The sequence below is a fragment of the Nocardia sp. NPDC051321 genome (genome assembly GCF_044455225.1).
Lineage (GTDB): Bacteria > Actinomycetota > Actinomycetes > Mycobacteriales > Mycobacteriaceae > Nocardia.
The window spans coordinates 171,571-286,913 of record NZ_JBITEM010000014.1 but is presented as its reverse complement, the minus strand read 5'-3'; the positions used below and the strand labels follow the sequence as shown (position 1 = coordinate 286,913).

At 66.3% G+C, this 115,343-nt stretch carries 99 protein-coding genes (2 of these 99 only partly in view); 28 read left to right on the top strand and 71 right to left on the bottom strand.

All coding sequences use genetic code 11. From position 1 onward, the window contains the following. The 3 genes in view from eccCa to eccD are tightly spaced (at most 48 nt apart) and all read right to left on the bottom strand, a layout consistent with a single transcriptional unit that may run on beyond the window. Window positions 1–3,478: the 5' portion of a type VII secretion protein EccCa gene (gene eccCa, locus ACIA8C_RS32305; RefSeq protein WP_397141240.1), read on the bottom strand. Its footprint begins 599 nt before the window's first position; 3,478 of the gene's 4,077 nt are visible here — the first part of the coding sequence; its start codon is at window positions 3,476–3,478; the stop codon falls past the left edge of the window. Window positions 3,479–3,526: 48 nt separating this feature from the next. Continuing rightward, window positions 3,527–4,936: a type VII secretion-associated serine protease mycosin gene (mycP, locus tag ACIA8C_RS32300; protein WP_397141238.1), complete on the bottom strand. Its 1,410-nt coding sequence runs from the start codon at window positions 4,934–4,936 to the stop codon at window positions 3,527–3,529. A 12-nt stretch (window positions 4,937–4,948) separates the two neighbouring features. Continuing rightward, complete coding sequence (gene eccD, locus ACIA8C_RS32295; protein ID WP_397141236.1) at window positions 4,949–6,424, bottom strand: type VII secretion integral membrane protein EccD; 1,476 nt, start codon at window positions 6,422–6,424, stop codon at window positions 4,949–4,951. A 242-nt stretch (window positions 6,425–6,666) separates the two neighbouring features. Between eccD and eccA the strand changes: the two genes are divergently transcribed. Next, window positions 6,667–8,499, top strand: coding sequence for a type VII secretion AAA-ATPase EccA (eccA, locus tag ACIA8C_RS32290; RefSeq protein WP_397141234.1), 1,833 nt, complete (start codon window positions 6,667–6,669; stop codon window positions 8,497–8,499). A 67-nt stretch (window positions 8,500–8,566) separates the two neighbouring features. On the opposite strand, the gene eccB is transcribed toward eccA, so the two are convergent. Beyond that, window positions 8,567–10,087, bottom strand: coding sequence for a type VII secretion protein EccB (gene eccB, locus ACIA8C_RS32285; RefSeq protein WP_397141232.1), 1,521 nt, complete (start codon window positions 10,085–10,087; stop codon window positions 8,567–8,569). 126 nt (window positions 10,088–10,213) lie between these two features. Here eccB and eccE point away from each other — a divergent pair, with 126 nt between their 5' ends. Then, the gene (gene eccE, locus ACIA8C_RS32280; protein ID WP_397141230.1) at window positions 10,214–12,010 is read left to right on the top strand and encodes a type VII secretion protein EccE; all 1,797 of its coding nucleotides are present in this window, start codon (window positions 10,214–10,216) and stop codon (window positions 12,008–12,010) included. 103 nt (window positions 12,011–12,113) lie between these two features. Here eccE and ACIA8C_RS32275 read toward each other — a convergent pair whose 3' ends face one another. The 22 genes from ACIA8C_RS32275 to ACIA8C_RS32170 all read right to left on the bottom strand — a co-directional run bounded on the left by ACIA8C_RS32275 (window position 12,114) and on the right by ACIA8C_RS32170 (window position 53,894). Further along, the gene (locus tag ACIA8C_RS32275) at window positions 12,114–12,410 is read right to left on the bottom strand and encodes a WXG100 family type VII secretion target (RefSeq protein WP_397141228.1); all 297 of its coding nucleotides are present in this window, start codon (window positions 12,408–12,410) and stop codon (window positions 12,114–12,116) included. A 50-nt stretch (window positions 12,411–12,460) separates the two neighbouring features. Then, on the bottom strand, window positions 12,461–12,757 hold the full coding sequence (locus ACIA8C_RS32270) for a WXG100 family type VII secretion target (protein ID WP_397141226.1): 297 nt from the start codon (window positions 12,755–12,757) through the stop codon (window positions 12,461–12,463). 87 nt (window positions 12,758–12,844) lie between these two features. Next, window positions 12,845–13,636 carry an ESX secretion-associated protein EspG gene (locus ACIA8C_RS32265; protein ID WP_397141224.1) on the bottom strand — a complete coding sequence of 264 codons (792 nt, stop codon included), beginning with the start codon at window positions 13,634–13,636 and terminating at the stop codon, window positions 12,845–12,847. Next, a complete protein-coding gene (locus ACIA8C_RS32260) occupies window positions 13,633–14,616 on the bottom strand; it encodes a PPE domain-containing protein (protein ID WP_397141222.1) in 984 nt (327 codons plus the stop codon). The genes ACIA8C_RS32265 and ACIA8C_RS32260 overlap by 4 nt, the downstream gene beginning before the upstream one ends. 47 nt (window positions 14,617–14,663) lie before the next feature. Continuing rightward, on the bottom strand, window positions 14,664–14,999 hold the full coding sequence (locus tag ACIA8C_RS32255; RefSeq protein WP_397141220.1) for a PE domain-containing protein: 336 nt from the start codon (window positions 14,997–14,999) through the stop codon (window positions 14,664–14,666). 16 nt (window positions 15,000–15,015) lie between these two features. Further along, window positions 15,016–16,404: a hypothetical protein gene (locus ACIA8C_RS32250; RefSeq protein WP_397141218.1), complete on the bottom strand. Its 1,389-nt coding sequence runs from the start codon at window positions 16,402–16,404 to the stop codon at window positions 15,016–15,018. Further along, window positions 16,401–16,718, bottom strand: coding sequence for a type VII secretion target (locus tag ACIA8C_RS32245; protein WP_397141216.1), 318 nt, complete (start codon window positions 16,716–16,718; stop codon window positions 16,401–16,403). Before ACIA8C_RS32245 ends, ACIA8C_RS32250 begins: the two co-directional genes overlap by 4 nt. Window positions 16,719–16,810: 92 nt before the next feature. Next, entirely contained in the window at window positions 16,811–17,113 is a 303-nt protein-coding gene (locus ACIA8C_RS32240; protein ID WP_397141214.1) for a YbaB/EbfC family nucleoid-associated protein, read from the bottom strand. A 26-nt stretch (window positions 17,114–17,139) separates the two neighbouring features. Then, complete coding sequence (locus tag ACIA8C_RS32235; RefSeq protein WP_397141212.1) at window positions 17,140–17,496, bottom strand: hypothetical protein; 357 nt, start codon at window positions 17,494–17,496, stop codon at window positions 17,140–17,142. Between the two features lie 67 nt (window positions 17,497–17,563). Beyond that, window positions 17,564–18,349 (bottom strand): ESX secretion-associated protein EspG, encoded by a 786-nt coding sequence (locus ACIA8C_RS32230; protein WP_397141210.1) that lies wholly within the window; start codon window positions 18,347–18,349, stop codon window positions 17,564–17,566. Then, window positions 18,346–20,142: a hypothetical protein gene (locus ACIA8C_RS32225; protein WP_397141208.1), complete on the bottom strand. Its 1,797-nt coding sequence runs from the start codon at window positions 20,140–20,142 to the stop codon at window positions 18,346–18,348. The genes ACIA8C_RS32230 and ACIA8C_RS32225 overlap by 4 nt, the downstream gene beginning before the upstream one ends. Window positions 20,143–20,464: 322 nt before the next feature. Beyond that, a complete protein-coding gene (locus ACIA8C_RS32220) occupies window positions 20,465–20,731 on the bottom strand; it encodes a hypothetical protein (RefSeq protein WP_397141206.1) in 267 nt (88 codons plus the stop codon). An 18-nt stretch (window positions 20,732–20,749) separates the two neighbouring features. Then, the gene (locus tag ACIA8C_RS32215; RefSeq protein WP_397141204.1) at window positions 20,750–38,875 is read right to left on the bottom strand and encodes a hypothetical protein; all 18,126 of its coding nucleotides are present in this window, start codon (window positions 38,873–38,875) and stop codon (window positions 20,750–20,752) included. A 5-nt stretch (window positions 38,876–38,880) separates the two neighbouring features. Then, on the bottom strand, window positions 38,881–39,399 hold the full coding sequence (locus ACIA8C_RS32210) for a YbaB/EbfC family nucleoid-associated protein (protein ID WP_397141202.1): 519 nt from the start codon (window positions 39,397–39,399) through the stop codon (window positions 38,881–38,883). A 16-nt stretch (window positions 39,400–39,415) separates the two neighbouring features. Continuing rightward, a complete protein-coding gene (locus tag ACIA8C_RS32205; protein ID WP_397141200.1) occupies window positions 39,416–39,748 on the bottom strand; it encodes a hypothetical protein in 333 nt (110 codons plus the stop codon). A 189-nt stretch (window positions 39,749–39,937) separates the two neighbouring features. After that, window positions 39,938–41,581, bottom strand: a complete 1,644-nt coding sequence (locus tag ACIA8C_RS32200; RefSeq protein WP_397141198.1) for a hypothetical protein — start codon at window positions 41,579–41,581, stop codon at window positions 39,938–39,940. A gap of 153 nt (window positions 41,582–41,734) precedes the next feature. Continuing rightward, on the bottom strand, window positions 41,735–42,184 hold the full coding sequence (locus tag ACIA8C_RS32195) for a TY-Chap domain-containing protein (protein WP_397141196.1): 450 nt from the start codon (window positions 42,182–42,184) through the stop codon (window positions 41,735–41,737). Further along, window positions 42,181–42,672 (bottom strand): DUF6301 family protein, encoded by a 492-nt coding sequence (locus ACIA8C_RS32190; RefSeq protein ID WP_397141194.1) that lies wholly within the window; start codon window positions 42,670–42,672, stop codon window positions 42,181–42,183. The genes ACIA8C_RS32195 and ACIA8C_RS32190 overlap by 4 nt, the downstream gene beginning before the upstream one ends. 119 nt (window positions 42,673–42,791) lie before the next feature. Continuing rightward, the gene (locus ACIA8C_RS32185; RefSeq protein ID WP_397141192.1) at window positions 42,792–43,757 is read right to left on the bottom strand and encodes an alpha/beta hydrolase; all 966 of its coding nucleotides are present in this window, start codon (window positions 43,755–43,757) and stop codon (window positions 42,792–42,794) included. Window positions 43,758–43,880: 123 nt separating this feature from the next. Beyond that, window positions 43,881–52,085: a hypothetical protein gene (locus ACIA8C_RS32180; RefSeq protein WP_397141190.1), complete on the bottom strand. Its 8,205-nt coding sequence runs from the start codon at window positions 52,083–52,085 to the stop codon at window positions 43,881–43,883. Window positions 52,086–52,141: 56 nt separating this feature from the next. Continuing rightward, window positions 52,142–52,465, bottom strand: coding sequence for a hypothetical protein (locus ACIA8C_RS32175; protein ID WP_397141188.1), 324 nt, complete (start codon window positions 52,463–52,465; stop codon window positions 52,142–52,144). 646 nt (window positions 52,466–53,111) lie between these two features. Continuing rightward, entirely contained in the window at window positions 53,112–53,894 is a 783-nt protein-coding gene (locus tag ACIA8C_RS32170) for a MerR family transcriptional regulator (RefSeq protein ID WP_397141186.1), read from the bottom strand. Between the two features lie 168 nt (window positions 53,895–54,062). Here ACIA8C_RS32170 and ACIA8C_RS32165 point away from each other — a divergent pair, with 168 nt between their 5' ends. The 4 genes from ACIA8C_RS32165 to ACIA8C_RS32150 all read left to right on the top strand — a co-directional run bounded on the left by ACIA8C_RS32165 (window position 54,063) and on the right by ACIA8C_RS32150 (window position 60,221). After that, window positions 54,063–55,628: an amino acid permease gene (locus ACIA8C_RS32165; protein ID WP_397141184.1), complete on the top strand. Its 1,566-nt coding sequence runs from the start codon at window positions 54,063–54,065 to the stop codon at window positions 55,626–55,628. A gap of 102 nt (window positions 55,629–55,730) precedes the next feature. Continuing rightward, entirely contained in the window at window positions 55,731–58,046 is a 2,316-nt protein-coding gene (locus tag ACIA8C_RS32160; RefSeq protein WP_397141182.1) for a tetratricopeptide repeat protein, read from the top strand. 59 nt (window positions 58,047–58,105) lie between these two features. Then, window positions 58,106–58,549, top strand: coding sequence for a D-aminoacyl-tRNA deacylase (gene dtd / locus ACIA8C_RS32155; RefSeq protein WP_397141272.1), 444 nt, complete (start codon window positions 58,106–58,108; stop codon window positions 58,547–58,549). Between the two features lie 148 nt (window positions 58,550–58,697). Further along, on the top strand, window positions 58,698–60,221 hold the full coding sequence (locus ACIA8C_RS32150) for a hypothetical protein (protein WP_397141180.1): 1,524 nt from the start codon (window positions 58,698–58,700) through the stop codon (window positions 60,219–60,221). Between the two features lie 4 nt (window positions 60,222–60,225). On the opposite strand, the gene ACIA8C_RS32145 is transcribed toward ACIA8C_RS32150, so the two are convergent. Next, window positions 60,226–60,507: a PLD nuclease N-terminal domain-containing protein gene (locus ACIA8C_RS32145; protein ID WP_396995638.1), complete on the bottom strand. Its 282-nt coding sequence runs from the start codon at window positions 60,505–60,507 to the stop codon at window positions 60,226–60,228. Between the two features lie 411 nt (window positions 60,508–60,918). Here ACIA8C_RS32145 and ACIA8C_RS32140 point away from each other — a divergent pair, with 411 nt between their 5' ends. The 3 genes from ACIA8C_RS32140 to ACIA8C_RS32130 are packed head-to-tail and all read left to right on the top strand — an operon-like array spanning window position 60,919 to window position 62,639. Then, window positions 60,919–61,377 (top strand): DNA-directed RNA polymerase subunit beta, encoded by a 459-nt coding sequence (locus tag ACIA8C_RS32140; protein WP_397141178.1) that lies wholly within the window; start codon window positions 60,919–60,921, stop codon window positions 61,375–61,377. Next, on the top strand, window positions 61,374–61,802 hold the full coding sequence (locus ACIA8C_RS32135; RefSeq protein WP_397141176.1) for a DUF4254 domain-containing protein: 429 nt from the start codon (window positions 61,374–61,376) through the stop codon (window positions 61,800–61,802). Before ACIA8C_RS32140 ends, ACIA8C_RS32135 begins: the two co-directional genes overlap by 4 nt. Before the next feature lie 42 nt (window positions 61,803–61,844). After that, window positions 61,845–62,639, top strand: coding sequence for a class I SAM-dependent methyltransferase (locus tag ACIA8C_RS32130; RefSeq protein WP_397141174.1), 795 nt, complete (start codon window positions 61,845–61,847; stop codon window positions 62,637–62,639). Between the two features lie 544 nt (window positions 62,640–63,183). Here the strand turns inward: ACIA8C_RS32130 and map are convergent. From map to ACIA8C_RS32080, 10 genes are all read right to left on the bottom strand, one after another. Then, on the bottom strand, window positions 63,184–63,984 hold the full coding sequence (map, locus tag ACIA8C_RS32125; RefSeq protein WP_397141172.1) for a type I methionyl aminopeptidase: 801 nt from the start codon (window positions 63,982–63,984) through the stop codon (window positions 63,184–63,186). A gap of 22 nt (window positions 63,985–64,006) precedes the next feature. After that, complete coding sequence (locus ACIA8C_RS32120; RefSeq protein ID WP_397141170.1) at window positions 64,007–64,564, bottom strand: adenylate kinase; 558 nt, start codon at window positions 64,562–64,564, stop codon at window positions 64,007–64,009. Next, window positions 64,561–65,883, bottom strand: coding sequence for a preprotein translocase subunit SecY (gene secY, locus ACIA8C_RS32115; protein WP_397141168.1), 1,323 nt, complete (start codon window positions 65,881–65,883; stop codon window positions 64,561–64,563). Before secY ends, ACIA8C_RS32120 begins: the two co-directional genes overlap by 4 nt. A 183-nt stretch (window positions 65,884–66,066) precedes the next feature. Then, entirely contained in the window at window positions 66,067–66,510 is a 444-nt protein-coding gene (rplO, locus tag ACIA8C_RS32110; RefSeq protein ID WP_379286737.1) for a 50S ribosomal protein L15, read from the bottom strand. Between the two features lies 1 nt (window position 66,511). After that, complete coding sequence (rpmD, locus tag ACIA8C_RS32105; RefSeq protein ID WP_396965266.1) at window positions 66,512–66,691, bottom strand: 50S ribosomal protein L30; 180 nt, start codon at window positions 66,689–66,691, stop codon at window positions 66,512–66,514. Next, window positions 66,691–67,350, bottom strand: a complete 660-nt coding sequence (gene rpsE, locus ACIA8C_RS32100; RefSeq protein ID WP_194834058.1) for a 30S ribosomal protein S5 — start codon at window positions 67,348–67,350, stop codon at window positions 66,691–66,693. Before rpsE ends, rpmD begins: the two co-directional genes overlap by 1 nt. A gap of 28 nt (window positions 67,351–67,378) precedes the next feature. Continuing rightward, the gene (gene rplR, locus ACIA8C_RS32095) at window positions 67,379–67,786 is read right to left on the bottom strand and encodes a 50S ribosomal protein L18 (RefSeq protein WP_378713354.1); all 408 of its coding nucleotides are present in this window, start codon (window positions 67,784–67,786) and stop codon (window positions 67,379–67,381) included. Window positions 67,787–67,788: 2 nt separating this feature from the next. Further along, on the bottom strand, window positions 67,789–68,328 hold the full coding sequence (gene rplF / locus ACIA8C_RS32090) for a 50S ribosomal protein L6 (RefSeq protein WP_397141166.1): 540 nt from the start codon (window positions 68,326–68,328) through the stop codon (window positions 67,789–67,791). A gap of 15 nt (window positions 68,329–68,343) precedes the next feature. Beyond that, a complete protein-coding gene (gene rpsH / locus ACIA8C_RS32085; RefSeq protein WP_069161946.1) occupies window positions 68,344–68,742 on the bottom strand; it encodes a 30S ribosomal protein S8 in 399 nt (132 codons plus the stop codon). Window positions 68,743–69,464: 722 nt separating this feature from the next. Next, window positions 69,465–69,695: a hypothetical protein gene (locus ACIA8C_RS32080; protein WP_397141164.1), complete on the bottom strand. Its 231-nt coding sequence runs from the start codon at window positions 69,693–69,695 to the stop codon at window positions 69,465–69,467. A 583-nt stretch (window positions 69,696–70,278) separates the two neighbouring features. On the opposite strand from ACIA8C_RS32080, the gene ACIA8C_RS32075 reads away from it, so the two are divergent. Continuing rightward, complete coding sequence (locus tag ACIA8C_RS32075; protein WP_397141162.1) at window positions 70,279–70,842, top strand: DUF3916 domain-containing protein; 564 nt, start codon at window positions 70,279–70,281, stop codon at window positions 70,840–70,842. 533 nt (window positions 70,843–71,375) lie between these two features. Here ACIA8C_RS32075 and ACIA8C_RS32070 read toward each other — a convergent pair. From ACIA8C_RS32070 to ACIA8C_RS32050, 5 genes are read right to left on the bottom strand one after another with little or no spacing between them, the layout of a single operon-like run. Next, window positions 71,376–71,543, bottom strand: a complete 168-nt coding sequence (locus tag ACIA8C_RS32070; RefSeq protein WP_397141160.1) for a hypothetical protein — start codon at window positions 71,541–71,543, stop codon at window positions 71,376–71,378. A gap of 41 nt (window positions 71,544–71,584) precedes the next feature. Next, window positions 71,585–71,929 carry an Imm8 family immunity protein gene (locus tag ACIA8C_RS32065; protein ID WP_397141158.1) on the bottom strand — a complete coding sequence of 115 codons (345 nt, stop codon included), beginning with the start codon at window positions 71,927–71,929 and terminating at the stop codon, window positions 71,585–71,587. Beyond that, the gene (locus tag ACIA8C_RS32060; protein WP_397141156.1) at window positions 71,926–73,215 is read right to left on the bottom strand and encodes a hypothetical protein; all 1,290 of its coding nucleotides are present in this window, start codon (window positions 73,213–73,215) and stop codon (window positions 71,926–71,928) included. Before ACIA8C_RS32060 ends, ACIA8C_RS32065 begins: the two co-directional genes overlap by 4 nt. After that, window positions 73,212–73,511 carry a WXG100 family type VII secretion target gene (locus ACIA8C_RS32055; RefSeq protein ID WP_397141154.1) on the bottom strand — a complete coding sequence of 100 codons (300 nt, stop codon included), beginning with the start codon at window positions 73,509–73,511 and terminating at the stop codon, window positions 73,212–73,214. Before ACIA8C_RS32055 ends, ACIA8C_RS32060 begins: the two co-directional genes overlap by 4 nt. A gap of 15 nt (window positions 73,512–73,526) precedes the next feature. Then, entirely contained in the window at window positions 73,527–73,838 is a 312-nt protein-coding gene (locus ACIA8C_RS32050; protein WP_397141152.1) for a WXG100 family type VII secretion target, read from the bottom strand. Window positions 73,839–74,360: 522 nt separating this feature from the next. Here ACIA8C_RS32050 and ACIA8C_RS32045 point away from each other — a divergent pair. After that, the gene (locus ACIA8C_RS32045) at window positions 74,361–74,567 is read left to right on the top strand and encodes a hypothetical protein (protein WP_397141150.1); all 207 of its coding nucleotides are present in this window, start codon (window positions 74,361–74,363) and stop codon (window positions 74,565–74,567) included. 51 nt (window positions 74,568–74,618) lie between these two features. Here the strand turns inward: ACIA8C_RS32045 and rpsN are convergent, their stop codons facing one another. Continuing rightward, entirely contained in the window at window positions 74,619–74,786 is a 168-nt protein-coding gene (gene rpsN, locus ACIA8C_RS32040) for a 30S ribosomal protein S14 (protein ID WP_397141148.1), read from the bottom strand. A 72-nt stretch (window positions 74,787–74,858) separates the two neighbouring features. On the opposite strand from rpsN, the gene ACIA8C_RS32035 reads away from it, so the two are divergent. After that, entirely contained in the window at window positions 74,859–75,440 is a 582-nt protein-coding gene (locus ACIA8C_RS32035) for a Uma2 family endonuclease (RefSeq protein ID WP_397141146.1), read from the top strand. A gap of 316 nt (window positions 75,441–75,756) precedes the next feature. Here the strand turns inward: ACIA8C_RS32035 and ACIA8C_RS32030 are convergent, their stop codons facing one another. From ACIA8C_RS32030 to rplN, 4 genes are read right to left on the bottom strand one after another with little or no spacing between them, the layout of a single operon-like run. Beyond that, window positions 75,757–75,942: a type Z 30S ribosomal protein S14 gene (locus tag ACIA8C_RS32030; protein ID WP_040731429.1), complete on the bottom strand. Its 186-nt coding sequence runs from the start codon at window positions 75,940–75,942 to the stop codon at window positions 75,757–75,759. Between the two features lie 2 nt (window positions 75,943–75,944). Beyond that, window positions 75,945–76,508 (bottom strand): 50S ribosomal protein L5, encoded by a 564-nt coding sequence (rplE, locus tag ACIA8C_RS32025; protein ID WP_150404096.1) that lies wholly within the window; start codon window positions 76,506–76,508, stop codon window positions 75,945–75,947. A 1-nt stretch (window position 76,509) separates the two neighbouring features. Then, window positions 76,510–76,827 carry a 50S ribosomal protein L24 gene (gene rplX, locus ACIA8C_RS32020; RefSeq protein WP_364736211.1) on the bottom strand — a complete coding sequence of 106 codons (318 nt, stop codon included), beginning with the start codon at window positions 76,825–76,827 and terminating at the stop codon, window positions 76,510–76,512. 1 nt (window position 76,828) lies between these two features. Next, window positions 76,829–77,197 (bottom strand): 50S ribosomal protein L14, encoded by a 369-nt coding sequence (gene rplN / locus ACIA8C_RS32015; protein ID WP_396995662.1) that lies wholly within the window; start codon window positions 77,195–77,197, stop codon window positions 76,829–76,831. A 334-nt stretch (window positions 77,198–77,531) separates the two neighbouring features. Here rplN and ACIA8C_RS32010 point away from each other — a divergent pair, with 334 nt between their 5' ends. The 3 genes from ACIA8C_RS32010 to ACIA8C_RS32000 all read left to right on the top strand — a co-directional run bounded on the left by ACIA8C_RS32010 (window position 77,532) and on the right by ACIA8C_RS32000 (window position 82,287). Further along, a complete protein-coding gene (locus tag ACIA8C_RS32010) occupies window positions 77,532–79,574 on the top strand; it encodes a M13 family metallopeptidase (RefSeq protein ID WP_397141144.1) in 2,043 nt (680 codons plus the stop codon). Window positions 79,575–79,671: 97 nt separating this feature from the next. Further along, a complete protein-coding gene (locus ACIA8C_RS32005; protein WP_397141142.1) occupies window positions 79,672–81,711 on the top strand; it encodes a M13 family metallopeptidase in 2,040 nt (679 codons plus the stop codon). A gap of 117 nt (window positions 81,712–81,828) precedes the next feature. Further along, window positions 81,829–82,287 (top strand): nuclear transport factor 2 family protein, encoded by a 459-nt coding sequence (locus ACIA8C_RS32000; RefSeq protein ID WP_397141140.1) that lies wholly within the window; start codon window positions 81,829–81,831, stop codon window positions 82,285–82,287. Window positions 82,288–82,297: 10 nt separating this feature from the next. On the opposite strand, the gene ACIA8C_RS31995 is transcribed toward ACIA8C_RS32000, so the two are convergent. Both ACIA8C_RS31995 and ACIA8C_RS31990 read right to left on the bottom strand, forming a co-directional pair. Beyond that, complete coding sequence (locus ACIA8C_RS31995) at window positions 82,298–83,392, bottom strand: MAB_1171c family putative transporter (protein WP_397141138.1); 1,095 nt, start codon at window positions 83,390–83,392, stop codon at window positions 82,298–82,300. A 46-nt stretch (window positions 83,393–83,438) separates the two neighbouring features. Beyond that, window positions 83,439–85,217: an MFS transporter gene (locus ACIA8C_RS31990; RefSeq protein ID WP_397141270.1), complete on the bottom strand. Its 1,779-nt coding sequence runs from the start codon at window positions 85,215–85,217 to the stop codon at window positions 83,439–83,441. 169 nt (window positions 85,218–85,386) lie between these two features. On the opposite strand from ACIA8C_RS31990, the gene ACIA8C_RS31985 reads away from it, so the two are divergent. Next, a complete protein-coding gene (locus ACIA8C_RS31985; RefSeq protein ID WP_397141136.1) occupies window positions 85,387–86,364 on the top strand; it encodes an ABC transporter substrate-binding protein in 978 nt (325 codons plus the stop codon). 45 nt (window positions 86,365–86,409) lie between these two features. Then, window positions 86,410–87,792, top strand: coding sequence for a SagB family peptide dehydrogenase (locus ACIA8C_RS31980; protein ID WP_397141134.1), 1,383 nt, complete (start codon window positions 86,410–86,412; stop codon window positions 87,790–87,792). On the opposite strand, the gene ACIA8C_RS31975 is transcribed toward ACIA8C_RS31980, so the two are convergent. Together ACIA8C_RS31975 and ACIA8C_RS31970 are read right to left on the bottom strand one after the other, a co-directional pair. Beyond that, window positions 87,761–88,855, bottom strand: a complete 1,095-nt coding sequence (locus tag ACIA8C_RS31975) for an MAB_1171c family putative transporter (RefSeq protein ID WP_397141132.1) — start codon at window positions 88,853–88,855, stop codon at window positions 87,761–87,763. The two genes, ACIA8C_RS31980 and ACIA8C_RS31975, sit on opposite strands and share 32 nt — an antisense overlap. A gap of 146 nt (window positions 88,856–89,001) precedes the next feature. Further along, window positions 89,002–90,078: an MAB_1171c family putative transporter gene (locus ACIA8C_RS31970; protein WP_397141130.1), complete on the bottom strand. Its 1,077-nt coding sequence runs from the start codon at window positions 90,076–90,078 to the stop codon at window positions 89,002–89,004. Window positions 90,079–90,178: 100 nt separating this feature from the next. On the opposite strand from ACIA8C_RS31970, the gene ACIA8C_RS31965 reads away from it, so the two are divergent. From ACIA8C_RS31965 to ACIA8C_RS31930, 8 genes are all read left to right on the top strand, one after another. Then, window positions 90,179–90,880, top strand: coding sequence for a siderophore-interacting protein (locus ACIA8C_RS31965; RefSeq protein WP_397141128.1), 702 nt, complete (start codon window positions 90,179–90,181; stop codon window positions 90,878–90,880). Window positions 90,881–91,039: 159 nt separating this feature from the next. After that, the gene (locus ACIA8C_RS31960) at window positions 91,040–92,431 is read left to right on the top strand and encodes an alpha/beta hydrolase family protein (protein WP_397141126.1); all 1,392 of its coding nucleotides are present in this window, start codon (window positions 91,040–91,042) and stop codon (window positions 92,429–92,431) included. A gap of 276 nt (window positions 92,432–92,707) precedes the next feature. Beyond that, on the top strand, window positions 92,708–92,902 hold the full coding sequence (locus ACIA8C_RS31955; protein ID WP_397141124.1) for a hypothetical protein: 195 nt from the start codon (window positions 92,708–92,710) through the stop codon (window positions 92,900–92,902). A gap of 38 nt (window positions 92,903–92,940) precedes the next feature. After that, window positions 92,941–93,390 carry a TIGR03667 family PPOX class F420-dependent oxidoreductase gene (locus ACIA8C_RS31950; protein WP_397141122.1) on the top strand — a complete coding sequence of 150 codons (450 nt, stop codon included), beginning with the start codon at window positions 92,941–92,943 and terminating at the stop codon, window positions 93,388–93,390. A gap of 7 nt (window positions 93,391–93,397) precedes the next feature. Further along, complete coding sequence (locus ACIA8C_RS31945) at window positions 93,398–93,976, top strand: putative glycolipid-binding domain-containing protein (protein WP_397141120.1); 579 nt, start codon at window positions 93,398–93,400, stop codon at window positions 93,974–93,976. A gap of 45 nt (window positions 93,977–94,021) precedes the next feature. Next, on the top strand, window positions 94,022–94,951 hold the full coding sequence (locus tag ACIA8C_RS31940) for an RluA family pseudouridine synthase (RefSeq protein WP_397141118.1): 930 nt from the start codon (window positions 94,022–94,024) through the stop codon (window positions 94,949–94,951). Between the two features lie 207 nt (window positions 94,952–95,158). After that, window positions 95,159–95,902: a lysostaphin resistance A-like protein gene (locus tag ACIA8C_RS31935; protein ID WP_397141116.1), complete on the top strand. Its 744-nt coding sequence runs from the start codon at window positions 95,159–95,161 to the stop codon at window positions 95,900–95,902. Window positions 95,903–96,136: 234 nt separating this feature from the next. Continuing rightward, a complete protein-coding gene (locus ACIA8C_RS31930) occupies window positions 96,137–98,728 on the top strand; it encodes a hypothetical protein (RefSeq protein ID WP_397141114.1) in 2,592 nt (863 codons plus the stop codon). A 91-nt stretch (window positions 98,729–98,819) separates the two neighbouring features. Here the strand turns inward: ACIA8C_RS31930 and ACIA8C_RS31925 are convergent, their stop codons facing one another. Next, complete coding sequence (locus tag ACIA8C_RS31925) at window positions 98,820–101,024, bottom strand: MMPL family transporter (RefSeq protein ID WP_397141112.1); 2,205 nt, start codon at window positions 101,022–101,024, stop codon at window positions 98,820–98,822. A gap of 34 nt (window positions 101,025–101,058) precedes the next feature. After that, window positions 101,059–101,493 carry an EXLDI protein gene (locus ACIA8C_RS31920; RefSeq protein WP_397141110.1) on the bottom strand — a complete coding sequence of 145 codons (435 nt, stop codon included), beginning with the start codon at window positions 101,491–101,493 and terminating at the stop codon, window positions 101,059–101,061. 256 nt (window positions 101,494–101,749) lie between these two features. On the opposite strand from ACIA8C_RS31920, the gene ACIA8C_RS31915 reads away from it, so the two are divergent. Then, complete coding sequence (locus tag ACIA8C_RS31915; protein ID WP_397141108.1) at window positions 101,750–102,079, top strand: DUF6247 family protein; 330 nt, start codon at window positions 101,750–101,752, stop codon at window positions 102,077–102,079. Window positions 102,080–102,081: 2 nt separating this feature from the next. On the opposite strand, the gene ACIA8C_RS31910 is transcribed toward ACIA8C_RS31915, so the two are convergent. The 16 genes from ACIA8C_RS31910 to ACIA8C_RS31835 form a co-directional block, all read right to left on the bottom strand. Then, window positions 102,082–103,290: an MFS transporter gene (locus tag ACIA8C_RS31910; protein WP_397141106.1), complete on the bottom strand. Its 1,209-nt coding sequence runs from the start codon at window positions 103,288–103,290 to the stop codon at window positions 102,082–102,084. 257 nt (window positions 103,291–103,547) lie between these two features. Next, window positions 103,548–104,351 carry a phosphatase gene (locus tag ACIA8C_RS31905; RefSeq protein ID WP_397141268.1) on the bottom strand — a complete coding sequence of 268 codons (804 nt, stop codon included), beginning with the start codon at window positions 104,349–104,351 and terminating at the stop codon, window positions 103,548–103,550. A 113-nt stretch (window positions 104,352–104,464) separates the two neighbouring features. After that, window positions 104,465–104,899, bottom strand: coding sequence for a PIN domain-containing protein (locus ACIA8C_RS31900; RefSeq protein WP_397141104.1), 435 nt, complete (start codon window positions 104,897–104,899; stop codon window positions 104,465–104,467). After that, window positions 104,899–105,156, bottom strand: a complete 258-nt coding sequence (locus ACIA8C_RS31895; RefSeq protein ID WP_397141102.1) for a DUF6364 family protein — start codon at window positions 105,154–105,156, stop codon at window positions 104,899–104,901. The genes ACIA8C_RS31900 and ACIA8C_RS31895 overlap by 1 nt, the downstream gene beginning before the upstream one ends. Window positions 105,157–105,275: 119 nt before the next feature. After that, entirely contained in the window at window positions 105,276–105,548 is a 273-nt protein-coding gene (gene rpsQ / locus ACIA8C_RS31890) for a 30S ribosomal protein S17 (protein WP_364736281.1), read from the bottom strand. Continuing rightward, window positions 105,545–105,784: a 50S ribosomal protein L29 gene (gene rpmC / locus ACIA8C_RS31885; protein ID WP_039822417.1), complete on the bottom strand. Its 240-nt coding sequence runs from the start codon at window positions 105,782–105,784 to the stop codon at window positions 105,545–105,547. The genes rpsQ and rpmC overlap by 4 nt, the downstream gene beginning before the upstream one ends. Then, window positions 105,784–106,200: a 50S ribosomal protein L16 gene (gene rplP / locus ACIA8C_RS31880; protein WP_357386121.1), complete on the bottom strand. Its 417-nt coding sequence runs from the start codon at window positions 106,198–106,200 to the stop codon at window positions 105,784–105,786. Before rplP ends, rpmC begins: the two co-directional genes overlap by 1 nt. A 4-nt stretch (window positions 106,201–106,204) precedes the next feature. Continuing rightward, complete coding sequence (gene rpsC / locus ACIA8C_RS31875; protein ID WP_040731339.1) at window positions 106,205–107,008, bottom strand: 30S ribosomal protein S3; 804 nt, start codon at window positions 107,006–107,008, stop codon at window positions 106,205–106,207. Further along, the gene (gene rplV, locus ACIA8C_RS31870) at window positions 107,009–107,410 is read right to left on the bottom strand and encodes a 50S ribosomal protein L22 (protein WP_357386119.1); all 402 of its coding nucleotides are present in this window, start codon (window positions 107,408–107,410) and stop codon (window positions 107,009–107,011) included. Continuing rightward, window positions 107,407–107,688: a 30S ribosomal protein S19 gene (gene rpsS / locus ACIA8C_RS31865; protein ID WP_357386117.1), complete on the bottom strand. Its 282-nt coding sequence runs from the start codon at window positions 107,686–107,688 to the stop codon at window positions 107,407–107,409. Before rpsS ends, rplV begins: the two co-directional genes overlap by 4 nt. A gap of 15 nt (window positions 107,689–107,703) precedes the next feature. Then, entirely contained in the window at window positions 107,704–108,543 is an 840-nt protein-coding gene (gene rplB, locus ACIA8C_RS31860) for a 50S ribosomal protein L2 (protein ID WP_357386115.1), read from the bottom strand. 33 nt (window positions 108,544–108,576) lie between these two features. Then, window positions 108,577–108,882, bottom strand: a complete 306-nt coding sequence (gene rplW, locus ACIA8C_RS31855; protein WP_040731336.1) for a 50S ribosomal protein L23 — start codon at window positions 108,880–108,882, stop codon at window positions 108,577–108,579. Further along, window positions 108,879–109,553, bottom strand: coding sequence for a 50S ribosomal protein L4 (rplD, locus tag ACIA8C_RS31850; RefSeq protein WP_397141100.1), 675 nt, complete (start codon window positions 109,551–109,553; stop codon window positions 108,879–108,881). Before rplD ends, rplW begins: the two co-directional genes overlap by 4 nt. Continuing rightward, entirely contained in the window at window positions 109,550–110,215 is a 666-nt protein-coding gene (gene rplC / locus ACIA8C_RS31845; RefSeq protein WP_150404057.1) for a 50S ribosomal protein L3, read from the bottom strand. The genes rplD and rplC overlap by 4 nt, the downstream gene beginning before the upstream one ends. Window positions 110,216–110,229: 14 nt before the next feature. Beyond that, entirely contained in the window at window positions 110,230–110,535 is a 306-nt protein-coding gene (gene rpsJ / locus ACIA8C_RS31840) for a 30S ribosomal protein S10 (protein WP_003938093.1), read from the bottom strand. 541 nt (window positions 110,536–111,076) lie between these two features. Beyond that, on the bottom strand, window positions 111,077–111,496 hold the full coding sequence (locus ACIA8C_RS31835; protein ID WP_397141098.1) for a hypothetical protein: 420 nt from the start codon (window positions 111,494–111,496) through the stop codon (window positions 111,077–111,079). Between the two features lie 183 nt (window positions 111,497–111,679). Here ACIA8C_RS31835 and ACIA8C_RS31830 point away from each other — a divergent pair, with 183 nt between their 5' ends. After that, on the top strand, window positions 111,680–112,156 hold the full coding sequence (locus ACIA8C_RS31830) for a hotdog fold domain-containing protein (RefSeq protein WP_357386111.1): 477 nt from the start codon (window positions 111,680–111,682) through the stop codon (window positions 112,154–112,156). 4 nt (window positions 112,157–112,160) lie between these two features. Here ACIA8C_RS31830 and ACIA8C_RS31825 read toward each other — a convergent pair whose 3' ends face one another. Together ACIA8C_RS31825 and ACIA8C_RS31820 are read right to left on the bottom strand one after the other, a co-directional pair. After that, window positions 112,161–113,096 (bottom strand): esterase/lipase family protein, encoded by a 936-nt coding sequence (locus ACIA8C_RS31825; RefSeq protein ID WP_397141096.1) that lies wholly within the window; start codon window positions 113,094–113,096, stop codon window positions 112,161–112,163. Window positions 113,097–113,098: 2 nt separating this feature from the next. Continuing rightward, on the bottom strand, window positions 113,099–114,094 hold the full coding sequence (locus ACIA8C_RS31820; protein WP_397141266.1) for an alpha/beta hydrolase: 996 nt from the start codon (window positions 114,092–114,094) through the stop codon (window positions 113,099–113,101). A gap of 235 nt (window positions 114,095–114,329) precedes the next feature. Between ACIA8C_RS31820 and ACIA8C_RS31815 the strand changes: the two genes are divergently transcribed. After that, on the top strand, window positions 114,330–115,343 hold the 5' portion of the coding sequence (locus ACIA8C_RS31815) for a lycopene cyclase family protein (protein WP_397141094.1). The gene runs 177 nt beyond the window's last position; the window shows 1,014 of its 1,191 coding nt (coding positions 1–1,014); the start codon lies at window positions 114,330–114,332; its stop codon lies beyond the right edge, outside the window.

Here is a 115,343-nt window from a genome sequence, read left to right as displayed (position 1 = left end):
ATTCGACATCGGCGAAGGCCATGAAATGCGGCTCGGTCCCGAAATCCAGGATCAGCGGCTGCAATTCGGATTCGCCGAGTCCAACGACCACCTTCGTCGAGCTGAGCTCGATACCCAGTTCCCTTGTGGAGGAGAGCAATTCATCGCGGTCGAGCTGCATCGGCAGCATCCGCACCTCGGGCGCGTGCCTGCCCGCGTGCAACTCCGCGAGTTCGTGCCGAGCGCGGGTGACACCGTCGGCCAGCGAGGCCGGGTCGGAATCGGAGTCCAATCGTGGCAGAGCGATCAGCATGTGCAACTGCTCCGGCGTGAGACCCCGGCCTGGGCGGCCGACCGGAACCTGAACGGCGGTGCGCCGCCCCATCTCCGAGTCCGACGGATCGCCGAGGCGCAGCTCCAGCCTGGTGCCGATCTGATCCTTGACCGCGGGCCGGATCTCGGCCCACCGGGACGCACCGATGATGAGGTGGATGCCGTACGACAAGCCTTGGGCCGCTATGGCGAAGATCTGCGGCTCCAGCACATCGAACTCTTCGCGGATCGCGGCCCAGCCGTCGATCACCAGGAACACGTCACCGAATCGGTCGTCGGCCAACGGATTACCGGCCGAGGCCGCACCGTCGGGCACGTGCGCCGCCGCGGCGAACTTGCGCCGCCGGAATTCGGCCATCGACTCGATACCAAGCTCGGCGAAGCGTTCCTCGCGCTGGCGCATCAGCGAGGTGAGCTCGGCGACGGTGCGGCGCACCCGGTCGCCGTCGAGGCGACCGGCCACCGAGCCGACGTGCGGCAGCCCGACCAAGCCCGCCATGGAGCCGCCACCGAAGTCCAGGCAGTAGAACTGCACGTGCTGCGGGGTGTGGGTAGCGGCGGCGGCCATGATGATGGTGCGCAGGGTGGTCGATTTACCGGACTGCGGACCGCCGACGACCGCCACATTGCCTTGGGCGCCACCGAGACTGACGGTCAGCACGTCGCGGCGCTGCTCGTACGGCTTGTCGATGACACCGATCGGCATCCACAGCTGACCGTGCCGGTTGACCGGCGAGCGCCAATCCGGGTCGGGCAGCAGCATGTCCACCGTCGGGGATTCGTCGAGCGGCGGCAGCCACACCTCGTGCGCCGGGCGGCCGTGCCCGGTCAGTCGCTTGACGACGGTGTCGAGCAGCGAGTCCGGAATGCCCTCCTCCGAGCCGGGCGCGGCGAAGGCCGACGGCGGCGGCGGGAGTTCGAGCATCGGGTTCGTCGGTGACGGCGGCAGATCCAACGCGGAGTCGAGCTCGACCGGTTCCGGCATCTCCACCGGTCCCGCGGTGAACACCGCGAGTCGCTGGCCGCCGACCGGGGCGCCGTCCTCGCCGGTCACCGTGCCGACCGGCGCGACATACGGGCCGGAAACGTAGCTTGCGTTGAACCGCAACGGATCCGAGGCATCGCTCTTCAGGTATCCGGCGCCGGGCACGCTCGGCAGGTGGTAGGCGTCGGTGATGCCGAGCACCGCGCGCGACTCGTTGGCCGAGAAGGTGCGCAGGCCGATGCGGTAGGACAGGTGCGACTCCAGGCCGCGAAGTTTGTTCTCCTCCAGGCGCTGCGAGGCGAGCAGCAGGTGCACGTGCAGCGAGCGGCCGAGCCGGCCGATCATCACGAACAACTCGGCGAAATCCGGCTTCTGCGAAAGCAGTTCGGAGAACTCGTCCACCACGACGAACAGCGCGGGCAGCGGATCGAGCGGTACGCCTGCGGCCCTTGCCTTCTCGTAGTCGGTGACGTTGGCGTAGTTGCCCGACGAACGCAGCAGCTCCTGCCGCCGGTTCATCTCACCGGCGAGCGCGTCCTTCATGCGGTCTACCAGGGAGAGTTCCTCTTCCAGGTTGGTGATCACCGCGGCGACGTGCGGCAGCGAATCCAGTCCGAGGAAGGTCGCGCCACCCTTGAAGTCGACGAGCACCAGGTTCAGCGCGTCCGGTGAATGCGTGGTGACCAGCGAAAGCACCAGGGTGCGTAGGAATTCCGACTTACCGGAGCCGGTCGCGCCGATGCACAGGCCGTGCGGGCCCATGCCGTTCTCGGCCGACTCCTTGATGTCGATTTCCACCGGGGTGCCGTCGGGGGTGATGCCGATCGGCACGCGCAGTCGTTCCCGCGCGGTGCGCGGCCGCCAGACCCGGGCCGGGTCGATCTGGGCCGCGTCCGGAATCTTCAGCAAGGCCATCAGACCGGGGTCGGCCGTCGAGCCCTCGCCGAGGCTGACAATCTGGGCCGCGGTGGCCAGCCGGTAGCGCGACAGCGTCCGCGAAAAGGCCTCGGCCTCAGCCGCACTCACCACATCGGCGACGGCGAACTTCTCCACGCCCGCCGCGCTGCGTGCGGACACGTCGCCGTCGGCGGCGACCAGCTGCAGCCCGCGCCGCGCTGCGAGTCCACCCTCCGGGGCGGTGAGGTCGAGCACGGTCACCGAATCCAGGCCGGATTCGCTGATCAGCCGTTCGTTGCCGTTGACGTAGCCGTCGTCGATGATCACCACCAGGTGCAGCCGCCCCTGGGTCGGCTGCGGGTTGCGCATGAAACGCCCCCGCTCCATCAGCTCGGCCGACAGCGCGGTCTCCAGCTCGCCGAGCGAGGTGTACATCATGCGGGCCGAGCCCATGCCGTCGCGCAGGGTCGGATGTTGCAGGTGCGGAAGCCATTTCGCCCACGCCCACGGCCCGTCCGGGTCCGCGCAGACGATGGCGACCGCGAGATGGTCGGGGCCGTGGAAGGTGACCAGCTCCATCAGCATGGAACGCGTCAGCGTGCGCGCGTCCTGCGGCGAGCCGCTGATATTGATCGCCGGGAAGGCGCGCAGCGACACCGCGGTGGGCAGGCTGTGTACCACTGAATGGGTGCGCACGAACCGTCGCAGCGCGACGGTGGAGACCGGTTCCAGGTCCTCCAGCGGACCGGTCTCCGGCCGGGCCAGCTTGGTGGCCAGCCGGTGGCTACCCATGCCGACCCGGACGTGCCCGAAGTCGGGATCGTTGGGCCTGCGTTCCCACATCCGCCTGGTCCCGATCAGCGACGGCAGGTCGGCCGGATCCGGATGACTCCAGACCAGGGTCTCCAGCTGCTTGTTGCCGGTGCGCCGTACCTCTTTGCGGATCTGATCCAGGTAGCGGAAGTAGTCCTTGCGTTCCTCGTTGAGCTCGACCGCCCGTTTGCCCGTGCCGCCGCGGAAGCCGGCCATCATGCCGACCATCGACATGAGCATCATCATCGGGAACATCATGGACATCGGGTTGGCCAGCAGGTTACGGCCCATCATGGCCATCATCGCGATCATGCCGACGACCGCGACCACCATGACGATGGGCATGATCTTCATCATCAGCGGGGCGGGCAGCGCGCGCGAGATCTCCGGTGGCGGGGTGAGCGCCACCTCACCACCGGGTGCCCGTGGCGGCGCTATCCGGGGGCGTCGTACGAAACCTTCGGTAGCCATGGAGTCCTTCGATCGTCGAGCTGTCTGCGTGCGGCGGGCAGCCTGCGGCTACGGGTCGAATTCGGCGTCGATCTCCCGGCGCCTGCGGCGGTACGGAATCGATACCGCGATACCGATTGCCAGGGCGGTCAGACAGGTCAGCGAGCCGATCACCGCGATCCGGCGCGGCCGTGGGTCGGGGCCGGGCGGGATGACCGGCGCGGCGATCGCCCGCGCGACATCGGCTCCGTCGTCGACGGACTTGTCGGGCAGCTGCGCGGTGAGCGCGGCGAGCGGGTCGATCAATCCCGCGCCGATCGCGTCGTTGCGGCCTGCGTCAGGTGCCTGCGCGGTGCGCTTGATGCGCTCGATCACCTGCCGGGCATCGAGATTCGGGAATCGGGACCGCACCAGGGCCGCCAGACCGGCGACATAGGGCGCCGCGAAACTGGTGCCGTCCACCGGACGGATGCCCTCGTCGGTCTGCACACCGTTCACCAGGCCGACGCCGCCGCCCTTGCTGTCCAGCGACACGATATTGCGGCCGATCGCGGCGACGCCGACCCACGGTCCGTGCAGCGACAGGTCCGACGGCTTACCGTCCGCGTCCACCGAACCAACGGCGAGCACGTACGGCGAGAACCAGGCCGGGCTGGCCACGGTGTTGACCGAGTCCCAGCCCGAACCGTCGTTCTGCTTCTGGCATGGACCGTTGTTCTCGACGTTGCCCGCGGCGGCCACCACGACGACATTGCGCTCGTAGGCGTACTTCACCGCGGCACCGAGCGAAGAGTCCGCGGTATCGGATCCGGCTGGGCTGCACGCGACTTCGGAGATGTTGATGACGCTGGCACCGAGATCGACCGCGCGCACCACGGCCGCGGCCAAGGTCAGCACGCTGCCGTAGCCGTCGGCACGGATGGTGCCCGGCGGCTTTTCACTGCCGCGATCCTTCTTCTCGTAGGCCAGGCTGAGCTGGCGGATGCTCAGGATTTCCGCGTCGGGCGCGACGCCTGCGAACGCGTCGCCCGGACTCGGCTGCGCCGCGATGATGCCGGCCACCAACGTGCCGTGCCCGTCGCAGTCGACGGTGCCGTCAGAATCGGAGACATAGTCGCCGCCCGGTTGCAAGGCGGCCAACCGCGGATGCCGTTGCACCCCGGTGTCGATCACCGCGACCTTTTGCCCGGCACCCCTGCTGAACTGCCAGGCCGCGGGCAGATCCAGCACTCGCTGCGAGATCGGTGGCTCGTTCGGCGGCGCGCCGGTGAGCGAGGGTTCGGCGCATTGGTCTGCCTGCTGGGTCGGCTCCAAGGGCGCCGGATGACCACTCAAGGCCTGGGCGATGCCCAGTGCGCCCGGGTCGATGCGGGGCGGCGATATCGCGGAAGCGGGCGGTGCGGGTGCGCTCACCAGGCCGACCACCGCGGCGGCACCGGCCATCCGCAGCAGGTTGCGACGGAAAGCGCTAGGTCCCATCGGTCCCCGCACTCATATGTTTCTGGCCATCGAGTAGACGCCCATGATCCACAGGACCAGCGGGATCAACGAGATGATCAGCAGGTACTCGAAGATCTCGATCATCCGCCTGGTCACCGGGGTGACCTCGATATGCGGTCCGATCACGCCGAAGCCCACCGTGCCCGCCGCGAAGGCGACGAGCAGGCCGACCGCGAGCAGTTCGAATTCCGTGTCGCCGAGCGCCGCACCGGCGGCCAGCCCGACGAAGGTCAGGCTGCCGCCCCCGATCAGCGTCGCGGCCTGGGTGAGATCGGCGAAGGACCGGCCGCGAAGGCACAGGATGATCCCGGTGACGATGGCGAGCACGATGCCCTGCCAGCGCCCCGAGCCGAGCGGGTCGGCCGCGCCGAACGCGCCGATCACCGCGGTCACCGTGCACGCGATGATCAAGCCGGATTGGTACTGGTTGGCCGCGCGGGCGCGCTCGCCGAGGCCGGACGCCGACGGCAGCGCGGTGGCGCCGATCGCGCCGATGCCCTCGATGGTCGGGCGCTGTTCGTGATCGGCCGGGTCGATGGCGGCACCCGCGGTCGGCACCGGCGGGATCGGCAGCCTGGCCAGCCCGGCGGCCAAGCGCGGCACCATCGAAAGCAGCGCGATGCCGACCACCACCAGGCCACCGGCCAGCTTCGGTAGGGCAGGATGCCAGATCAGATACACCGCGGCGGCGACACCACCGATCACGCCGAGCGCGCCAGCGGCGGAGAACAAGGTGGCGCCCGCGCCGATCACCCGATAGCCGAGCACGGCGGCCACGATCGTCACCGAACAGCCGAGCAGCAGATGCGCGCTGCCGAGCGAGCCCGGCACGAAAAGCGCGGCACCGCCGAACAACAGCAGCAGACCGTCCAGCGACAACCAGGTGGCGGAGAGCTGGTCAAGGTATTTGCGGGCGGCGAAGCCCGCGGCGACGAAGGCGGCGATACCCGCGCCCGACAGCGCGAACGCGGGCGCGAGCGGATCGCCGTGCCCGCGCGAATTGACCAGCAGCGCCAACGCGGTGAGCACCGTCAACACGGCGGCGACCAGGCCCATCCAGCGCGCGGAGCTGCCGGTCCAGCTGCGGAATTCCTCGGCGGTGAGCCGGGATACCGCGTCGATCACGTCGTCGAAAAGCGCGGGCGATTCCTTCGCGGTGACCGAACGCAGCACGAGCAGCTCACCGTCGTGCACGTCGGCGTCGTTGAGCGTGCGGCTCGGCGCGAACGCCTCCTGGCCGACCCGTGCCAGCGTCCAATGCTGAGCCTGCAGCGGCACCGAGTCTTCCTCGGCGTCGAACTGGTCTGGGTTGCGGGATTCGATCAGGGCAACCAGGTCGCCGATGAAGCCTGCGATCGGCACGGTAGCGGGCAGCCCGACGTCGAGCTGCGTGTTCCCGCCGATGACGGAAACCCGGCTCAGCTCCGGTTCAGCGGCTCGTGTGCCACTGGTTGGTGACTCGATCAACGACCCCGGACCCCCGGCCTCTCCACTGACGATTGTTCACGCCTCGACGGCACTGGGTGGAACGTCTTCTGAGTGAACGACTTCGACACCCGTAAGACTCTCACCTAGACAACACTTGCGTTGCAACCTCTGGGCAGCTGAACCTAATGTAACGGACAGACCAGGCACTGCGCGATCGGTAGTCTGGGGGGCATAAAGAACTCATCCGCTACTACGAACGAAGACTTCGGGGTCCGACAGCCATGACCGGCAATCGCCAAGCACAACGCGCCTTCGACGCCGGAATTCTGTCGCTGGGATTGTCCATCGAGGGACAGGAATCCGCGCGCGACCTCGAGTACGCGAAGCTCGCCTTCCAGCGCGCCACCGAGTGGGACCCCACCATGTGCGACGCCTGGCTCGGTCGCGCCGCCGCGGGCGAGCTCACCAAGGACGTCTTGTTCAACATGCACAGGACCAGCGCGAGCACGCTGTACCGCGAGCAACGCAGGCTCGGTCTGCAGCCGCGCGACCTGGCGGGCCGGTTCCTGCCCGGCCTCTATATCGACTACCCGCTGGCCAGCTACACCGAAATCTGGCTCGCCTGGGCCGCTTACCTGATCGCGGACAAGGAGTACGACGAGGCCGAGCGGGTGCTCAACGAGCTCGACACGCACCGCAGGTCCCACCTGAGTGACCCGGATCGCGAGATCGACAACCGCATCTGCGCGTACGTCCGCGGCGTCATGCACTACAACACCCAGCGCTGGCCCGATGTCATGTCCGTGCTGGCCGGTTCGGCCGAGTGGGACGATCCGTATCTCGCGGCGGGCGCGAACGTCATGGTCGGCACCGCCTGCGCGCAGCTCGGTCTGTTCGGTGAGGCGATCCGCCGGATGGAACAGGCCGAATCGGGCCCGATACCCGCCGCCCGGTCCACCGCCATGTTCTGCCGCGGCCTGTGCCTGCGCGAATCCGGCAACGAAGAGGTAGCGCAGGGTCTGTTCGAGAAGGTGTACTCGCAGGCACCGGATTTCGAGGCGAACACCGCCGCGATGCGCGACCGCACCTATCGGATCAGCGTCACCTCGCGTGAAACCATCGACGCACGCACCGACAAGTGGGATCCGGCCTCCGCGCCGTCGATGAAGGCCATGGAGCAGGCCGAGACCGAAGACCGGGCCAAGAAGATCCTCGCCGACGCCCGCGCCGAACTGAACTCCCAGATCGGTTTGGCCTCGGTGAAGACTCAGGTGGCCAAGCTGCAGTCGAGCGCGCAGATGGCGAAGATCCGCGCCGAGAAGGGCCTGGCCGCCGGGGCACGCGGTCAGCACCTCGCGTTCACCGGTCCGCCCGGCACGGGTAAGACCACCATTGCCCGGGTGGTCGCCAAGATCTATTGCGGCGTCGGCATCTTGAAGACCGACAAGGTGGTCGAGGCCAAGCGCGTCGACTTCGTCGCCCAGCACCTCGGCGGCACCGCGGTCAAGTCGGAGGCGCTGATCGACAGCGCGATGGACGGCGTGCTGTTCATCGACGAGGCGTACACGCTGATCCAGACCGGTCTGCAAGGCGGCGACTCGTTCGGCCGTGAGGCCATCGATACGCTGCTGGCCCGGATGGAGAACGACCGCGACCGGCTGGTGGTGATCATCGCCGGATACGACGGCGAGATCGATCGCCTGCTCGCCGCCAATGACGGTCTGGCATCACGGTTTTCCAAGCGCGTGCAGTTCCCGTCGTACACCCCGGCCGAGCTCGGCGAGATCGGCAAGGTGATCGCGCACAAGCGGGACTCGGAGCTGTCCGACGAGGCGCTCGCACTGCTCGTCACCGCCTGCACCCAACTCTACGAGCTGCAGAGCACCGACCAGAGCGGTCAGCCGCGCCGGGGCGTCGACCTGGCGGGCAACGGCCGTTTCATCCGCAATGTCATCGAGACCGCTGAGGAAGAGCGCGAGTTCCGGCTGGCCAACGACGAAACGCTGGATCTGAGCACCATCGACGAGAAGATGCTGATGCGCATCGAGGCGCCCGATATGCACACCGCGCTGTCCAGCATCCTCGCCTCGCTGAACGTCGGCTTCACCGGCTGACGTTCAAGGGCCGCAACGGCTTCCGTCACGGACCGCACTCGACTGATGCGGCCCAGCGGGGGCACGACTAGTGCTGTGGCTCCAGCGGCAGCTTGTCGTGCACGGCGAGCGCATCCTTCGGCGACAGCGTGGGGCCGGGCACCAACTGGCCGATGATCGACCATGGGGCGAGCCGCGGGGTGTCCCCGAGGCCGAGCATGCCCGGGATCGCCGGATCGGGGGGAATGCCGTAGCGCACACCGTTATCGGCGACGTAGAAGAGGCTGCCGCGCCGCGGGCTCCCCGGCTCCATACCGGTCACCTGTACGAACTCACCGCTGCCCGGCGGGACGTACACCGCGTCCACGTGATCACCGGTCCCGTCGGCGGTGGCCAGCGCGACGGCCTTCGCCGATTCGGCGATCGGCACGCGGACACCGGCAAGCAGGGTGATCGACGCACGCTCGTTCGGGCCGTCGCCGGCGTCGACCTTGCGATCGGCCGGGGCCGTGCCCGGTGTCTTGGACCACGCCACGCAGGCGACCGGCGCATCCTCGGCATTCAGGATTTTCGGGGTCTCGACCGGAAAGTCATTGACCGGCAACACGTCATGCACAACGCGCACCCGGTCCAGCACGTCCGGCGGCATGGTCGGCATGTCACTCATTCCGTGCGAGTCGGCGAACCGGATCAGTTGCGCGGTGAACGGACCCACCGGCTGCAGCGCGTCGGCGAGCACGGCATACAGCTGGGGCTTGCCGTCGCCGGCATCGCGAACGGAGATGACGCCGCCGACCGGAATATTCGACAGCGGTCCCGGCCCCGGCTGACCGGCCTGCGGGATCTGCGGCGCCGCGAGGGCGGGGACTTCCGTTGTCGCACCGAGCATTCCGGTGCCGATCGGACGCGCCCGGTGCGTTGTCAGGTTCAGCGCACGCACCAGCACCGAGTTGCCCGGGTCTACCTCGGCCCGCTTGCCGTCATAGACCAGGTAGGTCTTGCCGCCGCGCTGCACCAGCAGCGCCTCGTCCTTGCTCACCGTGCGGGTCCGCTCGCCGAGGACCGGACGGCCCGCGATGATCGTCGTGGTGCCGCCGGTGGCCGAGGCCGCGCTGCCGCCCTGCGACAGCGTGATCGTCTCGCACAGCGCCCATTCCGATCGCGGCCCCTGCGACGACCCCGGCAGCGCGCTCGGCGCACCGGGGATGCCGACCATCGGTCCGCGCGGCATGTCGTTGAGCTTGCTGTCCTTCACCGCGTGCGGCTCGGCATTGGTGCCGGTGATCAACCGGGCGGAGGCCAGATTCAGGACCGGGTGCAGCGTCTTGCCGCCATCTTTGCTCTGCACCACGACGTACAGCGCGCCACTCTCCTTGCCCGACACGATCAACGAGTCACCGATCGCGCCCTGCGGCCGCAGGAAGCTCAGGATCGCGGCGCCCGCTATCACCAGAATCCCGAGCACCGCACCGACCCACAGCGAGCGCACCTGGGACCGCATCGGGTCGTGCAGCATTCGCACATCACGCCGCACCAGCGCGTGGTCGAGTCGGCGCAACAGGAATCGATACCCGTTGACCTGGGCTCGGGTGGTCAGCTGTGCCGGCACAAGGTCTCCATCGAACTGTCGAGAACCATCTTCATCGACACGGTACCGTAATTCCAGGACGGCCCTGAACCGATGATTTCATGGTCATGGGCGGTGGCCGTACAGGTGGCAGACAGGGACAACGCGGTGACGACAACTGAGCAGCAGACCAGGCCCGACGGGGCGACTGAGCCGGAAGGCGATGGCGCGCCGACACCGCCCGCCGACCCCGCCTCGGCCTACGACACCCTGCGCGATCCCGAATTCTGGCTCTTCCGTGTCTATCCCCTGCGGGTGGTCGTGCCGGTGGTGGTGCTTGCCGCCGCGCTGGCCTGGGTCGTGCTCGCCACCACGCATTCGCTGTGGGGCGCGATCGGCGCGGGCACCGGTTTCGCGGTGATTTTTCTGCTCCCGATCCGCGGCCGCACCCCGGCAGGGCGGATCGGCGGCGCCCTGGCCCGTCGGCGCACCAAGCGGCCCGCTGACCAGCTGACCCAGTCGCCCGCCTTCGACGTGCCGTTCAGCGAGGGTGGCGGTTACGGGGTGCGCTGGGACGGCGAGCTGCTGCTCACCGTGCTGCGCATCGACCCGCCGCCGGACACGCTGACGCTGCTGCGCCGTGGCTCGTTGAGCACGGACCAACTGCTGCCGCTCACCGAAATCGCCAGCTGCCTCGATCAATTCGACCTGACCCTGGCCGGCATCGACATCGTGAGCACCGGCGCGCGCACGGCGGGCACCGGCATCATCTCGCACCTCTACGACAGCATTCTCGGCCCGCTGCCCGCCATCGCGCACCGCACCCTGTGGCTGGTGCTGCGGCTCGATCCGCTGGCCAACGCCGAGGCGGTGGACAAACGCGGCGGCGGCGGCACCGGCGCGCTACGCACCGCGATGATCGCCACCCGCCGGGTGGCGAACCGGCTCGCCGCGCACGACATCGCCACCTCCGTGCTGACCGCCGCCGAAATCAACACCGCGGTCCGCGAACTCACCCATGGCTTCGAGCTCGACCAGCTCACCGAATCGCCACGGGCACTGGAGTATCAGGGCCGCTACCTCACCCATTATCAGATCGGCGCGGACATGATCGGCCCGCGCGGGCTGGCCGATATCTGGACGGTGCAGAGCCTGTCCACCACGGTGACGCTGCGGCTGCGGCCCGGCGCGCACCGGCACGACACCCGCGCCGACCACGTCGGCACGGTCGTGCTCAATGCCGTCGTCCGGTTCGACACCACCTTCGAGCCCGAGGAGCCACCGCTGCCGGGGCTGCGCGAACTGCCGGGCAATCAGCTGCGAATCCTGTTGGACACCTTGCCGATCGGGGACGCGGGCCGCTGGGGTTCGGACACCGGGTATCGCGGCACGATCACCGCGCTCACCGACATCGCGGTGCCGACCGCGGGCTGCGGGCAGTTGATCGGGGCCGACGAGATCGGCCAGGGCATCGCGGTGCGGTTGGTCGGCGAGGGCACCAGGCACCTGGAGGTCGTCGGCAACCTGGACCTGGCCCAGCAGGTGATCCTGCGGGCGACCGCGCTCGGCGCGCACGCCATCGTGCACACCGCCAGACCCGACGCGTGGCACACCATGGTGACCAACCTCGATGCGCCGCATGTGATTTCGATCGCGCCACGGTCCGCGGGCGCCAGCTACCACGCGCCTGCCGCGCCACCGCTGCCTGCCGCGCCCTACCCGAGCACCACGGTCGTGGTGTTCGACGGGATCGCACCGACCACGCATGCGGGCGGGGCCACCATCGTGCATGTGCGCACGCCGGATCAGCCGCCTGCGCCGATCGATGCCGACGTCACGCTGATCCAGGATCCGGACGCGCCGAACCGGATCACGGTGCGCACCGCGACCGCGACCGCGACCGTGTTCATGGTGACCACGCCGGACGAGATGCACTACATCGGCGAATCGCTCGCCGCCCGCTGATCCGGGAATCGCTGTGCTGGTCGAGAACTACAGCACTGGCTCGAAAACCGAAACGGCCGAACGGAACTGGTTGTCCCGTTCGGCCGTCAGGTAAGGGATAAGGTCAGGCGTAAGCGGAGAAACCGTCGCCGACCTTGTTATCGGCCTCGAGTGCGCGGTTCAGCGCGCTCTCCACCTGCGCGGCGAGCTGGTTCACCTTGTCGATGGTGTCGGTGAGCTCCGTGTCGAGCTCCTTGTGCATGGCGTCGAAACTCGCCGACGCGTTCTTACCGGCCAGGTTGTTGTGGAAGGCCTTGGCAACGGTCTCCAGCGTGGTGATCTCCTGCTGCATCTTGCCGCCGTGATTCTTCAGCTCGTCGTACAGCGCGTTCATGGTCGGCGGGTCATACATGATGGTCATAGTTCAGTTCCTTCGAATAATGGGTGACGAATAGGAGTGGAGTAGGCCGTTTAGGTCTGGTCCATGGCCAGCAGTGTCTTCTTGCCGTTCTCGACCGCCTCGTTGAACCGGTCGAACTTCGTGTTCAGCGCGGTGGCCTCTTGGTCCCACTCGTTGGCGACCCGAACGAACGCGTCGTTGGCGTCGCCCTTCCAGCCTTTCTTCGCTTCCATTGCGGCATGATCGATTGCTTTGACCGAGGCGCGCAGGTTCTCGATCGCTTGCGTCAGTTGCTGGGCGACCGCGGTGATACCTTGGGCCTCGAGCGCAACAGTGTCGCCCGAGGGGGCGAGGTTAGTAAGTGCCATTTCATTGACCTTTCGTCATTTTTGATGATCGTTCTGATGCAAACGACCTCGTTGAACTACGAGACAACCGAAGTTGCCACCCGAGAACTACTGAGGCAGCCACCTCCCCCCGGGCAGCCCCTCGATCAACGTGGCGACTGCTTGCGCAACCCGGTGGTCGGAACCTGGCGTGACCGTGGACCAGACCTGCTGATCCGGGGAAACCGTCGGCGCTGCGACGATCCGCCCGCGGGCGGTGTCGTACACGGCGACGGCACCAGGCGCCCTTGTGGTCACGCCATCCTGATGGGTGCACGCCACGATCTCGGCGTAAGCGTGCGTCCCACCGAACGCGAGCCCCAATCTGGTGGCGTCGCGCTCGGTGGCACCCAGGGCATACAGAGCATCGGTGAGCTCGCTGGAGCCGGCTGCGGCGTTGAGCCGCTCGGCCAGCTCCGCGGCTGGGACGCTGAAATTGGGAATGTCGGCGGGCTGGCACGGATCCATGGCGGCAAGCAGCGGCCGCACCAAATCGGCTGCGGACCCATCGGTCCACACCTGCCGCACCTCGAAGTCGTCGCCGGAGCGGACCGCGACCGCGTGCGCGTCGCCGCGACGCACCACACAGACTCGGCGCGGGCCATTCTCGGTGTAGATGCGGGCCACCAGTTCCTGCTCCGGCAAGGCCAGCGTGAACAGCGTTTCGGCCAGTTCCGAGGCCACTTCACCGTGCGCGTCGATCAGGCCGTCGCCCATCAGCGTGGCCACGGCGTGCTCCTGCGCCCGCTGCCATTCTTCGAACGAATCCTGCTGTGGCCCAACCGAAAGCGCCAGCGGCAGGGTCTGCACCCCGAGCCGGTCTGCGACGGCGAGCAGCGCGTCGTTGGTCAGTGTGGTCACGGCGCACCGCCGGATTCGGTCCGAGTCTCGGTGGGCGATTTCGTCACCAACTCGGTGCCACCGAGAACCGCTGGCGCGGCTTGGATTTCGCCTTCGAGTCCGATCTGATCCGCCTCGCCCGCCAGATTGGCGCGTGGGAAGCGGGCCGAATCCTGGCCGCCGCCTGCGCCGCCCATCGCGCCCGGAGCGATCGGCGCGGATTGGCCGGTCGCGCTTGCCGTACTGACCTGGGTCGATTTCGTCGTCGACTCGGTGGTCGTGGTGGCTTGCGAGTACACCGGCGCGCGGTAGGACGATAGCGCCCGCGGCGGCAAGGTGGGTATCGCGATCGAGCCGATCGGGATACCGCTGAGGCCCGGCATCGCGGCGGGTGTCACTGCCGCCGCAGCGGTGGCCTGCTCAGCGGCCAATGCCTGTTCCGGCGCGATTTTCGGCGGTTCCTGATGCTGCCACGGCGTCGCCAATGGTTCGGCGGCCGTCTCGTAGCTGCGCATCACCCGGGACGCAACGGCTTTCGCCATGTCCGCGTCCGCGTCGTTGTCGGCGGCGATCGCCTGGATCGGCGCGCCGAGCATGGCGCCCATGCTTTTCAGCATCTCCTGCACCTGCTGGATCTGCTGGATGTCCGCGGTGTTCGGCATGGTCAATCTGGCCACCTCGTACGCGGCGACCTGGGTCTGCAGACGGGTGGCGTTCGAGGTCGCGGTGGTGGCCGCGTCCACCAGCCAATCCCGCAGCTTGGTCACCGTTTCCATGACCTCGCCGCTGCGACCGGACTGCCACGCGACGCGCAGCGAGGCAAGGACCCGCTCGTATTCGAGCACCGCCGCACCGAAAACCGTGGCGAGCCGCGCCCATTCGGCGGCTGCCTCGGCCATCGGCAGAGAGCCCGGCCCGGTGGTGAGGTCTCGCGCGAGCCGATCCGGCTGCCGAGCTTCCCACACCACGCCGGTAAACCCTGGCTTCGGTGGTTCGATCATTGCTGCGCTATGCCTTTCCAAGACAGGCCTTTCCACGGACCCGTGCCTCAGGCGGACGTGCCGCCTGCCGCGTTGAAGTCCGCGACGCTGTCGCTTTCCATCTGGCTGAACTCGTTGGTGTGCAACCGCAACGTGGCCGCCAGCTTTCGCATTTCGGTCACGCTGGCCTGTGCGCTCGCCAAGTACGACGACGCGACCTCGTTCCCGGTCTGCGCGGCCCGGCCGGAGACTTCGTCTGCCCCCGCCGGCTGGATTGTCAATGCCTGTTCGGCGGCCTGCAGATCCGCGGCCAGCCGGTCGGCGAGCACGTCGAGTCCACTCGATGCCTCCCCGGCCGCGGCTGCGTCGAACTGGAAGCTGGTGAACGCGCCTTCACTACTCATGAGACCCTCCTCAAAGTCAGAGCGTGAGTTCTTTATCCGGCGGTGGTTCCGACGTGGTGTCGGCCGCGCCGACCACCGGCAACGAGACCCCTTCGATGCGGCCGACCACTTCGTCGCCGTGCTGACTGGTCACCAGCTGGCCGCGCAGCCCATCGCTGCTCGACCCGCCGTCTTTGCCGAGTCCGGCGCCTGCGACACCGGACATCGGCATCCCGCCGCCCATGCCACCGGTGCCACCGGTCGACATCGCCGCTGTGGTGGCGGGACTCGACCCGCCCACACCGCTCAGCCCGGTGAGCGAGCCCATCGAGCCGCTCGCGACTCGAGTGCCCTGCCATGGGTTCAACGGAGCGGCGGGAGCACCCGAGACACCGGGGCCGGGGCCACCGAACGCGCCGGGACCGCCAACGCCACCGGCGGACGCGGCTTCGGCCTTCGCCTTCTCGTCATCGGAGAGTTGGCTGCTCTCATGGGTTTTCGAGTCGACGACCGGTTTCGGCGCACTGAGCGCCGAACTCGCCTGGGCGAGCGACTGCGCCGCCGTGGTCGCGGTGCTGATCAGCGGCGTCACCATGCTCATCAGCTGGCTCAGCTGGTCGGCGCCGCCCGCACCCGCGACGCCCTTGGGCGCGTTGGTGATCGGAACCTTGGTCCCGGTCGCGGTCATGGTGCCGCTGTGGCCGAGCAGTTCGACCTTGGTCTTGACCGTGATGCCGAGCGCCTCGGCCATCGACTCGACCGCCGAAGCCGCCAGAAACGCCTGTCCCGGCGGGGTTGCCGCGTACAGCGGCGCCAAGGCCAGGGTGGTGGAGAACTTCGCCACCACCGCGGACATCAGCCCGGCGCCGGTGAAGACGCTGCCCGCCGCGTTGGTGAGAACCGCCTTCTCCTGGGTGCTTTGGCTCTCCAGCTTGCCCGCGTCGGTCGCGGCCTCACCCGACTTCTTCGCCGCCTCCATCGCCGCCATGCCCTGCCAGACCGACATCGCCGTCTGGATCGCGGAGGTGCCGACCTGCATCACCGTCTGCATGACGGTCGAGATGCCGGTCAACAGCTGGGTCGGGTCCATCGGCGGTGGCGGCGCCGCCGCGTTCTGGGTGCCGTCGGCGTTAGTCGCGGCCGGCTGGGGTGCCGGTGGCGCGCCGAGCTTTCCGCTGCCGAACGCCGACGCCAGATCGGTCAGCGGCCGCATCAGCGCGGTGAGATCGAGCTGCGGCAGCGGCGGCATCTCGGGCATATGGATGAACGAGGGCAGCTCCGGCAGGTTCGGCAGACCCATATCCTGCAGAATGTGGTTCACCGGCTGGTCGAGCATCGGGGCTAGGACACTGCCCCGCAACAGATCCAGCACGCTCGGATCCAGCGGCTCCGCCCCCGGCGGTGGGATGGCCCCGGGAATGGTCATGGCTTCGAGATGACCGATCCGATGGCCGCACCGGACGCGCCATCGGTGGACTCGTAAGTGCTGGCCGCCTGGTGCGCGGTGAGCGCGGTCCCGGCGTGCACCGCGGCCAGTTCGGCCACCGAGCTCAGATGGTTCGCCTGCGCGAACGCGAACGAGGCGAGGAACTCCTGGCCGATCAGGCCGAACACCGGCACCACCGTGCCTATGGTTGCCGCTTGGTCCACCGCGCCCGCCGAGGCGACGCCCGCTGCCATCGCGGCCGAGGCGGAGCCGTAGGCCCGAACCGCATCTGGAACAACTTCAATGTGATTCATGACTTGACATCCAATCCCGAAACACCATAAGGCGTTTCGTCAGACCTTACCTATCGGAGCATGTATGCGCTGATCACGGCATAATTTCTCGATCACTTCGCCGCGCTTTCCTCGTTATACGCGGTAACCAGCTCGGCCCGCTCGGCGAAGGCGCGATACGCCGCCGCGCGCGCGGTGTCGACCAGCGTCTTCTCGAAGTCGGCGGGCGAAAGCTTCGCTATCGCACCGGAAAGGCTCAGCCCGACCAGCGCACCGTTACCGTCCACCGAGGCGGTGACCGAGCCGTCCTCCGACGTCTCGGTCATCAAGATGCCGGTGGTCGCCTCGTTGAGATCACGCAGCCGGTACATCTGCTGCTGTACCCGCGCGATCAACTCGTCCATCGTGTCGACCATGACTACCTCCCGAATTCCCGTCCCGGTCAGACTGATCGAAGCCAGCTCTGCGGCTCGGTCTCGTACTCCTGCTCCTCGATGATCTCTTGCCGCGCCACTTCCTGCTCGGTGGGCAGCCCGGTCATCGCCAGCATTTCGGAGGTGAAGCCCGCTTCCTGCAGTTGCGCCCGACGGGCCATCCCGGCCCGGTTTGCCGACTGCTTGCACAGCCGTAAGATCTCGGCCGCCAACGCCTCCGGGGCACGCCGCAATTGATCCTGGTCCAGCCGGATACCCAGCGGCAGGCCCTGCTCGGTGGTGCGCACCGCGATCGAGCCGGTCAGCGATGTCACGACGAATTCCGTCGGAAACTCCTGCGGCGTATCGCCATTGGGTGTCGTCACGGCCGCTCCCTCTCCGAACATGGGATCAATAACAGCGTCTCACGCATGTCAACTCCTTAACAACTCCTTATGCGCGCTCGTCTTTGATGGCACGGACCACCTCGGCGATTCGACCGTTGATCAACTGCACGAGCCGCTTGCCGTCCGCCGCGACCGCCGTTGCCGGGGTTCCCTCGGTAATGACGTAACGACCGTCGTCTTCGATGTCGCGCCACTCGAGCCGATGGCGGGTAACTCCGCGCGGACCGAACCGGGAACGCCCCTGGGTGATGTCGATGGTGCCCACATATTCGTCTCGCGCGGCCATGAACCGTGCGGACCGCGAGTGCACAGAATCGGTAAAGGAATCTTGCACAATGGAACTGGCGTAGGAATAGTCCAACTCTTCGGCCCGGTCCTCGGCGGGCAGGATGTAGTCCGCTTCCCTACCCGCCGGGGCCTCGGGAATTGCTTGCACCACCACGTCGGCCAATCTCAGCGCGTCGCACTCGGTGACGGTATATCCGCCGCTATGCCAATAGGTTTCACCAGGTTTCTGGGTTACCACGTAGCCGATATCGCCGCGACGGACGGCATACACGCGGACCAAAGTGTCCGGTTTAGTGTTGTCGCTGCCGTCGGAGCCATGCACCGCGATCTGGATATCAGGCTCGAGTAGTGTCTTCAACACCGTATCGACGAACTCCGGGTGCGCACGTTCCACCCGATTCAGCGCCTGCCGTATCTGCGAATCCAATTCGCTGCGGGTGCGCACGCGAGCGGTCATGATCAACGGCCACGGCAGCCACGTCGTCGTTGCCCGTTCCCAAAAGGCAAAGAGTTCGAGATCGGTAAACGTCCACGTGCGGTTCATTGTTCGACGATGGGTTTGACCACTACCGGCGCGTCCCCGATCGCATCTTCGAGATGCTCGGTGGAGTCGAGATAGTCGGCTCGCTTGTGCTCCTTCTGCTGGCCCTGGGCGCCCGGGCCGGGGCCGGGGCCCATGCCCATCCCGGCACTCGACGCGAGACCCGCTCGCGCGCCGGTCGCGGAGACGGAGGTCGCCGCCTCGACGCGCGGGAACAACTTCGAGGCCTTGTCCAGGTTCTGTCCGACACCGCCGGGCTTCGCGGCGCTGCCTGGGCCAGGACCGCCGCCTTTCGACGAGGCCGTGCCCAATGCTTTCTTCGCCTGCTCCTCCAGGTCTTTCAGAGTCGGCAGGGTCGGCAGTCCGGCCAAGCCTGCTTGCTGCGCGGCTTGCTGTGCGGCAGTAGCCAATTGCGAGCCCATCTGCTGAGCCGCTTGGGAGAGCTGCTGCCCGATCTGCGACGCCATCTGAGTGGCCTGCTGGCTCGCCTGCTGTGCAGCTTGCTGCGCGGCCCGCTGCTGCTCTTGCTGCTGCTGCAGCTTCTCGCGCTGAGCCTGCTGTTCCTGGGCCCGCCGCTGCTGCTCTTCGATGGCTTTGCGCTGCTGATCGGCCTGCTCTTGCAGCTTGCGCTGCTGTTCCTGCTGCTGTTGCTGGTTCTGCAGGCCCGGAGCGCCGGGAGTCGCCTTGCCTGGGGTGCCCGGCGTACCGGGAGTACCTGGCGTGCCAGGCGTTCCCGGCGTGCTGTTGTTCTGTTGCGGTTTGGGGCCAAGCGGAAGGGGCAGCTCCGGGATGGCGGTGGAGGTCGCCGCTATGCCCTGCTCATACCAGCCTGCGTAGGCATCTCGGGCCAGCCCTAGTTCTATATTTTTGTTTTCCGGAGACAATGTGTCCGCCGGGGAATTCGGCATATTGACCTGGGTGTTTTTTCCCCAGTTGTACGCGTCCATCGAGACGGTGCTCATGTTTTTCATGGCCTGGACCAATGCCGTGCCGGTGCCGGTGTAGACGTGCACCGCGCTCTTTGCACTGTCGGCACCGTGGCCGGTCCACTTCTCCGAGTCCACCAGGCCGGAGATATTCGCGTTGAAGTCGGTGAAGCCCGCATCCAGTTTATCGGCTATGCGCTTCCAGCCCGTCGCCACATCCTTGGCGGCGTATACCCCGCCTAGACTGGTAGCCAACTTTAAAAAATCTTCATACAGCAGCGATACGGCAGGCTCTGCATCGACCAGAGCCCCCTTGTCCGTAACCTTGAGTCCAGAAGGCAATCCCCCGTATTTGCCGATCTGCCAGTTACCCTTGTCGTCCCGCTTCGCCCGTTGGTAGTCGCTCGGATCAGGGACCGGGGTGTCGGCCCAACCGTAGACATCGCCTTTTGTGGTGCACAGGACAACCTGCCAGGACTGCCCGATACGCTCGATGCCTTCCCTGGGTTTCCTACTATTCTTGATAGTGTCCAGATCGGTCTGTGATTGCGTGTCCGCGTTCTTGTAGTGGTTGCCCGCGATCAGAAACGACTGGGCCATATCGTTCAATATTTTCTTATGGTTGTCCAAGACCTCGTCACGAAACCTCTTGCCAGCCTTGACGAACTCATCGGTCAACCGATGACCAGAGGGTAAATGGCCGAACATTTCGGCTTGCGTCGGCACAACTCTGCTGACATCTCCCACGGCCAGATCGATGATGTCGAGCATATCGGCGCAAAAGGTCGCCGCCTGAGTCGCGACCCCATTTTCCAACTTGAGGGCGCCGGGCCGTTTGAAGCCCTTCCAATCGTCCTTCGGATCACCCATTGGTCACACCCCTGCCACGCGAAGGTTCCGAGTACGGCCGCAGACCGACACGATAGCGACAGGCCACCCACCCGTCCTCGGCATCGAACGACGCTCGTGCACTGGATCCTTCATCCGCTACTGGCCCTCCTCGTACCTGCGACGCCGCTGACGTTATGTGCGCACGACAGCATCGCAGCCAGTTCCTACAGCGTGCCAATTCTATGGTTACTAGCGTCGACCTCGCATGTACAGACCCGAATCTTGGTGGCACGCTTGCCCCGAATGCATGTTGACCAGCGGCTTTACCGATGATCACGGGGTCGCCGATGCCTGGCCTCGCTCACTCGTTCTGCTCGAACGCACGGTCGATCGCGGCCTGTCGCGCGGCCGCGTTGGTGCCGTCCAGCTGGCCCGCGAAGGCGGCTCCCGCGGCCACGATCAGATTATCGGGGATGTTCGGGTACGCGTCGGCTATCTCCCACAGCGCGTGCACGGTGCGCACGTCGAGACCGTTGTCCGAGGAGACGCCGTCCCCACCGCGGACCGCGGCGAGCGCGTCAACGAAGTTTTGCCGCAGTTCGTCCTCGGTTGGGTAGTCCACGAACATGATTCCTCCTTGTCGGTCTCAGTGGAACACTCCGGCACATTGTCGCGGGTCGGCCAGGACGTCGCGAATTATCAGACCCAGGTCGGTCCCGGCGCCGCCAAGCGGGTAGGGGAAATCGACGACGGGCTCGCCGCCGACGCGCACCTGGAAGCGGGCCTGCTGCGGGCCGAGGTGCTGCCAGCCGACATCGACGGCAGGGGCATCGAGGTCGAACTCGTTGACGCCCAGGCGCAATGTCAGGCGGCCCGCCTTGCGGTAGAAGACGGCGAGGACGTCACCGAAGTAGCCGAGTACGCCGCCGACCGGGCTGGTGGCCGCGGCGGTGACCGCGCGCAACGAACCGGTCTCCGGATCGAAGGTCGCCATGCGGCCCCCGTCGAGTGGCTGGATGACTATTTCGCTACTCGGCGTGGTGTTCTCGCCGTTCCAGCGTCGGCGTTCGCCACCACGCGGGCCCGCGGCACCGGCGCCCGATCCCGCCATCGGCGGCATCATCGGCGGGGCCATCGGCGGCTGTTGTGGGTCACCGGCCTGCGAGCCGTTGGCTTGCCATGGGTTCGGGATGTGCCCGTTCTGGCCGGGGTATCCGGGTTGGCCCGGAAGCGACGGCTGGCCTGGGAACGGTGCTGCCCCAAACTCTCCCGGGTATGGGGGAAGTGCCTGGAATGGGTTCGGCGGTGGCGTGGGCAGGCCGGGAGGCTGCGTCGGATCCGGCGACGTAGGCGGTGTCGTTGGGGGTGTGGTTGGCGGCGTCGTCGGAGGTGTGGTCGGAGGTGTGGACGGCGGCGTCGTCGGGGGCGTGGTCGGCGGTGTGGACGGCGGCGTCGTCGGGGGCGTGGTCGGCGGCGTCGTCGGCGGTGTGGACGGCGGCGTCGTCGGAGGTGTTGTGGGAGGTGTGGACGGCGGCGCTGTCGGAGGTGTCGTGGGCGGCGTCGGCCTTGTCGTCGGCGTGGTCGGTACCGGACGCGGCGTGTGTGGGTGCGTCGGAGTGCCCGGAGTCCGTGGCGGACTCGGCGGGTGCGGCGGATGCGGGGGAACCGGCGGATGCGGGGGCACGGGCGGGTGCGGGGGTTGCGGCGGCTCCGGAAGTTCCGGCGCGGGTACATGAACGGTAGGCGCGGGCCCTACCTCCGGCGGGAACTCGAACTCGTAGTCGTGCGGCGGATGCGGGATGCGCGAACGAAGCAGCGCCGGATCCGGCTCGCCACCGCGGAACCGATCGTCCCCACCATCGTCATCCCCGTTGCCGGTGCCGCGATCACGATTCGAGCCACCATCGGTGGTCCCCCGATCCGACCCCGAATCGTCACGATCGGAGTCCCCATCGGACTCACGATTCCGGTCCCGCGCAGAGCCTGAATCACCGGGCGACTCAACGGGATCGGAGCCGTCACCGTCGTGATCGCGATGCACTGCCGAGTCCGGATCGACCGGCTGCTCGCGATCAGGGCCACCGGTGTCGCGATCCCGATCTGCCGCCGTATCTGAATCAGTGGGCTGCTCAGCGAGATCGGTGCCATCACGTTCCGGAGCGGGGCGGGCCGGGGTCGAATCGCCAAGCGGTTCTCGCTGGTTCGTGTTCTCCTCGTCCGATCGAGGCTGGACGCCTGCGTTCGGATCGAGCGGCGTCAGAGCTTCGGCACGGGTCTCGGCCTGCGCCAGCTCCGCTTCGATGCGCCCCACTTCGGCGTCCGCGACCAGGTAGTCCTTCGCCGCTCGCTCGAGTTCGGCGACCTTGTCCAGCCGGGCCTGCTGCTCGGTGACGTCCAATGTCCGCGCCCGCAATTCTTCAGCGCGCGCTTCGATTTCACGCACCGAGCGCAGCTCGTGCGGCTGGATGGTCATGGACAGGCTCGCGGCGGCCTCGGCACGCGCCGCTTCGGCCCGATCGAGCCGATCCTGGGCAGGCAGCAACTCCGATTCGAGACGCTCCCGAAGTTCGGCTACCTCCTGTCGAGCATCGACTTGCGGGTCCGGGTCATTGCGCGTCGTATCCGCCTCGTGCTGACCACTTTCCGGCGTCTCGGCCGCCGGAAGTTCCGGCTGCCCACTGCGCGCCAGCGCACGAGCTTGCTCGAGCTCGACGTCGTGCCGTTCGACGTTCTCTTCGTGGCGCCGCACGTCCGCCGCGGCGTCCTCGAAGTCACGGAACGCCTGCGCGAAGTCGTCCACTCGCTGCCGACCTTCCGCGTCCGGCTGCTGGGTCCGCAGTTCGGCCAATCGCGTGTCGATGGGTTCGTCGGAGCCGAACAGCCAGGCGGGGTCGATACCGAGGCCCTGTTCCAGCGCGAACAGCGCATCGGTTCGCGCGTCCAAAGTGGCTCGCGCCTCGGACAATGCGAGCTGGTAGCGGTCGCGCGGCAGGAACGGCGCCGAATCCGGCAGCGGTGCGGCCGCGAACGGAATGCCGGCCCGCCAGCCGGTCAACGGCGGCCGATCCGCGTCCCAGTGGAAGCCGAGACCGACCGCGTGCGTGTTCGCGTCGTGCCAGGTCTTGCCCCGGTTCTCGGGATCGCGCAGAAACTCCGACTCAGCAAGCGCGTCGTAGAGCAGCACGATGTCCTGCTTCAGCGGCTCGCCCGCCGCCAGGCGGTTGAGCGCCTCGGCGACGTCGGCCAGCTGATCCATCCGCCGCAGCACCACGCGGCCCGCGGGATCGGCGTAGTCGGTGACCAGATGCTCGTCCGTCATCAGGTGATCGAAGACCTGCTGGATTTGCTCCCTGGTGAAGCGCGGCGGCGGCAGGGCTCCGTCGGCGGTGGCGTCGTGCCACATGTTCGGCGCCAGTTCCCGCGCCATCCGATCGAGCTGCTCCTCGGTGATGCGCCCGGTGTTCTGCTGCTCGATGAGCAGGTTTCGAATGTCGGCGATGGTGTCGCGCACCGCGATTCGATCATTGCCGTCGAACATGCCGAGCGCGCGCCCGGCAAGGTCATCGATCTGCTGGTCGACCCTATTCAGCTGCTCGGCGACGTCGGGCCTGGTCGGGTCGATGCCGCGATGAGCGTCCACCAGTTCCTTGCGTACCAGGTCGACGAGCTTGCGCGCGGCGTCGGCCTGCTGGTCTTCGCCGTAGTGCGCCAGCTGCTCGGCGATCTTGTCGGCCAGCCGGTCGTCGGCACGGAACCTGTCGTATTCGCCGTCGGCCCAGTCCTGGACCCGCTGCCAATCGGCGGTCTCGCGATCGAAGACCTGCTGCAACCACTCGGGGATCTCGACGTGTTCGTCCAGGCGCGAGTGATCGCTCGCCTCCCAACTACGGAACATCGGCTGGATGTTGGTCTCCGGCGGCTTGTGCCAATCGAAACCGTCCCAGACCGTCCCGAACGGTGGCAGCCGCTGCAACCACGGCCGGGCCTTGACCCAGTCGCCGATCGCCGGGTGCCGATGGATCCAGTCCCGCACCATCGGGTGATCGATCGCCTGGAGCAGGGTACGGATATCGCGTTGGATGGCATAGAAATCGCCGCCGACGTGGATGGTGACGATGTCGTCGGCCGGGACGCCATCCTGGAAGTACTCGACCGGTGCGCTCATCGGATTCATCGGCAGCATGTTCTTCGCGATATGCCCCGGCGGGATGTCGGCGAACGGTGTTGCCAAGTCGTTGATGTAGTCGGCGAGGCCCGCCCACCAATCGGGATTGCCCGGGTCGTACGCCTCCAGGCCGTCGCCACGACGCAACCTGCCGTCCTCGCCCACATTGATCGACCAGTCGGGTCTGCTCGGGTTGACCGTATGCCAGTCACCGGCGCCGTCACGCCAGCGGACCACCAGCATGCCGGGGTCGCCCTGGATCCAGCCGGTCGCGGTGCGCTCCAGCGACGGCCCTGGGTGCACCACCGTCTCCCGACCCGGCGCGGTCTCCCGGTATTCGATCCGTGGATGCTGCAACATCGCCTGTGCGACACCGGCATTGGTGCGGATGGCGTGTTCGAGCGCCGCATCGTGCATGGCGCCGTGGCGCGCCGTCTCGGGCTGCTGACCGAAAACCACGATCCTTGGCGGCTCGCCCACGATGATGCCGACCCGATCGGTCGCCATCCGGCCGCCCTCGGCGCGCATGGTGTCGCGCCATTCGGCAACCTCGTGCCACCGCTCGGTGAGCAGCGTCATCTGGTCCTGCTTGCGGGTCATCGCCTTGTCGGCCCGGCTCACCTCGGCCGCGGCATCGCCGAGCTCTTCGAGCATGTCTGCCCGGTGCGGATCGGTGCCGTCGTCGAGCTGCCGCAGGCGCCGCATCGTCGCGTCCAGCCGATGCGGTTCCGGGCCGAGATCGGACAGCGGAACATCCAGTCGCTCCGCCAGGTCCTCCATGACCGTGCGCCGTCGCTTGCTCTCCTGGAAGATCGCCGCCTGCTCGCGGGCCAGCCGATCCAGGGTGGCGACGACGTCGGCGGACAGCGGGCGGTCCCGGTTCACCTTCTCGCCGTGCAGGTCATTGAGTCTGGTGTCGATCCCGCTGACCGCGTCGTCGAGCCGGTTGAACGCCTCGACGGCCTGGACCAGTTTGCGAATGGCGTGGTCGCGCAGCTCGCGCTCGGGCCCGGACACCGGTTCGTGCACCACCCGGGAAGGGCTGTCCAGGTTGGCGGGCACCCGCACCGACCTGTTGCGAGCCTCGTTGTGCAGCTCGAGCACCCGCTGGGTGAACGCGTCGCCGGTCAGGTGTTTTACATCGAGTCGCCCGGCGATCTCGTCTCTTGTCGCGCGCGCGGCTTCGCGCTCGCGCGCCAGCTCGCCGCGTTCCTGAAGCAGGCGATCGTATTCGGCCTCTCGGGTTTCCTGCGGGCCGTCCTCGCCATCCATCCTGGCCAGTTCGGCGGTCAGCCGCTCGATCGCCGCCGTGGACTCGGGCACCCGATTGGACAGCCGCTCCAGCTCCTTCACCCGAAGCAGGTCGTGCGGCTGCAACTCGGGCTCGTCGGGACGGCGGTGATTCAACTCGCGCAGGGTGTCGGCGAGGTTGTCACCAGGCCGCAGTGCGGCCCAATCGTCGGCCGGGTCGACGCCGAGGAACTCGGCCAGCTCGTTGCGCCTGCGGGTCGCGAGCTCGAGGTCTTGCACGGCGAGGTCGCGCGCCTTGACCGTCTCGGCGCGGCGTTCGGCGTTGTCCGCCTCGTGCGCCGCGGCCGGATCGGGGTGCGGGGTGCCGTCCGGATGCGGCCCGGCCTCGGTTCGAGGTGTGCCCGCTGGATCTCCGGAATTTTCCGATCTAGTTGTGCCGCTGCCATTTTCGGAGCCGCCGAGCTGTTCGGGACCGCCCGGTCGCGGCCCGGCGCTGCCTGGATCGTCGGGGCGGTGGGTTGCGGGCGGGTCACCGTCCGGGCGCACATTCTGCTCGAGCTTCGTCAACCGGTCGAGCACGGACTGATGCCACTCGGGATGGTCGGCGAATTCCGGTGCCAGCACCTCGATCCGGCGACGGATCTCGGCCAGCTCGGCCGCGCTCACCTCGTGCTGACGCCACTGCAGCGCGCCGTCGGGGCCGGGCTCGAGGAAGTGATGGGCGAAACCACTACTGGTTTCGGCGTTCGGGCGCTGCCCACCGCCGAACGCGAGACTGTGGTCGATACCGCTGATCAGTCCGTCCGCGGTGACCAGCCAGTTCGTCATGCCGCGGTCCGGCATCCGGATCAGCGTGTCCAGCAGACCGAGGCGGACACCGTCCGGGGTGTTGGTCAACCCGGTCTCCTGTGGGCTCCACGCGCCGGGATGCCGCCCGCCTGCCCAATCGCCAGGCATGAGCTGCATGTAGACCACGTGGTCGCCGGCCCGCACGACGTGCGGCACATTGGCGCCGACGGCGTGACCGACCTGTGCGGCAAGCACTTCCGCGTCGGCGTGCTGAACATTGCTGAGCGTCTTACGGATCAGCTGCGTGCCGTCCTCGAGGGTGATCCGCGTCGCCTCCTCGCTGATCCGCTCGAAGTGGATGGTCTCACCGGACGTCGGCGCGGCCTCCACCCGAGCCACCGCCTGCGCGAGAGCCGCAGCGTCCGAACCTGATTCGTGCGGCTCCTGGGTGGGTCCGCCCTCCGGGGGACGGTGACCGCCGCTGCCGGAACCACCATCACCGGGGTCGCCCGCCTGCGGCGGAGACGGCGGCTGTTGCCCACCGTCATCGCCGCCGGACGCGGGCTTCGGTGCCGAATCATGCGACGACTCTTGGGCTTTCACATCGCTGGAGCGCGAATCGCTGGTCGATGGTTGCCCCTCGCTCGGCGGTTTGTTCGCTCCGGCAACGCCATTCGGCTCGCCAGTGCGCGCCGGTGCGCCGCCGCCATGCGATGCCGGTGTGCCGCCGCCGGGCGCGGGCGGGGTCGACGACTGGATCGGTCCCCCCGAGGGGTCCGGGCCGCTCGGCGGCACCAGATCGACGACGGACACCTGCCCCTGCTCATCGACGCGCACCTGCCGGTAGGTGACCTCGACACCCTGTCCGGCCAGCTGCGCACGCAGGTCGGCGCCGATGATGTGGTCCGGCGCCTCGGACGGCGAGACGACGAGTAGCCGCTGCCGATCGCCGGGGAGCACGGCGACACCGTTCGCATTGGGCAGCGGCCGACCCTCCGCCGCGAGGATGTCACGCGAGATCGCGGCCGCCGCTTCGGCGCGCAGGGTGTTCCTGGTCCGTATCGACTCGTGGTACTGGCCGAGGGTCTTGGACAGCTCACCGGTGGTCCGCACGACCTCGGAGTAGTGGCGCTCCGCCGCGTGCAGATCGTCGAAGTACCGCACCATCTCTTCGGGCGGGATGTGCTGGCGGTCGCGGAGTTCCGCGACCCGGGAATCGGCGCCCGCCAACACGGTTCGAGCCGCTTGCTCCAGCTCGCGGGCATTCAGTCCCGTCGGATCCACGCCGAGTGCGCGCGCCATCGTGCGCGCTCGGTCGAGCAGCGTCTGACCGTTGTCGGCTGCCGCGGTTATCTGGTCGAGAAGCCCGTCGACCGCCGGATTCCGGATATCCGGCGCGTAGGGGCGCGGCTCGCCCGCCGCCGACCACTGCGTGGACTGCTCGGCGGCCGGTGGATGGTTGCCGCCGTTCGGATCGCCCGGGTCACCCGCGTTGCTCGGATCACCGGGATCAACGGACTGCTGGACGGGCGCGGGTTCCGGCGCGGCATTGTGCACCGGCTTGGACGCCTCGCTCGGCGTACCCGGCTCTCCCGCAGGCTCGTTCGCTTCGCTCGCGGGCTTGTCTGTCACTGATTCAGGCTTGTTCGCCTCGGCGACTGGCTTTTCCGTTTCGGTGACTGGCTTGTTCGGCTCTGCGACAGGCTTACTCGCTTCGCCGACAGGCTCGCTCGGCTCGTTGACGAGCTTGTTCGGCTCGTCGGCAGGCTTGCTGACCTTGCTCGCAGGCTTATCGGCCGAACTCGGTTCTTCGCCCAGCTTCTGTTGTGCCGCAGCATCATCCGCTGTGGTAGAGCTCTGCACCTCGCTCGGCTCCGGCACCGCACCGCTCGGCGGCTTCTTCGCACCGCCACCATCGCTCGGCGCATCGGGTTCGGGCCGTGGTGCCGCCAGCGGTGGCGCGTCCGGCGGGTCGGTCCGGTGCACCTGCGTGCGCCCGTCTTCCCCGGGGACAAGGCGGTAAACGATGACGTTGTCGCGGTTCGGCCCGACCAGATCGTTCAGCTCCGGGTGCTGTGCCGCGGCTCGATCGACCAGGGTGGTCGGATCGGTCGACTCCCCACGCACCACGACAATGGCTTGCGGCGGATCGCCAGGAACGATGCCGATCTGCGGCACCCCGTCCAGCGGCTCCGCACCCGCTTCGAGCATCGTGTTCTTCCGCAGCTGATCGGCAAGCTGCTGATCCCGCTCGGCCGCATCACGCACCGCGTACTTGTGCCGCTCGAACGCCTCCTCCGCCTCGGCCTGATCACGCGCCTGCCGCAGCTGTTCGGCAGCCTCGTCCCTGGCCCGGACCGCGTCCGCCTTCGCCCGCTCCAGCCGATCGATCTCGTTACTCCGTTGGCGCGCATCCGCTTCGGCGTAACTTCGCTGCCGCTCGGCTTCCCTTTGTTCCTCGGCAACCCTTTGCTGCTCGGCTTCCGCGCGCTGCCGCTCGGCTTCGGCGGAGTGCGCGGGATCTTCCGGTCGCGCATTCGAATCAGCTTCCAGCGCAGGCACTTCCGGCTGCTCGCCGCGGATCGCCGCGCGGGCGCGGTCGAGGTTGACATCGTGCTGCTCGATCCGCTGTTCGAGGCGGATGACTTCGGCACCTGCCTCGTCGAATTCACGCAACGCACGCGACACGTCATCGATGCGCTGGCGACCAGCTTCATCCGGCTGCTGTGTCCGCAGGTTGGCCAGCCGGTCGACGGGATCGGCGGCGCCGAACAACGCCTCGGGATCGATCCCGGCCAGTCGCACGGCCTCCAGTAGCGCCATCGAGCGCGCGTTCCAATGCTCCCTGGCATTGCCCAATTGCAGTTCGAAGCGATCGCGCGGCAGGAACGGCTCCGGCGGGCGCAGCGGCTCCGGCGCGTACGGAATATTCGCGCGGTCACCGGTCAGCGGCGGGCGGTTCGCGTCCCAGTGGAAGCCCTCGGCCACCGCGTGCGCGTTCGCGTCATGCCAGGTCCAGCGCCCCTCGCGCGGCGCGGGAGTGCGCAAGAAGTTGGATTCCGCGAGCGCGTCGAGCATGAGGACAACATCCGCGGGCAACGGATTGCCGTCCACGATCCGGTTGATCGCCTCGGCCACGTCGGCGAGCTGATCCATCCGCCGCGTCGTCAGGTTGCCGTTGGGATCGGCGTGATCGACGGCCGGGTGCTCGTCGACCAGCAGATGATTCAGGATCTGCTGAATCTGTTCCCTGGTGAAGGCCGGGAATTCGTGCTTCGGCGGGGCACTGTCGGGTTGCGGGCGATCTGGGAAGGGGTCGGGCCAGTTGTGCTCTTCGATTTTCGGCGGCAGCGGACGGATGCCAGGGGTCAACTCGTCAACGATCCGGGTGATGTCGGCGTCAGCGATCGGGCGCTGGTTCCTGATGTCGAGCAACTGTTTCCGTATATCGGCGATCGTGGCCCGGATCGCGACCCGATCATCGGTAGCGAAGTGGTCGAAGGACTCGTCGGCGATCCGGTTGATGGCCTTCTGCCGGTCGATGCCAGGCTGGCCCGGGTCGACACCGCGGCGCGAATCGACCAGTTCCTTGCGGATTCGATCGACCAAATCCTGTGCGCCGACCCGCATCTGCTCTTGCCGGTACTCGGCCAGCCCTTCGACCATGCGGTCGGCGAGCTGATCGTCGGCCCGGAACCGGTCGTATTCGCCGTCGGCCCACTCCTGGACCCGCCGCCAGTTCGCGACATCCGCATCGATCGCGGGCCGCAACCACTCCGGAATCTCGGTTCTGGCATGCTCGGCCGGCTCCCAGGCGCGGTACATCGGCTGAAAGTTGGTCTCGGGCGGCCGGTGCCACTGGAACGACGACCACATGGTGCCGACCGGGAAGAACCGCTTCAGCCACGGACGCGCCAGTACCCAGTCGCCGATCGCCGGGTGCCGATGGATCCAGTCGCGCACCAGGGGATGGTCGATCGCCATGAACAAGTTGCGGATATTTCGTTGAATGGACGCGATATCGGCACCGAGATGGAGGCTGACGATGTCGTCCGGCGACATGCCGTTGTCGAAATATCTGGTCTCGACGTTCATCGGATTCAGTTCGAGCATGTTCTTCGCGATATGCCCGGGCGGGATATCGGCGAAGGGCGTCGCCAGGTCGTTGATGTAGTCGGATAGACCGCCCCACCAGTCAGGATTGCCCGGGTCGTATTCCTTAGGCGCTTTGGGACCGCGGTTGGTGGTCCGGTTCGGCTCACTCGGATCGACGTGGTGCCACTGACCGTCCGCGTCTTGCCAGCGCACCAGCAACAGGCCGGGATCACCGTTGATCCAGCGGGTGGCAGTGCGCTCGATGGGCGGACCGCCCATCTGCACCTGTCGCCAAGTGCCGTCCTGCTCGACGACCACCCGGCGGTATTCGATCTGCGGCTGCCGCATCATCGCCTGTGCCACAGCCAGTTCCGTGCGTATCGCGTGCGCTAGCGCGTCGTCGTGGCCGGTGCGCGACGGCTCGAATTCTGCTCGCGTGCCGAATACGATGATGCGCGGACGCTCACCGGGGATGATGCCGACGCGGTCGGTGACCATCCAGCCGCCCTCGTCTCCGGCACTGACGAGATCCCGCCACAGACCATTCAGCCGAGCCATCTCGTCCCGCAGCTTGCCCATGGCGTGTTCGCGATCGAGCACATCGCGCGCGGCGGCTTCCAGCTCATCGAGCACCCGGTGGCGATCGGCCATCTCGCCGTTGTCCACCCGCATCGTTCGCGTCCGATGCCAATCCAGCGCCTTTTCCAGATCCCGTGGATGCGGGCCGAGCTCCGATACCGGAATCCCGAGCCGCCGGGCCAGATCCTCCAGCACCGTCTGCCGTGCCTCGGTATCGCGCAGCAACTCGGCGTAATCGTCAACCAAGCGATCGAGGGCGGTGCCGACATCATCGCCGGGCGGGCGCTCATCGACGACGCCCTCGTCCCGCAGTTGCGCGAGGCGGGCGTCCTTCTCGGCGACGGCCGCGTCGAGACGGTCGCATTCCCGCATGGCATCACTCAATTTGCGGAGTTCACGCAGATGCAATTCGCGCTCGGAGCCGGCGATCTGTTCCCGGACAAGCCGTTCCGGGGAGTCCAGGTTGCCGGGGATCCTGGTCTGCCGCGATCGCGCATCGTCATACAGCTCGAGCATGCGGCGCTCGAAGCCCGGGCCGGTCAGTTCCCGGAACCCGAGGTGCGCGGCCAGCTCATCGCGCTTCGCCCTGGCGAATTCACGCTCATGGTCCAGCTCACGCCGCTCCTCGAGCAGGCGGGCGTACTCGCCCTCGGGGGTCTCGTGTAACGCGGCTTCACGTTCGGCGTCCAGCGCTGCCAGCTCGCGATCGATCCTGGCGATGTCGTTGTTCGCGTCGGCGACCCGGTCGGCCAGCCGCTCTAGCTCATCGATGCGGGCATGCTCGCGCGGCATCTCCTCACGCACCTCCATGGTGCGGCCGCGCAACTCCTCCAAGGTTCGCGGGAAATTGTCGGGATGCAATGCCGCCCAGTCGTTTTCCGACGACACTCGCAGCCGCCCGGCCAGCTCATCGCGCTGCTGCTGCAACGCATCCCGGTCGGCGACGGCACGATCGCGCTCAGCGTCCAGCTCCGCATGGCGCGCATCGAGTGTGTCCTCGGGGCGTGGCGCGCTCTCCTCGTGCGCGGGCGGCGGCGAGTCGTCACCCGGTTGCCGGTCGCCGTGGTTCGTGCCGTGATCACCGGGGTCGCCCGGATCACCAACGCGCGGTGGCGATTCCGGCGGTTTCTTGCCGCCACCGGCGCCATCGGGCGCTGGCTGCGCGGCCGAATCCTCGCGCGGCGGCACTTGGGCGTCACCCGGGACTTCGCCCTCGGGAACCCGGTGCTTGCCCGCCTCCTCCGACGGCACCTCCGCCGCGGGCCGAGGCAAGGTGCCGTCGGCGATATCGCGGGAGAACTCGGCGCGCAGCGCCAACATCCGGGCCCGCCATTCGGCGTGGTCGGCCCGCATCTGCGTAGCCCAGTCCAGGGGTGCGGTATCCGCGATCTGCCGCATGGCCGCCGCGTGCTCGGCGGCCATCCGAGCCGTCCACTCGGCGGTCTCGGCGCGCATGCGGTCAGCCCAGTCCGCGGTGCTCTCGTGTCGGCCGCCGTTGTCACTGCCGGACGGGTCGGGATCGTGCGGTGGGTCGACCGCCATCCTGGCCGGCTGGTCCACCGCTGGATGCGGCGTAACCTCGGGGCCCTGCAGCCGTGGCGCCAGCACGTCGGGTCCCAGTTTCGCCAAGTCGGTCAGCATCTTGTGCATGACCCGGGCCGGCTCACTGGCCCGGTCGCCGTGCAGTTCTACATCGCGGAAGGCATCGGCGACGGCTTCCCCCGGGCTGAAGACGCCATCTTTGTCGAAGCTGTACCGGCTGAGCTGGCTCAGCCACTTGCGGTATCCCGCAGCGGTATTGGGGACGGATGGGTCCTGCTCGGCCTTGTGCCGGTAGTAGTCCTGCAGGACTTTGTCGGTATAGGTCAGCGAGTGCGGATCGTTCGGGTTCAACGGTCGAAGCGAGGTTCGCTGTCCGTGGAAGTCCACCGCGTGACCGAATTCGTGCAGCAGCATCTGGTAAACCGCGCGAGTCGTGGTGGACTGATCGAACCGTCCGAGGTCAACGCCCTCCTGGACTTTGCCGCGGAACACGTCCAAGCTTCCGACGAGTTCCTGATTGATCCTGAGCGACTGTGCGTACCGCACCCCCGTCTCCGGGTGACGGCCCGGAACCATCTCCGCCAGGCGCCCGCTCGGGAACGGGCCGACGCCGACGCTACCGAGGACAACGTGTGGGTACTTGGTCCGCATATCGACGACGCCCCTGGCGATCTCGCGCGCCACCTCGGCATCGAAACCGGGCATGTCGAACCCGTAGACCTTCAGCCCGGTCTGCTTGGCCAGCTCCTCGCCGACCTGCGCCGCGTCGAGTGGCGTCCACTTGTCGACGATGTGCGGGTCCGGCTGACCGCCGTCGTGGTGCGCACCGCCATCCATGCCGTGTACCGGCGCCGCCGTCGGACGACGCGGCGGCAGCATGTGCGAAGCGGACTCGCGCTCGCGGGACAGCGGATGGTCGGACGGCGGCCTTGTCGGCTCGCCCGCCGCCGGGCGTTGCCGCGGCTCGGACCCCGAATCACCTTGCGAACGAGGCACTTCCGACGGTCGGCGCGGCGGCAACATATGCGAAGCGGACTCTCGCTCGCGCGGCAGGTGCGAGTCAGGCGCCATTTTCGTCGGCCCGTCTGAGACCGGACGTTGCCGCGGCTCCGGTGCCGAATCTTCTTGCGACCGAGAGGCATCCGCCGGACGCATATCGCGCGAACGGGCGTCGCCCGGATCAGTGGGCGATTCGGGCGTCTTGTTCGGGCCCGCGCTATCGGCTGGCTGTTCGTGCGGGGCACGCTCGGACTCCGGACGCGTCAGCGGTTCCGGCGTCTTGTTCGGACTCGCGCCGTCCGAAGGTCGTTGTCGCGGAGCGTGTTCAGTTTCCGGATGCGTCGAGGCTTCCGGTGTCTTGTTCGGCGCAGCGCTGTCGGCCTGCCGTGGCCGCTGGGCGCCCTCGGACTCGGGATGGTCGATCGGCCGAGTGACCGGATCGTCAGTGTTCGGCGGCTTCCGGATACCCGAGCCGTCGCCCTCTGGGAGCAGTCCCTTTTCCGCGAGTTCGCGCACCCGCTCGGCCGCTCGATCGGCTTCCGCCCGCAAGGCTTCGTCTTGGGGGTATTGGTCGGCGAGCCTGCGCAGCGACTCGGCCTCCTCGACCTGCACGCGGGGCGGCAGCTCCGCATCCTCGTGTTTCGGCCGGGAGATCAGGCCGTCGACGTCTTCGTTGTGCGGGAGGTTGCTGTCGTCGTGTGGCCGCCCATCGAAGGGCTGACCGATCCGCCGGTCGGGGACAGGCACCTGCGCATCGGCGATCATGCGAGCCCGCTCCGCTGGATTGAGCCGGTGCTCCGGCTGGCCCTGCGCATCGAACACGATGGCGCGAGTGCTGCTGAGCTCACGCGGCACCCGCGGCGGATAACCATGATCGGCCACCCCGGCGCCGAGGTCGCGGACCACGATATCGCCGCCCTGGTTCACCAGCAGATACGCGTGTGCGCCGACACCGTGATTGTCCCGGTAACCCGCGTAGGCATCGACTACCAGTGCGGACGATCCGTCGCCGAGGGTGAGCAGCTGTCGCTGGAGGTTCTCGTGCGTGGTGGTGTCCAGCCTGCCACCCGCCGCGGCCGCCAGTTCGCCAGCGGTCATCCCGTCGGGACCGATTACGCGCTGCGGCATTTGGACCTGGTCGCCGTACATGGCACGGAGTTCTCCGAGTGACAATTCACCACAGCGACCGCGGCGGTCATCAGGATGATTGAACGCGTCGTCGGACGCGAGGTGCTCGGACTGGAAACCGCCCAAATTGTCCATCGGGACCGGAACATTGTTGCGCTCGAGGTCGAATTTGGTGATCGTCACCTCGCCCTTGATATTGGCGTGCGCCTTGTAGTACTCGACCTCGAGGGTGCCGTCGCGATGTGCCTTCAGCAACTCCTCCCTGGTCTTCAGGAATGCCTTGCCCTGATCACTGTTCGGGTCTAAACCGCGCGCGAGCATCTGTTCAGGGGTCTCGTTGAGCAGCTGCTTGAGGTTTCGGTCGACGGCGAGGGTATTGCGCAGATACTCCGGAGAGCCCTGCTCGGAGTAGCCCCATGGCGTATCGGCGCCCCCTAGCGTCGAGCCGACGCCCTTGGCCTCGATCACCAACAGCTTGGGCGGCGGACCGGGCACAAATGCGGCGAAGTCGACCGAGTGGTTGCCATCCCAGGCCCCCTCGAACGGGGTGATCTTTATTGCGCCGTCCGGCTTCAGGCCAAATGACTCGGCAGCCAATTCGCCGAGCAATTTCGAGGTGTCGTGCATCTCGTTGCCGATGCGATTGTATTCCGAAGCATGAGTTTTCAGGTCCGCCAGCCGATCCAGCTTGGCGTCCATTTCGGCGTCGCTCAGATTTTCAGCCAAGACCTCGCTGCGCTTGTCGGCGTACAGCTTTTTCAGCTTGTCCTGACTCAGCTGATGAACATCAGGCTTACCCTTGTCGTTCTTGATGTCGAACTCGTCCATCAGCGGCCCGAGCAGCTTGCGGACAGCTTTACGATCTACATCCTGTTTTTGCCGTTCACCAGCAGCCTCTTCCAGCTTCCTGATGATGTCCGAGTCCGTTGGCGTGTGCGGCTCAGGGGTGCCGAGTTGAGCCCGGTGCGCATAATCCCCACCGGCATTGCTGTTGGGATCAGTGGTGTAGCCACTTCGATCGCGCAGCGAATACGGATGACCGTTGTCGCGCCAGGTATCCGGCCGATCGCCGAATTTATGCAATTTGTCGTCGGCACTACGGTACTGGTCAGGAAGATCGCCGGGCCGGCGTAGATAGCCATCGGCATCGCGTATCAAACCCGGCGGCACCGGCTCACCGATCGGGTGCGGCGGCGGGTCCGGCACGTTGCCGATCCGGTCCGAATCGGCGTGCTCGCCCGGGTTGGTGAGCAATTCGTCCCGAACACGGCTCGGTACCTTGTCCACCGGCGTGCCGTCCGGTTTGAACATGATCGCGCTCGCGCTGTGCAGTTCCTTCGGTGTCCGTGGCGGGAAACCGTGCTCGGCCCCCATGCTGGGGTCGTGCACCTTGATCTGGCCGCCCTCGTTCACCATCAGGTACGCGTGCGCGCCGACACCGTGCTCGTCGCGCGGGCCCTTGTAGGTGTCGACGACGAGCGCCGTGGCACCGTCGCCCATCTTGAGCAGCCGCCGCTCGATCGCCTCGTGGCCGCCCGCGAACTCGCGCAGCTGCCCACCCGCGGCGCCGACGAGTTCTCGTGAGGTCATGCCGTCGGCACCAATTGTCCGCTCCGGCAGACGAATTGAATCACCGAATCGGTCGCGGAGTTCCCGCAGCGAGAGCTCGCCGCACTTGCCGCGATTCGGATCGTCGGGGTCGATCGGTCGCTTGCTTTCGGGGTCGCCGTCCTGTCGCGGCGTCGCGGCCTCGCCGTCGGCAGCGTGCTGGCGCGGCGCGCCGTCCGCCCCCGACTGCCGCGGATGGGCCGACGTGCCCGCATCCGCGACCGGGACGATCCCCACGTCGTCATGATGCGAGCGACTCTCGGAGTCGTCACCGTGGTCGCTGCGATGCGCGGGATCCGCATCGCCTGCCCGGTTCGGAGCGTCGCCTACCGGCCGAGAGTCGTTCGCGCGCGGGCGCCCGGCTTCGTCCCTGATGTGCGGCTCGGCACCGGTGCGCGGCCGATCCTGTTGCGGTGCACCGGCTTCCGGCTTTTTCCTGGAATCTGGGCCGTCCGCATCCGAGTGCGGCCGAGCGTTCTCGTCCGCATCCGAGTGCGGCCGAACGTTCTCGTCCGCATCCGGATGCACCTGCACGTGCTCGTCCGCCGCGCCCGCCGCTCGGTCCGGCGCCTTGGGCGCCTCGGAGCCGCTCGACTCCGCGCGGAGGCCGGGAGTCGAATCCTTGCCTGCCCGAGCAGGATTCGATTCCGATACGCCAGCGCGCGAGTCACCTCGGGGCCGATCGACGCTCGGCTTGGCGTCCGGCGATCCGGCCCGCGAGTCGGCTGCGCGCGGTTCGGTGCCCGACTGCGGCCTGCTTTCACCACCGCGCGGCGCCTCCGCGCCACCGGGCCGAGCTGACGCACCGTCGCCTGCTTGCCGCGGCGCGTCACCGGACTGCCGCGGCGCCGCACCGTCACCGCTGTGCCGGGGTGCCGCGCCATCGCCGCCTGGTCGAGCTGTCGCGCCGTCGGCACCGGGCCGGGCCGCCGCACCATCACCGGCACGCCCGGCATCGCCCGAATTATGCGTTCCCGCAGTGCTTCCCGGGTCGGTACCGCTCTGCGGTGTGACCGACCGATCGGCACCGGTGCCGCTGTCGTGCGTGCTGCCACCGTCGGCAATGCTCGCCCGACTGTGATCCGCGCCGGAACCGTCGGCTCCGGCGTGCTGCTCCGGCGAACTGCCGTGGCTCTCGGGTGCGCTGCTGTGCTGCTGTCCGCCGTCGGAGCCACGGCTCTCGGAACCACCGCCGTGCTGCTGGCCACCATCGGAGCCGCGGTTCTCCGAACCACCACTCTGCTGGCCACCATCGGAACCACGACTCTCCGAACCACCGTGCTGCTGGCCGCCATCGGAGCCACGGCCACTGTCCGAGTCGCCAGCCTGTGGCCGGTCGGCGTCGGTGCTGTAAGTCCGGTTCGAGTCGCCGGTGGAGGTATCTCCGCTGCGCGTCGAGGTGTCGTCGGTCCGGGTAGACGATCCGTCACCCGAACTGTTGGTGCGGTTGTTCGACCCACCGCCGACATTATCTCCGCCGGTCCGGTCGCCGCCCGTGCCGTGCTCACCCTGGCCGACCGCACCGTTCCGCGGCGTGTCGACACCGGTGCTGCCTGCCGGATGCATGTCCGGACCGCCATTGCTGTGCGTGCCAAGGCCTTCGGGGGCGAGGCCACCGATCCGAGGCCCGTTCGTCGGCCCGACGCCGGTCGGCATGCCTGCCCGGTCGAAGTGGAATTTGCTGGCTCGCCCCTTGTTCCCGCCCGACATCGCGCCGTTCGACATGCCCGCGGTGAGCATTCGCGGGTCGAAGTTGTCCAGCGCGTTACCCCAGCCGTTTTTCAGCCCGTCCATCACGAACTGCGGTGCGAACCCGGCGATCGAGCCGCCGAGGCCCGCACCGAAGCCGGTGAGCGCGCCCTTCATGCCGGGGCCCAAAGGGGCGTTCTTCAAAAGGTGTCCGAGCCCGTGGCCGGCCGCCGCGCCGCCGAGTGCGCCTGCCCCCGAGGAGATCGCGGTCATCTTGACCTGATCCCAGTCGATGTTCTTGCGGTGGCCCTGTTCTTTTTGGATCCACTGGATCCCCAAGTCCTGGATGGTGCCGAGCGCCAGGTCGAGCGCGACGTGCTTGAGGAGGAACTTGGCGCCCTTGGTGATGGCCAACTTGAGGACGTGCTTGAGGACCGCCATGAGCCCTTGCCTGGCGATCACCCGGATCGTCACCCGGGTCGCGGCGATGGCGGTCAGCTCCACGGCGGGTGCGGTGGGCGGAAACAGCCACGCCGCAGCGAGTTCGATCGCCAGCAGGCCCAGCGAGGACCACATCATCCACTTGGCGTACTCGATTTCGGTACCGACGCCATCCGCGGATTCGGCGATCTTGTCGAAGAACTCCGCGAGCTTCTTGAGGTTGTTGTTCGCCTCCTCCCCGCTGGCACCGGTGCCATCGCGCATCTTGTCGAACGCGCCCGCGATCTCATCGCGCGCCGCACCGGACGGGTATGCGTTGAGCGCGGCAGACTTCGCCGCGTTGATGTCGGCCATGATGCCGCGCAGCTCTCCGGCGGCACTGCGCCAGTCACCGGCGAGGTCGCGCATGCCGGTTTCCGAGCCCTCGGGCCAATCGCTACCGGCGACCCACCCGAGGGTTTCGAGGAGCCCGTCCCAAAAGTCCATCTAGATCACCAACCGGAATCGGTGACCCCACGCTCCCGGGACTTCACATTGTCGAGTGACTCGACATTGTCGAATGTCATGGCGGCGCTGTCGGTTCCGGCAGTAATAGCCCGCTCCAACGAATCGGGTTTGCTCATCGGCGCGTACGTCTGCGCGGGCATCTGACCGCTCAGGTCCGGCATGCCTTCTACCAGATCCGACAGTTTCGGCAAGCGTGCCCGCTCCTCCTGGAAAGGCGCGAGCAGCTCCTGCGATTGGCGGCGCACGTCCGCGATGGCCTCTTGCGCCGCCTGGGTCACGGCACGCGCCAATTCCGCGTATTCCAAATCCTCGATGCCGCGGCCGAACTTGGTCTCGATGACGGCACCATCCGCATTGACCACAACCGTCACCCGGCCGCCGCGCACAGTCGCCTTGCCAACCAGCGCAACGCGTTGTTGCTGCAACCGCGCGATGGAATGGAGCTGCGATTGCACCTCTTCCATCAGGTCGGCGACGTCTCCCCGAGAAAAATCGTGTGCCACGGCTACCGGCCCTTACTCAATTTTCGAAGCTTTCGCCATTGCGCTTGTCGAGGTCGTGTTGCAACTTGTCGGCAACCGTGCGCTGGTTGGCGGCCACATCATTGAAGGAGCCTGCCATACTCGTGGTGCCGTCGACGAGGTTCTTCTTCGAAGAGTGGTAGCCGTCGCCGCCGCCGGGGCCGTCCGCGAACTGTTTACCCATCTTGTCGTCGCCCCATGGGGCACCGCGACCGGAAAGCGTCGAGGTCAGGTTGTTTACCACGTCAGTGATCCGGTCGCCGACATGGGCGGTCTTACCCGCGGCAGCACGGAAATCGTCCGGGTGGAACTCGAATGTCTCGTCCGCCACAATGCACCCTTTCCCGCAGTGCGAGGGAAGCCAACCCCCGGCTCGATCCTGAAGTCATTGGCGGAGTTCATGATCAGTTCACCCGATCTCCGCTGTCAGTCAATAAACCGTAACACCAAGGGTAGTGGTGGACCACTCCAACCGAGCACCCCAGTCCTAGGGGCACCGGGGTCCCTTTACCCCCCACGATCAGGCGTCTACCTGGCCGTGTCGCCGCTGGAATCGCTGCTCGAACTCGGCGATGTAGAGCGACGGCGCCACCGAGGACGACGACTGTTCGAGCACGCCATCGTCGGCGATGTAGAACAGCGCCCGGCCGATCGCGATCTCGCCGGGCGCGGTCGGCACGTAGACCATCCACCCGATGCTGATCCGATCCGCGCGCAGGCCGTCCACCGGATATCGGGAGGTGTCCATACCGCTGTCCAGGATGAACTGGCGCACCCTGGCGATCGCGTCCTCCTGCGGCATCGGCTCCGGCACCGTCATCGTCACGCCGGCCATGGTGAGCTGATAGAGGGCGCCGTCGATATCGAAGGAGCCGTCTTCGCCGAAGACGTCGACGAGGGTGGACCGGGTGACCACGCCGATCTCCGCGGCGGACACCAGATTCGCGACGGATTGCCGCTGGCGCGGGCTCGGCGATTCCGCGATCAGGCCGGACACGATGTCGACCACGGAATCCGGCGACCACATGCCGGGCACCGCGTCGCTGAGTTCGTCGGCGATCGGCGAGTTACCGCGATACCAGTTGCCGCCCTCCCACCAGTAGCAGAACGACAGCAGGCCACTGGCCGCACGCGAATTCAGCACCGGATTGGCCACCCACTCCGGCGCGCCCACGTAGAAATCGGGCATCGGCACATCGCGGTTGTAGACCGCGTCCAATTCCGGTGCGTTCCATACCCCGCCGGACAGCACCGCCCGGCCGCCCGGCACCACGTACAACGTGGAGCCACTGCGCTTCGAACCTTCGAACCAGCTCAAGGCCGGTAGCACGCGCGGTCCCAGCGGCGATCCGGCCGCGACGAACCCCGCGGCGATCACCGCCCAGCGGGCCGCAAGCAGCGGCAACGCCGGGAAGTCGTCGGCCGCAAGTACTCCGCGCCTGCCCGCGTCCCGATCGGCCCGCGCCTGGACCGCTGCCTCCTGCGGCGTCCGCGATTGCCGATCGGCGTGGCCGATGTAAGCCGCCAGCCACACCGGCAGCCGCCGCCGCGGGTACATCTCGAGGTCGGCGCGATAGATCTCCGGTGCGAAGAGTTGTTCGTCCGGGAACGGCTCATCGCCGTAGTCGTAATCGACTTCGACCTGACCGCTGCTGGTCAGCGTCATGATGTAGCGCCACCACGGTCCGTCGCTGAGCTGCGCCGACACGTGCCGATGCTGACGGACCAACGCCAGCACCTCCTCCGTCGGATACGCCCGCGCCATGCGGTCCTCGTCGTCGGTGAAAACGGCAAGCGCCACCTCGGCCGCGACGGTCACCGCGAAGACCGCCTCCAACCGCTGCCAGCCCGCCGGGCCGTCGGAGGCCAGCTCTCTGACGATCTGATGACTGATCGCCGTCGCGCGCTCGGCCGGATCTTCGACCGGAGGCGGGGCGGCCAGCGCGCCTGCGAGGGTGAAGCCGACGTCGGGTCCTTGGTCCTCGACGCTGCCGGGCTCGCGGTCAACCGGCTCGTCGACGCCGGCTTGCTCATCGGTCGAAACCAGGAATCGCTTCATGAAAGCTATTTGTGCGGCGGTCGTTTCGCCGCCAGGTCGCTCGTGGTCCTTGGCCGACTCGTCGCGCGGCCTCGGGTCCGGAGCCTGGTCGTCTGGACTGGTCACGTCGCGGAAATCTCCTCAATCTGCGCACCGAAACGGGGGCCGTCCGAAGAGGTAGCCGCCCGCGTCCCATCCTGGCACAGCCCGCAACACGACGAGTGGCGAACGTCAGGGCGGCGCGACGGCGCGGAAAGCGCTGCTGAAGAAGGGCCCTCGTCAGCCCGGCGACGGCAGGCCGAGCAGCGGCAGATCCAGCTTGCGGTTACCAGCGTTGCCGTTCCATGCCTCGTAGTAGAGCGTCGACAGATCGGAGATCCGGAAGGCGTCGCGCAGTCCGGTCACCACCATCGATGCGATTCGGCGGTAGCTCGCCGAGTCGATCGGCCAGGTCGAGTCGAGCCACCAATTTCCGCTGTGGTCTTCATCGGGCTGGTGCCAGCCCGCGTCGGCAAGCAGGCGGCTCCCAGCCGTACCGGCGCCCAGCTCCGGGGCGAGCCATCCGTCGCCGACGACTTCGGCGATCAGCTTGCTATCGGTCTGGAGGAACTGCGCATACCGCGCGACATCGGCCGACTCATCTGACTCGATGATCTTCACTACCGCGCCCGAGGGCAGCTCCGCGAGGTGTCGGGCCAACCCTTCGGTGAACTGCTCCCACCCGGTCAAATCAGGCCCTGTTCCTGCAGGTCGATGGTTCGATCCTGGGCGGCGAGCCGCGCGTTGGTCACCAGCGCCAACTGCACCGTGATGTCCAGGTCCGAAAGGACGATGGTCGCTTCCCCACCCGCCCAACGAACCTCAGCGGATTCGCCAGGAATGCGGGCCGTCGGTTCACCGAGTCCGCCGATCAGCGCGTTGGTCATCCTGACGAATGTGTCGCGCGTCTGAGTCCGCCCCGCCTGATCCTTGTCCGCGAAATCAGTGACTTGCAGCGTGAGCTCGACAGCCTTGCCGCCCTCGGCCTCGACCAAACCGCTGGCCCGGCCGAACCCGGAATCGAGCCTGACCCACTCGGGCCGCGACGACTTCACTTCCCAGCCGAACGACGCGGCCAACTCCGGGATGTCGTCCAGCGGGCAAGGCCAGTTCACTGAGCGCAGCCGACGGGCCAGCTCGACGATTTCGTCGTCGGACAGTGCACGCCATTCGGTCATGGAATCACCCTAGTACTCGCTGACGATCCGCATCGTTTCTTGGCGATCGACTGTGCCACAACCTGGTTACCCGCACAACAATGGCCAGCGCTACCGAACCGATGCCGGCCGCACCGCGCCTACGCCGACAGCGGTCCTCGCGCGATCTCCACACGCTCGATCTCGGCGACGAACCGCTCGACGCTGTCGAGGGCGGCGCGGGCCTCGGGCAGGAACCGGTGGCCCACCTGGAAAACGTGGAACATGCCTGGCCACAGCTGTACTTCGCAGCGGCCGCCCGCTGCGCGTTGCGCGGCAGCGTAGTGTTCGGCGTCGGCGCTGAGCATTTCGCTGCCGCCTGCCTGCAGCAGCATCGGCGGCAGGTCGGGGCCGACATGGGCGGCCACGTTCAGGCGTGGGTCGTCGAAATGGGTTGTGCCGGTGTAGAGGCCGGTCATCCGGGTGGCCAGGCCGAAGGACATGAATGCCTCGTCCACCTCGGCGCGGCGGGCGTCGGCCAGCGTCCAGGTCGAATCGACCAGTGCCGAGAAGCCGACCAGCGCCTTGGGTTGCGGCAGGCCGAGCTCGCGCAACTGCACGGACAGGCCGAGAGCCATGTGGCCACCCGCCGAATCGCCCATGAGCACAATGTCTTGCGCGGCGTGACCCTGTTCGAGCAGCCAGAGATAGCCGTTCAGGACGTCGTCGTGTGCCGCGGGGAATCGGTGCTCGGGGGCGCGCCGGTAGCGCAGCGTGAACGCGGAACGATCTAGTCGCCGCGCCAGCTCGGACACCAGGCCTCGATGGGTGGCCGGGCTGCAACCGACGTAGCCGCTGCCGTGCAGGTAATAGATGAGTGATCGTCCCGGTCGCGGCACCGCGCCGACCCACTCCCCCATGGCCCGGCCGCGCGGCCCGGCCACATCGACCGGCGTAGTCGGCAGCGCGCGATCGAACCAGATCCGGCAGGCGACGGCCAAGCCGAGCCGAGCACCGGCGACTCCGACACGGTTGGCGGGCAACCGGGCGCCGAGTGGCCGCAGGGTGGAATGCAACGCGAAAATCACGCCGCGACTGGCCAGGGACACCGGATCACCATTGATCATCTACAGATTGAACCCAACCGCACCCGGCCCTGGCAATACCGGCCGCAGCTACCTGGCACAGTGCACAAAAGTGTCGACTACCTGCTGTTCTGTGGCACAGGACCTTCGCATGTCGGCTGCCGGTCAGGCGAAGATGGTGGCGCGGCGGGACGGGTCGATGAGGACGTCACGCACCAGCAGGCCGAGATCCATCTCGGTGGGCATGGACCGGTAGATGACATCGAAGGCGGGGACGCCCGCGACACTGACCACGAATCTGGTGTTGCGCCGATCGTAGGGATACCAGTCGACCGAGACCGGGCCATCGAGATCGATATCGCGGCCGCCTGCGCGCAACCCCAGCCTGCCGTTGTGCCGGTAGAGCACCACCGGGGCAGCACCGAGTTCGCCGTAGACGCCGCGGAGTTGACTCGGGTCTGCGGGCGTTGCTCGCAGTGCGCCGGTGATCGGGTCGAACTCGGCGAATACGCCGTAGCCGACGTATGGGCGGACGACAATCGTTGTGTCACTGCCGGTTTCGCGGGTGTAAGAGCGCCGGTTGTGGCCGTTGCCGCCGTTGCGGGCATCATTGCCGCGGGCCTGTGGGCCGCCGCCCATGGGTGGCGGAGGCATGGGAGTCCATGGGGGCATCGATGACCCCGACGGATCGCCCGACGGAATCGACCCGCCTGGTGGCGGATTCGGCGGTCCGGGTAGCCCGGGTGGTACAGGTCCGCCCGGAGACGGGATCGGCGAATGCGGTGGTGTCGATGGAAATGGTGGTGGCACCGGCAAGTTCGGTGGCACCGGAAGCTCCGGTGGCACAGGCCAATTCGGTGGCGCCGGAAGCTCCGGTGGCACGGGCGAATTCGGTGGTTCCGGTAGCTGCGGTGGCACAGGCAGCTGAGGTGGTTCCGGGAACTGTGGTGGTACGGGCGGATTCGGAGGGAAGGGCGGGGGCAATGGTGGCACCGGCGGACGCGGCGGCACCGGGGGTGTCGGCGGAATTGGCGGCGTCGGCGGCTCCGGGACCTGCGGAGGCACCGGAGGGCGCGGCGGCTGCGGCTGCGGCTGCGGCTGCGGCTGCGGCTGCGGCTGCGGCTGCGGCTGCGGCTGCGGCTGCGGCTGCGGCTGCGGCTGCGGCTGCGGCTGCGGAGGAACCTTCGGGGGCTCCGGCGGGACCGTCGGAGGTTGCGGGTCCGGTACCGGCCATGGTTTTGGCGTGATGTCCACTGGCTTCGGGAATTCGAACTCGTAATCCCGCGGCGGATGCGGAATGTGCGACCTCAGTGCCCGGCCAGGCAACTGTGGTAGCTGTGAATCACGCTGACCTGTACCAGGTTCCGGCGGTTCACCACCATTTCCGCGACTCGTCCGCGAGCCACCCGCACCGTTCTCCGACCTCGGTGTCGACCCATCTGCGGCCTCTGGCCGACGCGACGACGAGTCCTGGTTCGCAGACCCTGGCGGCCGCGACGGTGGATCTTGCGGGGGCTCGATGGTGGTGGGCGGTTCTTCGTCCGGTCCGTCGGAGTCGCGGCGGTCGAGTTCGTCGAACTTGGCGGTCATCTCGCGATGCGCCTCGTCGAGATCCGCCATCAGTCGCTGGTGTTCACCCTGCGCCGCGAGATCGTCGCGAATCTGCTCGAGATGATCGAGCGCCCGGCGCAGTGAGGCATCGGCCGACTCGGAATGACGCCGGTAGGCCTCATCCACCTTCGCCAGCTCACGCGCCAACGCCTCATCGATCCGCGAAGGCGGAGCCACCGAATCCGGCACAGCATCGTGCCCAACGAGGGGCCCGGTCAGATCACGACCGACCTGCTCCAGATGATCGAGTACGCGCTGCAACTCGGCATCGGCCTCGTCCGCATGGCGCTGATAGGCCTCATCGAGCGCGGCCAGCTCACGTGCCAACGCCCGATCGATCCGCGAGCTCGGGTCCGGCTGTGTATCCGCATCCGACAGATCTTCGCGGGCTTGCGGTTCAGTGGATTGCGGATCCTCGGTTTTGGGTTCCGGCGGCTTCGTCGGGTCACCCACGCGGTCCGACTCTGGCTGCCGCACAGTGTTATCCGTATTGTCCCGGTCGTGCGAGCCGGTAGATTCCGCAGGCTGGTGGCCGTTGGCTTCGATGGCCGGGTGCTCGGCGGCACCGTCCGATCCGGGTCCGCGCGGTGCCGGGTCGATGGGGGTTGGCGTAGCGGCGGGGCCGTCCTCGTCGGGCCCATCCAGCTTGGGTGCAGGATGTCCGTCGCCAGGATGTCCGGGCGGGTCGCTCGCGGGCAGCTGCTCCGGCGCACGATAGAACTGCTCGGCCAGGTCGGCCAGGTCGCGGATCTGGGCCGCGCGCTGTCGAACCTCGTCACGCATCTTCGCGATTTCCGCGGCCAGTTCCTTGGGGCTCAGGCCCTCGTGTTTTTCGATCTTGCCGTCGCGGTACGCCTCGTACACCTTGCGGAAGGTCGCGTCGTCGGCTCCGGCCAGATCGACACCGACGAGCCTGGCCCAGTCCCGGTTGGGGTCGGGTCGGCCGGTCTCGGCGTCGCTGTCGCGATCCCAGGTGCCGTCGCCGTCGGGGCGCCCGGGGTGGTCCGCGAGGGTCTGCCCGAAGTCGAGCGCGTCTCCGGAACGTAGTGCGTCGCCGATGATCTCGCGCAGCGCGTGGATCGCCTCGGGATCGTGGATCGGCGGCTCGGCGGTCACCCGCGGGTCGGCGGACAGATCACCGCGCGGCACATCGGAATACGGATCCATTGTGATCAGCGCGTCCGTGTACTCGGTGAGCGCGCTTTTCAGCAGGTCATGCTCGCCGCCGCGCTCCAGCCGCGCGAACAGCTTGCGTAACTTCTTCGGGTCCAGGCTGTTCGAGTCGAGCCCGTGCACGAGCCTGCCCGCGTCGTTCTTGTGATACTTCGGCGGGAACAGCTCTGCTGGTTCGACGCCGAGTCGCTGCGCCAGTTGGTCGCGCGCGGCGGCGAAGGCGGCGGGATCGAGATCGCGCAGTTGCTTGGCGTACGCGACGAGGTCACCAACCTGCTGTGCGCGCAACGCGTTTCGGAACGAGTCGTCGGTGAGTGCGTCGGCTAGGCGCTGCGGCGTCAACTCCGCCTCGGGAATGCCGAGGCGGGTGGCCAGTTGGCTACGCGCGTCACCGATGTCGTTGAACGACTCGATATCGTTCATCGAGCGGGAGAAGTCGGCGAGCGCCTCGATCTGGCCGGCCCGAACGGCGTTGTCCAGCTTCATATCCGCGATGGTCTGGGCCAACCGGTCCGGATGCAGCGCCTCCGGCTGCAGCCCGAGGGTCTGCGCCAGATCGACCAGGTCCGCGAGGACTTCGGCACGCGGCCGCGGCGGTGCTCCCGGAACGTCCGCCGCGGACGGGTCGGCGTGCGGCGCGTCGGCGTTGTCGAGCACGACCGGCCGCCATTGACCGTCGCTGTCGCGCAACAGCGTTACCGCGAGTTCGCGGCCATCGATGGTCTCTCGATGGTGATAGACGTCGGGCGTCTCGACCGGTTCGAGATGGATATGACCGTTCCGATCCGTGCGCGCCTTGTGGTAATCGACCTCGACGTCGCCTCGGCTCACCGCATGCGCGAGATCCGGGTTGTCGGCGAGCGCGCGGGCCAGCGCGGCGGCGCGGTCCTGCGGCCCATCGATGACCACGAGCCGATCGGGCACATCCTCGCCGACCGGGATCCGGATCACCTGGTCGCCGAACGGTTCACCGATCGGCGGCTGATCGTCGGATTCTGGATGCAACCGAATCTCGGCGGCATCGGCGAATTCGGCGACCCGGTCGGCCCGCGCCTGGTTCGCGGCCCGCAGCTCATCGATCCGCTGCGTGGTCACCGTGTCGATGTCCAGCCCGAACATCTGTGCCCAGGTGGACAATTCGTCACGCAGCTGGTCCCGGCGCAGCGCGTGCTCGAAGTATGCGCGCGGTCCCTGGTCGCGGCCGAGTTCGTTGTCGTCCGGCCCGATATCACCCCACTCCTTCAGTGGGTCCGCGCCGTTGCCGACCGGCGTGTACTGCTGCACACCCGGCGCACCCTCGAAGGCCGCGTTGATCTCTTTCAGGAAGCGGCCCATCGGGTTTTCGTCGAAGAAGCTGACCTCATCGGAGTACGGGATCGGCACCCCGGCCGGGTCGGGCTCGCCGCGCCGGGCAGGACGGCCGTAATCGTCGTCATCGAATTCGTCCTCCTCGAGGAAGAATTCGTCGTCCTCGTCGCGCCTGCGCGCGTCGGGCCCTTCGAGTTCACCGGGCGGCCGATTCCGCTGCTCGCCGTCATCGAGGGCGGGCCGGGAATCCTGGCCTGCCACATCCTCTTTGGTGTATGGGCGGGTTTGCTCCTCGTTGAATCGCCGGTGCGCGTCGGCGAGGCCTTCGATCGCCGCGGCCTCGCGCAGCGCGCGGTACTCCTGCTCGTCGATGACCCGGCGCACCGATGCCGGATCCTCGTCGGGCAGGTCAAAGCCGAGCCGGTCGGCCAGTTCGGCCAGCGACTCGTGCTCGGGCGGTGGGCCATTCGGCTCAGGTCTCGGCTCCGGGTGCTCGGGGGGCTCCTGTTCGAGCACCCTCGCCTCGTCCTCGGAGACCAGCCCCAACCGCTCCATGTCATCGACGATCCGCTGCCGCTGCTCCGGATCGGACACGGAGAGTGCGTCTTCCAGGACAGCCCTGGCCTCCTCCGCCGAAATCTGCTCGACCTCGAAGAGATCGGTGATGGTCTGCCGAACCAGATCCGGATCCGCGTCGCTGACCCAGAAGCGGTACTCCTCGCCGTCCGCGGTGCGCGGAGCCACGAAATCGCCCGCGACATCCGGAGTCCGTCCCGACAACTGGCCAAGGATCGGGAGGTGTTCGCGGTTCTTCCAGATCGTCGCGCCCTCTTTGAGGATGCGAGCGACGTTGGGCGCCTTGTCCGCCGAATCCGGGGCGGGCCCGACGTGCGGGACGTCCGGCGATTGCGGCACGTGTGGCGTGGGGGCGGGCGCCGGATCGAACAGATGAGGCGCGTTGGCCACCCCATCGCGCAGCGCCGTCTGCCCGCGGCCGTCCTCGCCCGAACCCGACGGGTACTTGGGGTTATCCCCCTCGTAGCCGCGAACGTAGATCCGGTCTCGAATGCGTTCCCACGCACGGCGAACCGGCGACCTCTGCTCGACCTCGTTCGAACCCTCTTGCCGCGCAGGTGGTTCCCCATCGTCGGCGGGCACCGCACGCCAACGATCCTCGCCGTCCGGATGCAGGGCCAGCGGCACCTGCTCGCCGTCGACGTCGAGGGTGAGCGGATGGGTGTCGTCGGGCAGCACCACCTCATCCGGTTCCAGAACCTTTGGCATGCCGGAGTCGTTGTCGCGGTTCGAGTTCGACCCGTCGCCAGGGTCGTCAGCGGAGGCAGGTGGCGCTAGTTCGGTGGGTGGTTTCTTTCCGCCGCCGTCCGAACCCGACGCAGGCTCGGCAGGATCGCCGGGCGGCCGCTGTCCGACATCGACATTGCGCAATGCCGATTCCCTCGGTGGCACCCCGGCGTCCCCGTGCTGGTGCGGGACTCCGTTCTCGTCGAACAGGATTGTGCGGGTGACCTGAACCGGATAGTCGGAGCCGGGCAGGATCGGCGGGAAGTCGTGGCGCAGGCCCGCGGTCGGATCGCGCACCACGATCGCGCCGTTCTCCTTGAGCAGCACATAGGCGTGCGCGCCGACATTGTGCTCGTCGGTCCTGCCATACACGTCGACGACCAGCGCGGCCACGCCGTCGGGGCGCTCGATTCTGTTGCCGTCGGGGTCAAGCACGAAGCTGCCGTCCGGGCGGGTCTCGTACATCAGTGCGTCGCGAATCTCGTTGTGGTTCTCGACATCTCGCAGCGGTGCTTTGGCGGCCTGCTCGATTTCCCCCTGGGACACGCCATCCGGGCCGATTTCTCTGGTCGGCACGTCGATCACGTCGCTGCCGGTGACCTGACGGATCAGTTCGAGACTGCGAATCGCGCAGTCTCGCGGCTGTTCGGTGCCGGACGGGTCCTGTCGCCCTGCGGTGTGATCCTCATCGGCGCCTGCGAGGGGATCCGGGTGCGCGGTCCGATCCGCGCGTGGCGCCGCGTCCGCGCCGGTTACCGGGGCCAGCGGAAGCAGGCCTGCTGCGTCGAGCGGCGACGGACCGTCGCCCTCATGTCGAGTCTGCTGACCATCAGTGGGTGCCGCCAAAGCGTCCGCCTCGCCCCGTGCGCGTGCAGCAGGCTCACCGGTCGAGCCCGACTGCAGGGTGGACTGACGGTCGGTGCCGTGCGGCGATGTGTCGGCTACGGCGCTGCGGTTCGGCTCTGGCCTGGTCCGCGGCGCGGTACCGTCGCCGCGGCCGTCGCTCGCGCGAGGACGATCGGCGGGCGGGGGGCCCTCGCCCGTCGGTCGGCCCTCTGGAGTTCCGGCCCGCGGTTGCTCGACCCGCGGCGCGTCCGAACCGGTATGCGCGCGCGCATCACCGGAGGCAGGGCGAGGTGGGCCGGATGATGCTGGGTTGCTGCGACTTTCGCTACCTGGCGCCGGGCTGGCCGATGTTGGATGGGCGGGAGCAGCGCCTGGGTTGGTGGCAGGTGTTGGGTGGATAGCCGCGTTGGGGCCGATTCCGGCATCGCCGTTGTGCACCGAAACCGGATCGTGGCCAGTCGGCGTGGCGTCGATCCGGCCGTCGGAACCGTTGCCGTGCACCGCATCCGGCGCCATGCCTGCTCGCTGGGTTGTGGAGTCCCCCGGATCGCCGTGCGCTGCAACATGGTCAGCACTCGGGACGGCACCGTCGACTGGTCGGGTACTGCCGTCGCCGGTTCTAGTCGGATGGTCGCCGGAATGAGACGGCGTCGAATCTCCGTCCCGCCCGGTGGTCGCCGCGTCGCCCGATCGGCTTCCGGCGTCGCCCGAAGTCCTATCCGCGCCGTCACCCGATCCACGGGTATCGCCGGATCCGTTGGTATCACCTGAATTCCGGCCGTCACCGGCAACCCGACCATCGCCAGATCCATTGGTCTCGCTGGAGGTCCGGCCATCCCCCGAAACACGACTATCGCCAGAACCTGTGCCATCCCTCGAATTCCGGCCGTCGGCTGCGTCCGCGCCATGCTGCCGAGCGTTGCTATCTCCTCCAGCGCGACCGTTGCCCTCGGCGTCCCCAGCTCCGGCGGGCCTGGTCGCACCGCCATCTCCGGTAGTGCCCCGGCCACTGCCATCCCCCGCCCCGGCGGGCACTCCGGCGCCATCCGGCCGCAGCCCGACGCGGGTACCGTCACTCGAATTCGCCCCGTCACCGCCGGAGCCATTGAAAATGTCGTCGAAGCGAGCCCCGAATCCGGGCCTGTTGAACAGGCTCGGCCGCATGTTGCCCCAAGCATGCTGCGCGCCAACCTTGTTCAGGCCCGACATCGCACCGTTCGACGCACCAGCGGTGAACATCCGCCAATCCACCTGGGTGTTCTTCAGGTTGTTCCACGCGTCGCCCCAGCCGTTGCGTGCGGCGTCGATCCCGAATTGCGTGCCCGTCGCGGCGACGAAGCCCGCACCGGCACCCAGTAGCCCGGCGGCGGGGCCGGTGATCGCGGCTCGCATCCACGGCTTCATCTCCGAGCTCAGCCGGTGGCCGAGCCAGTCGCCGAATGGGCCCGCCGCGGCGCCGCCCGCGGCCGAGCTCACCGCGGTGACCGCGACCTGGTCCCAGTTGATCGCTTTGCGGTGGCCGTGCTCGACCTGCCACTGCTGCACGCCGAGCTCCTGCAGCGTGCCGAGCACCGTATCGATCGCCACGTGCCGCAGCAGGAACTTCGCCAGCTTCGACGCGACGAGCTTGCCCGCGTGCCGGATGATCGCGGAGACGACCCGCTCACCGATGATGCGCACGGCCAGCCGGGTGAGCCCGATCGCGGCCGCCTCGACCGCGGGCGCGGTCGGCGGAAACAACCACGCCGCGGCGAGTTCGCCCGCCAGCATGCCGAGCGAGGACCAGTACATCAGCTTGGCGTACTCGATCTCGGTGCCGACACCGTTGGCGGATTCGCCGATCTGGTCGAAGAGCTCGGCCAGCTTGGTCAGCGACTGGTCCTTATCCGAACCGTCGCCGGAACGCATGCTGTCGAAGCCCTTGATCATCTCCTCGACGCCCTCGCCGGCGGGATAGGCGGTCAGCGAGGCACTCTTCGCGGCGTCGATATCGCCGAGGATGCTGCGCAGATCGGCGGCGGCGGTGTGCCAGTCCTGGGCGAGGGCCCACATCTGGTCCTCGTTGCCCTCGGGCCACTCCATGCCGACAATCGGCTCGAGCCACTCGAGGAAGCCCGGCAGTTCGATCATGTTCGACTATTCCGATATCAGCGGCTCGCGAGGGTGACCGGGCCGCAGGCGGTCGGTCAGGAGAAGCCGTCGCGGTTGCCGTGTTCCATCTTTTCGAGCAGCTCGGCGCTCTTGGTCTGCCCGGTGGAGAAGTTGTCGAGGGAGCCGGCGATGTTCTGCGCGCCGGTGATCATGTTGTCTCGCGAGGAGGTGTAGCCGCCAGTGCCGTCCGGCCCCTTCGCGAAGTTGCGGCCGAGTGTGTCGTTGCCCCAGGGGTTTCCGCGCGCGTTGAGCGACGCCTGCAGGGTGTGCAGCACCGTGTTGATTCGGTCGCGTGCGTCGCCGGTCTTCTTAGCTGCCTTGAAGAACAGATCCGAGTCGTACTGGATTTTCTCCGCCACCGCGTTCCCTCCGCGTATGTGCGGTCGCCCGCACCCACATCAGCTCGTACGCATCCGACGATGACACCCGATAGCAACTCCCCTGTTGCTCGCACATGAACGGAAAGTGCCGCGACAGTTACAGGCGACAACCGGGTACACCTAGTCATCCACTCCGCGAAATGTGCTATGCGCCTTGATGTTCGACGCTCGAATGAATTCGACTCCGATGACCGAAGACGCCGAGGTCAGGCGTCCAATCGTATGGGCAGTCCGCAGCTCACCGGAGCTTGTCATGAGCCGGGGCCGTACTCATCCACGGCGACGATCGCTGAAGCGTTGGGAGACAGAGTGTTGCGGCGACGGAGTTGGATGGCAAACACACCGCCACCGAGCTAGCTGCTGAGGCGCGCACCATCCGAACGAATGGTAGTGCCATGCCATCGGCGAGAATCTCAACCGCACACGGCATCAGCTACGTCGGCGTGCTGCGTTACGGGAGTGTCGGGCGGCTACTCGCGCCCAATTGCCAGGTTCCGGGGGCATGCGCAGATTGGCGTCGCTTTGTGCATGCCCCCAGATCCCGACTTCTATGTTACATCAAGCAACGTGCCGCTGTCTAGCGGCAAGTTCCAGATGGACGTCCTGCCCACCGAAACGGCCAGCCCTATTGACCGGGCAGCTCGTCGGTCAGATCCGCGATATCGCGTTCGAGGTACCACGCGACGAAACGGTTGACCAGCTCACCCGCCGCCTGACCAGGCACGACCCGGGCGGCAGCGACTCGCTCGGCGAGCACGGCCCGATCCTCCGGCGTGCGCCCCGACCGCTGGAACGACTGCCAGGCGGTCCGCTCGAACGCGTCGACGACGCGTCGGGCGATCCGGTCGCAATCGCCCCGCAACCGCTCGACCTCGTCGAGCACCTGGGCCGGCGACGCCCCCGCCGCCGCCAATTGCTCGGCAATCCGCACGAGCTGATAGTCGGCGACGACGTAGGTGGCGGCATCGAGCGGCTCATACATCCCGGTCGCGACAACCCGGGCGAGACCATGCGGAACATCACGGTATCGATCCGCGAGTTCCGTTGCGGCAACAACCTTTTCACTGACCGTATGTGTCACACCGGGATCACTCGGCGCACCGAGCTCGGCCGCGACACCGGGGTGCGCGAGATCCTCCGGCTCGGGAACACCGAGGATGTCGCCGAGGTCGTCGCCGCGGTCCCATGCCTCGAGCAGTTCCCTGATGCCGTTCAGCTTGATGCCACGATCCAGCAACCGGCCGATGGTGCGTACCCGGTTGAGATGATCGGACCCGTAGAAACCGGTGCGCCCCTTCACCTGCGGCGGCGGCAGCACGCCGCGCTCGTGATAGACGCGCAGGCTCCGCACGGTCGTGCCGGCCTCTCGCGCCAGCTCGTCGATCGTAAACTCCGTACCTGCTGCCATACCTCAAGGAAACCACACCGTAACCGCGTAGATCCCTGGTCCGAGGTGAGCCGAGCCAGCATGACGATCGAGTTTCATGAGATGACAATCATGTACATCTATTGAACGAGCCGTTAAACAGCGGTACGTTACTGAGCGATATGACTGCCGTCACATGAAAGGCCTGGCATGACCATCGTTCGAACTCCCTCAGAGGCGCAGGCGCCGGCCGCACGGTCCCTGCATGCCGAGGATGCGGGCTATCACAAGGCGCTGCGCCCACGCCAACTACAGATGATCGCCATCGGCGGCGCGATCGGCACCGGGCTTTTCCTAGGCGCGGGCGGTCGGCTCAAAGACGCTGGGGCCGGGCTTTTCGTGGCGTATGCCGTGTGCGGCATCTTCGTGTTCTTCATCCTGCGGGCGCTGGGTGAGCTGATCCTGCACCGTCCGTCGTCGGGCTCGTTCGTCTCCTACGCTCGCGAGTTCTACGGCGAGAAGCTGGCGTTCGGCGTCGGTTGGATGTACTTCTTCCACTGGTGTATGACCGGCATCGTCGACATCACGGCGATCGCCACCTATGTCCACTATTGGGGCAGCATGCACGTCATCCCGCAGTGGGTGATCGCGTTCGTCGCCTTGGCCATAGTGGTCGCCATCAACATGGTGTCGGTGCGCTGGTTCGGCGAGATGGAATTCTGGGCCGCACTGATCAAGGTCGTCGCGCTGGTCGGCTTCCTCATCGTGGGCACCATCTTCCTCGCGGGCCGGCACCAGATCGAAGGCAAGAACACCGGAATCAGCGTGATCAGCGAGCACGGCGGCCTGCTCCCGAACGGCATCGTCCCGATCGTGCTGTGCACCACCGGCGTCATCTTCGCCTACGCCGCGGTGGAATTGATCGGTACCGCCGCCGGTGAGGCGGAGAACCCGGAAAAGATCATGCCGAGGGCCATCAACTCGGTGATCGCGCGTATCGCGTTGTTCTACGTCGGTTCGCTGGTGCTGCTCTCGCTGCTGTTGCCCTACACCGCTTTCAAGTCCGGCGAGAGCCCGTTTGTCACCTTCTTCTCCAAGATCGGTGTCGGCGGCGCTGGCACGATCATGAACCTGGTCGTGCTGACCGCGGCGTTCTCCAGCCTCAACGCCGGGCTGTACTCGACCGGGCGCATCCTGCGGTCGATGTCGATGAACGGCAGTGCCCCCGCGATGGCGGGACTGATGTCCAAACGAGGTGTGCCCTACGTGGGCATCCTCGCGACCGGCGCGGTCGCGCTGATCGGTGTCGGGCTCAACGCCCTTGTCCCGGACAAGGCATTCGAGATCGTGCTGAACATGTCGGCACTCGGCACCATCACGGCGTGGGCGGCGATCGTGATCTGCCAGCTCAAGCTGTGGCGCTGGTCGAAGGAAGGACGGATGCAGCGTCCCTCGTTCCGGCTGATCGGCGCGCCGTACACGAGCATCGCGACGCTGATCTTCCTGGCCGCGGTGGTGCTGCTCATGCTGTTCAGCAACAGCGAGGTACAGCGCGGCGCGGTCATCGCGATGGGCGTGATCATGGTTCCGGCCATGGTCGTCGGCTGGTTCTTCGCCCGCGGCCGGGTCATGCATCTCGCCGGGTTACGCGAAGGTTACACCGGCGCGTTCCCCGTGGTAGCCGAGCGTCCGATGGAACATCGCGACCCGCGTATCGCCGAAATATCCCGCGCAAGCAACACCACCGCAACGGACAATGAGGCAGAATCGCGCTAAGGCCGATCTGACCCGCCCGCTGCGCGGCAACGGTTGTCCACCGTTGCGGCGCAGTGGTGCGGGATCGGCCCGATGTTGTACGCGTTGTGCTGAGAGGGTCGCATGCCGGAACACTCCAGTGGCTCCGATGACCTTCGCCCGGCCGCTCCATCGACCACACTCACCGAGGATCTCGCGGAAGTGACGTACCGGGCCTCCTATCCCTGGGCCACCCGACGCGCATCGCCCACCGAAACAAGTCCGTGGCAGCCCGATCAGGACGACCCGATCGAGCAGGCGGCCGACCTCGGCTCGGAGCGCAGCGTTCGATCCCGGCCGAGCGTTCGCCGGCTCAGCGCCGGATTGGTCGAACTTCCCCGGGTGTCGCAGGTCGACCCGGCCACCGCGATACTGCGCAATCCCGAAGTGCCCGAAGACAAACGCTTCTGCTGGAAATGCCAGAAGCCCGTCGGCCGCGCGGCGGACAACGGATCTGTCGCCTCGGCGGGCAAATGCCCGCATTGCGGATCACCGTTCAACTTCCGGCCACTGTTGGCACCCGGTGACCTGGTGGCTGACCAATACGAGGTGCAGGGCTGCCTCGCGTACGGCGGGATGGGCTGGATATTTCTCGCCCGCGATCGCAATGTCAGCGACCGCTGGGTAGTCCTGAAAGGACTGCAGAACCCCCTCGATTTCGAGGCCCACGTGGTGGCACTGGCCGAACGTCAGTTCCTGTCGGAAATGGCGCACCCGGGGATCGTGAAGATATTCAACTTCGTCAAACACCGGTCGGCGGACGGAATTCCGTGCGGGTACATCGTGATGGAGTACGTCGGCGGGCAATCGCTGAAAGCAATGCTCGATCTGCGCGCACCCGAACGCATTCCAGTGGCCGAGGCCATCGCCTATGTGATGGAGGTTTTGCCCGCGCTTGACTACCTGCATTCGTTCGGCCTGGCCTACAACGATCTGAAACCCGACAACATCATGGTCACCGAGGACGAGGTCAAACTCATCGACCTCGGCGCGGTGGCGGCCAGGGAATCCGGCGGCAGTCTCTACGGCACCCTCGGTTACCAAGCTCCTGAATTCACCAGCACCGGACCGACGGTGGCATCCGATATCCACACGGTCGGCCGCACCTTGGCCACGTTGACCCTGGACATGCCGACGGAACCACGCGGCCCGAAACTCCCCGGCATCCCGACCGCCGACGCGGAGCCGGTGCTGCGCCGCTATCCCGCCTTCGAGCGGCTGCTGTTGCGCGCGACCGACACCGATCCGACCCAGCGTTTCCCCTCCGCCTACGCGATGTACCGCCAACTCGCCGGGGTGCTCCGTACCGTCCTGGCCGAGGACACCAACCGGGAATACCCGCAGACCTCCGCCGTATTCGGCTCGCTGCGTGGCGATTTCGGCATCGACACGTTGATTCGGCAGACCGAAGGAGTCATCGAGGGCGTGCATCAGGTGCCTATCCTCGACCCGCCGAGTGTCGTTGCCGCACTGCCGGTCCCGCTGATCGACAGCGAGGATCCGAGCGCGGAACTGCTGTCGCCGCTGCTGCACGGTGATCCCCGGCAGACCCTGGACACACTGCGGCAGAGCACCGCCGACATGAGCGCGGGCGCCATCGGCACACCCGAAACCTTCGATCTGGAAGGCACGTTGACCGCGGTCCGGGCGCACCTCGACCTCGCCGACGTCGAGCAGGCACGGGCGAACCTCGCGCGATTGCTGCCCGACTACGCCGCGGACTGGCGGATCGATTGGTACACCGGTATCGCGGACCTGTTCTGCGCCGACTACGCGCAGGCCTACGAGCACTTCGACCGCGTCCACTCGATGGTCCCCGGCGAGATCGCGCCACTGCTTGCGCTGGCCGCGACCGCCGAACTCCTGCTGCAGACGAACGCCGACGAGCCGAACCGGTGGCGCCGCGCGTCGACCGAGTACTACCGGTCCGTCTGGCGCAACACTCGCGGTGTGGCGAGCGCGGCGTTCGGTCTGGCGCGCAGGCTTGCCGTCGACGGCGACGTATCCACCGCGGTCGCCACGCTGCGGCAGGTGCCGGATTCGTCGCGGCACCACAACGCCGCGCAGATGACCGCGTGCCTGCTGCTGGTTACCCGGCCGGTGACCGAGCTGACCCAAACCGACCTCGACGCGGCGGCGGCGCACCTGCACGCGCTACCGGATGACCCGCGTCTGATGCAGCTGCAGGCGATCGTCTTGACCGCCGCGCTGGCCTGGCTGAGCAGAGGTGGACGGCCGGAATCGCGGGCCACCATCCTCGGCTTCCGCTACACCGAGTCGGGCCTGCGCGGCGGACTGGAATCGACACTGCGTGCGGTCGCGCGGAGCACCACGAACCGGCTGCATCGCTACGCACTGATCGATCTGGCGAATGACGTTCGTCCCCGTTCCCTGTGGTAGCCAGCGCTATTGACCACCCACCGTTCGCCGCGCAGGCAGGCACGGCATGATCAATGGCTGTGCGAGTGCTGCTGCAGCGAGTGACCTCGGCCCAGGTGCGCGTCGACGACGAGATCGTCGGACGCATCGACCCCGCCGCGTCGGGGGTTCCGCACGGCCTGCTCGCGCTGGTCGGCGCCACCAACGGGGACACAGAGGCGACCGCGAAAACCCTGGCCGACAAGGTGTGGCGGCTACGCATCCTCGATGGTGAACGTTCCGCGGCCGACCTGGCCGCGCCGATCCTGGTGGTCAGCCAGTTCACCCTCTACGCCGACACCGCCAAGGGCCGCAGGCCGTCCTGGAACGCGGCCGCGCCGGGTCCTGTCGCTCAGCCGCTCGTCGAGGCGTTCGCACAAGCGCTACGCGAACTCGGCGCAACCGTCGCGACCGGGCGGTTCGGCGCGCATATGCAGGTCGAACTGGTCAATGACGGACCGGTCACACTGCTGCTGGAAGGTTGACCGCGCGCGCACTCGAGTTCCCGCGCCGAGGCCGTCGGTCCGGCACACACCGGCCGCGCAAGGATCCTGGTGCGCCGAGCCGCTAACCGTGACAGACTCGTGCGTTAGAAGGTGCGGGTGGCTCGATGTCGCCGGTTAGCGGAGGATCATGCTGGAAACGAGGGACGCGATGGATCTGGACGCGCTGGAGCGTCGGGTCGCCGCGGATCGGTATGCGGCGCTTGATCGTTCGATCGAGGCGGATCTGCGACTGGCCACCTCGCTCGCTGATCTAGCGAAGGGCTTTATCGCCACCAAGACCAACGGGTCGGTTCGCGACCGGACCAGGGACGCGCTGGCTCCCGCCGAGGAGGCCGTCGCCATTCGGCTGCGGCTGCTCGCCACCGGACAGGTACTGAACGCTCGGCTCGCGGGCGAGTTGAACGAGGCGCTCCGGTCGGTCGAACTCGCGGCAAGGCACAGTGGTCGCCGGGAACTCGCCACCACCACCATTCGCCGCGCGTGCGACGCGTACCGGCAGGTGGCCCGCATCCATCCGGAGGTCGCCGGGCTGTGCGCCGACGGTCTGTCGAAATGCGGTGTGTGGCTTGGGCGTCTCGATCAGGACGCCGCGGTCGCGGCGACCGAAGAGGCCGCGCGGATCCGCAGCGCGCTCGCCGCGGCGACGCCGGAGCTCTCGGGCAAATACCTGGCCAGCCTGAGCACGTTACTGCGGACGCTGATGGTCGGCCGGTCGCGCAAGCAGGCGCTGTCGATGTATCGCGAGCGGTACTCCGCGTTCACCTCGACGAGCATGTCGATCCGGTTGCGCGCGTGCGGGGTTCAAGACCTCGACCTGACCCCGAAGTCGTACAAGGCGCTCGCCGAGCTCAACTGCCGCACGCTGGAGCAGGCCGGGCGGCTGACCCAGCAGCAGATCCTGTTCAAGTCCTCGGGCGATCTGTCGACCGTCGAGGAGATCAACTGGAAGCTCGCCCTGGTCGGCCTGCGACCGCTGCTGCCCGGCGCGGAACCCGATCCGCCGTCGATGCCGGTGCAGATCGGTACGAGTTTCGGCGCACTGAGCGTGTACTGCCCGGTGCCGGACGCGATCGCGCAGATCCGCGCGGCGATCATCGGCGCGTACGCGACCGACGACGCCTATCCGCTGGATCGCGAGAGCTATCTCGGTGCGCGCGAGGAACATTGGAAGATCACCGACGCCGAGGTGAACACCGCGGAGAAGCTCAGCGACGACGTGGTGCTGATCGATCAGCCCTACGGCGGCTGGGTAACGGTGATGAGCCTGCACTGGGAGCTGACGCCGGTCGGCAAGCACCCGCTGGCGATGCGCCTGTCCCAGGATTGGCCGGTGGCCGCGATCACGGTGACCGAACACGTTGCCTACGAACTGTGCTGGTACGAGCACGGTGCGGCCACCCAGTACGCCGCGCTCGGCCGGCCGGCCGGGCAGGCGCCGCTGGACAAACCGCTGGCGCCGTTGGACTTCAAGATGCTGGCCGATCTGAACGCCGACCGGGCGAACGAGACGAAGCTGCGCGCGGCGTTCGGCAACACGCAGATGTTCGCCAACCTCACCTATCTTCCGTCGAGCGGCCTGCGGCAGATCAGCGCGACCACCCCGCTCGCCGAGCACGGTGATCGCGTGCTGTTCTTCCGTACGACGCCGTGAGGCGTCACACCGCGGTGGTCGGCCGCACCGGCTGAATGGTCGAGTTGCGGCCCCAGATGAACCACACCACCGGGCCGAGGAACGGGAACGCGAGCATGAGCAGTACCCAGATCGCCTTACCGGCCGCCGCGTAGTTGCTGGAGCGTAGCGCGCTCACCACACCGGCGATGAACAATGCGATGGCGCCGATGGCGACGGCAATAGCGAAGACGCCGAAGGCGATCGAGCCCGCCGTTTCGGCGGTACTGGCCAGGGCGGGGGCGGAAGCGAGAGCAATTGTTGTCATGCCATTCAGCGTAGGGACCGAACCTGCCTCGCCACATCCGTGACTAACCCTGAATTTGCTATTACCGATATGGCTGCTGGTATACGCCGCGAGGATGACCTCGTATGCGACGTCGGGAGCGAACGGGCATCAGGGTTGCGCCAGACAATTCAGTATTAAAGTACCCCGCGATCGCGGTACCAGCGTTTGCCCCGAATCGTGGAACGACGTGCGATCCATACGTCAGCCGAGCGGACGGCACGAAACCCGCAGGCGAACTTCTCGAGAACTAATTGAACGGAACGTTTATGCCCCGCCATGGAGTGCTCTACTGAGATCACGCCCGAACGGTGTCGCAGGTCACCCTCAATGACCAGGACCAACCGGCTCGGGCGGCTTCACCAGACAACGATGCTAGTCGAGGCTCTTCTCATGGATCAACTGGCGTTGGCGGAGACCCCAGCCGCCCGATGCGCCTATTACCGCCATACCTGCGACCTACCCGCCGGATTCCTTCCGGAGATCGGCAGGATCACCGTCCGTGCCGGATTTGTCGGCGCGATCACCATGCCCGCCGCGCTCGGTCAGCAGGTCCACGACGATTTGATACATCATCGAAATCCATTGGGCCCCGTTATTTCTCATGTGCGCTCGAGACGCTGGACCTTCCTGATCCGGCCCGACCTGCCCGACGACGTCCGGCTGTTCGCCGAGCTGTTCCGGCTCAACGTGTCGATCGTGCCGATCGGCGGCGAGATCGCGCTGCCCTCCCCCGCCGACTCGAGCGCCGGCTACCGCGAGTGGATTGTGGCTCCGGAGAATGATTTTCGACCGTCTGGCGCGGCCATCGTGGACACCGTGCGGTCCTGCCGGAACATGGGGCCGCGATGACCACGGGACAGCTTCCCGCGAAACATCAAGTGCTGCAGGCATGCCGGGGCGAGCACCCGGAAAACAATCCACTTCTGCGGTGCGCGCACGAACTGACCACACTGCACGAACGACGGCTCGGCGCGGGTCGTGAGGTAGCCGACGAAATCGACGCGCTCCGAGCAAGTTTGATGCGCGACATCGATCGCTGGATCACCGTGCAGCTGCCGCCCGCGCACGGCGCCGCACACGTGCACACCGAGACGGTCGGCGCCGTGATCGACCGGCTCGCCCAGTTCACCGCCAACGCCTATGCGGCGCTGGCGAGTGCCTCCGAATGGGATCTGTGGGACGCCTGGCAGCGCCTCGCGGAACTGGCCGTCGGCTACGACGACCTGGCCGCCGAGGTGAGCGCGGGCGTGCGGCGGTTGCCAGGCGCGTCGTAAATCAGACGCGCGCGGCGGCTGCCCGGACTTAGGGTGGGGCGCATGGGGAATACGACTGATCGAGATGCGAGCGACCGTGCCCTGCATGCCCGTCGGGCTGCCTCCTTCGGCGCCAGCGCGACGGACTACGCCGAACACCGCCCGGACTATCCGTTAGCGGCCATCCGCTGGGCGCTGGAAACGGTTTTGGCCGTCCCCGCGCCGATCGTGCTCGACCTCGGGGCAGGCACCGGCAAGCTCACCGAAGGGCTGCTCGCCGTCGGCGCCACGGTGATCGCGGTCGAACCCGACGACGGCATGCGCGTCGAGCTGATGCGGCGACTGCCCGGCGTCCGCGCGCTAGAGGGGACGGCGGAGGCGATTCCGCTCGCGGACGGGTCGGTGGACGCGATCGTGGCCGGGCAGGCATTCCACTGGTTCGATCAACAGCGCGCTTTTCCGGAGTTCGCGCGGGTGTTGCGGAGAGGCGGAGTTTTCGCGGCGCTGTGGAACACCGATGATATGCGGGTCGACTGGGTCGCCGGATTGAAGCGCGTTTCGCACTCGGAGTCCTCGGTGCCGCCGCCGCCGGAACTCGGCTCCGCCGAACTACCCGAGCACCCGCTGTTCGAGGCTTTCCAGAGCGCCCGATTCCCGCACACCCAGCGCCGGACCGCAGAGTCGTTGACCGCGACCATCGGAACGCACTCGCACACCCTGGTGGCGTCGCCACAGCAGCGGGCCGAGGTATTGCAGCGCATCGTCGACTACCTGCACAGCAGGCCGGAGACGGCCGAGGGCGAATTCGACCTTCCCATGGTGACTTTGGTGCTCCGCGCCACCGTCCGACCGCGCTGACCGGCTTTTCGAAGATGACGGCCGCCTGGCTCGGCCGCCCGCAGACTACCTGCCGCAAGGGAATTCGCACACCACACGCGATTTCCGGCGGCCGCGCCTGCCGGGCAAAGGGTGCCGCGGACTCGAACCGCGTGGTGCGCCAACCGGATTCGAGTAGTGGCCTACTCGCGTCGCACCCACCCGCCCGAACATACGCTGAGAGCAGAGTTCAGAACGTAGCGATCAGGCACCACCGTCGACCTGATTTCGCCACCACGGGCAGCGTCGCCCGACCAAACGTCACGGTCACGCCGCAACGGCGCAAGGAACGACGACACCGATCCAGCGACGTCGCTGGGTATCGCCAGCAGGCGAGATCGTCCGGAACGGGGGCCACCCCGCCGGCGTCGGTGCGGTTCGACTCCTCGCCACGCAGCGTCACCGGCCCAGAGTTTCCGAATAATGTTGCGCCGCTCGATCTTCCGCAAGGAGGGGTCGGCAGAGGTCGGCGGCGCCAACGGTAGGGCCGACACCGGCACCGCGTCATCGGTGTTGCCCGAAGTACTTACTCCGGGCGCAGGGTGAGGATGCGGGGGCCGTTTTCGGTGACGGCTACCGTGTGCTCCCAGTGCGCGGCGCGGGTGCCGTCCACGGTGACGACGGTCCAGTCGTCGTCGAGGACCTGGGTTTGGGTGGTGCCGAGGGTCAGCATCGGCTCGATCGCGAGGACCGATCCCACCACGAGCTTCGGGCCCTTGCCCGGGTCGCCCTCGTTGGCCAGGAACGGATCCAGATGCATTTCGCGGCCGATGGCGTGCCCGCCATAGCCGTCGACGATGCCGTAGGCGCGGCCGTGCAGCTGTTCGGCCGCGCGGGTACCGAGCTCGATGGCGTGCGAGACATCGGAGAGCCGATTACCGGGCACCATCGCCTCGATACCGGCCTCCATGGACAGCTTGGTCGCCTCGCTCAGCAGCCGGTCGGCGTCGATGATGTTGCCGACGCCGAACGTCCAGGCCGAATCACCGTGCCAGCCTTCGAGAATGGCGCCGCAGTCGATGGAGACCAGGTCGCCCTCGGTGAGGATTTCACCCGCGGTCGGAATCCCGTGCACCACACGGTCATTCACCGACGCGCAGATCGAGCCGGGAAAACCGTGGTAGCCCTTGAAGGACGGCACCGCACCCGCGTCGCGGATGACCTGCTCGGCGACCTCGTCCAGCTCCAGGGTGGAGACCCCGGGCTTGGCGGCCGCGCGCACGGCGACCAGGGCGCGACCGACGATCGCGCCCGCCGCCGCCATGGCGTCGAGTTCACCGCTGGTGCGAAAAGGCACCACCTTCTTGTTCTTACGGCCGAAGACCATCAGTGGCCCGTCGTGAACAGCATCAGCGGCCCAGGGCCTGCAGCACGCGGCCGTGCACCTCGTCGATGGTGCCGACGGCATCCACCGGGACGACGATCCCGTCGTAATGCTCGAGCAGCGGCGCGGTCTCCTCGCGGTAGACCACCATCCGGTTGTGGATGATTTCCGCGTTGTCGTCGCTGCGCCCGCTGGTGCGACCGCGGTCGACCAAGCGCTCGATCAGAATCTCTTCCGGCACATCGAAGCTCAGCACCGCATCGAGCTTCTTGTCCATCTCGGCGAGGATCTTCTCCAGCGCGTCGGCCTGGTCGACCGTGCGCGGGTACCCGTCCAGCACAAAGCCGTTCGCGGCGTCGGTCTCGTTGACCCTGGCCTCGACCATGCGGTTGGTGACATCGCTAGGCACCAGATCGCCCGCGTCCATGTACTTCTGCGCTTCACGGCCGAGCAGCGTCTGCTGGCTGATGTTCGCGCGGAACAGATCCCCGGTGGAGATGTGCGGAACGCCCAGTTTCTCCGAAAGCAGGACGGCCTGAGTGCCCTTGCCGGCACCCGGCGGACCGAGCAGTACAACTCTCACTTGAGGAACCCTTCGTAATTTCGATTCATCAGCTGACTTTCGATCTGCTTCACCGTGTCCAGGCCGACGCTCACCATGATCAGCACCGCGGTGCCGCCGAACGGGAGGTTCTGACCGTTACCGGAAGCGCCGATATCGAGGAAAAGATTCGGCAGGACAGCGACGAGACCGAGGTAGACCGAGCCGGGGAGGGTGATGCGGCTCAGCACATGGTTGAGATAGTCCGCGGTGGGCTTGCCGGGGCGGTACCCCGGGATGAAGCCACCGAACTTCTTCATCTCGTCCGCGCGTTCCTCCGGGTTGAAGGTGATCGCGACGTAGAAGTAGGTGAAGAACACGATCAGACCGAAGTAGATCGCGATGTAAACCGGGTTGCCCGGGTTCACCAGGTACTTGGCGATGATCTCCTGCCACCAGCTCGGATTTGGGTTGTTCTTCGAGGAGGTGAGCTGGGACACCAGGTTCGGCAGGTACAGCAGCGAGGACGCGAAGATGACCGGGATGACGCCGGCCTGGTTGACCTTCAGCGGTAGATAGGTCGAGGAGCCGCCGTACATCTTGCGGCCAACTACACGTTTGGCGTACTGCACCGGAATTCGGCGCTGGCCCTGCTCGACGAAGATGACCGCGGTGATGATCGCGAACGCGGCCACACACACCAGGCCGAACACCAGACCGCCACGGCTGTCCAGGATCTGCTTGCCCTCGGTGGGGATACGCGCGGCGATACCGGCGAAGATCAGCAGCGACATGCCGTTGCCGACACCGCGCTCGGTGATCTGCTCGCCGAACCACATCACCAGGGCCGCGCCGGCGGTCATCACCAGCACGATGATGATCATGCCGAAGATGCCGTTGTCGGCGATGATGTCCTTGTCACAGCCCTGCAGCAGCTGCTTGCGCGAGGCGAGCGCGACCAGACCGGTTGCCTGCAGGATCGCCAGCGCGATCGACAGGTACCTGGTGTACTGCGTCATCTTGTTCTGGCCGGACTGGCCTTCCTTGCGCAGTTCCTCGAACCGCGGGATGACGACGGTCAGCAGCTGGATGATGATGCTCGCGGTGATGTACGGCATGATGCCGATCGCGAACACCGACAGCTGCAGCAGCGCGCCACCGGAGAACAGGTTGATCAGCTGGTAGATACCGCCGGAATCACCGCCGGACACCTGCTTGATGCAGTCCTGGACGGCCCTGTAATCGACACCGGGGGACGGCAACGCGGCACCCAGACGGTACAGCGCGATCAACCCCAGCGTGAAGAGAATCTTCCGCCGTAAGTCCGGAGTCCGGAAGGCCGATACGAAGGCGGAAAGCACAGATCCTCCTGGCGAACGACATGGTGGTCAGGACATGGAAATTCAAGCAATACCCCAGATCCGACGGTGCGGCATCTGGGGACGCTGAAAACCATGACGAGGCTTGGCAGACAACAACTTGAACTCTAACAGTGGCACCGGACGAGCTTTCACTCGTCCGGTGCCATTGACTGCAGAGTACCGTCAGCCCAGCTCGGTGACAGAGCCACCGGCCGCAGTGATCTTTTCCTTGGCCGCGCCGGTCACCTTGTCGACGGTCACCTGGACCGCGACGCCGATCTCGCCGTCGCCGAGGACCTTCACCAGCTGGTTCTTGCGAACCGCACCGGCCGCAACGAGCTCGGCCTTGCCGATCTCGCCGCCCTCGGGGAAGAGCTTGGCGATGACGCCGACGTTCACGACCTGGTATTCCGTACGGAACCGGTTCGTGAAGCCCTTGAGCTTGGGCAGCCGCATGTGCAGCGGCATCTGCCCACCCTCGAAGGAGGCGGGGACGTTCTTGCGTGCCTTGGTGCCCTTGGTACCACGGCCCGCGGTCTTACCCTTGGAACCCTCACCACGGCCGACCCGAGTCTTCTCGGTCTTGGCACCGGGCGCGGGACGCAGGTGATGCAACTTGATGGTCATGTCAGACCTCCTCAACTGTCACGAGGTGGCGCACGACGTTGATGAGTCCCCGGTTCTGCGAGTTGTCCTCGCGAACCACGGTCTGCCGGATCTTGCGCAGACCGAGCGTGCGCATACTGTCACGCTGGTTCTTCTTGGCGCCGATCGTGCTCTTGATCTGGGTCACCTTGAGATCTGCCATTACCTGGCACCTCCCGCAGCCTGGGCGCGCGCACGCAGCATGCCCGCAGGGGCAACGTCCTCGAGCGGCAGGCCACGGCGGGCCGCGACCTCTTCCGGACGCTGCAGCATCTTGAGCGCCGCAACGGTCGCGTGCACGACGTTGATGGCGTTGTCGCTACCGAGCGACTTCGCCAGGATGTCATGGATGCCAGCGCATTCCAGCACGGCACGAGCCGCACCACCGGCGATCACACCGGTACCGGGCGAGGCCGGACGCAGCATGACGACACCGGCCGCCGCCTCACCCTGAACCGGGTGGACGATGGTGGAGCCGATCATCGGGACGCGGAAGAAGCTCTTGCGAGCCTCCTCGACACCCTTCTGGATGGCCGCGGGAACTTCCTTGGCCTTGCCGTAGCCGACGCCGACCAGACCGTTGCCGTCACCGACGATCACGAGGGCGGTGAAGCTGAAGCGACGACCACCTTTCACGACCTTGGAGACGCGGTTGATCGCGACTACGCGTTCCAGCTGGTTCTTCTCGGCCTGCTGGTCGCGACGGTCGTTGCCGCCACGACGGTCGCGGCCGCCACCACGCTGGTTGTCGCCGCCACCGGCGGCACCATTCTGCTGTCCGGCGGGTCCGCTGCCGCCGTCACGCCGTTGACGTCCCGGCATCAGACGTTCCTTCCGTTGGTCTTGATCATCAGAACTTCAACCCACCTTCGCGAGCAGCGTCGGCGAGCGCCGCGATGCGGCCGTGGTAGTCGTGACCACCACGGTCGAACACGACGGCCTCGACACCGGCGGCCTTGGCACGCGCGGCCAGCAGTTCGCCGACCTTCTTGCTCTTGGCCGACTTGTCGCCGTCCAGCGCACGCACGTCGGCCTCGATCGAGGACGCGGCGGCGATGGTCTGGCCGATCGAATCGTCGATCAGCTGCGCGTGCAGGTGCCGCGAGGAGCGGTTGACCACCAGGCGCGGACGCTCGGTGGTGCCGGCGACCTTCTTGCGCAGACGGAAGTGACGGCGGGTCTTCGACAGACGACGCGTCGTGGACACGTCCTTGCCACGCGGCTTGCGCTTGGCGATCTGGTTTTCGGTTTGCGCCATGATCACTTACCCGTCTTTCCGACCTTGCGGCGAACGACCTCGCCGGCGTAGCGGATGCCCTTGCCCTTGTACGGGTCGGGCTTGCGCAGTCCGTGGATCACAGCGGAGATCTGGCCGACCGCCTGCTTGTCGATACCGGACACGGAGAACTTGGTGGGCGATTCCACCGCGAAGGTGATGCCCGCCGGGGCCTCGATCGGCACCGGGTGGCTGTAGCCGAGAGCGAACTCCAGGTTCGAGCCCTTGGCCTGCACGCGGTAACCGACACCGAAGATTTCCATCTTCTTCTCGTAGCCCTTGGTCACGCCTTCGACCATGTTGGAGACGAGGGTGCGGGTCAGGCCGTGCAGCGAGCGGTTCTGGCGCTCGTCGTTCGGGCGAACGACCTCGAGCTGGCCGTCCTCACCCTTGCTGATGGTGATCGGCTCAGCGACGGTGTGCGACAGGGTGCCCTTGGGACCCTTCACCGAGATGTCCTGGCCGTCGATGGTGATCTCGACACCGGCCGGAATTGCGATGGGCTTCTTGCCAATACGCGACATTTGTCCTACCTCCCCTTACCAGACGTAGGCGAGGACTTCCCCGCCTACACCTTGCTTGGCCGCCTGGCGATCGGTGAGCAGACCGGTCGACGTGGAGATGATCGCCACGCCGAGGCCGCCCAGGACCTTGGGCAGGTTGGTGGACTTCGCGTACACACGCAGACCCGGCTTCGAGACGCGGCGCAGGCCCTGCAGGCTGCGCTCACGGCTGGGGCCGTACTTGAGGTCGACAACGAGGGCCTTGCCCACGGTCGCGTCCTCGGTCCGGTAATCGGCGATGTAGCCCTCGCGCTTGAGGATCTCGGCGATGTTCGCCTTGAGCTTCGAGTGCGGAGCCTTCACCTGATCGTGGTACGCCGAGTTGGCGTTGCGCAGACGAGTCAAAAAGTCCGCGATCGGATCAGTCATGGTCATGGTTAGACCTCGACACCTTTCTCGCTACGGTTCCCATGCAACATCGGCGAGCACAAGGCATGCCGATCGTGGGCCTACAGCAATTGGGCTGGTCCGGCCGACGCTTGCCGACCGGATGAGTTCTCAAAATGAGTTCTCGGTGCCAGGGCGGGCCGCAGGGGTCTGGTCAGTCACTGCACACAGACCTGCGGACACAGAGGTGCCCAGGCAACCGGTCTAGTGTAGACAACCCCCAGCTGGCGGCCAAATCCAGGGTGATCGACGGTTCGGCGCAGGGCATGAAGGAGCCCCAGGCGCATGATTGCTCAGAGGCGACACTGGGGCGTTCGATCGCTACGATACCGGCCATGACGGGGGTCGTCGACGACAGCGATACAAGGGTGTGGGAACTTCTCTCGGAACCGCGCACAGCGCCGTACCTGCGTGCCAGCGATGGCGACCGCGCTGCGGCTCTGGCCCTATACGTGTGGAGCGCTCGAACCGCCGCAGCATCCTTCGAGGTGTTGGGGCACCTGGAAGTGTTGCTACGGAACGCGCTCGACAGCGCACTGCGTGAACACTGCGATGAGCGTTCATGCGGTATCCCCTGGTTCCTCTTACCGACGCCAGGTGGCGAGGTCGTGTCGAGCGCGGTCGAGGTGGTTCGGAGGCGACTGCGCCCTCAGGGACGCGAGACTCGTGATCAGATCGTCGCTGGTTTGAGCTTCGGGTTCTGGTCCGGACTACTGGGCGTCAAATACGAGCAACTGTGGCGTGACTGTCTGCACCGCGCGTTTCCCAATTCCTCCGGACGCCGGAAGCAAGTCGCCAGTGCGCTCGAGGGCGTCCGCAAGTTCAGAAACCGACTCGCGCACCATGACTCGATGCTCAACCTCGATGTTCCATTCGAGATTCGCCGAATCATCGAGATCGCTGGCTATATCGACCACGACGCCGAAAGATGGCTGACCCACACCAGCACCGCCATGGAGACATACGCCGAGCGTCCGATCACAGCATCTGACACAGTCGTTGTGGCCGCATGCTCGGCATGGCCGTTGTACCAAAAGTGTCATGCATACGTGTGCCAAGCGGGTCGCACGTTTCGACCCGTTGAGCGGATAGCGTTCTATACCGACTCGGTCATTCAGACTGAAGTGCCGTTGGTTCGACATCGGCGTGATGGAGTTGACTGGTCGGAGGCTTCAGCCACCAGTCTCAGTGCTTCGCAAGACTCTAATGACCGCAAGATCGCGTCGATTATCGCGATATCCCGTGGCCTCGGTTGGACCGATGGGGTCTATCAAGTATTCCTGTTGTCTCGCGACGGCGACCCGCAACACCGTTCCATACCCAGCCCGATCAGACATCAGGGCGTAGGGCGTGGATCAGCGTTTACCCAAAAGCAACGCTATGTTTCGTTGCATGCACTCGAGACCGCGGTGACCACAGCCGACTTTGACCTGCCGCAGGCATTCAGACACGACCTAGAGCCCACTGCAGATTCGGGGTCAATGACTCCGACCAAGCATGCCTTCCAGGAAGGACGGAGCACTGATGCGTCGACTCGACCTGAATCCGACGAAGAAGCTCCGCAACCCAGGACGCCACCTGCGCCAACTCGCACTCTGGCCGGAGCGGATCGTCGACCAGATCCCTGGCTCTGCCACCCGCACCGACCAGCGCTACTGGAACTTCAAGATTCCGGTCTTCAACAAGCTCGTCGATTCGCCGCAAACCACGAACGCGATCCGCAAGGAATGCCTCGCCATCCTATTCGCCGCCGCCGACGCAGTCGAAAAATCCCTACGCCGCCCTCCCAACAGCCGCATCGCCTGCCTGGTGACCACACCCGACCTGTTCAGCTCCGAGGTGACCATCTTCCTCTCGGAGGACTACTTCAACGGATTCCGCCCAGTATCGGACACTCAGCGCACCGAGTATCCGGGCGGCTGGATTGAAACCTCACCAGCGGACCCGACATTGTTGGAACCGATCCGACGACCCGAGCCCGCCGATCTCGCTTTCCTCGGCGGAACACGGTTCCTCGAATTCGACGAGGATTGGCCTGATCAACGGAGCATCCGAACCCACTGGACCTGGACATACCCTCGCCATTAGGCGCCGTCACCATCCAACGGAGCTGACAGCCAAACCCAGGGCTACGTCCGCCCGCGCCTTGCATATATTTGCGTCTATCGAATCTGCCGACACGTTCGATGCAAATTTATGCATAAATCACTCATATAGACGCAGAGAGTGCACTACGGCGGAGAGGCGCTAACCACGACACCGGGCCTCGTCGAGGCCGCGCGCATGGACAGCGGCGCGGGGCGTACCGCTCATCGAGGCCGAAGAGGAGGGCTGGGGGGCAACGGACACAACCGCAGCGACCTCCTCGGCGGTGCAGCCGGCGATCTCGTCAACAGTCGCAAACCCTGACCCGGCTAGGTCTCGGCACAGAGCCCTCATGGGCTCATGATTTCCGCACTAGCCATAGGTCGCATTCAACTCCGCTCCGGGTTTCTGTGTTTCGCAGATCTGCACTGCGGGGTTACGAACTCTACGGCGCCCTCAGTGTCAATCGATCAGGGTCAGGTCAAGTGCAAACCATTCTTGAGGCAACCCCGCCTTGAAAAGGTGGTCCCACCCCTTCACACGAGGATCGGAGCCTTCCCGGTACCATTTGATACCAAGCGCTGCAGCGCGAAGCTGTCCAGCGTACGGCAACCCGCCCATAAAACACAGCAGATATTTTCCATGTCCTCGAATTTGCGCAGTTCGCCGACCGGGGCTACGGAGACCTCGAAAACGTCGCTCATTCCGCGCCCATACAATGCGCAATGGCATGGATTCACGAGCACTACGGCCGGTAATCGTGAAATTCCCATTTGGCGAATCGGCCGATCTCTGCCGCCAGCTCCTGCCAAGTCGGTCGATCGATATCCCTCAACAAGTCATCAACATATTGCTTGATCAAAGTGGGCTCGATTCGGTCGAGTACCAATATGTAACGACCGGACTGCGGGTCGCTCGGATCCGCAACAGAATCCCGCGCCTCCGGTGTAGATACCATGAGATCGAAGGATTCTTCGCCTGGGCTGTCCATCGGACCGATCATGAGCTGAACGAATAGCGCCTCGGAGGGCAACGGTCCCTTTTCCAGATCCGCATCCGGACTGTGGATGCGTTTCAGCTCAGCCTTCATGGCAAATCCGTGACGTTGAGATGCCCATTGCCCTGCCACTGACCATTTGGAACATTCCTCCATTCGAAGTTGGCCTGATATCGACCCAGATTCGGTTTGAAACTCGGAGGTCGGAACTGGCGGAGTCCGTCCTCGCTCACCCAAGTCTTACTGTCCGAGGCCAGCTTAGCGTTCGAGCCGACCCAGGCACGCCCAGCCGCCTCGGCTTCCTCAGCCGTTCCGCTACCGATTCCAAAGTTTCCTTTGCCTTTGGCCGCATCGCGCAGCATCCCACTGAGTTCTTCCCAGCGAGAACTACTGACCCGAGGGCCGCCGCCCTTCCGTCCCAGTCGGTCGAGAAGCTCCTTGACGGCCTGCCGGCCCTTTGTCAGCGCGGTCTTCGCGTCCTCGGCGAGACCTTTGAGCTGCAATACTTTGCGGGCACGCCAAAGGGAGACGGCCTCTTTGATCTTCGCGCCCCATTTTCGGGCCGATTCTGCGGCTTTGGCGCCGGCGATCAAGCCGCCGACACCGGTTAGACAGGAAGCTATGACGATGACCGCCACGTTGATGGCGGCCTCTTCGATGATGGATTCGATGAAGCCTTTGATCTCGTTGCGGAGTTCGACGATCGATTCTTTGTAGTCGAGGCACGTCTTGCTGATCTGGGTGCAGGTTGTGAGGAGTTGTCCGATGGACGTTTCCAGGGTTTTCAGGTCTTCGCGGACCTGTACCGCGTCCTTGGACGTCACGTCATCGAAGAGGCTGGCTGCGATGGTGATTTTGTCTTTGGCGTTGGTGTTCTGGTAGATCGTGCCGAGGCGGTCCCAGGCGTCGGCGGCCTTGGTCAGGGTGTCGGTGTTGCCGTCTGGGAGTGGGCAATTGATGGCGTCGAGTACTTCGATGGATGCTTTCGCCAAGCCTTGCGGGGTTCCGCCCGCTGCGGAGGCCGGAAGCGCGTAGGGCCCGAATGTCACTGTTGATGCGGAGTCGGCCGGTCTGTCCGGTTGTGCCGTACCTTTCAGCGTGGCATCGGATTTGGCGTGTTCGAAACCGAGGTCGTTCAAAGCAGTGCCGTACGCGCGCAAGGTCGCGAAGGTCTGGTCGAAGAACGACACGGCATCGCGGGCGGACTCGTCGTACGAGCTCGCCCATGCGCGGCCGTCCTCGTCTCGGCCCGCCATCTGCCCGCAGCTGTTGAGCTCTCCGAAGACATATTTGAAGCTGTCATTCAGCGCGGCTGCGGCGTCGAAGCAGTTGATCGCGGCCTGGTAGTAGACCTTCGGATCTACCTCGAGCTTGCTCATATGCCGAGAATCCGCAGGGTCTGGGTGGCGGCATTGGTGTAGCTCTCGTGCGCGGTCTTCAACGCTGCTTCCAGAGCCGCGAGACCATCTTGCATATCGGTTACCCCCGCAGCCCACTCCGTGTGCGCCTCGTTATAAGCCACGGCCGCCGCGCCAACCCATACGCCATCGACTTCCTTGGCTTTCGCCTCGAGCTGTGCCAGGCGATCGGCGACCGCTGCCTTGTATGCGCGCATACGTGCGGCCAACTCCTCGAGCTTGTCGAGGTCGACCGAGAACGCCTGCGGCTCAGTCATGAACTCGACCCCCATTCACGGCAGGTCCAAGGAGCTGATGCCCGAAGCGAACGACTGGTCGGAGGTGCGGAGCGTCTCGGCAGTCACACCCAACTTTTCGGCCAGCTCGAGCAACGCATCCCACACTTGGTCCGCTCCCTCATGAAACTCGTCCCACGCCTCGGTGAAGGCGCCCGCGTTATTCCCCGCCCAACTGTCGATAGTGACCTTCGTGTCGGTCACCAGCGACGAATACCCGGACTTCATCTCGTCCGCGATCTGGTAGGCCAGGCGTCCCAGCGCTTTCACCTCTTCGGGCTGAACCGACAGCGACGATGGATCTCCCATGGCCGACCCGCTCCTCTCGCTGGTGACTCAGGCGGTCTTCTCCGTCCTTACTATGACGCACCAGACGCCGCCCCGGTTCCGGTGGATTCTGAGCACGGATCTCGACAGCGAGAGGTTGCGCCATCTCGCGAAGGCCGACACGGCACGCGGTAGACCGCGTGGAGGCTTCATGCTCCGCAGTGTGCTCGCAGCGCGAGACTTCCTCAGCGTCGACATCGGCCGCGCACTGAAATCCGTGCACTGGAGTGCATACGCACCGCGGTACGAACGGCAATCATGCAGCACATTCGATGCAACAGCGCCGCAATACGGCCGTACACGGGCGTTCCGCCTGGACTAAGACCACTCCGCCGCGACCCAGCAACCTCGATAGGACATCTCAGCGAATACCACGTGACCTCTGTTGGGCGGGAGGCGGGGCTGCACATACTACGTAGGTACTCGCGGCTGGCGTAACGCTCCGAACGCAGGTCACGGTGTACCCAACGAAACATCTGCAATATTGTCGAGAAGGGACCGCGGGTGAACGTCCTGGTCGAAATGACCGCCCTGACTCTGAGCCGCCCCACTGCCGGGGCCGGCGACATCGAGCGTGCGGCTTGGTACGAGGCCAAAGCCAATCTGCATACGTACCTCGCCGGACAAGGCGGCTCTGACGCCGCGAGGGAGACCGCCTTGGCAGTCAGCGCCCACCGGCGCTCGATGGAATTGCTCGGCCAGCAGAACTGACGAATCGGTACCTTGCTGCCGTGCACCGCCAGTACTGGCCATCACATGCGGTCAAGCCGGTAGTCGTGGAACTCCATGCGGCGCTATCTCGCGAAGGCAAACACGGCGGAGGCCGAACTTGCGGTAGACCGCGTGCGGGTGACCGCAACGCTGGCAGCGGGTGAAGGCGCGGACGGCGAACTTCGGCTTGGCCTGCGAGTGATTGCTCAGAGGCAGCACTGGGCGTTCGAAGGGTGAAATACCAGCCGTTATGCAGTTCCGGCTCAGGGCCGACTAGGTACGCTTCCAGGTATGACGATCGACGCGTCGGCCGGACTGCCGCACGAGATGACCGAGGAGGAGTACCGCAGCCTGCCCGAGGACGTCTCGCGTGAGATCGAGGTGGTGCACGGGCATGTGATCGTCTGCGAATCACCGGTACCGGAGCACAATCGGGTCGCACGTAGGCTCGCTGGCGCCATGGAGCAGTTGCCGAGTACCGAACCATGTGTGCGCGCCGAAACCGATATCGACGTCGTCCTTTGGCGGGTACCGAAGTTCACCTTCCGCCGACCGGATGTGACCGTCTACCGCTGCTTGCCAGAACGCGGCGCGAAGCCGGAAGCAGGCGATGCGCTGATCGTCGTCGAGGTTTCGTCACCGTCGACCGCAGCCGAAGATCTCCTCGACAAAAAGGTGCAGTATGCTCGCGCGGGCATACCGGCCTATCTGGTCGTTTCTCTCGACACCAAGTACGACATCGAAGAGGTCCGCGAGTTCCGACTCGACGCACACGCCGCCGAGTACCGACTGCACCGGTTGCATCGCGAAGGTTTCCTCGAACTCGAGCATGTCGTGCTCGGCGAGATCAGCTTTGCCGACCTGACAAGGTAGTCGTTTGGGCCGGTAGTGCCAGCACGGCTTAGAACCCGCAAGTTCTCGGAGCGGATGATCATCCAGCGCCTGGCAGCACAGGCACCACACTGCGCCAGGTTTCTTCGCATAAATTTGAGCTGATCAAATCTACCCATACGTTCTGCGCAAATTTATGCATAAACCATCCATAAGGATGCCGAATTGGTCCTTGCGCGGACCTTGAAACGCGCGCCCTCTAACCACGGCTGAACGCATAAAGGCACGGCCTCCAGTGGAGGCCGTGCCTTTGTTCAGTTCTAAGTCCTAGGCGGGTGCGCTCACGAGGAGGGCAGGATCACCAGGAGCTCTTGTGCACGCCCGGGAGCTCACCGCGGTGCGCCATCTCGCGAAGGCAGACGCGGCAGAGGCCGAACTTGCGGTAGACCGCGTGCGGGCGACCGCAACGCTGGCAGCGGGTGTAGGCGCGGACGGCGAACTTCGGCTTGGCCTCAGCCTTGATCCGCAGTGCTTTCTTGGCCATCGTCAGTTCTCCTTGAACGGGAAGCCGAGGTGCTTGAGCAGGGCGCGGCCCTCTTCGTTGTTCGTCGCGGTGGTCACGACGGTGATGTCCATACCGCGCGGACGGTCGATGGAGTCCACGTCGATCTCGTGGAACATCGACTGCTCGCTGAGGCCGAACGTGTAGTTACCGTTGCCGTCGAACTGCTTCGGCGACAGGCCGCGGAAGTCGCGGATACGGGGCAGCGCGATGGAGACCAGGCGGTCGAGGAACTCCCACATGCGATCGCCACGCAGCGTGACCTTCGCACCGATGGGCATGCCCTCACGCAGCTTGAACTGCGCGATTGACTTGGTCGCCTTGCGGATCTCCGGCTTCTGGCCGGTGATCAGCTCGAGGTCCTTGACCGCACCGTTGATGAGCTTCGCGTCGCGGGCGGCGTCGCCGACACCCATGTTCACGACAACCTTGACCACGCCGGGGATCTGCATCACGTTGGCGTAGTCGAACTCGCTGTTCAGCGCGTCCTTGATCTCGGCCCGGTAGCGCGCCTTCAGGCGCGGCTGGGTCTGCTCAGAGGTAGTCATGTCAGATGTCCTTCCCGTTCTTACGGGAGACCCGGACCCGCTTGCCGCTCTCCTCATCGGTGCGGTAACCGACACGGGTCGGCTTGCCATCGGAATCCACGACCATCACGTTCGAGACCTGGATGGGGGCTTCCTGGGTCACGATGCCACCCGAGGAGGCGCCACGCTGGTTGGTGGAGTTCGCGACGTGCTTCTTGATCCGGTTCACACCCTCGACCAGGATCTTGCCGGTCGCCGGGTAGGCCTGAATGACCTTGCCCTTGGCGCCCTTGTCCTTACCCGAGATGACGAGCACGGTGTCGCCCTTGTGCACCTTCATGTCAGAGCACCTCCGGGGCCAGCGAAACGATCTTCATGAACTTCTTCTCGCGCAGCTCACGGCCGACCGGGCCGAAGATGCGAGTGCCACGCGGATCGTTGTCCGGCTTGATCAGCACGGCCGCGTTCTCGTCGAACTTGATGTACGAACCGTCCGGGCGACGGCGCTCCTTGGTGGTGCGCACGATGACGGCCTTGACGACCTCACCCTTCTTGACGTTGCCACCGGGGACAGCGTCCTTCACGGTAGCGACGATGATGTCGCCGATACCGGCATAGCGACGCGACGAACCACCGAGAACGCGGATGCAAAGGATTTCCTTCGCGCCCGTGTTGTCGGCGACGCGCAGTCGCGACTCCTGCTGAATCACTTCAGCTCCTCCTGGACCTGGATGTATACGCACGCCGGATTGCCGACCCGACGGGCATGGTCAGTTACCCTCCGGACGCGCGCCTGCCAGCGGTTTCCTGGATCCGAATGTGCAACTCGAGAACCAACCACTGGGGGTTCACTGCCGAATTGCGGGCATAGCTCCCGCAGGCAACTGGTCCAGTGTAGGTGAACCCGCAGGTCGTCCCAAATCGGGGTCATGGTCGAGACTCGCGTCACGACGGGCGAGTCATTCCGCGCCACTACTCTCGGACCGAGCAAGATCAGTAAGGAGAAGCACCGTTCGGCTCGACCGTACCGAAAAGGGGATGCTCTTGAGCTCGTCCGCCCGTCTCGATCGCCGCGCCTTCCTGCTCGCCCTCGCGGCAGTGCCCGCCGCGGCGACGTTGGCCTCCTGCTCCCAGGATTCGCAATCCTCGGATATCCGGCTCACCGGTGTCGATCTGGCCGGGTCGAACCCGGCGATCCGGCCGCAGGACGACCTCTACCGACACGTCAACGGGACGTGGTTGGCGCAGTATCGGCTGCCGCCGGACAAGTCTTCGTTCGGGTCCTTCGATGAGGCGAACGATCGCACCGAGCAGCAGTTGCGCGGCATCGTCGAGGGCATCCGCGATCCGAAGGCGGGCTCGACCGAGCAGCAGATCCGCGATCTCTATGACGCGAGGCTCGACCGCAACGCGATCGAGCGGCTCGGCATGACGCCGGTCGCCGATCTGCTCGCCGCGATCGACGGCGCGAAGACCAAGGCGGAGCTGGCTCGGGTGATGGGCGCACTGCCGATCTCGGGGCTGATCGGGCTCCAGGTCGTGGTCGACCAGAAGAACTCCGCCAACTACATCGCCCAGGTCAGTCAGTCCGGCATCGACACCAATCTGGACGAGCAGTATTACCGCAAGCCCGAGTACGCCGAGCAGATCTCGGCCTACCGGACCTATCTCGAGCACGTGGCCGCGGGCGCCGGCCTCGCCGATCCGGCAGGCACCGCGCAGCGGGTGCTCGACCTGGAGACCAAGATCGCCGCGGGCTATTGGGACAGTGTCCGCGATCGCGATCCGGACACCACCTACAACCCGCTCGGCTGGGCCGAATTGGTCAAGCTCGCACCGCAATTCGACTGGGATCCCTGGCTGGCGGGTAGCACCGACCGGCCCAAGCAACTCTTCGACAACGTGGTCGTCCGGCAGCCCTCGTTCGTCACGACCGCAGGCCAGTTGTGGGCCGACGTCCCGATCGAACAGTGGCAGGAGTACCTGCGCGTCGGTGTCGTGAAGGAGTTCGCGCAATACCTGCCCAAGGCGATCTCGGACGCGTCCTTCGAGTTCGTCGACAAGGCGCTGCAGGGGCGCGACGAGCGCCAAGAGCCGTGGAAGGACGGGCTCGACACGGTCGACGCGAACCTCGGCGAGCCGTTCGGCAAACTCTATGTGGCCAAACACTTTCCGGCGTCCGCCAAGGATCGTGCCAAGGCTCTCGTCGCCGATCTGATGGCCGCGTATCGGCAGGACTTCACCAACTCCTCGTGGATGTCGCCGCCGACCAGGACCGCCGCCCTCGCGAAGCTCGACAAGATCGTCGCGAAGATCGGGTACCCGGACAAATGGATCGACTACTCCGGGGTGCGGATCACCAAGGGCAAGCTGGTCGAATCCGTGCGCGCCGTAAGGGTTTTCGAGATCGCCCGCGCCTTCAACAAGCTCGGCACGCCGGTTGACAAGACCGAATGGGGCTTCCCGCCGCAGACGGTGAACGCCATGTACGACCCGAACGCCAACCAGATCACCTTCCCCGCCGCCATCTTGCAGGCGCCGTTCTTCGACGCCGACGCCGTGCCCGCGGTGAACTTCGGCGGCATCGGCGCGGTCATCGGCCACGAGATCGGGCACGGTTTCGACGATCAGGGCGCCAAGTACGACGGCGACGGCAACCGGCGCGACTGGTGGACCCCCGAGGACACCGCCGCGTTCGAAGCCAAGACCAAGCAGCTCATCGAGCAATACAACGCGCTGACACCCGAGGGCCTCGAGCCGAGCAAGCACGTGAACGGCGCGTTGACCGTCGGCGAGAACCTCGCCGACCTGCGCGGACTGCAGATCGCGCTGGCCGCGTATCGCGCCGCCGCCGAGCGCGACGGCAAGCAGCCCGACCTCGCGACGGTGTTCCTGTCCTGGGCCAGGATCTGGCGGCAGCAGTCGACCACGCAGCGGAAGGAAATGCTGCTCGCCAGGGACGTGCACTCGCCCAACGAGTTTCGCGCTAACCAGGTGGTCCGCAATATCGCCGAGTACTACACCACGTTCGGCGTCGTGGCGGGCGACAAGCTGTTCCTGGCACCGGACCAGCGCGTCACGCTGTGAGATGGACCGCCGGGTAGCGCCGGCGGCGGGTAGCCTCGGGCGAACTAATCGCGCCTGACGAGGATGCGGTGTGGCCGCATCGGGAGAGGAAATCCTCGTGACACGTCTCGGACAGCTGGACCGTCGTGCCTTCCTGATCGCACTCGGGGTGGTGCCCGCCGCTGCCGCGCTGGCGTCCTGCTCGAGCGACACCAAAGAGGCGAGCAAACCGCTCACCGGCGTCGACATGGGTGGTGCGGACGAGGCGATTCGGCCGCAAGACGACCTGTACCGGCATGTCAACGGGAAGTGGTTGCGCGACTACCAGTTGCCGCCGGACAAGACGTCCTACGGTTCGACGAGTGAGGCGGCCGAACGCACCGAGCAGCAGTTGCGCGAGATCATCGACAGCATCAAGGATCCGAAGCCGGGCTCGGAGGAGCAGCAGATCCGAGATCTGTTCGACGCAAGGGTGGATTGGGACGAGATCGAACGGCTCGGCATGACGCCGCTTGCCGAACTGTTCGGCAAGATCGATGGCGCGGCGACCAAGGCGGACCTGGCCAAGGTGATGGCCGAGCTGCCGATCGGGGGCTTGATCGGCATCGGTGTCGGCACCGACCGGAAGAACTCGAACGCCTACATTCCCTCGGTCGGGCAGTCCGGACTCGGCCTCGGCGAGCAGTACTACCGGAAGCCCGAATACGCCGACGTGCTCGCCCAGTATCGAACCTTCTTGGGGCGCATCGCCGCCGGCGCGGGGCTGCCCGATCCGGAGGGCTCGGCGCAGCGGGTGTTCGACCTGGAGAAGCGAATCGCGCCCGCCCACTGGGACAACGTGCGCACCCGCGATACCGACGCGACCTACAACGTGTTCAGCTGGGCCGATATGACCGCTCTCGCACCGGGATTCGACTGGGACCCGTGGATGGCCGGGAACACCGACCGGCCGCGTTCACTGTTCGAGACGATGGTGGTGGGCGAGCCGTCCTTCATCACGGCGGCCGGTCAGCTGTGGACCGCGGTCGACATCGCTACGTGGCGTGACTATCTCAAGCTCAGCGTGCTCCGGGAGTTCGCGCCGTACCTGCCAAAAGCCATCAACGACGCGAATTTCGAGTTCAAGGGCAAGGTGCTCAACGGGCAGGAGGAGCGCCCGGACAGGTGGAAGTACGGGGTCGGGATCGTCGACGACAAACTGGGCGAGCAGCTCGGAAAAGTCTACGTGGACAAGTACTTTCCGCCCGAGGCCAAGCAGCGCGCCAAGGAGATGCTCGACGATGTGATCGCCGCGTATCGGGAGAACTTCACCAACTCGACGTGGATGTCCCCGGCGACCAGGACGGCGTCGATCGCCAAGCTGGACAAGATCGATCCCAAGATCGGTTATCCGGACAAGTGGGTCGACTACTCGAAGATGAAGATCACCAGGGGCAAGCTGATCGAATCACTGCTTTCCATCAACACTTTCGAGTCCAAGCGGGCGTTTGCCCGGCTCGGCACCCCGGTCGACAAGTCCGAATGGGGGATGTCGCCGCAGACGGTGAACGCCTACTACTCGGCGAACACCAACCAGATCGTGTTCCCGGCCGCGTACCTGCAGCCGCCGTTTTTCGACAAGGACGCGCAGCCTGCCGTCAACTTCGGCGCCGTCGGCGCGACCATCGGCCACGAGATCGGTCACGGGTTCGACGACCAGGGCTCCAAATACGACGGTGACGGCAACCGGAACGACTGGTGGACGCCGGCGGATCGAGCCGCGTTCGACGCCAAGACCAAGCAGCTCATCGATCAGTTCAACGTGCTGGTGCCCGAGGGTCTCGACCCGAGCCAGCACATCAATGGCGAGCTCACCGTCGGCGAGAACCTCGCCGACCTGCGGGGCCTGCAGATCACCCTGGCCGCCTTCCGAATCGCGGAGAAGCGCCGTGGCGTCGACAACCCCGACTACAAAACCTTCTTCCTGTCCTGGGCCCGCAGCTGGCGGGAAAAGCAGACCAAGGCACTCACCGTCCGCTATCTCACCGTCGACACCCACTCCCCCGCCGAGTTCCGCTGCAATCAGGTGGTCCGCAATCTGGAGGAGTTCTACCGCACGTTCGACGTGAAGGAAGGCGACAAACTCTTCATGCCGCAGGACCAGCGCGTCACCTTCTGATCCCCGCGCACCCCTTGATTTCCCGCACGCGATTCGGTGTGCGGGAAACCAGGATGCCCCGACAACGGTGTCCGTTTAACGCCAGTCCCATACGTCGAGGCTGCGCACACTGGGCACATGACGCGATCCACCACCGATCCGATGACCGTCTTGACCGCCATGTACGCCGCCGAGGCGGAGTACATGGCGGCAGGCGGGCCGGGTAGCGCCTCGTTCGACCTGCTCGCCCCGTTCTTCGCCCCCGACATGGTGCTGCACCAAGCCGCAGGCCTGCCCTATGGCGGGACCTGGCGCGGGCACGACGGCATGGAACAGTTCTTCCTCGCGATGGCCCGCACCTGGGAATCCTTCGACCTGATGGAACAGACGTTCCTGGCAACCGGCGACATCATGGTGGTGCACACCGCGGTCCACGCGCGCGCCCGCGCGACCGGCCGCGAACTCACTTTCCCTATCCTGCAAACGATTACGATCACCGGCGGCCGGATTTCCGAAGTGCATCCGTTCTATTGGGACACGGCGGCTATCGCGGAGGCCTGTACCGCGTCGGCTGTCGATCAAGGCGCGTCGCTCTAGCAAGGCCGCGTCAGAGTTCGTGGCGGTCCCGGGTCGCGGCAGCGCGGGCACGGGGCCATACGCGGGCCAGCGCGAGGAAGTTGTGTAGTTCGGTGCCGCGGTCCTCGGCGGGTGGCTGAATCGCGTAGCGAGGGTGCATAGTTCGGGTGGACGCGTCTGTACCGCGCTCTTTCAGTTCGGCGGCTTCGGCGATACGCAGGGCGTAAGCGCTGATGGTGCGGGTGTGGGTAGCACCGGTATCGGGAGCGAACTGTCGCAGATGCAAGAGCGCGTCGCCGATTTCGACGGTCATCCGGTATAGACGTTCGGCGGAGCTCTGGCGCCCGACAGGCAGGACCACCCCCGGGACAACACTGGTGAGATCCCGCCACAGCGGGTGCAGACGGCGGCACTGCCGGCCTTGCCGATCCAGGCCCGTCCGCACAGCCAGGGCTCGCATCAATGGAATCGCCAGTAATCCGGCCAGCAGAGTCATGGTGAGCAGGGACCCGACAGCCCATATCGTTCCCGGGTTTCCGGTGACAACGCCGGATACGTCACGTAACCCCGCGTAGATCGAGCAGGCCATTGAATACATGCCGACCAAGAACAGGGCGGAATAGGTCAGCTTCTCCCGCAAAGACGTAGTGGCGGTACGGAGTTCACTGATACAGGCGTACATGAGCAGCATCCCGATCCAGGTGATCAGCACACCGATCGCCGCCCACAGAACTCGTTCCCAGTCGAAGACGCTGTGCAGCCGCAGTCCCGCCTCCTCGGCCAGCGCGCAAACCAGCACTATGAGGACAACGACCGCGGCGGACGCGTCGTAGTTGCGCTGGCGGCTGCGAACCAGCTTCGGATCGGCACCGCCGAACAAGGCGACAAATCCGTAACAGCTCGACAATGCGAGCAGGCCAACGCCCATGAACAACCGCTGGCCGAACTCCGGACGACCCAGGACGGCGGCGAGCGCGTAAGCCAGAATGGATCCGATATTCCAGCTCGACGCGCGGTTGATCAGCTGGTCGACAGCAGAGTCGTTGACGAACAGCCACCGGCCGACGGTGATCAGTCCGACGAACGCGACGATCACGGTGGTGAGCACGGGCGGCGCGGAATGCACCGGCTACACGATATCCCCCGACCGGCCTGCTTGCCAGGCGTGCGGATCAGTGTGCGGGCACGGGTGCCGCCTGTGCGAGTTCATCGGCCTCGGCCAGTTCGGACTGCTCGTCGTGCACGTACTTGTTGCCCGCGAAGAACGAGGCGGCCGCCGCAAGGAACATCATGATCGCGGCGGAGACGAAGACGACGACAAGGCCGGTGTGGAACGGGCCGGTCAGCAAGTGCGGGAAGAACTCCTGGCCGGTGAGGGTGTCGGCGTTGACCCCGGGTTTGGCCAATTCGCCTGTCGGACCGAGCAATTCCTGGATCGGGTTGTAGCCGAGGAACGCCGCGAACATGCTTGCCACCGGAGGCAGACCGGCGACCTCGGCGGCGGCTCCGGCGGAGACCCCCTGGGCGCGCAGGCCCGCGTCCAGCGCCGACGGCAGGCTGGCGGCGAGGCCGACGACCATGAGGGAGAAGAAGATTCCCATGGACAGCGCGTTGCCGCCGTTGAACAGCGTGCCGCGCATGCCGGAGGCCGCGCCACGCTGCGCGGCGGGCACGCTGGACATGATCGCCGCGGTGTTGGGTGAGAAGAACAGTCCGCTGCCGATGCCGTTGAGCAGGATGATCGCGGCGAACACCCAGTAGTTGAAGTCCACCGGCACGACAAGCAGCAGGATGAAGGTGACCCCCGCGATCAGCGCACCGCCGGTGGTGAACAGACGCGAACCGTAGCGGTCCGACAGCCAGCCCGAGAGTGGCCCTGCCGCAAGGAATCCCACCGTCAGTGGCAACAGGTAGATACCCGCCCACAGCGGCGTCGACTCGAAGCTGAAGCCGTGCAACGGCAACCAGATGCCCTGCAACCAGATGATCAGCATGAACTGCATGCCGCCGCGGCCGATCGACACCATGAGGTTGCTGAAGTTGCCGAGCCCGAAGGCCCGGTTGCGGAACAGGGCGAGATGGAACATCGGGTCGTCGACCTTGCTCTCCACCACGCAGAACACCCCGAGCAGCGCGATACCGCCGATCACCGCGCCGAGCACCCAGGGACTGGACCAGCCGGTGGCGTGGCCGCCGTAGGGCTGAATGCCGTAGGTGATGCCGGTGAGCAGCGCGGTGAGCCCGAGCCCGAAGGTGATCGTGCCCGCCCAGTCGACCTTGCCCACCGACCGGATGCCGACCTCGTGCAGCGAACGGTACGACCAGAACGCGCCGAGCAGTCCGATCGGGACGCTGACCCAGAACACCGCGCGCCAATCCCATTCCGACAACACGCCACCGATGAGCAGGCCGAGGAACGAGCCGGCGACCGCCGCGACCATGTTGATCCCGAGCGCGGTGCCGCGCTGCTTCGCGGGGAAGGCGTCGGTGAGGATGGCGGTGGCGTTCGCGGTCAGCATCGCGCCGCCGACGCCTTGGATGACGCGCCAGATGATGATCCACATGGCGCCCGCGCCGCCGTGGAACGGATCGAAGGACAGCGCGAGCGCGCAGAAGGCGAAGACGGCAAAGCCCAAGTTGTACACGCGAACTCGGCCGAAGAGGTCGCCGAGCCTGCCGAACATGACAACGAGCACCGCCGTCGCGAGCAGGTAGCCCATCAACATCCACAGCAGGTATCCGACGTTGCCCGCGTCGAGCGGGTTCAGGCCGACACCGCGGAAGATCGCGGGCAGCGAGATCAGCACGATGGACGAGTTGATCGCGGTGAGCAGCACCCCGAGCGTGGTGTTGGTCAGCACGATCCACTTGTAGCGCGGGTGGTCCCGGTCGTAGCGCAGCCTGCGGCGGATAGTGCTGACCTCGCCAAGATCGAGATCGGTGGATGGCATCGTCACGGCGTCCCCTCGCGAATGGTTATCTCCGCAAACTATATAGTTAGCGGATCTAACCATCAAGAGGGGCTGATCACATGGCGGACTAGATAGGTTAGCCTTGGCTGAATTACGCTGCCGGTATCTCGATCAGTCGGCGGGCACGTCCTTGAAGGGGGGCCAACTGATGGAGTCTGTTCGGATGCCGCGCCGGGTGAGAGCGGCGGTGGCCGCCATCGCCGCCGCGCTGACACTGGGCCTGGCCGCCTGCGGTTCGTCGAGCGACGACGCAGGCTCCGGCGACGAGCCGGTCACCATCACCCACGCGCGTGGCTCGACCACGGTGACCGGAACACCCACAAAGATCGTCGTCCTCGGCAATCAGTGGCTCGACACCGTGTTGGCACTCGGCGTGACGCCGATCGGGTACGTGGACAACGTCGCAACGGTGTCCAAGAGCACACCGCCATGGGAACCGAAAACGCTGGAGACCGCGAAGGCCCTGAACCCCGTTGGCAATGTGGCGGAACAGGTTGCGGCGCTGGAGCCGGACCTCATCCTCGCCGATCCATTCGTCGCCGATCAGAAGACCTATGACGAGCTCTCCAAGGTCGCCCCGACGCTGCCCGCGCTCAGCAACGACGCGGTAGCGCCTTGGCAGGATCTGGTGACCACCCTCGGCAAAGTGCTGCACAAAGAAGACGCCGCCACGAAGGTCATCGCCGACGTCGACAAGAAGATCGACGCGATCGGCCAGGCCAACCCGGGGTTGACGGGCAAGACCTTCGCCACCACCTGGTTGGCGAGCGCCACCCAGCTCATGGTGGTCACCGATCCGAACGACAACTCCAGCAAGCTGTTCACGAAGTTGGGCATGGGCATTCCGAAGGACCTCACCGACCTTCCCGCCAACCAGGGGCGGGTGGCGCTGTCGCCGGAACGAGCCGACAAGCTCACCGCTGACCTGCTGCTCGCGGGTTACTCCCCCGGCTTGGACGAAAAGTACCGGCAGCTGCCCGGATACGCCGATCTGCCCGCGGTGCGGAAGGGCGCGGTGGTGTTTCTCACCACCCAGGAGATCAGCGCGATCAACCAGCCGACCGCGCTGTCGGTGCCGTACATGCTCGACAAACTGGCGCCGGCCTTCGCCACCGCGGCGAAATAGCCAGCGCTGCCACCACATCGGATCGACAAGCGGAGGTCAGCGGTTTTGTCCGCCGTCACATATCCCGACCAGACCAGGTACGCACTGCGTGCGGGCGTCACCTGCCTGACCACGCCCGCAGGAGCGCTGCTGCTCGATCCGCCGCGCAACGAGAAGCTGTCCGGACTCGGCAGCGGCCAGTTGCAGGCGCTGCGGACACTGAACCAGGGGCCTGCCACGGTGTCCGAACTGTCCGCCGGATCGGGCACCGAGGACGTCGCCGGGCTGATGGACCGGCTCACCGACGGCGGCTGGCTGTCGGTGACCGTGCGCGACGGCGGCCGCAACCTGTACAGCATCCGGCCGTTCGGGCAGCCACCGGCGCGCCCGGCGACCAGGCTTCCGTGGCGCGCGACGCTGTCGAAATTCGCGGTGCTGCACCGGGACTCGGACGGTTTCGTGCTCGAGCACCCGCTGTCGTGGTGCGACGTGCGGATCCATGACCCCAGGCTGCTTTCCCTGCTCGACGGTTTCGGCGCGGCCGAGTCGCCGCTGGCCGTCTCGATCAAGTCGCAGCTGGCGGCCGATCTGCACTGGTGCGGATTCCTCGTCGCAGATCCGGAAGAAGAGGAGCATGACTTCGCCACCCGCAGCTGGAGCGCCGTCGACCTGTGGTTTCACCGCCGCAGCACGCTCGGCGAGCGCACCGTGACCTGGGATCACTTCGGCCCGACGAAGTGGGCGAAGGACAGTTTCCCGCAGCCACCCGCGCGCAAGCCCAACTACCTGGGCGAACCGGTCTCGCTCGCGACGCCCGACCTCGCCGCACTGCGCGCCACCGACCCGACCTTGACTGCGGTGCTGGAGGATCGGCAATCCACCCGCGCGTTCGATGACGCCAACCCGATCACCTGTGACCAACTGGGCGAACTGCTGTATCGGACGGCCCGCACCCGCGGTGTCCGAAGTGCCGGTCCCGGTGAGGAACTGGCCTCACGGCCCTACCCGTCGGGCGGCAGCGTCTACGAACTCGAGCTCTATCCGATCGTGCGGCACGTCGCCGGACTCGCACCGGGCATGTACCACTACGACTCGTTTGACCATGTGCTGCGTCCGGTCGCCGACCCGGATTCGCCTGCGGTGCAACGGCTTCTGCGCGCCACCTCGGCGACCCTGGCGGAGGGCGGCGAACCGCAACTGGTGCTGCTGCTCGCCGCGCGGTCGGGGCGTGTCATGTGGACCTACGAGCAGGTGGCGTACGCCAGCATCTTGAAGCACGTCGGCGTGGTCACGCAGACCGTGTATCTCGCGGCGACCGCGATGGGACTCGGCGCGTGTGCCCAGGGCTTCAGCGATACCGCCGCCTTCGCCGCCGCGGCAGACGTAGACGAGCTGGCCGAATGCGCGGTCGGCAGCATCATCGTCGGCTCACCTGCGCACGGCCGCTGACCAGATCGCGCGCCTTCGGCCAGTGGCGCGCCAGGTCGAGCAGGTAACCGAGCTCGGAGGTCAGGTCGCGCGCGGATATCTGCTGAAAGTGCGACGGCGGTGCACCCAGCGGCGCGATTCCCCGCTCCCGGGCGCGCGCCGCGCGGGCGATCTGCGTGGCGTAGGTCTCGACGGACGACCCGGGCACGTCCTCGACCGACAGATGCGGTCTGAGGTGCAGCAACGCGTCTCTGATCTCCACGGCCATCCGGTACAGCCGCGACTCGGAATCCCGGCCGAGTCCTACCCCCGCGGGCAGCACGACCTCAGGTACCGCCGCGGTGAGGTCCCGCCACAGCGGCTCCAACCTACGCAGGTTTCGCCCGGTCCGATCCCATCCGGCACGCGCGAGGATCACCTGCGCGAGCGGTACTGCCGTCACGAACGCGACCAGCATGCAGAACAGGCACGACACCAAACTCCACTCGATCGAGATGGTGCCGGGCGCCTTGCCGTCGAAAGCCCGCACCACCGTGAGACCGGCGCCAATAAACCATCCCGTGGCCAGCACGAGCAGGCCGAGGTACGGAACCTGCTTCAGCAACGAGGCCTCGACCCGGATATCTCGCAGGCAGGCCCGCGTGATGTGCACTCCGGCCACAAGCAGCGGCACATTGAACACGGTCCAACTGAGCACTGCCCGCACCCAAAAGCCTGCTCCGCCACTACCTTCCGGCGCGCCGAAGAGCACAACCGTGGTGCCGGCGAGCGCCGCCGCGACGTTGTAGATCCGCTGCCGATCGTGGGCAGTGGCGGGGTCGGCGCCGACGAAAAGCTTTGCCAGACCGTACAAATTGGCGGTGGCCAGCACCGAGCAGAACAGGAAGAACTGAACCGCCAACGCTTCGTGACCGGCGGCGACGACGCTGTACTGCGTCACCGCGCCGACCGAAACCCACAAAATCGCACGATTGACCAGCCGTGCGGTCGGCGTGCTGTCGATGAGAATCCATCGAGCCAGCGTGACCCCGCACAGCACCGCTATCGCCGCGATGACGACCCACATCGGCGCAGGCGCTGTCACCGGCGCGGTCCGGACGGACACGGTGCGCCGAAAGTGTCGATAGGCACCCGCGGGGACATCGACACCTCCATATCCGTGCAAGCGATCAGCGGGAGCCGATCCTACGGTATCGACCTGACCACGATGGACGCCCGAAGTGGCACGGATCAGCCAACCTTGGCGTCCCATGAAGCCGCGGCGCGAGCCGTTGGCCAGGCCCGAGCCAGCGCGAGCAAGCTCCAGAGTTCGGTGTCGTGACCGTGTGCCGGTGGCAACACGACCGATCGCGGTTGGTCGTCCACCACGGTGAGGGGACCACCAGCGGCCTTGGTCCGGGCCGCATGAGCGATCAGGAGGGCATAGTCACTGACGTCTGCCCTGGTTCGAACCTCATGTTCGGTGACCAGATCGGGTGCGTATTGGCGAAGGTGCAACAGCGCGTCTCGGATCTCCACCGTCATGCGATAGAGGCGTGCGGCGGATCCCGGACCAGCTGACTGGTCCTGGCCAAGCACCACCTCCGGCACCATGGCCGTGAGGTCCTGCCACAGCGGCCGTAGCCGGCGGCAAGCCCGCCCATTCTGGTCCCAACCCGTCCGGGCCAGTACCGCGATGATCAACGGGACTGCGATCAATGCGGCAAGAATGACGAAGGACGCAAAGGCAATCGCGATCCATGCCAACCCTGGATTCTGCGGAGCGGTCCCATTTTCGACTCGCACGATCATGACGACCGAGGAGAGCGACCAATACAGGGAGACGGCTAGCAGACCGAGATACGCCAGCCTTTCGGCGCCGGTAAGGCCCGCGGTTCGCAGCTCACGAACGCATGCCCGCGCAATCAGCGTGCCCGAGACCATCGGAGCCACGGTCGAGGTGATCCACACGACGCCGAGCCACTCCGGGGGGCCGGTCAGCACCACGATCGCGGCCACGGCGGCAATCGCGTCGTACCGGTGTTGCCGCCTGGAAACGTGTGTGGTGCCGCCGCCGACAGCTCTGGCGAAGCCGTAGAGGTTGGCGTAAATCAGCAGACCGCAGCCGAGGAATACCCGTTGCGCCAAGTCGTCCATACCGAGCGCCGCGGCCGATCCGTAGAGAGCTGTAGCGCCGAAATACCAACTCAGTGCGCGATTGATCAGGCTGTCGGTGACCGAGTCGTTCACTAGGAACCAGCGACCGACGACGATCGCGGCAGTGAGAACGGCGACTGAAAGCACCAGCCAGAACGGTATCGCGGTCATCGCTGTCGACTGTAGAACCGACCATCGGAGTCATTCCGCTTACCGTTTGTGGCGTAGGACACACGGTGTCACCAAGTATCCTTAGGCTAGCCTTACCCACATGGGTAGAGGATTCGAAGGCTTGTTGCTGAAGGCGTGGCGCGCCGAGGACTATCGCCTCACCGTCACCTCTACCGAGACCGTCACGGACAAGTTCGTACGGCTCGGCTTCGCCGCCGGGGGGCTATTGGCCGACCATCCCGTTCATCCGACACAGTGGGTTCGCCTGTGGATCCCGAACGGCGACAAGGAACATCAGCGCGGTTACACCCTGGTCGATCCGGATCCAGCAGCCGACCGCTTCTGGATCGAGTTCGCGATACACAACGGCCCCGCCGCCGAGTGGGCGCGAAATGCCACTGTCGGTGCCGAGATCGACGCGTCGGTGTTGGGTTCGGACTTCCAGTTGCCGGAGGAGATGCCGAGCGAGTTCATCGTCTTCGGTGACACCGCCTCACTGCCCGCGATCAACTCGCTGCTCGACGCGATCGGCGACACACCGGCGCGGGTGTGGCTGGAATGGCAGTACGAGTCCGACACCACGCTTCCGGTGCGCAACAGGCCGCACCACCAGGTCACCTGGGTGCAGCGCGTCGACGACGGCAGGCTGCTGCGTGAGCAGGCGCACGAGATCTCCTGCGCGAAGGACGCTTACGGCTGGGTTGCCTGCGACGGCCACACCACGCGATCGATCGTGAAGGCACTCAAGACCACTCACGGACTGCCCAAGACCGCGGTCAAGTCCCGCGCTTATTGGCGGTAGTCCGCCTTTCGGCGGGGTCCGGCTCATCCTGCGGGATGAGCCGGATCGCGACCTGCTGTCGACGCGCGAGGACCCGCTGGTCCGCCAGGCTGGTAGTCGGATTCCAGACCGCTCGCGCAACAGCTGCGTGACCCGGTGCCGAAGCGGAGGTCAACCGGCATGTCGATCCTGGATGCGGTGCTCGCGTTGGCCGCGCTCGCGTTCGCGGTGACGGCCGTCGCCGGTCGGCTCGTCGCGCGCCGGATCGGGGTTGTGGTGCTGCCCGCGCTGATTGCCGGGTGCCTGGCACAGTGGCTGATCGAGGGGTTCTACGGGCAGTTCGCGCCGACCTACCTGCTGCTCTGCGCGGCAACCGGACTGGTTGTCTGGCAGGCGAAATGGCGTGGTGGCAGCTGGCCGACGACGGTTGCCCGGGTCGGCGTCGGACTACTTGTGCTACCGGCCGCGCTCGCCTGGTCGCTTGTTCCCGTACCCGAACTGCCGCGACCGACCGGCCACTATGCGGTGGGCACCGAGACCTTCCGGATGGTCGATCCGAATCGGCTTGAGCCAGCAACGGATTCGCCGAGCGACCATCGCAATGTCGTTGTGCAGGCGTGGTATCCGGCCGATCCAGCGGTGCGTGGCGAGCACTCGGCGTATCTCGACGGGCAGGATCGACTGCCGGACCGGGTCACCGTGTTGCCGAAGGCGTTGCTGCGTGGGTACGCCCGCATCGATACGCACGGGCGACGCGACGTGCCGGTCAGTCCCGATCGGGTGCGCTGGCCCGTGGTGCTGTTTTCCCCCGGATACGGTGCGCCACGCGCCTTTTACACCGGGCTGATCACCGATCTGGCCAGCCGCGGGTACGTCGTGCTCGCCATCGATCACCCGTATGAGGCGGCGGTCACCGAGCTCGCCGACGGCTCCATCGCGACCCCGCACGAACGTTTCCTCGATGACGACCCGGACCAATCCCGCTATATGAGTGGGCAACTCGACGTGCGCGCCGCCGATCTGCGCTTCGTGGTCGACCAGCTCGATCGGCCGGGCACCATGGGGCCACGGCTGTCCGGTCACCTGGACACCGAACATATTGCCGCCGTTGGGCATTCATTCGGCGGCGCCACCGCGGTTGCCGCACTCGCGAACGATGCGCGGATCAAGGCGGCCGCGAACATCGACGGCACCCTGTACGGCACGTTGCCTGAGCAGTCACTGACCAAGCCGTTCCTCTTGCTGGAAAGCGACCACGCGGAAACGGGACACTCGGCGCAGTATCTGGACGGTAATCGCGCGTTACTCGAACGACTGAAGGCGGGCGGCTCCCGCTACGAGATCAGCGAGGCCAATCACTACAGCTTCACCGACGTGCCACGGTTCCTCGCCGACCCAGCCAGATTCCTGGCGGCCCAACTGATGGGCGGCTCCCGGGGGCCACGGGAAACCCAGCGCGCGACCAACGACCTGCTGACCGCGTTCCTGCGGGAGCCGCTCGGCGGCGGCCACGGCGATATCGGCGCGGCGGCCGCACGGTACCGGGATATCGACGGCGGCCCCGTGCGCTAAACGGGCCCGCTCACCGGCTCCAGCCGCCATACGCTGACACGGGAGCAGATGTCCATTTAATCCGCTTTTTCAGAAACGCTTACGTTTTATCGCCGAATTGATTGTCGCACTGCGTCCTTGTTCCGGACATCTGCGAAAACAGCGCAGTATCCGGATCTTTCGGCCGCCCGTCGTCCGGCGGAATGCTCCGTGAACGACCGTCCAACCTGGCCCGATAGCACAGAGACCTGGCTAGCTTCTTCGTCACACGGAAATAACACGTTGGGAGTCGCGAATATGTTTGTTGCACAGGTCATTTCCACAATCGCGCGTTGCTCGATCGATCCGGGCGAGCTGACACCGGAGCAGGCGCACCGCGCCATGCAGGTGCATTTGAATTGCAGCGTGGACGGGTGCCGGGTACGCCGTCGCGCGCGCCGGACGCTGGTCGAGGCGCGGCGGATGGTGCTCGACGAGCGGGCAACGCCGTAGCGCGGAATCCTCGCGACCGTTGTGGTGTTGTTCCTCACATGACCACAACGGCATCCGACCGATCCGCGCCCGTCGTCGACCCGAGCACCGCGTTCGGCGCCACCGTCACCGAGCGTCTCGACAAGGAACCCGTGATCTGGCTGACCACCGTCGGCTCGACCGGGACCCCGCAACCCAACCCGGTGTGGTTCCAGTGGCGGGACAACGAGTTCCTACTGTTCAGCAAGCCCGACCAGGCCAAGCTGCGCAATCTCGTGCGCAATCCGCGCGTTTCGCTGAATTTCAACAGCACCGAATGGGGCAGTGCGGTCGCGGTGTTCACGGGCACCGCGCGCATCGATGACGCGCCCCCCTCGGCCGACGAAATCGCCACGTACACAGCGAAATACGTCGATGGACTGAAGGACATCAAGATGACCGCCGAGGAATTCTTCGCCGAATACTCCACGGTCGTCCGGATCCGCCCAGATCGCCTGCGCGGCTTCTGAATCCGCGATGATGGCGCCACCACCACCGACTGCCGCCTGGCAGCATGAGGGCGCGCGCACCGGTTTCGAGATCGCCTACTTCAAGGTGACCGAGACCGGTGTGCGGATCGATGGGTGCACCACGGCGGTCGAAGACGGTGCGGTTTGGGCGGTCGACTACCAGATCATCCTCGACCCGTCGTGGCACACCCGGCGAGCCGTGGTCGCGACTCGTCAACGCGGCGGCTGGCACACGGTGCAACTGAACTCCGACGGCGCGGGCAACTGGACGGTCGACGGCGTGCCGAACCCCGCGCTGACCGGTTGCCTCGACGTCGATCTGGCGGCCTCGGCACTGACCAACGCGTTCCCGGTGCATCGGCTCCGGCTGACCGTCGACACCACGGCGGACGCGCCTGCGGCGTATGTGCGCGCCGTCGGTCTCGAGGTGACCCGGCTCGAGCAGAGCTACCACCGAATCGACGATGACGGTCCGCACCAGCGATTCGATTACACCGCACCGCAGTTCGATTTCACCAGCACGCTCACCTATGACGAGTCGGGCTTCGTCCTCGATTACCCGGGCATCGCGCGGCGCGCACACTAGCCCGAGGTCGACCGGCGAAATGGCCGACGACTAGGGTCGATGCCGATGAGAAGGCGGCAGAAACCGCCGTTGCCCAAGCGGCACGGCCTGGACCCGGCCCGGCTCCGGCTGCCGGAGGACGGTGTCTGGGCGACGATTCGCGACCATCTGGTCGAGCGGCTCCCCCGGGTGGATCCGGCCCGCATCGATGAGCTGCTGCGCGAGGGCGGGATCGTCGATCTCGACGGTCCGATCGCGCCGGACGCGCCCTATGTGCCAGGCGGTGCCGTGTGGTTTCACCGCGACCTGCCCATCGAGACGCCGGTGCCGTTCGACATCACCATCGTGCATCGCGACGCCGACCTGCTCGTCGTGGACAAGCCGCACTTCCTCGCGACCATCCCGCGCGGGCAGCACATTCTGCAGACCGCGCTGGTGCGACTGCGCCGGGAACTGGACCTGCCGGAGCTGATTCCGGCGCATCGGCTGGATCGGGTGACGGCGGGCCTGGTGCTTTTCATCATCAACCCGGCGCGGCGCGGGGCGTATCAGACGATGTTCCACAAGCGCACGGTGCGTAAGGAATACGAGGCGATCGCGCCGTTCGATCCCGCGCTGACCCTGCCGCGCGTGGTGCGCAGCCGGATCGTGAAGGAAAAGCAGGTGCTCGCGGCGCAGGAGGTCGACGGCGAGCCCAATGCCGAGACCTCGATCGAGCTGCTGGAGCATCGCGATGGGCTCGGGCGGTATCGACTGCGACCGGTGACCGGACGGACCCATCAGCTGCGGCTACATATGAGCAGCCTTGGCATCCCGATTCTCGGCGACGACTTCTATCCCGTGATCACCGACAAGCCCGTGCACGATTTCACCCGCCCGCTGCAGCTACTCGCGGCGTCGCTCGAGTTCACCGATCCGATCAGCCACCAGCCCCGCCGCTTCGACACCACCCGCAAGCTGCAGGCGTGGACCGATCCCGCTGGGTGGGCCGGCTGACGGCGCTGGAGGTCAGCCGGCCCATGCGCCCGCCGTGGGGCTCAGACCACGCCGGGCGCGGCTCCCGGAACTGAAACAGGTTCCAGTCAGAGTAACCCGCGCGACGCGACACCACAGCGAGACCCATATATCTGACGGATTCGGGTAGGCCGACAGCAAATGACCGATCGAGCGGCGGCCCCGGCAGCCATCCGTACACTGGGCGGGATGCTCGCACAGGACCTCGAGGAAGCGGCTCCGCCCCGCCGCAGATTGCATGCGTGGGCCGATGTGGCCGTGGTTGTCGTCGTCCTGGCGGGAACCAACCTGATCGCGCACTTCACCACCGCCTGGGCCAGCATTGTGACCGTGCCCGTGGCCGCCGTCGTGCTGCTCGCGATGATGCGCAGGCGCGGACTGCACTGGCACGAGCTCGGTCTCTCGCCGCGATACTGGCGGCGCGGGACGCTCTACGCACTCGGCGCGGTCGGCGTCGTGCTCGCCGCGGTCGCCATCGGCGCGATCTTGCCGATCACCCGCCCGTTCTTCATGGCCGATCGCTACGCCACCATCTCCGGGGCGCTGATTGCCTCGATGATCGTGATTCCGTTGCAGACGGTGATTCCGGAGGAGCTGGCGTTCCGCGGGGTGCTGCACGGCACGCTCGATCGGGTCTACGGGGCGCGCGGGGTCTTCGCGGCGGGATCGCTGCTTTTCGGACTCTGGCATATCGCCTCCTCGCTCGGATTGACCAGTGGTAATCGTGGCCTTTCCGGGTTTGTCGGCGGCGGTGTCGCCGGTCAGCTCATCGGGATTGCGCTCGCGGTGGTCGCGACCGCGGGGGCTGGCGTCGTGTTCACCTGGTTGCGGCGGCGCAGCGGGAGTTTGCTTGCGCCGATAGCGCTGCACTGGTCCGTGAATGGCGCGGGCGCCCTGGCAGCGGCCATTGTTTGGCATACAACTTTGTCCTGAGCCCGTCGAAATCGAGCACGGCCCAGCGGAATTCCCGCCGTACCGGGTCGGCTTTCTGAAGCATTGCCGACGGCGTGTTGCTCGAATCGGCGTGTCACAAGATCAGCGGAGATATTCGCACTGGTTTTCGAGCGTCGGCATTGACCTCGGCCGGTGGCCGGTTTAGCCTCATTGCGATCACACATACGTTCGAGCAAGTAGGTCTGCTGACGATCTGCTCCGGGAAGGCTCGCGATGCGCGACGAACAATCCACCGGTAGTTCCGAGATCGCCGCGTTGGCGCAGCGGGTCGAGACGGCTCGCGGAAAACTGCCGCTGCAGCACGACGCCGCGCTGTTCGAGGTGTTGTCCGAGGGCGAAATCGGGGCGGAACGCGAACTCGCGGAATGGGTTCGGGCGCAGCGGCGCAAGCAGCGGCGCCGGGCGGTCGAAGCAGAACTGGCCGCCGAGAAGCGAGACCGGCGCAGCGTGGCCAACATTCGGCGCGCCGACGAGGCGGACGAGCGGTGGCATCGCAAGGCGCTTGCCGCGCGGCGACGGGTATCGAGCGAGGATGCGCGGCTGGCCCAGCTGTATCGGCGCGCCGAATGGTCGTCGCGGGCGCTGATCGCCGTCGTCGTGCTCGGCATGGTGTGGGCCGGGGTGAACGTGCAGCACAACCTGGTGCCGAGCGGGGACATGACCGACCCGCTGTACTGGTTGAGCTACGGGATCGAGGCGATGATCTCGATCCCGATCATCACCATCATGGTCGCCGCGACCACCGCCGCCCGCTGGGGTCGCGAGCTCGCGCGCGGCAAGGTGGTGTTCTTCGAGACCGCGCTGCTCGGCACCACCATCGCGCTGAACGCGGGGCCGCACCTGGCCTCGGGTTCGTTCGGACGCGCCGCGGAATACGCGATCGCGCCCGTCATGGTCGGCGTCGTGATCTGGTTGCACGCCTGGGTTTCCGCGCGGTACGCGCTGCTCATCGACGGGGCGCCGGTGCTGGATCGGGATGCGACGATAGTCCGGCATCGGGTCAGCGACCGGGATGCTCGGGTCGGGCTTACCGTCGACGCGCCGGATGATCGTCGCTGGTTGCTCAGCGGAGTGGATCCCTATGCGGCGACGACCACTGTTGGGCTGCCCGGCGCGGTGGGAGACGTCGACAGGCTGTCGGATCGACTTCCCATCGACCATGCGGAGCCGGTCACCGCGCCGTCGACCAATGAGTATGCGGTGCGGTCGTTCTCGGCCGACGCGGCCCATCCGCTGGCCCAGGACACTCTCCCCTCGACGAACGGGCATCGCGTGCAGGCTTCTTCGGCCAGCACCGCCCATCAACCGACCGACGCGCCCAACGACACTCGACCGGCAACCAACGGACCTGCCGTGCAGGCATCCTCGGCCGACACCGCCCACCAACCGACCGACGCGCCCAACGACACTCGACCGGCAACCAACGGACACGCCGTGCAGGCGCGCTCGGCCGACACCGCGCACCGACTGACCGACGACTACGACTCGCGGCCGACGACCAATGGGCCTGCCGTGCAGGAGGTTCCGGCTGGCTCGGTCGACCGACTGCCCGGTGCGCCCGTCGAAGACTCGCGACCGTCCACCAACGGGCACGCCGTGCGGTCGTCCTCGGCGGAAACTGCCCACCCGCTGACCGACGCACCTGACGTCCACGACTCACACCCGGTGACCAACGGACATGCCGTGCAAGAAGTTTCGGCTGACAATCAGCACCAGTCGTCGCCCCAGGCACCCGAGTCCATCGACGGCGCAGTCGCGATACCGTTCTCGGCCATCAACGGCCACCCGCTGGCCGTTGAACCGAGCGACCCGCATTCTGCCGGACCGGTCGCCAACGCGCACTCCTCGACCAACGGTCACGCTGTCGCCAACGGACACGCGGTGACGGACGGACACTCGGCGATGACGAATGGTCATGCGGCAACCAACGGATACACCGTTGGCGACGACACCTCGCCGACCAATGGCCGGCCGGTCAACGGGTTCGATCGCAGCACGCCGACCAATGGCGACAACGCACAAACCAACGGCCACGAGGTCCACGGCGGCCGAGTCGCACCGACCAACGGCCACGCGGTGACGAACGGACACGGTCTCGCCGGCGGCGGCCGATTGCCGATCAACGGCCAGCCGGTCAACGGGACCAACCGCACACCGGCCAACGGCGACACGACGCAAACCAACGGACACGCCGGGCTCAACGGGCATGCCATGCAGCTATTTCCGGTGAACGACATCCCGCGTGAACGCACCGATCCTGACACCGTCGCTCCGGCCTCCGAAACAACCACCGACGCCCATCGCGGCGACGAGCCAGAAGAGCCTCACACTGGTGACCCCATTCGTAAGGCCGCCGCAACGATCGCCGACACCGTCGCCCAGTCGATCTCGGGTGAGTCCGCTTCTCGCGCCAACCCAGCCCGCCGCAAGCCGGCCGCGCCCAGCGTCGCCGAAACCGAGGTCGAACAACTCGTCTTCGACGAGAACCCAGAGCCGCCGCGTCCCGCCCTGCGCACCGAGCCTGCCAGCATCGTCGCCCGCCCGCCGGTCGAGGTGGAGCCGGAGCTGGTGGACGACGAGGACGAGATCGATGAGGACGACGAAATCACCGCTCTCGCACACGAGATCACCCGTCGCGGAATGTCGAATCTTTCGGTCGAGCAACTCACGCAGATCTTTCGGCTTGCCGACGAATCCTGGCTGACTCCTGGCATCGCCAACGAGGTCGGCGTCTCCCGTGCCGCCGTGGCCCGGGCGGTCGAGGCGGGGATCAAGGTCCGCCGACCCTACGCCATCAGCGGCTGACTTTCACGAACCACCGCTCGACCAGCAAGGCCCCCGGACAGCGAAACGGGCTGTCCTCCAGTAATTCTGGAGGACAGCCCGTTCGTCTTACTTACCGCCGTTCACCGGTGTTCGGCCAACCCCCGCCGGGCGCACCACTTGGCACGGTCAGCGTGCGATCGTCTCGCGCGGGGTAGCGCGACTCGCCCCGCTCGGGCGACCCGGACTTCTCGTCACCGTGCCCCGGCCACCAGGCTCGATGCCCGAGCAGCGCCGTCAGCGCCGGGGTGAAGAACATCGCCATCACGAACGCGGCGATCGCGATGCCGACCGAGATGGCGAATCCCATCTGCGAGAGCACATTGTTGCCCGCCAACATCATCGAGGCGAAGGTCCCGGCCAGGATCAAGCCCGCCGCCGCGACCGTCGGGCCCGTGTGCCGCAGCGCAAGTGCCGCAGCCTGTTTCGGCTCGTGCCCCGCGCGCGCCTCTTCCCGCAATCGCGCCACCATCAGGATGTTGTAGTCGGTGCCGAGCGCGACCACGAACAGGTACATGATCACCGGCAGCGTGAAGATCAGCCCGGATTCACCCTGAATGTGCTGGAACACCAGCACCGCGGCGCCGAGCGTCGCGGCGAACCCGAGGAACACCGACGCCATCAGATACCACGGCGCGACCAGGCTGCGCAGCAGCAGGGCGAGCACGATCATGATCAAAATGGCGGCCACCGGGAACACGATGGCGTAATCGTGGTTCATCGCGGCCTGGAAGTCCACGAAGACCGCCGTCATGCCGCCGACCGCCGCGGTTGTGCCGGCCGGCGCCGCCGCGTGCGCGGCATCCCGCAGCGGACTGCGGACCGTCTCGATCGCCGCGTCCGATTCGGGAGCGGAGGTGAGCGTCACTTGGAAGTTGGCCGTGGCCTTGTCCGCGGACAACAGCGGCTCGGCCACCTGGCCCACGCCGGGCACCGCGGTCAGCGCCGCACGGTAGGACGTGAGCTGATCGCTGGTCAGCGCGCCTTCGGTCGATCGAAGCAGCACGTCCGAGGGCTGAGTGGCACCGGCGGGCATGCCCTTGAGCAATTCCTTGTTGTAGACCACCGATTCGGACGAACTCGAGGTCGAGCCCGAACTCAGATCGAAGGTCGGATTGAACCCGACGGCCACGATGCCGAGCGCGACGAGCACGCCACCGGCGACCACGGCGAACACCGCGGGCCGACGCCCCAGCGCGGCGCCCAGCGCGCCGAATCGGGCACCCTTCGGCTCCGACTGCCACGCCTTGGACGGCCAGAACACCTTGGTACCCAACAGCGAAACGACGGCGGGGACCAACGTCAGCCCGGCCAGCAGCGCCACCGCGACCGCGATCGCCAGAGCCGGACCCAGCGCCCGGAACATGCCGAGGGTGGACAGGGTCAGCGCCATGAACGCGATGATCACCGCGGCTGCCGCGGAGGTGATGGCCTCGCCGACTCGGGTGACGGCACTGACCATCGCGGTCTTCGGGTCCTCCCCCGCACGCAGCCGTTCCCGATAGCGGAACATCAGGAACAGGATGTAGTCGGTGCCGACGCCGAACAGCACCACCAGCAGGATGGCGTTCACCGAACTGTCGATCTCGAGGTCGAAAGCCTTGGCCACCATGGCGATCAGTCCGGTCACCACACTGGAGACCGCGCCGATGGTGACGATCGGCAGCAGCGCGATCACCGGGCTGCGGAAGATGATCAGCAACAGCACCAGGATCAAGATGATCGTCGCGGCGCCGATGATGGCCATGCCCTTGTTGCTCGACTCAACCTGATCCAGCATCTGTGCTGCCTGACCGGTGATGCCCGCCTTCAGGTCGGTGTTCTGCACCTGCGCCTTCAGCTCGCTGCGCAGTGCCTTGACCGCGTCGCTCTGCGTCGTGTCACTCGCGCTGGTTATCTTCGTCAGCTGCACCGCGATCACCTGGATCAGCCGGTTCTCCGACGGTGGGATCGCCTGTAATCCGGTGACATCCTTGATTTTCGCGTCGGTGAGCTTCGCGCCGATCGACGCGACCGAGGCCACGTCTCCGTCGCTCAGCGGCGCGCCGTCGGCACGCGCGACAACGATCAGCGCCGCGGGCGCCGCGCTTTGCGGAAATGCCTTCTGCTGCATATCGAGTGCCTGAATGGACTCGTAATGCGAAGGCAGGAAGTCGGATTGGTCGGTGGTCGAGGTGAGTTGCGGCGCCGTAGCCACCACACCGACGATGATGAGCAGCCACAGGCCGATCACCTTCCACGGATGGTGCACGACCAACTGCCCGAGTCGAGCAAACATGGGGGACAAGTCCTTTCGGTATCCGAGCCGGGGCTCAGATGTCGAGATCCTCGATCGGTGGGTGGTCGGTCGTGTCGACGAGGGTGCGGTAGATCCTGGCCGGAATTCGATCCCGCAGTTCCTCGAATGAATCCACCACCTCCAGAGTGGAGTCGCTCCAGCTCTGGTCGTCGAGGTCGAGTTCCAACCCGTTGCGCCAGTCCTTCTTCTTCAATTCCTTGACCCAGTCGGACATCACCGAGAAGTCGGTCCAGTCCGTCGTCTTCTTATGCACCGCGTACTTGCCCTTGCGGCCCAGGTAGACCCGGACCAGCTCGACCCCGACCCTGGTGAACTGCGTCGACTCCCCCAGCAGCCGCCCGACAAACCGATGCGCACGCCCGCCCCCGGGCCCCACCTTCACCACCACTTCCCGGAACTCGTCCGGCTCGCCCTTCGCAACCTCACCAACCACATGCTGTGTATCCATGATGACTCCATCCATAAGTGATTGCGCATGCGCGCATAGATCCTCCAGTCGACGGACCCCTCATCAGTTCCCGTCGACCCCCTCAGATCCGGTTCTGCCATTTCCCGTGCCGCCGCATCCCAGCGCCCCGTTCCCGCTCACTATATGTAGATGTATACGTATAGCGCAAGACCTAGGCTCAACATCCACCCGTCTGTACGACACCGGACACCGAATGACCTCTGTGGGCGAAATCAGAGCAGCTGTCGTTAGAAACATGACCGCCACGTATGCCTACGACGGGCAGCCGAGTAGCGGGCATCCACTGCGCCCGAGCGCGTCGCCTCAGGACATCCGCTCGGCGCTGTTTCCCACTGACCGTGCCGAGTTCGATTCCGCGTACGCCCAGGCACTTACCTATGCACGCGAGAGCCTCGATCTAACAGAACTGTTCCGCACCGTTGAACACTGGCGCCGCACCGCGCTCCTGCAGAGTGATCGGGAAAGCTACCGTCGGGTTGTTCGCAAAGCGGCGAAGTTACTTACCGGCGAAGAGATTCCAGACGACGAACCGCTCGCGGTCACCCGAGCCAAGGCCGGCATGTAGGTTCAGGCGTTGACTTGGGTGGTGGCCGCTGGTTTGGAGGTTGCGAGGCGGCGGCGGTCGCGGAGGGTGAGGAGTAGGGGGATGCCTAGGCCTATTCCTATGCCCAGGGTTGCGGCGGCGGCGAAGCCTGCGGGGAAGCCGCCCGCATCGATGGCGATGCCCGCCAGTGAGCTGCCGATGCCGTTGCCGAGGGTGAGGGCGGCGGAGTGCCAGCCGATGGCTTCACCGCGGCCGCCCTCGGGGACTATCCGGCTCATTTGATCGATCGAGGCGGTAATTGTTGGGGCGCAGAAGAATCCGGCGATGAGGCCGGTGACGGCGAGGGAGATGGGGCCGATGGCGAAGGCCATCGGGACGGTGACCGCGCCGAGGCCGGCGAGCAGGAGGTAGGTCGAAATGGGGCGGTGTAGCGCGCCGTAGATGAGGCCGCCGACCACCGAGCCGAAGCCCCAGACGGCCAGGACCACGCCGAGCCACTGTTGCGCGCCGAACTCGCGGATAGCGGAGACGAAGGTCAGTTCGGAGCCGGCCAGGACGGCGATGGCCGCGCTGGCGCCGACGCACAGGGCGACGAATTCGAGGCGAAACCAGCTGCGGCGCGGGACGGCGGCGGAACTAGCGCTGTCGGCGTCGGCGGCGGAGCGCAGCGGCGGGTTCCGCACCCAGAGCAGGATGCCCGCGAGCACCAAAGTCATTTGGACGAAGAACAACACCATCGTCGTCGACCAGATACCAGCGGCGGCGACACCGATGATCGGCCCGACCATGAACGCGCACTCGACGGACACCGCTTCCAGCGCGAGCGCGGGCTGCCTGTTCTGCTCGGTCGTCGCGGCGATGACCGCCTGCCGGACCACCGTGAAGATCGGCACGTCGAAGAGCCCGGCGATGGCGGCGAGGATGAGCAGCGGAACGTAGTCGACGAACGGCGCGATCGACCAGCACGCCGCGCCAACCAGAATGGACGGCGCGATGGTGCGGCGCAGCCCGAACCGATCGAGCAGCCGCCCGCGCCACGGTCCGCTCAGCGCGATGCAGACGGTGACGATCGTGCTCAGCGCGCCGGCCTGCACATACGAGCCGTGCAGGGTCTGCACTACATGTAGCGCGAGCAGCACCGCCCCGGCGAAGAACGGGATGCGCACCAAGGCCCCGAGCAGCAGTACATTACGCACCGCCGCACTCGACAACACCACCCGATAGGACCGCACCAACCGAGCTTGTCACGCCCCACCGACAAGCCGCCACCGATTTATCCCATGAATTCTGCCACCACGGCGTGCCGCCGCCGCACCACCGAACGAGCAAGCGGTGGTACACCTTTCACCTCACCCGAGAACACCTCCCGCCGTGCGGTGGCGAGCATCGAGGCGAGTCATATGGTCGTTAAACGATCTTCGACAGCGACCATATGACTCACTTGAACTTGTAAATGTCCTCAACGCCGCTGACCGAGCGTGGGCCGAGTTCAGTCCGCGAGACCGGCGCGACCGAGCAGATAGTCCGTCATAGGCTCGTAGTACTCGGGGAAGACGCCGTCGTCGAGGGGGACGGTGACGGCGATTTTGCCTTCGGCGTGACCTGCGAAGAGGGCGGGGTCGTTGGAGTCGGCGAAGCCGACGGTGTCGATGCCCGCTTCGCCCGCGGTGCCGGCCCAGCCGTGGTCGGCGATGACGAGGTCGGGCCAGCTGCCGGGTTCGGGGCTGTCCCGCAGTTCCTGCAGCATGGCCTGCATCGGGTTCGGGTCGTGCGTGTGCTGGAATCGACCGCCGGTGCTGAGTGCGGCAACGCCTGAGGTATAGACGATTTCGCGGACCCGCGAGCCGTTCGCGGTGATGACCTGGTACGACCATCCGGCCGCCGGCGTCAGCACCGTGCAGCCCGCGGCATGCAGCGCATCCTCGACCGCTCGATAAACCCCCATCAGCGGACCGGGGTGACCGGTCGCCAGCAGCACCGTCTCCTGATCGCGTGCCGCACGCCCGATCCTGGCACCCATCTCATCGAGTGCCGCGATGGTCAGATCCACGCCGATGGTGTCGGCTCCTTGCCGGTGCCGCGGATCGGGGTTGACTCCGCACAGCCGTGCCATCATGTCCAGCGTCTCGTCGAACGTCCAATCCTTCAACACCAACCCGAACTGATACCCGGGATCTTTCGCCACCATCCTGCGGTAGTGCGCCAGGTTCCCCTCTCGCGGCGTCGCGACATCCCCCGCTATCCGAGTCTGCAGCAAATGCTTCCGCAACAGCGCCCGATCATATGGCTGCACCAACAATCCCACCTCCGCATCGGCCGACGCTGCTACCGAAGCCAGGTGCATCGACGCAGTTTCGCCGCCAATACGACACTACAAGCAGGGATCGGCGAGCTGTGGCTGTCCGGCTAGTTCGCGGGTTCGAGGAAGGGATTTCGAACCTCGAGGCCGAGGAAGTCGCGACCGTGCTGAAGGTCTTCCGACAGTAGATATTTCGCACCCGACTGAGACGCCGCCTCAATGATCAACGCATCCCACCAGGACACCTTGTGTGTCTCCATCAGGAATGAGGCGTTCATGACGATCAAGGGATCCGTGTCGCGGGCACACCATTCGCTGTACAACGCGATGACGCGGCGCGCCTCGGATGCGGTCATGGGCGGCTTGAACTTACGGGTGGCGACGGAATAGAACTCCTGCAGGACTTGGGTGCTCAGTAACCCGACTTGGCGCTCCCATAGATCCGCGAGGACGGTACGCGCGATCGTGCTGCGATTGTCGTCGCCGGGCTCATAGGCATAGAGCAGGACGTTGGTATCTACAAAAACTCGTTCCGAGTTCATCAGACCCGAGCCTCGTCGCGGTCGTACAGGTCTTCGCGCCGCCACGTGACGCGACCACCGCTCCCCCGCCTCGCCGCCTCCGCCATGAGCTCCAACGCCTGAACCTTCGCGGCTTCGTAACGCGCGTAATCGGCGGCGATCTGGCGCACCTGTTGCGCCAATAGCGCGCTAACCGAGGTGCCCTGCCTGGCCGCGATCACCTTCGCCTGCGCGATAACCTCTTCATCCAACTGAAGCGTCAGATTCCTTCTGGTCATGCCACAGGATATCACGTGGACCACGTGAAAACGACGTGGACATCGCGATCAGCTTCAGAAACGCCAAAGGCCCGCCTCCCAAACGGGAAGCGGGCCTTCGACATACAGACCGGAAAGGCTTACTTGGCCTTCTCCAGCACCTCGACCAGACGCCAGCGCTTGGTCGCCGACAGCGGTCGGGTCTCCATCAGCTGGACGCGGTCGCCGATGCCGGCGATCTCGTTCTCGTCATGCGCCTTCACCTTGGAGGTGGTGCGAATGATCTTGCCGTAGAGCTTGTGCCGGTTACGGTCTTCCAGCTCGACGACAATCGTCTTGGTCATCTTGTCCGAGACAACGTAACCGACCCGAACCTTGCGGCTGGCGCGCTGCTCTTCTTTCTGTTCGCTCATGCCGCATCTCCCTTGTCAGCGGGTCCGGAGGCCAGACCGAGCTCGCGCTCGCGCATGACCGTGTAGATGCGCGCGATCTCGTGACGAACCACGCGCAGCCGACGGTTGTTGTCCAGCTGACCCGTCGCCATCTGGAAGCGCAGGTTGAACAGCTCTTCCTTGGAGTCGCGCAGCTTCTGCACCAACTCTTCTTCGGTGAGCTCGCGGAGCTCTGCGGCCGGTGTTTCGGTAGCCATCAGAACTGCTCCTCCCTGGTCACGATCCTGCACTTCATCGGGAGCTTGTGCATCGCGCGGCGCAGGGCCTCGCGAGCGATCTCCTCACTGGGGTAACTCATCTCGAACATCACGCGGCCGGGCTTGACGTTCGCGATCCACCACTCCGGCGAACCCTTACCGGAACCCATGCGGGTTTCGGCAGGCTTCTTGGTGAGCGGGCGATCCGGGTAGATGTTGATCCAGATCTTGCCGCCACGCTTGATGTGGCGGGTCATCGCGATACGTGCCGACTCGATCTGCCGGTTGGTCACGTAAGCAGGCTCCAGCGCCTGGATCCCGTACTCGCCGAAGGCCACCGAGGTGCCGCCCTTGGCCATGCCGGAACGACCGGGGTGGTGCTGCTTGCGGTGCTTGACCTTACGAGGCATCAGCATTGCGTCAGCCCTCCTGTGTCTCTGCCGGAGCGTCCACCACCGCGGTGGCGGCGCGCCCGGCCTCGGTGCTGGTCGCCGTGGTACCGGCGGAGCCGGACCGACGCGGGCGAGACGGACGCTCGCGGCGCGGACGATCACGATCGCCTGCCGGAGCGCTGGCGGCGGCGAGCTCACGCTTGCCACCGACGATGTCGCCCTTGTAGATCCAGACCTTCACGCCGATGCGACCGAAGGTGGTCTTGGCCTCGTAGAGGCCGTAGTCGATGTCGGCACGCAGCGTGTGCAGCGGGACGCGACCCTCGCGGTAGAACTCCGAGCGCGACATTTCGGCGCCACCGAGGCGGCCCGAGCACTGCACGCGGATGCCCTTGACGTTCGGCGAACGCATGGCCGACTGGATGGCCTTACGCATCGCACGACGGAACGCCACGCGGTTGGACAGCTGCTCGGCCACGGCCTGAGCAACGAGCTGCGCATCCGATTCGGGGTTCTTGACCTCGAGGATGTTCAGCTGCACCTGCTTCTTGGTGAGCTTCTCCAGCTCGGCCCGGATGCGATCGGCTTCGGCGCCACGGCGGCCGATGACGATGCCAGGACGAGCGGTGTGGATATCGACGCGAACCCGATCACGGGTGCGCTCGATCTCCACCTTGGAGATGCCCGCCCGCTCCATGCCGGTGGCGAGGAGCTTACGGATGGCGACATCTTCCTTGACGTAGTCCGCGTACTGCTTGTCCGCGTACCAACGCGACTTCCAGTCGGTGGTGATACCGAGGCGGAAGCCATGGGGATTGATTTTCTGTCCCATTTACTTTGCCCCTCCCTTCCGGCGGTTGCGAGTTGCTCCACCGGCGGTGGGGATGCTCTCGACCTCGATGGTGATGTGGCTGGTGCGCTTGCGAATACGGAACGCACGACCCTGGGCACGCGGCTGGAACCGCTTCATGGTCGCGCCCTCGTCGACGTAGGCCGTCGAGATGACCAGGGTGGCCGGGTTCAGGCCGAGGTTGTTCTCGGCGTTCGCCGCGGCGCTGGCCACGACCTTGGCAACCGGCTCGCTCGCGGCTTGCGGCGCGAACCGCAGGATCGCGAGTGCGTCCTCGACCCGCTTGCCGCGGACCAGGTCCACGACACGGCGAGCCTTCATCGGGGTCACGCGAACGTGCTTGGCCGTTGCGCGTGCGGTCGGGTTCTGAGTCTCAGTCGTCATCGCCGCTTGCTCTTCCGGTCGTCCTTGATGTGGCTTCGGAACGTCCTGGTCGGCGCGAACTCACCGAGCTTGTGCCCGACCATGTTGTCCGAGACGAACACCGGCACGTGCTTGCGACCGTCATGGACGGCGAAGGTGTGGCCGATGAAATCGGGGATGATGGTCGAACGACGCGACCAGGTCTTGATGACCTGCTTCGTGCCCTTCTCGTTCTGCACGTCCACCTTCGCGAGGAGGTGGTCGTCGACGAACGGGCCTTTCTTGAGGCTGCGTGGCATTTCTTACCTCCTCCTTCAGCGCTTGTTCTTGCCGGACTTGCGGCGGCGGACGATGAGCTTGTCGCTCGGGCGGTTGGGCTTGCGGGTACGGCCTTCCGGCTGTCCCCACGGCGAGACCGGGTGGCGACCACCGGAGGTCTTACCTTCACCACCACCGTGCGGGTGGTCGACCGGGTTCATCACGACACCACGGACGGTGGGGCGACGGCCCTTCCAGCGCATGCGGCCGGCCTTGCCCCAGTTGATGTTCGACTGCTCGGCGTTGCCGACCTCGCCGACGGTGGCGCGGCAGCGCACGTCGACGCGACGGATTTCACCGGACGGCATACGCAGCGTGGCGTAGGTGCCTTCCTTACCGAGCAGCTGGATGCTGGATCCGGCCGAACGAGCCATCTTCGCGCCGCCGCCCGGACGCAGCTCCACCGCATGGATGGTGGTACCGGTCGGGATGTTGCGCAGCGGCAGGTTGTTACCCGGCTTGATGTCGGCCGTGGGGCCGGACTCGATCGGGGTGCCCTGCGCGATGCCCTTGGGCGCGATGATGTATCGCTTCTCGCCGTCCACGAAGTGGAGCAGCGCGATGTTCGCGGTGCGGTTCGGGTCGTACTCGATGTGTGCGACCTTGGCCGGGATGCCGTCCTTGTCCAGTCGACGGAAGTCGATCAGACGGTAGGCCCGCTTGTGGCCGCCACCGCGGTGCCGGGTGGTGATGCGACCATGCGCATTACGACCACCCTTGCTGTGCAGCGGACGGATCAGCGACTTCTCGGGGGTCGACCGAGTGATCTCAGCGAAGTCCGAAACGGACGACCCGCGGCGACCGGGGGTTGTCGGCTTGTACTTACGAATTGCCATGAGTTCTTCTCTTCTTTCTGGAGTCCCAGGCGCTTACGCGACCGGGCCTCCGAAGATCTCGATGGGCTTGCTGTCGGCCGAGATGGTCACGAGCGCGCGCTTGGTGTTCTTGCGCTTGCCGTAACCGAAGCGGGTCCGCTTGCGCTTGCCCTGACGGTTGGCGGTGTTGACGCTGGTAACCGTGACACCGAAGACCTTCTCGACGGCGATCTTGATCTGCGTCTTGTTGGAATCCGGGTGCACGATGAAGGTGTAGGTGCCTTCCTCGATGAGTCCGTAGGACTTCTCCGAGATGACCGGCGCAAGCAGAATGTCGCGGGGGTCGGCGATGGTGGTCACTTGCTCTCCTCCTGTGCCGCCTCGGCGGGGCCGTGCACGAAGGCGTTGAGTGCCTCCACGCTGAACACGACCTCGTCGCTTTCCAGCACGTCATAGGTGTTGAGCTGGTCCGGCGCGATCGGGTGCACGAACTCGAGGTTCTGCACGCTCTTCCAGGCCGCGACGTCCTCACGTCCGAGGACGAGGAGGAACTTCTTGCGGTCCGACAGCTCCGCGAGGAAGCTCTTGGCCGTCTTGGTGGACGGGTCCTGCCCGGCAACCAGTTCGGTGATCACGTGGATGCGCTCGTTACGCGCCCGGTCCGAAAGTGCTCCACGCAGTGCGGCGCGGATCATCTTCTTGGGGGTGCGCTGGCTGTAGTCGCGCGGCTGCGGGCCGTGCACGACGCCACCACCGGTGAACTGCGGCGCGCGGGTCGAGCCCTGACGGGCGCGGCCGGTGCCCTTCTGCCGGTACGGCTTCTTACCACCACCGCGGACTTCACCGCGGGTCTTGGTGGAGTGCGTGCCCTGGCGGGCCGCGGCCAGCTGCGCGATGACCACCTGGTGCATCAGCGAGATGTTCGCGGTCACGTCGAAGATCTCCGAGGGGAGTTCGACGGTGCCATTGGTCTTGCCGCCCAGCTCCTTGACCGGAAGGGTCAGGTTGGCCTTCTTCTCCAGGCTGGTCATGCGTGCGCACCACCCTTCACTGCGCTCTTGACGATCACGACGTTGCCGCGGCGACCCGGGATCGCGCCCTTGATCAGCAGCAGGCCGTTTTCGGCGTCAACCTTGTGAACCGACAGGTTCTGCGTGGTGACGCGGTCGTTGCCCATCCGGCCCGACATGCGCATGCCCTTGAACACGCGGCCGGGGGTGGCGCAGCCACCGATGGAGCCGGGACGACGGTGCACAGCCTGCGCACCGTGCGAAGCGCCCTGACCGGCGAAGCCGTGACGCTTCATGGTGCCGGCGAAGCCCTTGCCCTTGCTGGTACCCGTCACATCGACGTAGGCGCCCTCTTCGAAGACGTCGGCGTTGATCTCCTGGCCGACCTCGAAGGTGGACGCGTCGGCGACGCGGATCTCGGCAACGTGGCGACGCGGGGTGACACCGGCCTTGGCGAACTGGCCGGAGACCGGCTTGTTCACCTTGCGCGGGTCGATGGCGCCGAAGGCAACCTGAACGGCGCTGTAGCCGTCGCGTTCCACGGTGCGGATCTGGGTGATTACGTTCGGTCCGGCCTTGATGACGGTCACGGGGACGACGCGATTCTTCTCGTCGAACACCTGGGTCATCCCGAGCTTGGTGCCAAGGATGCCCGCCGCGGGCCTGTTCTTGTTGTCAGTCATATCTCCAGTCCCCGTCACTGAATGTTGACGTCGACGCTGGCCGGCAGGTCGATGCGCATCAGCGCGTCGACCGTCTTCGGCGTCGGGTCGAGGATGTCGATAAGCCGCTTGTGCGTACGCATCTCGAAGTGCTCGCGCGAGTCCTTGTACTTGTGCGGCGAACGGATGACGCAGTACACGTTCTTCTCGGTCGGCAACGGCACCGGCCCGACGACACGGGCCCCAGTGCGGGTCACCGTCTCAACGATCTTGCGCGCTGACGCGTCGATCGCCTCGTGGTCGTAGGCCTTGAGCCTGATGCGGATCTTCTGTCCCGCCACGCTAAGTGTCCTTTTCTCCGCTTATACCTTCGTGATCCGGAAGCTGGCTTCCGTACCACCCTCAATTTGCACAGCCCGAACACACGAAGACGTCTCACGTGAGACCGCGACCAAGCACGCATGCTCGATCCTCGCCGCTGTTCATCTGTCATGGTTCTCCGGTCCACGCGGTCGGGCGTGTCGCCCATCCGCTCATTCCTCGGCCCTGGATCTAACTTCGTCTCAGGCCTGGAACCGTGTTCCCGGACGTACCCACACCGGTTTACCCAGTGAGATACACGATTGTTGGTACTCGCCTCGCCTAGCCATCCCGTCTCACACGGAAACAGGCACGGCACTGGTACAAGGCAACCCGAACAGTATGCCCGACGCGGTCGGCTACTTCAAATCCGCCCCCCGCGAGCGGCTGCGCCCAGGTCATCGGCATGACGGCGAAGCCAGGACGGGCGAGGGAGGTGGCGATTCCGAGGAACCGTCACCCCCGCCGCCGCTCGCTCACTCGGCCGAATCCGGCCGGGTTACGACCTCGGCCACGCACGGATCAGCGCAGGCCCTGATACACGAGCAGGTTCCGGTTGGCATCGGCCGGATCGACTCGGCCGTGAAAGAGCCGGACCGGATCGACGATGCCGATGGCCACCATGCCGCCTGGCGTCTCGGCGGCTTCGGCGATGACGTCGGAGATGTTGCCGTACTCCAGCGACCCGTCCGCGCCGACCAACCACGAGGTCGGGTCGGCGTCGATCAGGCCGTTGCTCATCCAGAGTCCGTCGAGCATGGCGGGGATCGGGCTGTTACTGAGGGCGACGGTCTCCGAGTGGTTGAGGTCCAAGATCCCGTAGATACCCATCTCCGGCGCGAACTCCGGCGACACGGCGGCGGCCTGGCCCGCGGTCGTCGCGCCGAGCACGGCAAGTCCGAGCGCCGTGACGGCCCCGGCGACGACAGTACGAATACGCATGTTCAGAACTCCAGTTTTCCTGCACACCAACAGAAATGGTGGTGGCCCCCAGTCGCGTCACAGATCGACGCAACGCAATAACCTAGCAAGTCGGTCACATGTCCGAATAGTCGAGATCGCCATTTTCCGGGTGAGTTGCGGCACACTCGACAGCCCGAACTTACTCCGCAGTAAGATGAGCGCATGACGAAAGAGACTGCGACCCTCCGCAGCTGGAAGAAGCTGCCGGACAACCGGCTCGGCCACACCCTGTTCTCGCTGGGCATGGTGGCCAGAGTGCCGTATTTCGGCACGGTGCTGCCGAGCGTCGTTCGCCTCGAGCCGGGGCTGTGCGAGGTGACCTCGCCGAAGTGGTTCGGCATTCACAACCACCTCGGCACCTACCACGCCATCGCGGCGTGCAACCTGGCCGAGGTGGCGATGGGCATGCTCAGCGAGGCGACCGTGCCGAGCACCCACCGCTGGATCCCGAAGGCGATGAACGTGCAATACCTGGCCAAGGCGGAGACCAGCCTGCGGGCCGTCGCGAAGCTGGACCAGATCCCCGACTTCACGACGATCACCGCGGGCCAGAACCTGATCGTGCCGGTCTCGGTCTACGACAAGCACGGCCTGGAGGTCGTGCACGCCGACATCACCACCTGGGTCACCCCGGCGTAGCTCCTCAGCAGGGCAGCGCGCGCGTGTCGTTCGCCAGTGCGCTGAGCACTACCGCGGCGACACGCGTATCCCCGAGCAGGCCACTGTGATTGGCGATGTCGGCCGGGCAGCCGTCTTGCAGCCAGACGTTGCGATTGTCGCCCGTTGGCGCGGTGAGCAACGCGGTCTCCTGCGGAGTGATGATCTCGTCGGCGCGGGAGGCGAGGGCCGTGTACCGGACACCGGGCACGGTCTCGCCTCCCGCGTTCAGCCGGTTCAGCAGCGGTGACCCAACCACCTGTTGCTGTCCCGGAGTTCCGAAGACCTGGGCCGCGATCTGCTCGTTCTCCAAGCCGAGTGAGGCGAGATCCGGATAGTTCGTGCGGAGTCCGGCCCAGGTCGAGCCCCGATACGGGGTGCCGAGGGTGATCACCTGCGCCACCGCGGCCGTGCCCTGCGCGCGCAGGTACTGGCGGATGACATTGCCCCCGGTGGAGTGGCCGACGAGCGCGACCTGACGAGCGCCGGTGGCGCTCCGCACGGCCTGCACGACATCGTTCAGGTCGGTGGCCATTCGGTCGATGTCGCCGACGCCGTAGATGGTGCGGCCGAGCATCGCGGCACCGACCGGGCCGATACCCATTGTGCCGGAACCGGCTTGGCCACTGACCACGTCACGCAACCCGGGCGTCGGTCCCAGATTCGCCGCGAACACGCAGTGGCCTTCGGCCCGCAGTAGCGGCGCGAGCAGGGCGAAACTGTTGGCCGCGTCGGTGCCGGAACCATGCACCAGCACCACCGGATTCGGCCGCTCGGCCGAGGGGTGGCAGGCCCAGTCATTCGCGCCCGCGAATGCCGGGGTGGGAGGTGCGGCCGCCGCGGCCGGTGCGTGCAATACCGCCGCGCAGGCGACAGCGAGGGTCAGGCCTGCGATTCTCGCGGCCTGTTTCCGAATCCACATTCCTACATTCCCAACGGAGCAGACAGCGCAGGCCACGAGTTCTTCAACGCGTCTTCCCAATAACCCCAAGAATGGGTGCCGTCCGGGTGAATATCATAAGTTGCCGGAATGCCCAAGGAATTCAGGCGGGTCTGCATATTCCGTGAGCAGTAATTCGTGCCCGCCTCGATGACACCGCCCTTGATGAGCTGGGCCGCGTAACCGTCGACGCCGGGCAGTGCGTACTTGCCGTTCAATTCGTCGTACTTCCCGGGCAGCCCGCCGCCGCTGGAAATGTAGATGGACTTGCCACGCAGCCCCTCGGCCTGCACGTACGGGTCGTTCGCGGCCCAGCGCGGATCGCCTTGCGCGCCATACATATTGGACACGTTCGCCCAACCCCAGGTCTCCACGGTGAGCCGGACGAACTCCTGACCGACCGGGTCGCTGATCTGCGCGCAGCCGCTGTAGGCGGCCACGCTGGAGTACAGATCGCCGCTGGTGGCGGCGAGCGCGAGGGTGGTGGTGCCGGCCATCGAGAAGCCGGCGATCCCGTTGCGGCCGTTGGTCGCGAAGTATTTATCGATCAGGGGCGGCAATTCGCGGGTCAGGAAGGTCTTCCACTTCTGGCGACCCAGCCGCGGATCGTCGTTGACCCAGTCCGCGTAGTAGCTGAACATGCCGCCGATCGGCGAGACCACATGCACGTTCTTGGTCGAAAGGAACTGCATCGCATCGGTTTCCGTCGCCCACGTGACGCCGTCCTCGCCGCCGCTCGCGCCCTGCAGCAGGTAGAGCACCGGACGCGGCACGCTGGTGTCGGCCGCGCGCTGCGTCTCCACCTGGATATCGCGATCCATCGCGGCGGAATGAATTGTCAACGTAAGCTTTCGCGCATCATGCTCTTGCACCGAAACAATCGATGACTCCACCGGCGCCCCGTGCGCAGGCGCAGGCATAATTGCTATAACAGCTGCACCGACTGTGACCGCAAGCACACTTAGCCAGCCGCCTCTCATGATTCCCCTTCTCTTGAACACGGAAACCACCCGCGTACGGCGCCAAGACTACGGGGAGAAACAGCACCTTTTCATCACTGAAGTTGCAGGGCCACCAATTCTGGGGGCATGAATACACGCAATTGTCGGAATGCGTGCTTTCACTATGTTTGCTTTGCCGGGAGGCCCGATTTCCGGGGGCTCGGCGTACCGGGGGTAGTTGCGTCGCCCCCGCCGCAGCGGATTGAATGCCCTTATGAGTGTCAGCGCGGTCCGCGATGTCGACGTGTGCGTGGTCGGGCTCGGCCCGACCGGCCGAGCGCTGGCGCATCGCGCGATGCGGGCCGGGCTCAGCGTGACCGCCGTCGATCCGCGACCGGATCGGCTGTGGCCGCCCACCTACTCCTGCTGGGTCGACGAGCTACCGGACTGGCTGCCTTCCAGCGCGATCGCGAGCACCATCGCGCGGCCGACGGTCTGGGCCAAGTCCGAACATCGCATCGATCGCCCCTACTGCGTGCTGTCGAAAACCGGCCTGCGCGAGGCACTCCCACTCGACGACGCCACCGTATACACCGGGCGCGCCACCCGGGTCGACGCGCACGTCGTCGAACTCGCCGACGGCACCACGATCACCGCGGCCGCGGTGTTCGATACCCGCGGCCTGCCCACCCTCGGCCGGCGCCGGGCCGCGAGCGCGCACGGCATCTTCGTCGCCGCCGAAACGGCCGCGCCGATGGTCGAGGAAGGCGAAGGCCTGCTGCTGGACTGGCGGCCGGAGAACGGGGCCGGACCCGACGAGCCGCCCTCGTTCCTCTACTCCGTTCCGCTCGGCGACGGCACCGTGATATTCGAGGAGACCAGCCTCGGCCTCCGTGGCGGCATGCCGCAGCATGAGCTGCGCAAACGCACGCTGAATCGCCTTGCCGCGCACGGCATCCGGCTCACCGGTGACGAGCCGACCGAGGCCGCGCACTATCCGCTGGATCAGCCGCCGCCGAAAAATGGTGTCGCGCAGGCCGTTCCGTTCGGTTCACGCGGCGGCATGATGCATCCCTGCACCGGCTACAGCGTCGCCGACTCCCTTGCCCTGGTGGACACCGCGATCACCGCATTGCGGCAGGGTCGCGACCCGGTCGCCGAACTGTGGCCGCGCCGAGCCCGATTGGTGTACTGGATGCGGATGCGCGGGCTATGGGGACTGGGCCGCCTGACCACCGAACAGTCGATCGCCATGTTCGATGCGTTCTTCACCGCTTCCCCTCGCGGA

Coding starts and splice junctions, on each gene's coding strand:
- mycP (WP_397141238.1), bottom strand. CDS start 4,936: ATGGGACCTAGCGCTTTCCGTCGCAACCTGCTGCGGATGGCCGGTGCC.
- eccA (WP_397141234.1), top strand. CDS start 6,667: ATGACCGGCAATCGCCAAGCACAACGCGCCTTCGACGCCGGAATTCTG.
- ACIA8C_RS32275 (WP_397141228.1), bottom strand. CDS start 12,410: ATGACCATCATGTATGACCCGCCGACCATGAACGCGCTGTACGACGAG.
- ACIA8C_RS32270 (WP_397141226.1), bottom strand. CDS start 12,757: ATGGCACTTACTAACCTCGCCCCCTCGGGCGACACTGTTGCGCTCGAG.
- ACIA8C_RS32260 (WP_397141222.1), bottom strand. CDS start 14,616: ATGATCGAACCACCGAAGCCAGGGTTTACCGGCGTGGTGTGGGAAGCT.
- ACIA8C_RS32255 (WP_397141220.1), bottom strand. CDS start 14,999: ATGAGTAGTGAAGGCGCGTTCACCAGCTTCCAGTTCGACGCAGCCGCG.
- ACIA8C_RS32250 (WP_397141218.1), bottom strand. CDS start 16,404: ATGACCATTCCCGGGGCCATCCCACCGCCGGGGGCGGAGCCGCTGGAT.
- ACIA8C_RS32245 (WP_397141216.1), bottom strand. CDS start 16,718: ATGAATCACATTGAAGTTGTTCCAGATGCGGTTCGGGCCTACGGCTCC.
- ACIA8C_RS32240 (WP_397141214.1), bottom strand. CDS start 17,113: ATGGTCGACACGATGGACGAGTTGATCGCGCGGGTACAGCAGCAGATG.
- ACIA8C_RS32230 (WP_397141210.1), bottom strand. CDS start 18,349: ATGAACCGCACGTGGACGTTTACCGATCTCGAACTCTTTGCCTTTTGG.
- ACIA8C_RS32225 (WP_397141208.1), bottom strand. CDS start 20,142: ATGGGTGATCCGAAGGACGATTGGAAGGGCTTCAAACGGCCCGGCGCC.
- ACIA8C_RS32220 (WP_397141206.1), bottom strand. CDS start 20,731: ATGTTCGTGGACTACCCAACCGAGGACGAACTGCGGCAAAACTTCGTT.
- ACIA8C_RS32215 (WP_397141204.1), bottom strand. CDS start 38,875: ATGGACTTTTGGGACGGGCTCCTCGAAACCCTCGGGTGGGTCGCCGGT.
- ACIA8C_RS32190 (WP_397141194.1), bottom strand. CDS start 42,672: ATGACCGAATGGCGTGCACTGTCCGACGACGAAATCGTCGAGCTGGCC.
- ACIA8C_RS32185 (WP_397141192.1), bottom strand. CDS start 43,757: ATGATCAATGGTGATCCGGTGTCCCTGGCCAGTCGCGGCGTGATTTTC.
- ACIA8C_RS32180 (WP_397141190.1), bottom strand. CDS start 52,085: ATGATCGAACTGCCGGGCTTCCTCGAGTGGCTCGAGCCGATTGTCGGC.
- ACIA8C_RS32170 (WP_397141186.1), bottom strand. CDS start 53,894: ATGGCAGCAGGTACGGAGTTTACGATCGACGAGCTGGCGCGAGAGGCC.
- ACIA8C_RS32165 (WP_397141184.1), top strand. CDS start 54,063: ATGACCATCGTTCGAACTCCCTCAGAGGCGCAGGCGCCGGCCGCACGG.
- ACIA8C_RS32160 (WP_397141182.1), top strand. CDS start 55,731: ATGCCGGAACACTCCAGTGGCTCCGATGACCTTCGCCCGGCCGCTCCA.
- ACIA8C_RS32150 (WP_397141180.1), top strand. CDS start 58,698: ATGCTGGAAACGAGGGACGCGATGGATCTGGACGCGCTGGAGCGTCGG.
- ACIA8C_RS32145 (WP_396995638.1), bottom strand. CDS start 60,507: ATGACAACAATTGCTCTCGCTTCCGCCCCCGCCCTGGCCAGTACCGCC.
- ACIA8C_RS32140 (WP_397141178.1), top strand. CDS start 60,919: ATGGATCAACTGGCGTTGGCGGAGACCCCAGCCGCCCGATGCGCCTAT.
- ACIA8C_RS32135 (WP_397141176.1), top strand. CDS start 61,374: ATGACCACGGGACAGCTTCCCGCGAAACATCAAGTGCTGCAGGCATGC.
- ACIA8C_RS32130 (WP_397141174.1), top strand. CDS start 61,845: ATGGGGAATACGACTGATCGAGATGCGAGCGACCGTGCCCTGCATGCC.
- map (WP_397141172.1), bottom strand. CDS start 63,984: ATGGTCTTCGGCCGTAAGAACAAGAAGGTGGTGCCTTTTCGCACCAGC.
- rplO (WP_379286737.1), bottom strand. CDS start 66,510: ATGACCATCAAGTTGCATCACCTGCGTCCCGCGCCCGGTGCCAAGACC.
- rpmD (WP_396965266.1), bottom strand. CDS start 66,691: ATGGCAGATCTCAAGGTGACCCAGATCAAGAGCACGATCGGCGCCAAG.
- rpsE (WP_194834058.1), bottom strand. CDS start 67,350: ATGCCGGGACGTCAACGGCGTGACGGCGGCAGCGGACCCGCCGGACAG.
- rplR (WP_378713354.1), bottom strand. CDS start 67,786: ATGGCGCAAACCGAAAACCAGATCGCCAAGCGCAAGCCGCGTGGCAAG.
- rplF (WP_397141166.1), bottom strand. CDS start 68,328: ATGTCGCGTATTGGCAAGAAGCCCATCGCAATTCCGGCCGGTGTCGAG.
- rpsH (WP_069161946.1), bottom strand. CDS start 68,742: ATGACCATGACTGATCCGATCGCGGACTTTTTGACTCGTCTGCGCAAC.
- ACIA8C_RS32075 (WP_397141162.1), top strand. CDS start 70,279: ATGCGTCGACTCGACCTGAATCCGACGAAGAAGCTCCGCAACCCAGGA.
- ACIA8C_RS32070 (WP_397141160.1), bottom strand. CDS start 71,543: ATGAGCGACGTTTTCGAGGTCTCCGTAGCCCCGGTCGGCGAACTGCGC.
- ACIA8C_RS32065 (WP_397141158.1), bottom strand. CDS start 71,929: ATGAAGGCTGAGCTGAAACGCATCCACAGTCCGGATGCGGATCTGGAA.
- ACIA8C_RS32060 (WP_397141156.1), bottom strand. CDS start 73,215: ATGAGCAAGCTCGAGGTAGATCCGAAGGTCTACTACCAGGCCGCGATC.
- ACIA8C_RS32055 (WP_397141154.1), bottom strand. CDS start 73,511: ATGACTGAGCCGCAGGCGTTCTCGGTCGACCTCGACAAGCTCGAGGAG.
- ACIA8C_RS32050 (WP_397141152.1), bottom strand. CDS start 73,838: ATGGGAGATCCATCGTCGCTGTCGGTTCAGCCCGAAGAGGTGAAAGCG.
- ACIA8C_RS32035 (WP_397141146.1), top strand. CDS start 74,859: ATGACGATCGACGCGTCGGCCGGACTGCCGCACGAGATGACCGAGGAG.
- ACIA8C_RS32030 (WP_040731429.1), bottom strand. CDS start 75,942: ATGGCCAAGAAAGCACTGCGGATCAAGGCTGAGGCCAAGCCGAAGTTC.
- rplE (WP_150404096.1), bottom strand. CDS start 76,508: ATGACTACCTCTGAGCAGACCCAGCCGCGCCTGAAGGCGCGCTACCGG.
- rplX (WP_364736211.1), bottom strand. CDS start 76,827: ATGAAGGTGCACAAGGGCGACACCGTGCTCGTCATCTCGGGTAAGGAC.
- ACIA8C_RS32000 (WP_397141140.1), top strand. CDS start 81,829: ATGACGCGATCCACCACCGATCCGATGACCGTCTTGACCGCCATGTAC.
- ACIA8C_RS31990 (WP_397141270.1), bottom strand. CDS start 85,217: ATGCCATCCACCGATCTCGATCTTGGCGAGGTCAGCACTATCCGCCGC.
- ACIA8C_RS31985 (WP_397141136.1), top strand. CDS start 85,387: ATGGAGTCTGTTCGGATGCCGCGCCGGGTGAGAGCGGCGGTGGCCGCC.
- ACIA8C_RS31970 (WP_397141130.1), bottom strand. CDS start 90,078: ATGACCGCGATACCGTTCTGGCTGGTGCTTTCAGTCGCCGTTCTCACT.
- ACIA8C_RS31965 (WP_397141128.1), top strand. CDS start 90,179: ATGGGTAGAGGATTCGAAGGCTTGTTGCTGAAGGCGTGGCGCGCCGAG.
- ACIA8C_RS31960 (WP_397141126.1), top strand. CDS start 91,040: ATGTCGATCCTGGATGCGGTGCTCGCGTTGGCCGCGCTCGCGTTCGCG.
- ACIA8C_RS31955 (WP_397141124.1), top strand. CDS start 92,708: ATGTTTGTTGCACAGGTCATTTCCACAATCGCGCGTTGCTCGATCGAT.
- ACIA8C_RS31950 (WP_397141122.1), top strand. CDS start 92,941: ATGACCACAACGGCATCCGACCGATCCGCGCCCGTCGTCGACCCGAGC.
- ACIA8C_RS31945 (WP_397141120.1), top strand. CDS start 93,398: ATGATGGCGCCACCACCACCGACTGCCGCCTGGCAGCATGAGGGCGCG.
- ACIA8C_RS31940 (WP_397141118.1), top strand. CDS start 94,022: ATGAGAAGGCGGCAGAAACCGCCGTTGCCCAAGCGGCACGGCCTGGAC.
- ACIA8C_RS31935 (WP_397141116.1), top strand. CDS start 95,159: ATGCTCGCACAGGACCTCGAGGAAGCGGCTCCGCCCCGCCGCAGATTG.
- ACIA8C_RS31930 (WP_397141114.1), top strand. CDS start 96,137: ATGCGCGACGAACAATCCACCGGTAGTTCCGAGATCGCCGCGTTGGCG.
- ACIA8C_RS31925 (WP_397141112.1), bottom strand. CDS start 101,024: ATGTTTGCTCGACTCGGGCAGTTGGTCGTGCACCATCCGTGGAAGGTG.
- ACIA8C_RS31920 (WP_397141110.1), bottom strand. CDS start 101,493: ATGGATACACAGCATGTGGTTGGTGAGGTTGCGAAGGGCGAGCCGGAC.
- ACIA8C_RS31915 (WP_397141108.1), top strand. CDS start 101,750: ATGACCGCCACGTATGCCTACGACGGGCAGCCGAGTAGCGGGCATCCA.
- ACIA8C_RS31900 (WP_397141104.1), bottom strand. CDS start 104,899: ATGAACTCGGAACGAGTTTTTGTAGATACCAACGTCCTGCTCTATGCC.
- ACIA8C_RS31895 (WP_397141102.1), bottom strand. CDS start 105,156: ATGACCAGAAGGAATCTGACGCTTCAGTTGGATGAAGAGGTTATCGCG.
- rpsQ (WP_364736281.1), bottom strand. CDS start 105,548: ATGAGCGAACAGAAAGAAGAGCAGCGCGCCAGCCGCAAGGTTCGGGTC.
- rpmC (WP_039822417.1), bottom strand. CDS start 105,784: ATGGCTACCGAAACACCGGCCGCAGAGCTCCGCGAGCTCACCGAAGAA.
- rplP (WP_357386121.1), bottom strand. CDS start 106,200: ATGCTGATGCCTCGTAAGGTCAAGCACCGCAAGCAGCACCACCCCGGT.
- rpsC (WP_040731339.1), bottom strand. CDS start 107,008: ATGGGACAGAAAATCAATCCCCATGGCTTCCGCCTCGGTATCACCACC.
- rplV (WP_357386119.1), bottom strand. CDS start 107,410: ATGACGACTGAGACTCAGAACCCGACCGCACGCGCAACGGCCAAGCAC.
- rpsS (WP_357386117.1), bottom strand. CDS start 107,688: ATGCCACGCAGCCTCAAGAAAGGCCCGTTCGTCGACGACCACCTCCTC.
- rplB (WP_357386115.1), bottom strand. CDS start 108,543: ATGGCAATTCGTAAGTACAAGCCGACAACCCCCGGTCGCCGCGGGTCG.
- rplD (WP_397141100.1), bottom strand. CDS start 109,553: ATGACCAGCCTGGAGAAGAAGGCCAACCTGACCCTTCCGGTCAAGGAG.
- rplC (WP_150404057.1), bottom strand. CDS start 110,215: ATGACTGACAACAAGAACAGGCCCGCGGCGGGCATCCTTGGCACCAAG.
- ACIA8C_RS31835 (WP_397141098.1), bottom strand. CDS start 111,496: ATGCGTATTCGTACTGTCGTCGCCGGGGCCGTCACGGCGCTCGGACTT.
- ACIA8C_RS31830 (WP_357386111.1), top strand. CDS start 111,680: ATGACGAAAGAGACTGCGACCCTCCGCAGCTGGAAGAAGCTGCCGGAC.
- ACIA8C_RS31825 (WP_397141096.1), bottom strand. CDS start 113,096: ATGTGGATTCGGAAACAGGCCGCGAGAATCGCAGGCCTGACCCTCGCT.
- ACIA8C_RS31820 (WP_397141266.1), bottom strand. CDS start 114,094: ATGAGAGGCGGCTGGCTAAGTGTGCTTGCGGTCACAGTCGGTGCAGCT.